The sequence below is a fragment of the Paenibacillus sp. FSL R7-0345 genome, assembly GCF_038595055.1.
Taxonomy (GTDB): domain Bacteria; phylum Bacillota; class Bacilli; order Paenibacillales; family Paenibacillaceae; genus Paenibacillus_AQ.
On record NZ_CP152002.1, the window covers coordinates 5,063,498 to 5,178,840 of the forward strand.

Annotated in this window: 88 protein-coding genes and 1 pseudogene (2 of these 89 running past the window's edge); 18 read left to right on the plus strand and 71 right to left on the minus strand. The window is 49.5% G+C overall.

Going from position 1 to position 115,343, the window contains the following annotated elements:
• Both NST84_RS21915 and NST84_RS21920 read right to left on the minus strand, forming a co-directional pair.
• On the minus strand, positions 1-39 hold the 5' end (the start) of the coding sequence (locus NST84_RS21915; protein WP_342562260.1) for a hypothetical protein. Its footprint begins 315 nt before the window's first position; only the first 39 of its 354 coding nucleotides appear in the window; it begins with the start codon at positions 37-39; the stop codon falls past the left edge of the window.
• A 121-nt stretch (positions 40-160) separates the two neighbouring features.
• Positions 161-1,069, minus strand: coding sequence for a LysR family transcriptional regulator (locus tag NST84_RS21920; protein WP_342562261.1), 909 nt, complete (start codon positions 1,067-1,069; stop codon positions 161-163).
• 144 nt (positions 1,070-1,213) lie between these two features.
• Here NST84_RS21920 and NST84_RS21925 point away from each other — a divergent pair, with 144 nt between their 5' ends.
• Positions 1,214-2,233: an alpha/beta fold hydrolase gene (locus NST84_RS21925; protein WP_342562262.1), complete on the plus strand. Its 1,020-nt coding sequence runs from the start codon at positions 1,214-1,216 to the stop codon at positions 2,231-2,233.
• 231 nt (positions 2,234-2,464) lie between these two features.
• Here NST84_RS21925 and NST84_RS21930 read toward each other — a convergent pair whose 3' ends face one another.
• The 4 genes from NST84_RS21930 to NST84_RS21945 all read right to left on the minus strand — a co-directional run bounded on the left by NST84_RS21930 (position 2,465) and on the right by NST84_RS21945 (position 5,098).
• The gene (locus NST84_RS21930; protein ID WP_342562263.1) at positions 2,465-2,896 is read right to left on the minus strand and encodes a tyrosine-protein phosphatase; all 432 of its coding nucleotides are present in this window, start codon (positions 2,894-2,896) and stop codon (positions 2,465-2,467) included.
• 27 nt (positions 2,897-2,923) lie between these two features.
• Positions 2,924-3,343: an arsenate reductase (thioredoxin) gene (arsC, locus tag NST84_RS21935; RefSeq protein ID WP_342562264.1), complete on the minus strand. Its 420-nt coding sequence runs from the start codon at positions 3,341-3,343 to the stop codon at positions 2,924-2,926.
• 21 nt (positions 3,344-3,364) lie between these two features.
• Positions 3,365-4,654, minus strand: coding sequence for an arsenic transporter (locus NST84_RS21940; RefSeq protein WP_342562265.1), 1,290 nt, complete (start codon positions 4,652-4,654; stop codon positions 3,365-3,367).
• 117 nt (positions 4,655-4,771) lie between these two features.
• Positions 4,772-5,098 (minus strand): metalloregulator ArsR/SmtB family transcription factor, encoded by a 327-nt coding sequence (locus NST84_RS21945; RefSeq protein ID WP_342562266.1) that lies wholly within the window; start codon positions 5,096-5,098, stop codon positions 4,772-4,774.
• 134 nt (positions 5,099-5,232) lie between these two features.
• Between NST84_RS21945 and NST84_RS21950 the strand changes: the two genes are divergently transcribed.
• From NST84_RS21950 to NST84_RS21965, 4 genes are all read left to right on the plus strand, one after another.
• On the plus strand, positions 5,233-5,682 hold the full coding sequence (locus NST84_RS21950; RefSeq protein ID WP_342562267.1) for a MarR family winged helix-turn-helix transcriptional regulator: 450 nt from the start codon (positions 5,233-5,235) through the stop codon (positions 5,680-5,682).
• Between the two features lie 57 nt (positions 5,683-5,739).
• Positions 5,740-6,522, plus strand: a complete 783-nt coding sequence (locus NST84_RS21955; protein ID WP_342562268.1) for an arsenite methyltransferase — start codon at positions 5,740-5,742, stop codon at positions 6,520-6,522.
• Between the two features lie 20 nt (positions 6,523-6,542).
• Positions 6,543-7,037, plus strand: coding sequence for an arsinothricin resistance N-acetyltransferase ArsN1 family A (locus NST84_RS21960; protein ID WP_342566488.1), 495 nt, complete (start codon positions 6,543-6,545; stop codon positions 7,035-7,037).
• 362 nt (positions 7,038-7,399) lie between these two features.
• Entirely contained in the window at positions 7,400-7,795 is a 396-nt protein-coding gene (locus NST84_RS21965) for a VOC family protein (RefSeq protein ID WP_342562269.1), read from the plus strand.
• A gap of 239 nt (positions 7,796-8,034) precedes the next feature.
• Here the strand turns inward: NST84_RS21965 and NST84_RS21970 are convergent, their stop codons facing one another.
• From NST84_RS21970 to NST84_RS22005, 8 genes are all read right to left on the minus strand, one after another.
• Entirely contained in the window at positions 8,035-9,402 is a 1,368-nt protein-coding gene (locus NST84_RS21970) for a PepSY domain-containing protein (RefSeq protein ID WP_342562270.1), read from the minus strand.
• 183 nt (positions 9,403-9,585) lie between these two features.
• Positions 9,586-10,110, minus strand: a complete 525-nt coding sequence (locus NST84_RS21975; RefSeq protein WP_342562271.1) for a redoxin domain-containing protein — start codon at positions 10,108-10,110, stop codon at positions 9,586-9,588.
• Positions 10,107-10,826: an ABC transporter ATP-binding protein gene (locus tag NST84_RS21980; RefSeq protein ID WP_342562272.1), complete on the minus strand. Its 720-nt coding sequence runs from the start codon at positions 10,824-10,826 to the stop codon at positions 10,107-10,109. The genes NST84_RS21975 and NST84_RS21980 overlap by 4 nt, the downstream gene beginning before the upstream one ends.
• On the minus strand, positions 10,819-11,640 hold the full coding sequence (locus NST84_RS21985) for an ABC transporter permease subunit (protein ID WP_342562273.1): 822 nt from the start codon (positions 11,638-11,640) through the stop codon (positions 10,819-10,821). Before NST84_RS21985 ends, NST84_RS21980 begins: the two co-directional genes overlap by 8 nt.
• A 2-nt stretch (positions 11,641-11,642) precedes the next feature.
• Complete coding sequence (locus NST84_RS21990) at positions 11,643-12,191, minus strand: nitrous oxide reductase accessory protein NosL (RefSeq protein ID WP_342562274.1); 549 nt, start codon at positions 12,189-12,191, stop codon at positions 11,643-11,645.
• The gene (locus NST84_RS21995) at positions 12,188-13,555 is read right to left on the minus strand and encodes a NosD domain-containing protein (RefSeq protein WP_342562275.1); all 1,368 of its coding nucleotides are present in this window, start codon (positions 13,553-13,555) and stop codon (positions 12,188-12,190) included. The genes NST84_RS21990 and NST84_RS21995 overlap by 4 nt, the downstream gene beginning before the upstream one ends.
• Positions 13,556-13,922: 367 nt before the next feature.
• The gene (locus NST84_RS22000; protein ID WP_342562276.1) at positions 13,923-15,011 is read right to left on the minus strand and encodes a low temperature requirement protein A; all 1,089 of its coding nucleotides are present in this window, start codon (positions 15,009-15,011) and stop codon (positions 13,923-13,925) included.
• A gap of 280 nt (positions 15,012-15,291) precedes the next feature.
• On the minus strand, positions 15,292-15,546 hold the full coding sequence (locus tag NST84_RS22005; RefSeq protein WP_342562277.1) for a leucine-rich repeat domain-containing protein: 255 nt from the start codon (positions 15,544-15,546) through the stop codon (positions 15,292-15,294).
• A 256-nt stretch (positions 15,547-15,802) separates the two neighbouring features.
• On the opposite strand from NST84_RS22005, the gene NST84_RS22010 reads away from it, so the two are divergent.
• Positions 15,803-16,288 (plus strand): hypothetical protein, encoded by a 486-nt coding sequence (locus NST84_RS22010; protein WP_342562278.1) that lies wholly within the window; start codon positions 15,803-15,805, stop codon positions 16,286-16,288.
• 76 nt (positions 16,289-16,364) lie between these two features.
• Here the strand turns inward: NST84_RS22010 and NST84_RS22015 are convergent, their stop codons facing one another.
• Positions 16,365-17,534 (minus strand): serine hydrolase domain-containing protein, encoded by a 1,170-nt coding sequence (locus NST84_RS22015; RefSeq protein WP_342562279.1) that lies wholly within the window; start codon positions 17,532-17,534, stop codon positions 16,365-16,367.
• 172 nt (positions 17,535-17,706) lie between these two features.
• Between NST84_RS22015 and NST84_RS22020 the strand changes: the two genes are divergently transcribed.
• The gene (locus NST84_RS22020) at positions 17,707-18,150 is read left to right on the plus strand and encodes an Lrp/AsnC family transcriptional regulator (protein ID WP_342562280.1); all 444 of its coding nucleotides are present in this window, start codon (positions 17,707-17,709) and stop codon (positions 18,148-18,150) included.
• Here the strand turns inward: NST84_RS22020 and NST84_RS22025 are convergent.
• The 4 genes from NST84_RS22025 to NST84_RS22040 all read right to left on the minus strand — a co-directional run bounded on the left by NST84_RS22025 (position 18,147) and on the right by NST84_RS22040 (position 23,815).
• A complete protein-coding gene (locus NST84_RS22025; protein WP_342562281.1) occupies positions 18,147-19,346 on the minus strand; it encodes an MFS transporter in 1,200 nt (399 codons plus the stop codon). The genes NST84_RS22020 and NST84_RS22025 overlap by 4 nt on opposite strands.
• A 214-nt stretch (positions 19,347-19,560) precedes the next feature.
• Complete coding sequence (locus NST84_RS22030; protein WP_342566489.1) at positions 19,561-21,387, minus strand: APC family permease; 1,827 nt, start codon at positions 21,385-21,387, stop codon at positions 19,561-19,563.
• Positions 21,388-21,536: 149 nt separating this feature from the next.
• Positions 21,537-22,412, minus strand: coding sequence for a cation diffusion facilitator family transporter (locus tag NST84_RS22035; RefSeq protein WP_342562282.1), 876 nt, complete (start codon positions 22,410-22,412; stop codon positions 21,537-21,539).
• A 188-nt stretch (positions 22,413-22,600) separates the two neighbouring features.
• Positions 22,601-23,815: an MFS transporter gene (locus tag NST84_RS22040; protein ID WP_342562283.1), complete on the minus strand. Its 1,215-nt coding sequence runs from the start codon at positions 23,813-23,815 to the stop codon at positions 22,601-22,603.
• An 81-nt stretch (positions 23,816-23,896) separates the two neighbouring features.
• Here NST84_RS22040 and NST84_RS22045 point away from each other — a divergent pair, with 81 nt between their 5' ends.
• Positions 23,897-24,724: a MerR family transcriptional regulator gene (locus tag NST84_RS22045; protein WP_342562284.1), complete on the plus strand. Its 828-nt coding sequence runs from the start codon at positions 23,897-23,899 to the stop codon at positions 24,722-24,724.
• Here NST84_RS22045 and NST84_RS22050 read toward each other — a convergent pair.
• Positions 24,712-26,286 carry a sugar hydrolase gene (locus tag NST84_RS22050; RefSeq protein WP_342562285.1) on the minus strand — a complete coding sequence of 525 codons (1,575 nt, stop codon included), beginning with the start codon at positions 26,284-26,286 and terminating at the stop codon, positions 24,712-24,714. The genes NST84_RS22045 and NST84_RS22050 overlap by 13 nt on opposite strands.
• A 148-nt stretch (positions 26,287-26,434) precedes the next feature.
• On the opposite strand from NST84_RS22050, the gene NST84_RS22055 reads away from it, so the two are divergent.
• The gene (locus tag NST84_RS22055) at positions 26,435-27,421 is read left to right on the plus strand and encodes a helix-turn-helix domain-containing protein (protein ID WP_342562286.1); all 987 of its coding nucleotides are present in this window, start codon (positions 26,435-26,437) and stop codon (positions 27,419-27,421) included.
• 147 nt (positions 27,422-27,568) lie between these two features.
• On the opposite strand, the gene NST84_RS22060 is transcribed toward NST84_RS22055, so the two are convergent.
• The 4 genes from NST84_RS22060 to NST84_RS22075 form a co-directional block, all read right to left on the minus strand.
• Positions 27,569-28,276: a Crp/Fnr family transcriptional regulator gene (locus NST84_RS22060; protein WP_342562287.1), complete on the minus strand. Its 708-nt coding sequence runs from the start codon at positions 28,274-28,276 to the stop codon at positions 27,569-27,571.
• Between the two features lie 20 nt (positions 28,277-28,296).
• On the minus strand, positions 28,297-28,476 hold the full coding sequence (rd, locus tag NST84_RS22065; protein ID WP_042179145.1) for a rubredoxin: 180 nt from the start codon (positions 28,474-28,476) through the stop codon (positions 28,297-28,299).
• 951 nt (positions 28,477-29,427) lie between these two features.
• Positions 29,428-30,645 carry an FAD-dependent oxidoreductase gene (locus NST84_RS22070; RefSeq protein ID WP_342562288.1) on the minus strand — a complete coding sequence of 406 codons (1,218 nt, stop codon included), beginning with the start codon at positions 30,643-30,645 and terminating at the stop codon, positions 29,428-29,430.
• Positions 30,646-30,659: 14 nt separating this feature from the next.
• Positions 30,660-31,898, minus strand: a complete 1,239-nt coding sequence (locus NST84_RS22075; protein ID WP_342562289.1) for an FprA family A-type flavoprotein — start codon at positions 31,896-31,898, stop codon at positions 30,660-30,662.
• A gap of 322 nt (positions 31,899-32,220) precedes the next feature.
• Between NST84_RS22075 and NST84_RS22080 the strand changes: the two genes are divergently transcribed.
• Positions 32,221-33,111, plus strand: coding sequence for a DMT family transporter (locus tag NST84_RS22080; RefSeq protein ID WP_342562290.1), 891 nt, complete (start codon positions 32,221-32,223; stop codon positions 33,109-33,111).
• A 76-nt stretch (positions 33,112-33,187) separates the two neighbouring features.
• Here NST84_RS22080 and NST84_RS22085 read toward each other — a convergent pair whose 3' ends face one another.
• The 12 genes from NST84_RS22085 to NST84_RS22140 form a co-directional block, all read right to left on the minus strand.
• Entirely contained in the window at positions 33,188-34,324 is a 1,137-nt protein-coding gene (locus NST84_RS22085) for a DUF4179 domain-containing protein (RefSeq protein WP_342562291.1), read from the minus strand.
• On the minus strand, positions 34,317-34,844 hold the full coding sequence (locus NST84_RS22090) for a sigma-70 family RNA polymerase sigma factor (RefSeq protein ID WP_342562292.1): 528 nt from the start codon (positions 34,842-34,844) through the stop codon (positions 34,317-34,319). Before NST84_RS22090 ends, NST84_RS22085 begins: the two co-directional genes overlap by 8 nt.
• Positions 34,845-34,962: 118 nt before the next feature.
• Positions 34,963-36,462, minus strand: coding sequence for a glycoside hydrolase family 30 beta sandwich domain-containing protein (locus NST84_RS22095; protein ID WP_342562293.1), 1,500 nt, complete (start codon positions 36,460-36,462; stop codon positions 34,963-34,965).
• A gap of 179 nt (positions 36,463-36,641) precedes the next feature.
• Complete coding sequence (locus NST84_RS22100) at positions 36,642-39,284, minus strand: glycoside hydrolase family 3 C-terminal domain-containing protein (RefSeq protein WP_342562294.1); 2,643 nt, start codon at positions 39,282-39,284, stop codon at positions 36,642-36,644.
• 874 nt (positions 39,285-40,158) lie between these two features.
• Positions 40,159-41,211, minus strand: coding sequence for a LacI family DNA-binding transcriptional regulator (locus NST84_RS22105; protein WP_342562295.1), 1,053 nt, complete (start codon positions 41,209-41,211; stop codon positions 40,159-40,161).
• 187 nt (positions 41,212-41,398) lie between these two features.
• Positions 41,399-48,622, minus strand: a complete 7,224-nt coding sequence (locus tag NST84_RS22110; RefSeq protein WP_342562296.1) for an S-layer homology domain-containing protein — start codon at positions 48,620-48,622, stop codon at positions 41,399-41,401.
• A gap of 19 nt (positions 48,623-48,641) precedes the next feature.
• Positions 48,642-49,925, minus strand: a complete 1,284-nt coding sequence (locus NST84_RS22115; protein WP_342562297.1) for a hypothetical protein — start codon at positions 49,923-49,925, stop codon at positions 48,642-48,644.
• A gap of 124 nt (positions 49,926-50,049) precedes the next feature.
• Positions 50,050-51,378: an extracellular solute-binding protein gene (locus NST84_RS22120; protein WP_342562298.1), complete on the minus strand. Its 1,329-nt coding sequence runs from the start codon at positions 51,376-51,378 to the stop codon at positions 50,050-50,052.
• Positions 51,379-51,557: 179 nt separating this feature from the next.
• Complete coding sequence (locus NST84_RS22125; RefSeq protein WP_342562299.1) at positions 51,558-52,730, minus strand: glycosidase; 1,173 nt, start codon at positions 52,728-52,730, stop codon at positions 51,558-51,560.
• Between the two features lie 33 nt (positions 52,731-52,763).
• Positions 52,764-53,597 (minus strand): carbohydrate ABC transporter permease, encoded by an 834-nt coding sequence (locus NST84_RS22130; protein WP_342562300.1) that lies wholly within the window; start codon positions 53,595-53,597, stop codon positions 52,764-52,766.
• A complete protein-coding gene (locus NST84_RS22135) occupies positions 53,597-54,481 on the minus strand; it encodes a sugar ABC transporter permease (protein ID WP_068724945.1) in 885 nt (294 codons plus the stop codon). Before NST84_RS22135 ends, NST84_RS22130 begins: the two co-directional genes overlap by 1 nt.
• 243 nt (positions 54,482-54,724) lie before the next feature.
• Positions 54,725-56,032, minus strand: coding sequence for a hypothetical protein (locus NST84_RS22140; RefSeq protein WP_342562301.1), 1,308 nt, complete (start codon positions 56,030-56,032; stop codon positions 54,725-54,727).
• A gap of 847 nt (positions 56,033-56,879) precedes the next feature.
• On the opposite strand from NST84_RS22140, the gene NST84_RS22145 reads away from it, so the two are divergent.
• On the plus strand, positions 56,880-57,371 hold the full coding sequence (locus NST84_RS22145) for a hypothetical protein (RefSeq protein WP_342562302.1): 492 nt from the start codon (positions 56,880-56,882) through the stop codon (positions 57,369-57,371).
• A 144-nt stretch (positions 57,372-57,515) separates the two neighbouring features.
• Here NST84_RS22145 and NST84_RS22150 read toward each other — a convergent pair whose 3' ends face one another.
• The 7 genes from NST84_RS22150 to NST84_RS22180 all read right to left on the minus strand — a co-directional run bounded on the left by NST84_RS22150 (position 57,516) and on the right by NST84_RS22180 (position 64,597).
• The gene (locus NST84_RS22150) at positions 57,516-57,875 is read right to left on the minus strand and encodes a hypothetical protein (protein WP_342562303.1); all 360 of its coding nucleotides are present in this window, start codon (positions 57,873-57,875) and stop codon (positions 57,516-57,518) included.
• A 207-nt stretch (positions 57,876-58,082) separates the two neighbouring features.
• A complete protein-coding gene (locus tag NST84_RS22155; protein ID WP_342562304.1) occupies positions 58,083-58,823 on the minus strand; it encodes an SDR family NAD(P)-dependent oxidoreductase in 741 nt (246 codons plus the stop codon).
• Positions 58,824-58,860: 37 nt separating this feature from the next.
• On the minus strand, positions 58,861-59,871 hold the full coding sequence (locus NST84_RS22160) for a hypothetical protein (RefSeq protein WP_342562305.1): 1,011 nt from the start codon (positions 59,869-59,871) through the stop codon (positions 58,861-58,863).
• Between the two features lie 205 nt (positions 59,872-60,076).
• Positions 60,077-61,075, minus strand: a complete 999-nt coding sequence (locus NST84_RS22165) for an SHOCT domain-containing protein (RefSeq protein ID WP_342562306.1) — start codon at positions 61,073-61,075, stop codon at positions 60,077-60,079.
• Between the two features lie 317 nt (positions 61,076-61,392).
• Positions 61,393-62,493 (minus strand): hypothetical protein, encoded by a 1,101-nt coding sequence (locus tag NST84_RS22170; RefSeq protein WP_342562307.1) that lies wholly within the window; start codon positions 62,491-62,493, stop codon positions 61,393-61,395.
• Positions 62,494-62,553: 60 nt separating this feature from the next.
• Complete coding sequence (locus NST84_RS22175) at positions 62,554-63,936, minus strand: HAMP domain-containing sensor histidine kinase (protein WP_342562308.1); 1,383 nt, start codon at positions 63,934-63,936, stop codon at positions 62,554-62,556.
• Between the two features lies 1 nt (position 63,937).
• A complete protein-coding gene (locus tag NST84_RS22180; RefSeq protein WP_342562309.1) occupies positions 63,938-64,597 on the minus strand; it encodes a response regulator transcription factor in 660 nt (219 codons plus the stop codon).
• A gap of 174 nt (positions 64,598-64,771) precedes the next feature.
• On the opposite strand from NST84_RS22180, the gene NST84_RS22185 reads away from it, so the two are divergent.
• On the plus strand, positions 64,772-65,257 hold the full coding sequence (locus NST84_RS22185) for a MarR family transcriptional regulator (RefSeq protein ID WP_342566490.1): 486 nt from the start codon (positions 64,772-64,774) through the stop codon (positions 65,255-65,257).
• A 151-nt stretch (positions 65,258-65,408) separates the two neighbouring features.
• Entirely contained in the window at positions 65,409-66,821 is a 1,413-nt protein-coding gene (locus NST84_RS22190) for a DHA2 family efflux MFS transporter permease subunit (RefSeq protein WP_342562310.1), read from the plus strand.
• Between the two features lie 27 nt (positions 66,822-66,848).
• Here NST84_RS22190 and NST84_RS22195 read toward each other — a convergent pair whose 3' ends face one another.
• The gene (locus NST84_RS22195; RefSeq protein ID WP_342562311.1) at positions 66,849-67,649 is read right to left on the minus strand and encodes an AraC family transcriptional regulator; all 801 of its coding nucleotides are present in this window, start codon (positions 67,647-67,649) and stop codon (positions 66,849-66,851) included.
• A 315-nt stretch (positions 67,650-67,964) separates the two neighbouring features.
• On the opposite strand from NST84_RS22195, the gene NST84_RS22200 reads away from it, so the two are divergent.
• Genes NST84_RS22200 through NST84_RS22210 form a run of 3 tightly spaced genes read left to right on the plus strand, consistent with a single transcriptional unit; the run spans position 67,965 to position 71,619 of the window.
• Positions 67,965-68,819 (plus strand): ABC transporter permease subunit, encoded by an 855-nt coding sequence (locus NST84_RS22200; protein WP_342562312.1) that lies wholly within the window; start codon positions 67,965-67,967, stop codon positions 68,817-68,819.
• A complete protein-coding gene (locus NST84_RS22205) occupies positions 68,816-69,775 on the plus strand; it encodes a carbohydrate ABC transporter permease (protein ID WP_342562313.1) in 960 nt (319 codons plus the stop codon). Before NST84_RS22200 ends, NST84_RS22205 begins: the two co-directional genes overlap by 4 nt.
• A gap of 53 nt (positions 69,776-69,828) precedes the next feature.
• Positions 69,829-71,619 carry a hypothetical protein gene (locus NST84_RS22210; protein WP_342562314.1) on the plus strand — a complete coding sequence of 597 codons (1,791 nt, stop codon included), beginning with the start codon at positions 69,829-69,831 and terminating at the stop codon, positions 71,617-71,619.
• A gap of 67 nt (positions 71,620-71,686) precedes the next feature.
• Here the strand turns inward: NST84_RS22210 and NST84_RS22215 are convergent, their stop codons facing one another.
• From NST84_RS22215 to NST84_RS22285, 15 genes are all read right to left on the minus strand, one after another.
• A complete protein-coding gene (locus NST84_RS22215) occupies positions 71,687-72,475 on the minus strand; it encodes an alpha/beta hydrolase-fold protein (protein ID WP_342562315.1) in 789 nt (262 codons plus the stop codon).
• Positions 72,476-72,508: 33 nt separating this feature from the next.
• On the minus strand, positions 72,509-73,942 hold the full coding sequence (locus tag NST84_RS22220; protein ID WP_342562316.1) for a family 43 glycosylhydrolase: 1,434 nt from the start codon (positions 73,940-73,942) through the stop codon (positions 72,509-72,511).
• Between the two features lie 188 nt (positions 73,943-74,130).
• The gene (locus NST84_RS22225; RefSeq protein ID WP_342562317.1) at positions 74,131-75,048 is read right to left on the minus strand and encodes a carbohydrate ABC transporter permease; all 918 of its coding nucleotides are present in this window, start codon (positions 75,046-75,048) and stop codon (positions 74,131-74,133) included.
• A 21-nt stretch (positions 75,049-75,069) separates the two neighbouring features.
• Positions 75,070-76,044: an ABC transporter permease subunit gene (locus tag NST84_RS22230; protein ID WP_342562318.1), complete on the minus strand. Its 975-nt coding sequence runs from the start codon at positions 76,042-76,044 to the stop codon at positions 75,070-75,072.
• Positions 76,045-76,141: 97 nt separating this feature from the next.
• A complete protein-coding gene (locus NST84_RS22235; protein WP_342566491.1) occupies positions 76,142-77,842 on the minus strand; it encodes an ABC transporter substrate-binding protein in 1,701 nt (566 codons plus the stop codon).
• Positions 77,843-77,952: 110 nt separating this feature from the next.
• Positions 77,953-79,719, minus strand: a complete 1,767-nt coding sequence (locus NST84_RS22240) for a sensor histidine kinase (RefSeq protein ID WP_342562319.1) — start codon at positions 79,717-79,719, stop codon at positions 77,953-77,955.
• 25 nt (positions 79,720-79,744) lie between these two features.
• Positions 79,745-81,316, minus strand: a complete 1,572-nt coding sequence (locus NST84_RS22245) for a response regulator transcription factor (RefSeq protein WP_342562320.1) — start codon at positions 81,314-81,316, stop codon at positions 79,745-79,747.
• 219 nt (positions 81,317-81,535) lie between these two features.
• On the minus strand, positions 81,536-83,143 hold the full coding sequence (locus NST84_RS22250) for a response regulator (RefSeq protein WP_342566492.1): 1,608 nt from the start codon (positions 83,141-83,143) through the stop codon (positions 81,536-81,538).
• On the minus strand, positions 83,121-84,800 hold the full coding sequence (locus tag NST84_RS22255; protein ID WP_342562321.1) for a sensor histidine kinase: 1,680 nt from the start codon (positions 84,798-84,800) through the stop codon (positions 83,121-83,123). The genes NST84_RS22250 and NST84_RS22255 overlap by 23 nt, the downstream gene beginning before the upstream one ends.
• Positions 84,801-84,890: 90 nt before the next feature.
• Positions 84,891-86,594, minus strand: coding sequence for an extracellular solute-binding protein (locus NST84_RS22260; RefSeq protein WP_342562322.1), 1,704 nt, complete (start codon positions 86,592-86,594; stop codon positions 84,891-84,893).
• A 95-nt stretch (positions 86,595-86,689) separates the two neighbouring features.
• Positions 86,690-87,568 (minus strand): carbohydrate ABC transporter permease, encoded by an 879-nt coding sequence (locus tag NST84_RS22265; protein ID WP_342562323.1) that lies wholly within the window; start codon positions 87,566-87,568, stop codon positions 86,690-86,692.
• An 18-nt stretch (positions 87,569-87,586) separates the two neighbouring features.
• Complete coding sequence (locus NST84_RS22270) at positions 87,587-88,507, minus strand: ABC transporter permease subunit (RefSeq protein ID WP_342566493.1); 921 nt, start codon at positions 88,505-88,507, stop codon at positions 87,587-87,589.
• A gap of 256 nt (positions 88,508-88,763) precedes the next feature.
• Entirely contained in the window at positions 88,764-89,018 is a 255-nt protein-coding gene (locus tag NST84_RS22275; protein ID WP_342562324.1) for an endo-1,4-beta-xylanase, read from the minus strand.
• Positions 89,019-89,184: 166 nt separating this feature from the next.
• Positions 89,185-91,131 (minus strand): alpha-L-arabinofuranosidase C-terminal domain-containing protein, encoded by a 1,947-nt coding sequence (locus tag NST84_RS22280; RefSeq protein ID WP_342562325.1) that lies wholly within the window; start codon positions 91,129-91,131, stop codon positions 89,185-89,187.
• Positions 91,132-91,166: 35 nt separating this feature from the next.
• Positions 91,167-92,180 (minus strand): cellulase family glycosylhydrolase, encoded by a 1,014-nt coding sequence (locus tag NST84_RS22285; protein ID WP_342562326.1) that lies wholly within the window; start codon positions 92,178-92,180, stop codon positions 91,167-91,169.
• 187 nt (positions 92,181-92,367) lie between these two features.
• Here NST84_RS22285 and NST84_RS22290 point away from each other — a divergent pair, with 187 nt between their 5' ends.
• Complete coding sequence (locus NST84_RS22290; RefSeq protein WP_342562327.1) at positions 92,368-93,165, plus strand: helix-turn-helix transcriptional regulator; 798 nt, start codon at positions 92,368-92,370, stop codon at positions 93,163-93,165.
• Between the two features lie 240 nt (positions 93,166-93,405).
• Here the strand turns inward: NST84_RS22290 and NST84_RS22295 are convergent, their stop codons facing one another.
• From NST84_RS22295 to NST84_RS22330, 8 genes and pseudogenes are all read right to left on the minus strand, one after another.
• Positions 93,406-93,873 carry a nucleoside deaminase gene (locus NST84_RS22295; RefSeq protein WP_342562328.1) on the minus strand — a complete coding sequence of 156 codons (468 nt, stop codon included), beginning with the start codon at positions 93,871-93,873 and terminating at the stop codon, positions 93,406-93,408.
• Positions 93,874-94,007: 134 nt separating this feature from the next.
• Positions 94,008-96,281 carry a glycoside hydrolase family 3 C-terminal domain-containing protein gene (locus NST84_RS22300; RefSeq protein WP_342562329.1) on the minus strand — a complete coding sequence of 758 codons (2,274 nt, stop codon included), beginning with the start codon at positions 96,279-96,281 and terminating at the stop codon, positions 94,008-94,010.
• A 24-nt stretch (positions 96,282-96,305) separates the two neighbouring features.
• Positions 96,306-97,535, minus strand: a complete 1,230-nt coding sequence (locus NST84_RS22305) for a PTS transporter subunit EIIC (RefSeq protein ID WP_342562330.1) — start codon at positions 97,533-97,535, stop codon at positions 96,306-96,308.
• 204 nt (positions 97,536-97,739) lie between these two features.
• Positions 97,740-100,183 (minus strand): annotated as a pseudogene (locus tag NST84_RS22310) (helix-turn-helix domain-containing protein).
• A gap of 152 nt (positions 100,184-100,335) precedes the next feature.
• Entirely contained in the window at positions 100,336-101,067 is a 732-nt protein-coding gene (locus NST84_RS22315) for an NAD(P)-binding domain-containing protein (protein WP_342562331.1), read from the minus strand.
• Between the two features lie 66 nt (positions 101,068-101,133).
• Entirely contained in the window at positions 101,134-101,559 is a 426-nt protein-coding gene (locus tag NST84_RS22320) for a MarR family transcriptional regulator (RefSeq protein WP_342562332.1), read from the minus strand.
• A gap of 84 nt (positions 101,560-101,643) precedes the next feature.
• Positions 101,644-102,384, minus strand: coding sequence for an oxygen-insensitive NADPH nitroreductase (gene nfsA / locus NST84_RS22325; RefSeq protein ID WP_342562333.1), 741 nt, complete (start codon positions 102,382-102,384; stop codon positions 101,644-101,646).
• Between the two features lie 127 nt (positions 102,385-102,511).
• On the minus strand, positions 102,512-103,480 hold the full coding sequence (locus NST84_RS22330; RefSeq protein ID WP_342562334.1) for a nitronate monooxygenase: 969 nt from the start codon (positions 103,478-103,480) through the stop codon (positions 102,512-102,514).
• A gap of 230 nt (positions 103,481-103,710) precedes the next feature.
• Here NST84_RS22330 and NST84_RS22335 point away from each other — a divergent pair, with 230 nt between their 5' ends.
• Entirely contained in the window at positions 103,711-104,079 is a 369-nt protein-coding gene (locus NST84_RS22335) for a helix-turn-helix domain-containing protein (RefSeq protein WP_342562335.1), read from the plus strand.
• A 189-nt stretch (positions 104,080-104,268) separates the two neighbouring features.
• Here the strand turns inward: NST84_RS22335 and NST84_RS22340 are convergent, their stop codons facing one another.
• The 4 genes from NST84_RS22340 to NST84_RS22355 all read right to left on the minus strand — a co-directional run.
• Positions 104,269-110,088, minus strand: coding sequence for a GH32 C-terminal domain-containing protein (locus tag NST84_RS22340; RefSeq protein WP_342562336.1), 5,820 nt, complete (start codon positions 110,086-110,088; stop codon positions 104,269-104,271).
• 111 nt (positions 110,089-110,199) lie between these two features.
• Positions 110,200-112,476 carry a GH32 C-terminal domain-containing protein gene (locus NST84_RS22345; protein ID WP_342562337.1) on the minus strand — a complete coding sequence of 759 codons (2,277 nt, stop codon included), beginning with the start codon at positions 112,474-112,476 and terminating at the stop codon, positions 110,200-110,202.
• A complete protein-coding gene (locus NST84_RS22350) occupies positions 112,473-114,944 on the minus strand; it encodes a PfkB family carbohydrate kinase (RefSeq protein WP_342562338.1) in 2,472 nt (823 codons plus the stop codon). The genes NST84_RS22345 and NST84_RS22350 overlap by 4 nt, the downstream gene beginning before the upstream one ends.
• 29 nt (positions 114,945-114,973) lie before the next feature.
• On the minus strand, positions 114,974-115,343 hold the final stretch of the coding sequence (locus NST84_RS22355) for an ABC transporter substrate-binding protein (protein ID WP_342562339.1). Its footprint extends 1,256 nt past the window's final position; 370 of the gene's 1,626 nt are visible here — the last part of the coding sequence; its start codon lies beyond the right edge, outside the window; the stop codon is at positions 114,974-114,976.

Consider the following 115,343-nt stretch of genomic DNA (forward strand, 5'->3'; position numbering starts at 1 on the left):
ATTTACGCAGGTTTCCATTAGTTGAATTTTACGTTCCATAGTTTGACCCCCCCAATTTGAAATAATCCATAATTACAATATAATACCACAACACATGTTCAAGTCACCTTTCTCACCCAGCTCCTCTCCCATTTTTGTTGATGCCTCTTTCGTACATAGGCTATACGGTTTTATCCTCATTCTGTAAATGAAAAACATTCCTTGTTGCTTCTATGAAAGATAACATGATTGGTGAAAGCCACTTGTCTTTATGCCACAACATCTGTGTGTACACCTGTAAATCCGGAATTTGCCATGGCAGGACAACAAGTTCTCCGCGTTCAACTTCAGCTTCCACGACGATTTCAGGAAGAAAGGCAATACCGATTCCAGAAATTGCACATTTTTTAATTGCTTCAGCACTTTGAAACTCCAGATACGTGATGCTATCAATGCCTTCTTTCTCAAAAGATCGGTCAAACATCGTTCGATATGGACAACCCTTTTCATTGGTCAAGAACACTTCTTCATGAAAATCTTCCAGCTTTAGCACAGCTCGCATAGCAAGTGGATGATCTGGAGCAGCCAACAAACGGAAATTCTCTTCTACGAGCGGTTCCACGACAAGTCCACTTGAACAAATAGGTTCATCCAGCATATAAACGATATCCGTCGTTCCCTCGAATAACGTTTGCTTAAGCTCTTGATTCGGAACTGAGCGAAAGACCAAGCGAACACCCGGATGTTGCGAACGAAACTGTTGGAAGACCGGAGGAAGCCTATAGGAGCAAATGACTTCATTCGCACTTATCGTTAGAGTACCACTTAGTTTTGCATTATCATGGACAACACTGCGAGCTTCGTCCAATTTTTCAAGAATACCTTGGGCATGCGTTAGAAAGCGCTTGCCCGCAGTTGTAAGCACGAGTTGCTTGCCCAAACGATCAAAGAGGCGGACACCCAGCTCCTCTTCCAATGCTTTAATTTGCATCGTGACGTTGGAAGGAACGTAGCTCAGCACCTCTGCTGCCCGCGTGAAATTTAATGTTGTAGCAACCGTGCAAAACGTATTCAATTGGCGCAATTCCATCGTAGGCCTCCCTTTCTTCTTTCAATTATATTGAATGCTATCTTGAATTCTATTCACTTTTATTGAGAGTATCACGACTCTATACTGAGTACAAGAGATCACAGTGAACATGTGGTTTTTCATTTTGAAGGGAGCGACCATACGATGGATTATGAAATTTTTAATTTGGGTGATGTACTTTTACAATCAGGAGTGACGTTACCTAATGCTTTTCTTGCTTATAAAACATACGGAAAATTAAATGAACAGAAAGATAATGTGATTGTCTATCCAACGGCATTTGGAGATCAGCATGTTCAGAATGAATGGCTCATTGGCAGTGGAATGGCACTTGATCCAGAGAAATATTTTATTATCGTTCCAAATTTGCTGGGTAATGGACTTTCATCCTCTCCCACCAACACGCCGCATCCATTCGAGCGGGCTAACTTTCCACAGGTAACTATCTATGACAACGTACGATTCCAGCGTCACCTACTGACCGAAAAATTCGGCATTCAGAAGATTGCTCTCGTCGTCGGATGGTCCATGGGCGGCATTCAAGCATTTCAATGGGGGGCAAGTTATCCGGAGATGGTCGAACGAATCGCCCCTTTCGGAGGTATTGCCAAACCTTGGCCTCACACATATGTAGTGCTGGAAGGCGTAAAATCCTCACTGCTATCTGCAGTCGGCTTCGACTCAACTAAACTAAACCAGTTGACTTCTGCAGACATGCGCGCCGCTGGTCGGGTGTATGCTGGATGGGGGTTATCACATGCGTTTTATCGGGAAGAGCTTTATCGTGAGATGGGATTTGACTCATTGGAGGATTTTGTAGCTGGTGTCTGGGAAAATAGCTTTATGAATATGGATCCACACAACGTCCTAGCCATGTTATGGACAGGCCAGCATGCAGACATCAGTGCCAACTCTTCCTATAACGGAGATTTTGATAAGGCACTTAAAAGCATAAAGGCATTTGCTTGCATTATGCCGGGAAGTACCGATCTCTTCTGCACAGCGGACGATAATGCATACGAAGCTGCACGTATCCCTAATGCTAGCCTTAACCCGATCCAGTCAATCTGGGGTCACTTTGCCGGCCGCGGTATCAACAGTGCCGATAATCAATTCATCGATGACAACCTGAAGCACTTGTTGTCACTTAGCGCTAACAAATAGAACGCCATCAACCTAACGAATCGTATTTGAGGTCACCAGTTAACGTAACGAGAGTCAGCCGCTCCTCAAGCGCGGCTGACTCTGTCTGTACTGAGCTATAGTTCCCAGTTAGTTTAATCTAAACTTGTAAAACGCTTTGTTCCTCATATCCTTATGCACTTTGCTAGATTATTTAGGACTATCATAAGGCTAACTCCATTAGGAGATACCCTTTGATTTATACATATTCATTTATTCGGATGGGTAGAATCCCTTCAGCATCTCACGCATATCCTGCTTAATATTGATATCCGGACGCTTTTCTTTCGCCAAGGCTTCAGCTTCTTCTACAGTTGCAGCAAGACCCAATTCAAGCAATAAGCCAGTCGCAACCGTTCCTGTACGATTCCGTCCGCCAGCGCAATGGAAATATATTATCTTCCCATCATTTACTGCTGCTGTTACCGCCTGGACCGCTGCTTGAACTGAATCTTCTTGACCGCTCTCATCCTCTACAATCGGAAAATGATGGCGGGTTACATTCTCAGGGAAGCCTTCTGCTCTAGTGCCGGTATCTCTTAAATCAAACACATCTGAAATCTCTTGCTCACGGAGGGCATCAAGCAGTGCATTCTCCCCGCCAATATATACTTTGCCTTCAACCAGTTCATGATAATTTGCCATTATAGTTCTCCTTGTTGTTATTCTTCATTATTTCCCTGTTTCAGCGAATTGTTTGATGCGTTCGCCCACCTGATCACGAACCCGCTGGAAGACCGCCCACTTCTCTTCTTCTGTTCCTTGCGCCTTCGCCGGATCATCGAATCCCCAGTGCTCACGTTTCACCTGAGGCGGGGTAACCGGGCATTTATCTGCCGCATCCCCACACAAGGTAATGACGAGATCGGAGCTATTCAGCAGCTGCGGATCAATAATATCTGATGTTTGATTTGAGATATCAATTCCTGCTTCACTCATTGCCTTAACCGCTTTCGGATTCAGACCGTGAGCTTCTATGCCTGCGCTGTATACATTCCATTCATCACCTAAATATTTCTTGGCCCAGCCTTCAGCCATCTGGCTTCGGCAGGAGTTTCCTGTACACAAAAAGTATATGGTTTTCTTATCCATGAGTCGCAATCTCCTTTTTAGTTAAAATAGGGTTAATGTCATATATAAACCAAGCAGTGTAATGAACAGCGTAGGGATCGTCAGGATGATACCTGTTTTGAAATACGTTCCCCAGGATATCTTTACACCCTTAGTGGAAAGCACATGCAGCCACAGTAAGGTAGCCAAGGAACCAATCGGTGTTATCTTCGGTCCTAAGTCAGAGCCAATAACATTCGCATAAATCAAGGCTTCCTTGATCGCTCCCGAGGTGTGTGTAGCATCAATGGCCAGTGCATCAATCATTACGGTAGGCATGTTATTCATTATGGACGAGATCACTGCGGCAATAAAGCCCATCCCCATCGTTGCTGCGAACAGCCCTTGATCCGCAACGCCCTGGATGGCATCTGCTAATACATTCGTAAGCCCGGCGTTTCTCAGACCATATACGACAACATACATGCCGATGGAAAAGAAAACAATGGCCCAAGGTGCCCCCTTCACCACTTCCATTGTCGGAACAGCAGGACTTTTCCTTGCCATGAGCAGGAAAAAGATTGCGATGATACCGGCAACAACGGATACCGGAATGCTCAGGAACTCACTGACAAAGTATCCTGCCAGCAGAACCGCAAGTACAAACCAGGATAGCTTGAACATCTGCTTGTCTTTAATAGCTTCTTCAGGTTTCTTCAGCTGGGAGCTATCAAAGTTCCTTGGAATACTTTTACGGAAGAAGAAATAGAGCACGAGAATACTTGCCCCTAAGGAAAATAAGGTAGGCATTAACATTCGTCCGGCGTATTCCATAAAGGTAAGTCCGAAAAAGTCAGCCGATACAATGTTCACCAGATTGCTTACAACCAGCGGCAAAGACGTCGTATCTGCGATAAACCCGCTGGCAATGATGAATGGAAAAACCCTTTTCTCATCAAAATTCAGCGCACGGACCATAGCCAGCACAATCGGTGTTAGAATGAGTGCTGCTCCGTCGTTAGCGAAAAATGCCGCTACTATCGCGCCAAGAATGATGACATAGATAAACATCCGGGTTCCATTTCCGCCGGCAGCCTTGGCCATATGTAAAGCAGCCCATTCAAAAAAGCCGATTTTATCAAGGATCAGCGAGATCAGGATAATTGCAACGAAAGCCAGTGTGGCATTCCATACAATCAGCGTAACATCCAGAACATCATTCAAGCTGACTACACCGGCAAGTAAGGCGAGTACCGCTCCGCCGCAGGCAGACCATCCAATGGACAGATTTTTCGGCTGCCAAATGACAAAAATCAATGTGACTATAAAGATAAAACTTGCCATAACCACCAAATGAATTCCTCCTGTTTATGTCTAACTCCTACACCATAGAGCATTCCCTCCATAGAGTTAAGTTTAATCTCAGGCATCATTATATAATTATATGCTTATACATTCAACGGCAAAATGTTATTCGCAGCAAGCAGCCTTAGACGGCTTATTCAATTGCGATAAAACGGTATTAGCATCAGGCGTAAGATTTAAAATCGCCTTAACATGGGGCTTATCTTCAATGTTTAAAGAATAATACACCCACTGCCCCCTCTTCTGTTCCTTTACCAATCCACTGCTTTTTAATTTGCGCAGATGCTGACTAACGGCCGGCTGAGAAATATCAAAAAGATCCACGAATTCACATACACAACACTCCCGATCTTTTAGAAGTGTAAGAATCGTTAGACGTGTCTTATCCCCAAGGAGCTTCAAATCTTCTGCAAGATCATTTAATATGTCCAATTTTAAATCTCCTCTCTCCGCATATAAGACGACACTTATATTCTAAGGCCTTGATGATCAATTATCAACCGAGTAAATTAAATACTTGCACTTTGCAATTATTTACGATATAACTGGTGCAAGAGGTGAACACAATGGAAACCCCACGGGAACTATTCCAAATCATGACCCGGCGTTTAGGACTACTCAATAAGGACTGCTGCAGTGTAGGAGGGTGTAATCTTTCCGCGGCCCAAAGCCACCTGCTATATGAGATAGACCGGAGCCATAATCCTTCCATGCAGCAAGTCGCCGAAACACTCGGCACTGATATTACAACCTTCAGCAGACAAGTCCAGTCTTTGGTGAAAATGAATTTGGTTAAAAAGACACCCGATCCCGCCGACCGGAGAATTTATAACCTGTCTCTTACTCCTGAAGGAAAAATGGTGGCCACAACGATTGATCAACAAATGAATGAATACCTAAATGAAACTTTCTCGCACATGAGTGAGTTTGAAGTAGAAACATTACTGCGGTCCATTAAGCTTTTCAATGAGGCCATGGGGAAATCCAGCAATTGCTGCGCACCTGTAAAAGGGTGATTTCTCTCGTGTTATACTTGCATGTTGCAAATAATTTTAACTAAGGAGTGTATAAGTATGACCAAACTTACTAATGATCAGATCCGGCAAAATGTACGGGGGCGTTACCAAAAAGTTGCTGTAAGAAAGAGCGAAGCTTCCTCTTCCTGCTGTGACTCCCCTGCTGATTTCGAGGCCATATCCGCCAAACTGGGCTATTCCAGTAGTGATCTCTCTGCAGTTCCTGAGGGTGCAAATTTAGGCCTTGGTTGCGGTAATCCCCAGGCTATTGCTGAACTGAAGGCGGGTGAATCTGTCCTGGATCTCGGGAGTGGCGGCGGATTCGATTGCTTCCTGGCTTCCCGGCAGGTAGGTGAGCAAGGCCATGTTATAGGTGTGGATATGACGCCTGAGATGATCAGCCGCGCAAGGGAAAATGCCATAAAGGGTAAGTTTAATAACACCGAATTCAGATTGGGTGAAATTGAACATCTTCCTGTCGGCGACAACTCGGTGAATGTCATTATCTCCAACTGCGTAATTAACCTTTCACCGGATAAACAGCAAGTATTCCATGAAGCCTACCGTGTCCTTCAGCCGGGCGGTCGTCTGGCCATCTCCGACATCGTAACTACAGCTGAACTTCCTCCTGAGATCAAAAATGATTTGGACGAATTATATTCCGGTTGTATCTCCGGAGCGTCTTCCATCGCTGATGTAGAGCAGATGCTTCACGAAAGCGGCTTTTCGGAGATCAGCATTGAGCCAAAAGACGATTCCAGAACATTCATTAAAGACTGGGTTCCCGGTGCGAACGTTGACCAATACATCGTTTCTGCTGTAATTAAAGCGAGAAAGTAATCTAAGGGGATGTTCATATGATCAGTACATTAACTGTTCGTCAGGCCACACCAGCAGATATTGGAAGTATCCTGCGTATTTACAATCAGGGGATCGAGGACCGGATCGCTACACTTGAAACAGAGACTAAAGATTACTCCTATATGGAAGCATGGTTCAACGATCACCAAGGCCGCTTTAGCGTTTGGGCTGCTGAACGAGAAGGTGAAGTCATTGGCTGGGTCTCACTGAACCCATATTCTCATCGTTGCGCCTATAACGGAGTCGCTGACCTATCCGTTTACATTGACCGCAGCTTTCGCGGACAGGGTGTGGGCAGCTCTCTACTGGAGTCCTTACACAAGATCGCAAAAGAAAACAGCTTTTATAAAATGGTTCTCTTTACCTTCCCGTTTAATGAGAGTGGTCAAGGGCTGTACCGGAAGATGGGTTACCGGCAGGTTGGTGTATTTGAGAAGCAGGGGATTATGGATGGAGCGTTTATTGATGTGATGATTATGGAGAAACTGCTTTAATGGAAATTAAAGGAGATTTCTTTTGTAATTAAACAAATTGCTCCCGTCAGAGAAAAAACACATTCACTGTCGGGAGCTTGTGTCATTAGAGGGTATGCGTGTCTAACATAATATATTGAGCTATCCTGCCCGTTAACGTAACGAGAGTCAGCCGGCCCTCAAGCCCAGCTGACTCTGTCTGTACTGAGCTATACTATTCCTTTAGTTGAATAAGCATGCTTTAATTTATTGCACAATATCTTCGTACTGTGCAACAATCACTATGACTCTTAATGAAAAAACCTTTTAAGCTAGCGGGCAGGATAGTATGGTAACCACCTTGAAATAATTAGCGAGGTTAATTTAAGAAAAGGGCTGAGTAGATGCTAAATGGAAAAATCTTAGGAATCGCATATAATGTAATTCCAGTAAAAGATGTAAAAAAATCTGCAGAATGGTTTGTCAGTCATTTTGGTTTTAACATCAGAAACGATAGGGGAAATTATTTAAGCTTATTTAGGGGCAATCGTCCAATAATTGATTTAATTGAATCTGATAATGAAACAAGAGCAGTTTTTGAAGTAAATGGACGGCAAAGGTGGATTGTAACATTTTTTACAGATGATATTAGCTCATTACACATGAGGCTAACATCTGAGGGAGTTACGACCAGGCCAATTAGCAATGAAGGCATTTACGGCAAGTTTTTTGTTTTTGAAGACCTTGATGGAAATTTATTTGATGTATGGGAGCATAATGACTGTGAATTACTCTTTTGAGGCAGCAATCAACGGAATCATTTAGTTTAATAACATAGCGGCAGTCTATGAGCTGCCGCAATATGCTATGATCCTGACCTTCCTATTCCTCTCTTACTGCGCAATATGCGTCAAACGCGACATAACACCTTCAATAATCTTGTTCGACTAACCTACCTGTTAGCATAACGAAGGTAGCCGGTCTTCAGGACCGGCTGCCTCGTTTTATCATAAGCTAGTTTCCCCTAGCTAAATCAAGCCTACACATTGTTCTGTACCCCGCCGCCTCTTTTAATCATATACATGATGAGCTCAATGATAAGTATCACGATAAGTGAAATCCCAAAGAGTGGCATAATGATGCCCAGCACGATCATGAAAATAAGGAAGCCGGCGGATACCCCGGAGAGTTTAGGGGGAGCTGAGAGTGAATTTTTCTTTTTGCGGCTCAGCCAGGTTTTGAATCCCCAGAAAATAACGAGCAAAAAGGCAAGACAAACGATCAGGTTTATTATTTTATTAGGCCAGCCAAAGAGATGCCCTTCATGCAACGGTATTCCCCAAGTGAACCATTTTGCCAGGATTCCGTAATCCTCATAATTAACCTTTGCTAACAGCTGACCATTATACTGGTCGAAGTAGTTCGTAACCTCTTCATAGGGGCCTACATCTAAGCCAGTAATTCCGGTATTACTTCCTTTCGAGACCGTAAATACGCCCTCTTCACTAGAAGGATAGACGATAGAATACGGTTTGGTAATCTGGACCTCGTCGGCCTTACTCATTAAGTATTCAATAGATATCGTTTCGCTGTTATCGTACATATCCATATCCGCCATGTTACTATGTCCTGTGTGCCCTGCATGATCGCCAGACGATACCGGTGAATCATTCTTGCGGGTTGCCCACGGGATTTCACTCATATCGGAAGTAGGAGGCTGCTGCTTCAAAATAGGGTTTCCGATAGAAGGGTTCTCCTGTGCTGCAGTGTAGATAAAATTCCCCATTACAGCTGACCATGGCAATCCGGTGAAGATGATGATTATTAATGGAACAGTAATAATTGTGCCGACCAACGCATGCCATTTCAGGCTTCGTTGCCGTTTTGTCGGATTTTGACGCCTCTTTAACGCTCTTCCCTTAAATGTCATATAAATGCCGGAAAGCAAGAGGAAGATCGCCCAGCATGCAGCTAGCTCAACTAAATAATTTACTACAGTTCCGCCTACAAACAAAGAGCTATGTACATTTCTCATTACATTTGAAAACGTATAGTTCGCATTTTGGCTGCCTACCAATTGATTGTTCTCGTCTAAAAAGACATATTTTTGATCCCCGTTAGGATCAGTCATCGTCAAGCGAGTATTATAAGGATTATCTAGAATGATTACCTTGGTCAGAGTAAAGTCCTTATACTCTTCTTTGGCCAACTGAATTCCCTCATCAATGGTCAACGGTGCAGACTGCTGGCTGTTCCCAAAGAACAGATCTTTGTAGGCACTCTTTTCAACATCTGTGTAAAATAAGTATCCGATTCCGCTCAACGTTAATGTAATCAGTAAAGGTGTAATAAATAGGGCACCATAAAAATGCCAGCGCCAAAATCGGTTATAAAAGGTTTTCGTCATTGCTGTTCTCCCCCTTTTAAGCTTCACTCAGTATAAAATAGCTGCGTTGTACTCAACAGGCTCGATAGAGCTATAACGGTCCTAAATATATGTATAATTTGTGACGCGTGATAATCCTCATAGCAATTCGTATAAAAACAAAAAAAGATGGCTCTACCAGCCATCTTAGGTTTAAAAAAGGGATCAGGATTCCCCGGCATCCTCTAGCCATTGCTGCAGCATGTTGAAATCCTGGATTTCGCCAAAAACAACCTTCTGTATCTCACCTTTGGTATTAATGATATAGGTAGAAGGAAGTGCCGTGACCCCATACAATGCAGATATTTTCCCTGTAGCATCAATCACCACGGGAAAAGAAAATTGCTGCTCTTCCATATATTCAGATACTGTACCTTTGGACTCACCCACATTAACGAACAAGGTTTCGATCTGCATATCCGATGATTTGTGGATTTCATTAAGCAGCGGCATTTCCTGCATACACGGCTTGCACCAGGTGGCCCAGAAGTTGAGCAAAACCACTTTCCCCTTATAATCAGCCAGGTTTACCTTTCCCCCGGTTAATGAAGTGGCTTCAAACGCAGGGGCAGGAGCACCTGTAGCAATTCTTTCAGCTGGAGCTTTGTTCGAATGTTGAAGGTATACCCATACGATAGCCGCCATTGCTGCAACAACAACCAGCCAGGTTGTGCTTTTGCGCACTCTCATCGCAGCCCCAAGCTGTGGTTAAAGGCTTCATACAATGAACCATGCTTTGTCCGGAAGTCTTCCGTTCTACCTGATCCTACATTTCTTCCCTGGCTTAAGAATACGATCCGGTCAGCAACTTTATCGGCAATTTCCAATTGATGTGTAGAAAAAATAACAGTATGCCCCTCTTCCCTGATTCCTTGAAGCAGCTTTACAAATTCATTCATCCAAAACGGGTCAAGGCCGTTCGTCGGCTCATCCATAATCAGCAGCGGCGGTTTAGCAAGCAGTGCTTGAGCGAACAGGACACGCTGACGCATCCCTTTGGAAAAGGTATTCACCAGACTGTTGCGCTTATCCTTAAGCCCGACCAGAGCAAGCACTTCCTCTACCCGGTCTTTGCGTTTGGGAATCTTCCTTAGAGCTGCCCAAAACGATAGTGTCTCTTCTGCCGACAAGCCATGATTAAACTGATAATCATCCGGCATATAGCCGATTTGCATCGAAAACTGCTTGCGTGACTTGCTCCAGTAAAGCCCGCTCACCGATACTTCACCTGTTGTCGGCTGAAGAATACCGGCAATCATCCGCAGAACGGTGCTTTTACCAGCCCCATTACCTCCGCATAGTGCAAGGATGCTGCCTTTAGGAATCTGAAAACTGATTTCTTCTACAAGCGTCTGCTTTTTAATAACCTTGGAGATTCCTTTCACCTGAACTAACGGGTTATCCACGGGAACGCCCCCTTTCCCATAACCAATAGACTGCTAAAATGGAGAGCAAGATCCAGACCAGACAAACCCCGAGAAACAGCAAACTGCCATTTGGCCGGCTCATCCATTCCACCCATTGATAATATTCAGGTCCCAGCACCGAACCTCCACCCAGCTTAACCACAACAAACAGCCGTACCAGCTCTGCCGGGTTGAGGATCGTTAAGATAACCAGCAAGGGTTTGATCCAGAGATAAGGCAGCAGCCCCAATCCGGCAATCAGAAAAGTCGGCCAGCCGATTACCAGGAAGAACCATACAGCTACAGAGACAGTCAGAGCCTGCCAGCGGTTGCGGGACAACGAGCCTATAAACAGGGCAATAGTCAAAAACAGCAGTACAAGTCCCGCCGAGAATGCCAGAAACAAAAAATAGGTACTTGAATCAAAAGCCGTACCAAGAAAGCCGCTGATCAGCCCCATGAGTCCGTAACCAAACGCTACAATAACAAGCAGCACAGCTGCCAGCCCTATATATTTGCCTAAAACAAAGGATAATGTGCCGATGGGATAAGTGGACAGCAGCTGCCAGCTGCCGTCCTCCTTTTCCGATGTCAGTGAGAATGATCCCAGAAACAAAGTCATCAGCGGTAATAGATAAAGAATCAGGCTTAGCATGGAACCCGTGACGGCAGTGTAGCCCTCCACAACATTTTGCGCATTTATCAGCAGTAAGCCGAGGCTAAACGCGCAGAATAAGGTCAGGAAGGAATATGCCCAAGGATTCCGGAAGCCCATTTTGATTTCTCTGCGTGCGACTTGCAGGATGTCTGCCATGCTTACATATCCATCTCTTCAGAATGCGTACCTTCCTCTGACATATGCTCATCCATATGACCTTCAGAGTCATGCATATCCATGTTCATCATATCCGTATTTTGCTTCCATTCGTGGGATGCCAGATCCTCCGCTGTCAGAACCGTTCCCACACCCTGCTCTTCCACAAATGCTTCGGCCGCGGCTTTATCTTTAAAGCTGACTACACCATAGGCCATCGGGGTGCGCAGAGATTCATCATATACGTAGCTGGCTTTGCTATACTCAATCCACGCTTTGTCATTATAGTCACGCACGTAATCCATACCGATATTGTCCGTGCCGTTCTGCTCCTTCCACTCGTTCATACAACCAATGTCATCAAATTTGTAATTCTTCCCGTCTTTTGTTATCAGCTGTGTGGCGAACGCATCATCCTTAACCTGCATATTGCAAATCACACAAATATCCGTTTCTTCATTGATTGCTAGCGGCTCATATTTCTTCTGTCCGCAAGCAGTCAGGATGACCAGACTCATGACTACCATTAATGCTGCGCTCCATTTTTTCATAACCTCAATACCCCCAGATATATTATTGTAATGACTGACAAAAACATTAGCAGCCAGCCTACCACCATTACCGTTCCTTGACCTCCACCCGTCTGGCCTTGAGCAGCCGCACCCGCTTCCAATTGCATTAATGGTGCCGGATCAGTTGACCACCCTGTATTCCCGCTTGTATACATATCACTTAAAAATGTCATACCCGGTGACTGAAAAAACAACTGATAGGCCGCATTATCAGACACTAATTGCTGATAGAAAGGATTGATCGCATACCGAAGATCACTGAGACCGTCACCAGTAAGATCTAGCCCTTCAAACGAGTCCCAGTAATTCCCGTTCAACACGTTATCTTTACTGCCTGTCGCCTGTGCTTCAATTACATTCGCGACAAAGCCATTACGCTGAAAGCGGTTGCCCTCCGCATCCTCAAATTGAATGCCGATATAGTTCCTGAGAACAAGGTTATTCTGCAGGACGTTATCTGAAGATCGCTGCATATAAATCCCCACACGGTTTCCTTCTACCACATTGTTCACCACACTTGAAGTCCGGACATCATAGAGCAGGATCCCTTGAGAGTGAACATTCTGGCTCTGTTTGCGAAAAGAGTTGCCAGACACAACCACATCTGTTACCCCCATCACCATTGCACCGGTTATGTTGTATTCGCCGGTGTTATTAGTGACCCTGGATCCATTTATGTACATACAATGTACACCGTAACGCAAATAAGACAGCTTGTTCTGATCCACCACAGTGTTGCGGCTGTTCTCCAAGTAGATGCCATCCCGCAGATAGGAAATCTCATTCTCCCTAATCTCAGTCCCGTGAGCGTTATAAAGATCAATTCCATTGCCTCTTGTTCCCGGGGCTTCTCCTTTTGGAATAAACCAGCGTATCTTATTCATTGTGATAACTCCGCCGTTAGCTTCGCGAAGCACGATCCCAAAGCCTGCTGAATGAATGTCCAAGCCCTTCAATGTCACCCTATCAGCCTCAACTCTCACCGCAGCAGCTTCTCCATCGTTATTTTGCTGGATATTCAGATTCTCCAGCTGTACATCATCTGCACGGATCAGGACAGCAACCTGTTCATCTGCAGAAGTGTTCAGGAGCGTTGATCCGCCGTTCCCGTTAATGATCAGCCGCTTGTCAATATGTACGGGTCCCAGATAAGTTCCCGGAGCTAACGTGAGAGTCTCTCCGATACGGGCTGAATCAATAATGGGCTGCAGCGGGATAGGCTCTGCATTTGTCTCGGCACGAGCCATATTTTTAAATCCCAAGCCTAACAATATCCAGATCGTTAAATATACGATAACAAATCTTAATACTCCCGAAAGGTGGTCTCCTCTATCTAATGCCATTGTTCACCTCCTGAAAGTGTGAGAGTATCTATACTCTATCATTACCAATTCAATGAGAGATAAAACTGGACTTGATCTCGTAGGTTGCAGGCGTAAATCCTCATATACATTCTGAGTGTAAATAAAAGGAAGAGTGGTGACCATAGCTCGATGTAGCTATCCCCAAGTGAGACTGTGTCTAAATTGTGATTTATGTCATACGCTCGAGTTGCAGCTACCGTATCTGCAGGAATATGGAACCGGATCGAATTATCCTTCCAGTTTTGCAATATGTGCTGAGATGAGTAAGCAGCTATAATACAAATAAACAGGCTGCGCCCGTAAGATCCTTCTTCGATCTCATGGGCACAGCCTGTTCTTGTGCAGATTAGGTTGTGATTTTGGCATAGACAGCGAAGAACAGCGCCATTTCGCCCATCATCACCACATTTGGGACGTGGAACAACAGATTAAGAATGTAGAAAACGATCAAAATCCCTAACAGCAGGGACAGATGCTTAATACCCAGCCGGTGCTGCCTATGCCTGTAGACATGAAAGACAAGTGATGTTGAGGCAAAATAGAGTACGACAGACCCGAAGAACAAATTCAGCATCAGCTCATAATGCAGCTCATTCAGGAACAGGAGCTGAATCGAGGCGGCAATCATACTTAGCGAGAGGAAGATAAACAGATGGCCATAGATGATTGTCTGTCCGGCAGTCTGTACATGCTTATCCACCTTCTTCTCCAGATTGTCGTAATATTGCCACCACATCGCGATAATGAGCACAAACGTCAACGCTGCAAAGCCCACCGACTGCGGAGTCCAGGAGCTGGATTGCAGTACAGCGAGTATGCTGACTACAGATTCCCCGAGCAGAATCAGCGCAAAGAGTGAGAAACGCTCCAGCAGATGGTGAGTGTTCGTCGGAGTCTTGAGCAGGATCTTTCTACCGGTCAGCGGAAGGATAATATCAAGAACGATTCCCGCGTATAGCACGGCATAACGCACCCAGGAATCAAAAAACAGGGAGCTGGCGGAGATGGCCAGTCCGATCCAAAAGCGGGTCCCGAAATAATGGGCAGTGGCCCGCAAATGCCCCTCCTCCTTGGCATGCGCGTAATGATACTGCACGGCGGTCATCGCCCTCAGTCCGATGTAACCGATCAAAAAGGAAAGATAGGTAGCATCGAAATCAACGTTCAGGCTGGCCGTCATAATCAGTACGAAAAACAGCTGGATAATCAGAAAAATCCGGTGAGTAACACTATCCTGCCCAAAGCGGTTAACGAATAATGTCTGTCCCACCCAGGCCCACCAGATTGGGATGAAGATTAGTATAAATTTGCCCAGCGTCTCCAGGGAAAGGGTCTCGTCCTCTACATGCAGCAGCACGTGGCTGGCTTTAGCCACCGCGGCGACAAACAGCAGATCATAGAACAGCTCCAGCCAGGTTACCTTCTTCTCGGTCATATGTATTAGGCCTCCTTAGCCGTCCGGATGATTTCCGGCCTGCTGTTTGTTTTTCCCTATCATAATGGCATTCTCTTAATTACCGCAAGACCGGCAGAGAACAAGTCTGGAAATCAGTGTGTTAGAGGAGACCATGAACAGCTGAGCAGCGCTTGTCCGGTTAAAGTACGCCATCTAGATGAACAAAAGCAGCCAATCGACGGGATCGGCTGCTTTATACTGCTCATTTTTTTGAAAATCATGACCATATGCTTGCTTCCCATATATTCAACAGAAGTATTTAACCCAAGCCAGTTGTTTTTGACACAGGAGCAAGATCTTTGATGTTATTATCCGCAGCCTCGAGCCTCCTAAGCTTAATCAATCCTGCTAGCGGTGAAAGATCATTGATTGGGTTGCGACTCAAATCCAAAGTCGTCACATTGACTGCATACTCCAAACCCTGCAAACTCTTAATTCCTTTACCCGATAAAAAAACGTCTGTCAATGACTCTAAATCCTCTTTTGTTAGTGATTCATCGTCGTTTTTATTCAATAATGAGTTCCGTTAATCTGCCGTTAGAAAACACAAGTAGCCGATCACATGGATCAGCTACTTTCTTAATATTACAATGACAATACAATCGAACTTTGCTCACATATATTCAATCTTTTCAAGACTTGAATTCATTTAAAATCGAGTTAGAATTAAAAAATCAGTGTGTAGAGATATTGGTATAGTTCTTACCAAAAATATATGTCGCATGATACGTCTGCCATCTGAAATTTCAATTTTCGGAGGGTATAAAAATATGTACAAGGAAGACAGACTGCCTCAAAGTCCAAAAGAAAGCTTGCTGTATATGTTGATTATTTCAATTATCTCAGTCAACACGATTGCTCCAATGATCACGGGGCTTCAACTCGGGTTTAGTAAGGATAATTACTTAGAAACCCTAAAGGTTATTCCGGTTATGTGGATTATCGTCATTTTATTAGTAAGATTTGTTGCGGGACCGTTGGTTGGCAGATTGATGCCAAAGTTCGTAGGACAAACAGATGGATTTAATGCCAGAGTGCTATTAAATACTTTATTAAATGTTACAGTCTTATCTATTCTGCTTACAATTTTCGGAACTTGGGTTGGTACAAAACATTTAAGCCTTGAACCTTTTCATAACTTTTTTTACAGTTGGTTTAGGAACTTTGGCGTAGCGTTTTGGATTGAATTGTTAATTGCACAGCCCATTGCAAGATTTGCAATGAAAAAATTACATTCGAAACAACAATCTTGTTAACGTAACCAGAAGCAGCCGATCCTCAATTCCGGCTGCTTCTGTCTGTACTGAACCATCCGCCCCTCCTATAAAACCGTCAAGACTCAACTTCCCGAATACCCTTGTAGACAGCTTCGCACAGTTCCGTTGTAAACCTGCCTGACATTCCTTCAAGCGCCGTATTGGTGAATGCTACAACACTAAGCTCCTCTCTCGGATCAACAAACCAGGAGTGGCCATAGGTGCCACCCATCCGCCACGTTCCCGCGGATTCCGGTGTATTGGCTTCTGCCGGGTCTTTAAGCAGTGTAAAACCAAGTCCAAAGCCTCTTCCCGGCCAATAGGGCATCACAAGATCACCAATTTGATTGGTTGTCAATTCCGTGACAAGAGCCTCCGGCAGAATCGGATTTCCTCCCTGGCGCAAAGCTTCCAGCAGTTTAAGAAAATCTCCTGCGCTGCCAATCATGCCGGCTCCCCCGGACGGATAAGCAGCCTTATCGGTGAATCTATCGGGTGAAAGAAGGAAGCCTGCCGTCCCCTCCACGAAAGGAACGGTATCAAAATCGAGTAAGCGCCGGGGGTCTCCAGTGCTGTCTGCGTAAGACGCGGTCAATCTGTCCATGTCCACGGCCTTGAAATCCGTGTCCGTCATGGAAAGCGGATGAGTTACAAGCACCTGTACAGCTTCATTAAGCGGCATTCCCGTAACCTTTTCGATGACCGCTCCGAGCACATCTGTTGCAATGGAATACCTCCACATTTTCCCTGGCTCATATAGAAGCGGCACAGAAGAAAGTCTTTGCAGATTCTCTTCAAGTGAAATTCCTGCCAGATCCATGCCGTCCGATACCCCGGCAAGCTCATAAGTCCCCTTTTCTTCTTGAAAGAACCGATAGGTTAAACCGGCGGTATGCGTCATCAGATGGCGAACGGTCATAGAGGCATACTGTCCGTTCGGCAGTTTGGGACGAAAGGCCGGAAGCCATTTGATCACCGGATCGGTTAACTGCAATCGCCCTTGCGAAATTAATACCAAGGCCGCCGTTGACACGACCGGCTTGGTTACCGATGCGTATCTAAACAAAGCATTTTCCTGCATCGGCCGTTTCTGCTCGCGGTCGGCTAAGCCGGCAGGTCTGCTGTAAACGAGGTTTCCGCCTAATGCAACCTGGACTACAGTACCAACGATTCTCTTTTCCTCAAGTGTACGATCAATTACCTCATTCACACTATTTTTCATCCATTCCAGATCTATATTTTTCATGTCTCTCATCCTTTCCGGCTGCTGTTCAGTTGATTATTTATAGCAAGTGTGTTTATTATAGTAATAAATTCTGCCATCTTACATAAAACAAACAAGTTAGAACCATTTGTTTTCGATGAATCTAAAGGTATTAAAATGAAATAACTTTCAAATTAAAAGGCGGGTGATTTGCTTGGACGAAATCGATCATAACATCCTGCTCCATTTGCAGGATCAGGCAAGATTATCAATGACAGAATTAGGAAAGCTGGTAGGGCTGTCTCAGCCAGCCGTAACTGAACGTGTGAAACGCATGGAAGAAAAGGGGGTTATCGAGCAATACCGGACAGTCATTTCTTCGCATAAAGTGGGTAAGCAATGCACCGCCTATATGCTGATCAGGACCCGGAATTGCTATCCTTTCCTTGATTTTTGCCGTTCGTCACCGGAGGTCACGGAATGTTACCGGATAAGCGGAGAGCATAATTATTTATTGAAGGTCCTGACGGAAACAACCCAGGGCCTGGAGGAATTTGAAAACCGGTGCGATCAATACGGAACCTATACGACTATGATCGTAATGTCTTCACCAATCGCTTATAAAAATCTCATTGAAGAACCGAATTTGCTTGCCTAAGAAGGAAAGCCATGCTTTTTAGCCAGCCAGGCTGTAATTAAGGTGGGAAGCAGCAGGATCATTAATACACCCGGAAGGAATCCGGCTCCAAGCAGTTCGAGAAGAACTCCGCCTATAATGCCGCCGCCGCCGATTGCCACATTCCACGCGGTAACCAGCATCGATTGGGCTATATCCGCGCTCCTTCCCCCGGCTTGAGCTATTGCTGTCTGCAGTAAAGTGGCCGCCCCGCCAAACGTAAGCCCCCACACCGCAACACCAAGAATAATCATTGCAGGTTGATTCATTCCGATTCCCAAGGCTGCAGAAGCCAAAGCAAATCCTGTGATGCTGATTAAAACCAGCATTCTCAGAAAACGGTCAATCAGCATGCCTATGACCCAAATGCCGGCAACCGAGGTGATTCCGAAAATAAGAAGAACCAAATCCACTCGCTGCGCAAAGGCGGTTTCCGCAAGATACGGTGCAATATAAGTGTATAAAATATTATGGGCTAGTACCCATGCCAAAACGACGAACAGAATCGGCCGTACACCGGGAATCATGAAAATCTTATGAAACGGCAGCTGATCACCGGCAGGCTCGCCAGCATAATCCGGCACCTTCCAGAGCACCCAGCCAATAAGGCCTGCAGCCAGTAAGGATACAGCTCCGAAAATGAGACGCCATCCGGTATAAGCACCGAAAAAAGTACCGAGCGGAACTCCCAGCGCCAATGCCAGCGGGGTTCCAACCATGGCTACAGCCATCGCTTTTCCTTTCAGCGAATCAGACACCATACGCCGCGCATAGCCAGCTGTCATCCCCCATAGAACCCCTGCCGATACCCCTGCGAAAAAACGCGCAGCAAGCGTCAGTATATATATAGAAGATAACGCGGTGATGGTATTGAATATAAGAAAACCGATGATGCACAGCAGCAGCAGCGGCCGGCGTCTCCACCCGCGGGTAGCCGTTGTCAAAGGAATGGCGGCCAGAAGAGATCCAACCGCATAGAGAGTGACCCATTGTCCGGCAAGAGCTTCTGTGACTCGAAGATCCCGGGCAATTTGCGGCAGTAATCCGGCAGGCAGACTTTCCGTAAGAATGCAGATGAATCCCGCCATGGCCAAGGCCAGCAGCCCGGACCACGGAAGACGTGTGGATGACGATACATTGGCACCGTCTTTACTTATAGCAGCAGTGTTTGAGTTCACGATAAATCTCCTTTTTTTATTTTTCCAGCTAAAAAAGCTTTAGCTTTCATATAAGCATATATAAATAAAAGGCTGGTTTACATGGATGATCAAAAGAGAATGACACAAATGTAGAGGAAAATACTCTTATTATCATAGAAATACGAGGATTTTAAAGGCAAAAAAGCCGCCCCAAGCCATTTGCATGGCTTTGGGACGGCTCTTTCAACTTTGATTACTTCTTCAAATGATAAGGCACCGTAGTGACAATCACATCGCTGCGGAACAGCAGACGGGCACGGATCAGCAGGCTGGACTGGTTGTGCAGGATGTTGTGCCAGCCTTTTTTCGGAATAAACTGCGGAATAATGACTGTGACTCTATGATTCAGATCTGCCGCTTTCCAGTTGATTGTATCAATGAACTTGGTCAAGGGCTGGATGATGCTTCTGTATGGAGTATACAGGGTCACCAGGCGCACGTCCGGCTGCCACTTTTTCCACTTTTCTTCAAATATCGCTTCTTCTTCCCGTTCAAACGGGACATAGACGGCGATAATCTGCTGCGGTGACAGCGATTTGGCATATTCCAGCGAGTTCTCCACGACATGGGTAATTCCGGCTACCGGCACGATAATGACATTGCCTTCGATTTTGACCGTTGCTTCACAGGTTGTAATTCTAAGCTGGTCGGCAACCGCCTCGTAATGTTTATGAATTCTATGGAAGACATAAAGAAGAATCGGCAGGAAGACGAATACAGGCCATACCTGAGTGAATTTGGTCAGGAAGAACATCATCGTAACGATGAAGCTGATCAGCGCACCGACGGTGTTGATAATAAACTTCGGCATCCAGCCCGCAGGCTTTTCGCGCAGCCATTTCACCATCATCCCGGTCTGGGACAGCGTAAAGGGAATGAATACCCCTACCGCATATAAAGGAATCAGCTGCTCTGTTTTACCGTCGAATACATAAATCAGAAGCATGGAGAGTACGCCCAGGATAATAATCCCGTTGGAATAGCCCAGTCTGTCTCCACGCATCGTAAACATCCGCGGAATGAATTTGTCCTTGGCCAGATTCACAGCCAGCAGAGGAAAGGCGGAATAACCTGTATTAGCCGCCAGAATCAGAATGAGTGCAGTTGTACCCTGGATAAAAAAGTACATCGCATTGCGGCCAAAGGTCTGCTCGGCTATCTGCGACACGACAGTGACGTCAGCACGCGGCGCAATGCCGTAGTAATAAGCCAGCACAATAATGCCTGAGAACAGAACAGCCAGCAGAGCTCCCATCGCCGTCAAGGTTTTGGCTGCGTTGGAAGCCTCAGGGCTTTTAAAGTTGGGAATGGCATTGGAAATCGCTTCTACCCCGGTCAACGCCGAGCTCCCCGAGGAAAAAGCGCGCAGCAGCAGGAACAAACTAATCCCTGCTACCGGAGTACCCAGCGAGGTATGCAGCTCCGCCGGAACACTACCCGTTAAGATGTTATAAAGACCGGTACCGATCAGAATGAATAAAGCCAGTACGAACAAGTAGACCGGATAGGCTAGAACGGAAGCAGATTCCGTCACCCCTCTTAAATTCAATAATGTGATGAGAAATACAAAGATAATGGCAATCAGCACTTTATGCTCATGCAGGCTCGGAAAAGCTGATGTAATCGCATCTGTTCCCGCCGATACGCTCACCGCCACCGTCAGAATATAATCCACCAGCAGCGAACCGCCGGCAATCAGGCCGGGGTATTTGCCCAGGTTTTCTTTGGAGACAACATAGGCTCCACCGCCGTGTGAATAAGCAAAAATAATCTGCCGGTAAGACAGGATCAGTGCAGTCAGCAGCACCAATACCCCGATCGCAATCGGAATGGAATACCAGAAGGCCATTGTACCAACCGTAACCAATACAATCAGAATTTGCTCAGGACCGTAGGCAACGGAGGATAAGGCATCTGATGATAAAATAGCCAATGCTTTCTTTTTATTTAACTTCTGCTCCCCCAGCTCTGTGGACTTCAAGGGCCTGCCAATCAAAAACCTTTTTAAAAAGGAAATCACGGGTTTCACGCTCACTTTGTACGTTAGTCTTATTGTCCTGAAAGCATATCACCTGCCGGATTAAGCTGGTGTTAGGATTTCGCCTTCAGTATTAAGATTGCATTAAGATCAGCCCGTTTTTCTCCATTAAAAAAAGCCCCTTGCGGGGCTTACTTTGACGGCTCATAATGCACATGAACCTCTAGGACTTCTGCGGATTTCTTTAGCTCATTCTCCACATTAGTGGCAACGTTATGGGCTTCCTGAAAACCCAGGCCGCTTTTGATCGACAGGACGACATCGACTACAGCATTGCTTCCATAGTTTCTGGCCCGCAGCTCCTTAACCTCCTCCACACCTTCAACCTGTTCCACAGTCTCCCTGAACGTATGGATAATCGTTTCATCGAACCCGTCCGATAAGTGGTGGGAGGCATCCCGGAAGATATCCCACGCTGTTTTGCAGATAATGAACCCGACCAGAACCGCTGTTACCGGATCAAGCCACGGAAGGTTAAACTGGGAGCCGATGATTCCGATTACCGCACCGATACTCACAAGGGCATCTGAAAAATTATCCTTGGCGGCGGCCATAACAGCCTGGCTTCTGATTGCAAGCGCAAGCCGCTTATTATACCGGTAGACAAAATACATCACGACCGCACAGAACAGCCCTGTCCACACCGAGATCAGATCCGGCGCTTCTCCTCTGCCCTTAAAGACAGAAGCAACCGCCGTGATCAGAACCTGTAGTCCGACTGCCATCATTATAAAGGAAGCTATTAATGAAGCTATTGTTTCCGACTTCCAGTGGCCGTACGGATGGTCCGCATCTGCCGGCCGCTGTGCCAGCTTCAGTCCGATCAGCACCGCGATGGAAGCTACAATATCCGTTGCATTGTTCAGGCCGTCTGCCTTAAGGGCTTCCGAACCCGATACATTGCCAATTATCAGTTTAAGAGCCGATAGACAGATATAAGCGATAATGCTTATAACAGCCCCGCGTTCGCCCATTTTTAAATTTTCATAACGCTGCTGCTGCTCCATTTTCCGTTTCTCCCCTCAGCCCGCACCCGCATTGTTTTATACTAGCAGACGCAATTTGAGTGGGTCTAGAGAAACGTTTTTCGACGCGGGACGAATAATGTCACTTGGTAAAGAAGCTTGCCCCCGCGCAAAAGGGTTGCAGCGGAGCATGATTGGGTTTCAGAAAACAGTACATTTAGAAACGGACTTTAACTAAACTTCAAGCGCAATGTAAATACAACACAGCCAGCCGTAAGGGCCGCCGCTATGAAGTAAGCTCCCATCAGATCGAGCTGAGCCACAATAAATCCGGAGGAGGCGCTGCCCAGCAGCATACCTCCCATCATCAGCGGAATGATAATCCCGTTGGTTCTGCCGATATATTCTTCCCTGATCTCCTGAATCATCATGGCGCTGAAGGATACCTGGAAGCAGGCTGTGGCTATGCCGGATAACACTCTCGCACTTCCTGTCAGTACAGGCCAGACCGACAGCACCTCAATAACGGTTATTGCCGCCCATATGATCATGATTACTGTGATAACCCCGCGTCTGTAGCGGGTTATTTGTGCTGTAAGCATGGCGGCCAAGAGACCGCCCGCAAGCATTCCCACGCCCTCGGCGGCTGCGAACCACTGCACGCTTTCTTTGGGCAGGCCCAGACGGTTCATCGTAACAAAGACATCCAGCGGTTGGGTTACTCCCATCGCCAGACCCGAGATGAGAAACATAACCGCAATCAGCTTCAGGTTGGCATGCCCAAGCACATAGCGGAAGCCTTCCTTGATATCTTTAAGCGGTGAACTCTTCTCCGTCCGCTGCTCTCTGCCCGATGTCGGCAGGAACAGCTGAATTCCGGCTGCCAGAGTAAAGATCAGGAACAAAGCAATAATTGACGATTGTATGCCGAGCTGAGTATAGACTAACGTTCCGAGCATCGGGCCGAAAATCGTGAATAAGGCCATCAGACTCTGGTTGATCCCGACGGCCGTTCCTACCTCCTCTGCAGGGATATGTTTTTTGAAAAGCACTGCAGAAGACGGCTGGGAAAACTGGCTGACAATCGCCGAGATCACAGTAGCTGCGAACACCGCCTGCCATACCCCTCCGGCAACCAGCCCAAGGATCAGCAGCATCGATAATGCGCTCAAGATGTCACCGAGAATGACTGTTTTTTTCGGATTCCAGCGGTCGGCAAAGGTCCCTCCGATTAAAGAAAATACAAAGATAGGCAGATACTCCAGTGCAGTAAGCATGGATACAGCTGTCGGATTGTTCCCGGTCTGATCCATAATGTAAAACAGCAAAGCCATATTCCGGATCCAGATTCCTGCCTGCTGCAGCAGATCCGCCGTGGCGACAATTAGAAATACTCTGTTTCTGATAAGGTTATTCATAAGGCACCCCTGGCTGATTTTTGACATTTGCTTTTGTCAGTACAACGACTTTAAACTATAGGGTAACCCGATAGTCAAGACCATCAGACCAGAGAAAGGGGAACCGGCATGTCCGCCATGACGCCAAAATATTTTACAACCAGCGAAATCGCCAAGACCTGCGGAGTGACGAAGCACACGCTTTTTCACTATGACGAAATCGGGCTGTTGAAGCCGGAATTTGTGAACCCGAAAGGCTACCGCTACTATACACTCCAGCAGTGCTATACACTTGAGATCATCAGTGTGCTGAAGAAAGCCGGCAGTTCTCTGAAGGAGATCAAGGATTTTCTCGATAACCAGAATACAGACCGGTTCGTCAGCCTGATTCAGCAAAAGCAGCGTGAGCTTGAACTGGAGCTGAACCGGATGCAGCGGATTCAAAGCTTTTTGGACGGTGCCCTGCAAATGACCGAAAACGCACAAAAAGCACCACTGGATACTCCGGCTATTGAGGAGCAGCAGGCTGCTTATTTTATAACAACACCCATTAACCCAAACATCAGTGATCACGAGTATGCCCGTAAGTTCAGCGAACACCGCATCTATTGTGAAGAGCATCTGATTATGCATGAGCTGCCGTTCTGGTCCATCGTTGATCAGGAGCAGCTCCAATCGGAGGAATATTATCCAGGCCACATTGCCAGCAAGCTTCCTGGACCAGCCCAGAGAGACAACATCATCGTGAAGCCGCAGGGGCTGTACGCGGTCATGGACCATCAAGGAGGCTATGAGACACTGGAGACCACTTATGCTGCGTTAAAAGAGTTCATCCAAGTTAGCGGCCTGGTTATAAGCGGCGCTGCGTACGAGATGGATCTGTACAACTATTTCACCGAAGAAAATCCGGATCAGTTTGTGATCCGGATTTCGGTTAACGTATGTTACAGCCCGTAATGACGGATCAGATAAGCCGGTGTGCAGCTCCAGGCATGACAGTAGCTGTTGATTAGATAGCTTCCGTAAGGAGAAAAGTTTTTGTCGGCAGGATCGTAGAGCTCCCAGAAGGTATCTGCCCCGTCGGCCAGCATCCCGCCCCAATAGGATTTTAAATGAGCCGCCGCTTCCTCCCTGCATCCGGTTACCAGCAGCGCCTCCACCAGATGATGGTGCATATACGGCGTGGTTAAGCCGATGTCCGGCCGGGAGCTGAGCAGGTGCAGCATAAGCTGCTTGTTCTGCTCTTCCGGCAGCACTCCGGCTAATGCACACCAGATCTGGCTTGCCCAGGAAATCTGCCGGCCCGCACCGCTGACAAAAAAGCCTGCGTCCGCATCCCATAAAGAGTCCACAGCTGCTTGAGTGGTCTTGGTAAGCTCTGTGGAAAAAGCAGAGCTGCTGTCACAGCCAACCTGTTCAGCCAGCTGAATGGCTTTTTTGAGCGTATAGATTAAGATCGCATGCGATGAGGCCTGCTTGTTCAGCTGCGGATGCCAGTCAATGAATGACCACCATGTCTCCTGGTCCTGCACCAGCCCCTGGTCATCCAGCTGCTCAAGCGCCAGTTCAACCTGTTTGCGGGCTGTCGGCCAAAGCTCCTTAAGTGTGTCTTCATCCCCGGAAGCCATATAATAATCGAACAGTGTGGTTGTGAAAAACAGGGAATAATCGAATAAATACGTATCGTCAGCGATGATCGCAGGCTCGATGAACAAATTCGCAGACACCCTGCCCTGCTCGTCCGGCACTCCGGCGAACAAATACAGGCAGCGCTTGACCAGCTCCATGTTGCGGAACGTTTCATAATTGGCCAGCGCCTCCAGGCGCAGATCACCCAGCCATAAACGACGGTCGCGCTTCGGGCCGTCTTCGAACACATCCTGCATGCAATCCTCTAAGGTCCGGATGCTGACGCGGTCGATTTCTTTTAATGTTTCATCCGAATGCCCCAATGGCTGTACCGCAGAAGCATCTGCAGAGGTCACTGTAGTACAGATAATGTCCTCAAAAGCCACCCGGTATTTAGCGGATGTAGCCAGCACCTCAATCTTCAGGTAACGGAAGCTGTAACGCCGCGGAAGCTCGATCCGCCGGGGCAGCACATCCACAAACAACGTTTCCTCCTGCAGCCAGGAGCTGCTGATCCATCCCTCATATTCTGCAAACGGCTCGGCCATTTCTACCGGCATTTCCCCGAGGGTCAGCTTGAGCTTCAACGGAGCATCCGGCGGGCTGCCTACCGGCCGTACGCAGAACGATACATACCCGACCCGGTGATCGCCGAAATCAAGGATGAAGGAATCACCTGTGCCAAAATCCTGCTCCGGCAGGGATTCAGTCCCTGTAATTGCGCGGGCCGCCCAGCCGTGAATCGCCTCTTCATCCCTGACCACTTCAGCCAGCCGCTCCGGCAGTACCTGCTGCTTGAACAGCTCCGGTTTGAGCCGCTCAGCCTCATTAATGAATGCTTCAACAGGTACAATTACTGCCTGTACTGCCTGCATTTTCGCTTCTCCCATTGTTTAGACACTCCTTTTTTGATGAACTTGATAGTTTATATTAAAGCGCTTCCGGTAAGGCAGGACAATTGCTGAAGCACATGACTTTTTATTCTTTTTACAGGTATACTGTGGATATGAATAGGATTGATGGGAGAGGGAATGAAGGATGGATCATCGGGAACTGGACGGTTATTTGCGCAGCTTGAATGAGGTGGAGCAGGAGCAGCAGCGGACCGGAAACAACATTAATGATATATGGCCTTTGGAGCGGGAGGGCACGGACTTGGAGTACTTCCGGATGCCGGCGGATGCTTTTTTCCAGGAGGGTCCTGTGCATATCCGCAAGCATAACCGGTTCGCCCCCATGCCGCTGCATCTGCACAATTTTATAGAGATGAACTATATTTACTCCGGCCGCTGCATTCAGTGGATTAACGGGCAACGGATTGAGCTGGAAGAAGGTCAAGCCTGCCTGCTGGATACCGATGTGCTGCACAGTATTGAGCCGATGGGTGAAAATGATATTCTCGTCAACATCCTGATAAAGCCCGAAGTATTCCGGAACGCGCTGAGCCGGTTTAGCGAGAACGGGATTTTGTCTCATTTTATGGTCAATGCCTTATCGGAAAGCACCAACCATAACCGCTACATCCTATTCGAATCACAGGCACACGCTACCTTCCAGCTGTTCATCAAAAATATGATGTGTGAGGCGTTCGAGCCGCAGCTCTACTCCCGGGAGATGATTATCCAATACCTGATGATCAGCCTGACCGAGCTCATGCGAGTCTTCACTTACCACACCAATCAGGACCACCTGCACCCGGAAGCCAAAGTCAGCCTGATTCAGGTGCTCAACTATATTGAGCTGCATTATAAAGACTGCTCACTGGCCGGGCTTGCCGCTGAATTCAGCTACAACGCCAACTATCTGGGTAACCTGCTGAAGCAGAAGACCGGCAAAACCTTTATGGAGCTGGTCAAAAGCCAGCGGATGCTGCACGCCGCCTCCCTGCTCGCTAACACAGAGCACAGCATCGAGACGATTGCCCGCGAGGTAGGCTATCAGAGCCCCGGCTTCTTTTACCGGACCTTTGCCGAGACGTACCAGTGCACGCCGTCCCGGTACCGGCGGGAGCGGGCGGGGGATTAGGGTGCTGGGGGCCCGCCCCCGGCCAAAGCAAAAAAACCTTGATTGCTCAAGGTTTGTGTACCACAGCCGGCTTATACCCGAAATCCGGTATCGCCGTCCATCGCAGGCGAAGCTCCAGACATGCTGTCTATTTATCCCATAGTCCGGCTAGTCTGTATACTTTTCCAGTGACGGCCGGTCCTTTACGATCAGCTGCTTGTTGCCGACCAGCTCGATCAGGCCCAGATCCTCGAACCGGGCGAATTTGCGGCTGATCGTCTCGCGGGTAACACCCACGTAACTTGCCAGCTCCTCGCGGGAGAGCGGCAGCTTGATCGCAAGGCCGCCGCTGCGCGGCTTGCCGTACTTATCACCCAGCTCCAGAATCATATGGGCGATCCGGATCTCCGGGTCCTTCGTCGCCAGACTCTGGGCCAGATTCTCCGTATGGGCCAGCCGCTTGGCGACGGTCTTCAGCAGCTTGATGGTAATGTCCGGATTCTCGGCCATCAGCTGCTCCATAGCTGTCCGGGTCAGCAGGCAGATCGCCGTCTCGGTAAGTGCATAGGCGCTGAAATTGCTCAGCTCCTCGCTGCTCAGGATATTCAGCTCGCCAAAAAATTCCCCGCTGCTCAGCACATGCAGAATCTGCTCTTTGCCCTGCGGCGTCATTTTGGACAGCTTCACCTGTCCCTGCTGGATAATAAACAGCGTGTCAGTCGGCTGCTCCTCCATTATCAGCGCCTGGCCTTTGGCGTATTTCCGGTGCCTGATCATCGCGCTGATCCGCGAGAGCTCCCCGTCACTGAGCGAGGCGAAGATCGGAACTTTGCGGGTACACGGCTCCGCAGCATTTTTACAGGAATGTTCCGGCATTCTGTATCCCTCCTTGGTTTCTAGGAAACGATCCGCTTCTGCGCCACCGGTTCAAAGTGCGTGGTGTCCTCCCCGCATACCGGGCAGACCCAGTCCTCCGGCAGATCCTCAAACGCCGTACCTGGCTCCACATCCTCATCGGGATCTCCGAGCGCCGGATCATAAATATAGCCGCAAGGCTTGCAAATGTATTTGGTCATTGTTTATTCCTCCTGAAAAATATAATTAAAAGGACTATTTAGATTGAACTAATAATATTGCTGTTTTGGGATTGCATGTGACTCCAGAGAATATTTGGACTTCCAGCCGCTGTTGTCTGCAGATTTCTTGATCATACCCGCTGTTCGCGGTGGAAATCCGCAGCAAGCCTATGCTTCCGATGCGAGCTTTTCTCCGAAAAGCTTTCAGCCGGTCGCTACCGCTCCTCCAGCTCCAAAATTCTCCTCCGCCACTCGTTCCTTAACATAAATTCTTAAGTTCAATTATATAGTTGGATTTTCGGCACTTAATTCCATCATTTCTCAACTTTTATAATCATTAGTTGGAAAAACAGCACTTAGTTTAGGCTAAAAACCCCTTTTGGAGCAATAATGGTATAATTAAGTAGCATTTTTCCACCTAGATTCCTTGAACCGGTAGTTAGCCATGTATTAGATGTCATTTTTCCACTTAGTTTGGTTAGCCGCCGCTTATAGGGGCATTTCCGCACCGTGATAATCAACATAGATGTATTCTGTACAACTAAATCGGCTATTTTCTGCCCGAGCCGGCACTTAGATGTATTCTGTACACTTAAATCTCCCGAAAAAGTCCAATTTACGCGATCCGGCCCATTTTAGGTGCACAGAATACACTTATAGAGCGCAAGCATACGACGACGCGGGAATTTAGTTGTACAAACTACAGTTAAGCTACGTTGGCCAGTCCTCCTCACAACAGTTAGAGCCAGCCTAACCACGTACTATGGACCTTTCCGCTTACCTTGATTACAAAACCAGCAAAAGTTACATTTAGCCGCGGCCCCATTATTCCACTACTCCACGGCTTCACTATTCACTATTCCACTACTCCACTACGCCGCAACTCCACTACATTGCGACCTCACACTTCACCATTCCACAACGCCGCGACTCCATTACTTCACTATTCTCTTACTCCACCAGCGCAGCAATCCCGCCAACAACCGCCTCCAGATTGCCGCCCGCCACATCCAGTCCCTCCAGGCTCACGCCATGTTCCACCGCTGCTTTATACAGCAGCGACGCTGCCGCGCTGTCCCAGGCGAGTGCCCCGGCCAGCCGGTTGTCCTTGACGTAAATCCGCGTGTACACGCCATTTACATCACCCGCCAACGACAAGTCACACTGCCGTTCATCCGTGTTCCCGATCGAGAACAGCGAGCTGCCAAAAGCGTTAAACAGCGTCAGCGGAACCGGCCGGCGGTAATCCGCCGGGTCTGCTGCAGCCATGTTCATACCGGCTACTTTGCCCTGTTCGATCGCTCCGCCCCACAGTCCCTCAACCAAGCCATCCAGCTCGGCAATGTCGCCGGCGGCATAGATATGGGGAGCACTCGTCTCCAGATGACGGTTGACCAGCACGCCTGAGCGGATCTGTATCCCTGTCTCCCGCACAAGCTCCGTATTCGGCACGATGCCGATGGAGTACACGACGTGTTCGCAAGGAATTTCCGTTCCATCGTCCAGCGTTACGCCGGAGACTGCTACATCTCCGTTAACCGCAGTGACTCCGGCATGAAGCTTAACCTCCACACCAGCCTGCGCCAGAATCTGGCGCAGCCGCTCCGACGAAGCTTCATCCAGCTGCCGGGCCATCAGGCGCGGGGCGGCCTCGACAACCGTCACCGGATAACCGGCCTCATGCAGCGCCCAGGCTGTCTCCAGCCCCTGTACCCCGCCGCCGATGACAACGGTGCGCCGCCCGGCGGTCAGCTCTGCTTTTAAACGGTCAGCATCACCCAGATCCCGGATCGTGTGGACATTATGCAGTCCGGCACCGCCTACAGCCAGCGCCCGGTTCCGGGCCCCCATGCAGAGCAGCAGCTTATGATACGTTACCCGCCGGCCGTCCGCCGTCTCTACCTCCTGCGCCTCCGGATGGATCGAAGCAATCCGGCTGGCAGTGTGCAAAGTGATCCGGTTATCGCGGTACCACTTTTCTTTCTTGATCAGCACCTTGTCGCTGTGCAGGTCGCTGAACAAGCCCTTGGTCAGCTTGATCCGGTTATAGGGCAGGTGGCTCTCCTCACCAAAAATCGTAATCTCCGACTCCGCATCCTGATCGCGGATCGCCTTCGCGGCATGAACCGCCGCTACACCGCTGCCCACAATAACATAATGTTTGTTCATCCCGGTCGGCCCCCTTAGATTGCGCTTAGCAGCAGGTCAGAGACAAATTCGGCGGCGTTCTTGATCTTCTGAGTCTTCTCGGCCTCTTTCGGGGAGAAGCGGACGCGGATCGGGAACTCCACATGCGTCATGCCGGTGGACTTGATTACGTCAGAAGTGCTTTGTACGGTCATATTGGTGCCGTTCAGGTAATCCTGGATGACCTCAATCGCTTCACCACTCCAGCCGTAAGAGCCAAAGGCCGCTGCCAGCTTGCCTTCCAGATTCATAAGCTGCAGCTCCTTGAGCAGCGGCTCCAGATTGCCGATCATATCGGCGTAACGGGTCGAGCTGCCGATGAAGACAGCGTCCGCCGCGTCGATGCTGTCCAGCATAACGGCCATATCGCTTTTATCCGCATCCCATACGGTTGCTTCGATCCCGTTCTCCTGCAGCGTAGCCTGCAGAATGCCGGCCATTTTCTTCGTATTATTCTTAATGGTGGTGTATACAATGGCCGCTTTCTTGCCCTGCGTCGTTTCCCGGCTCAGCTCGGCATACAGATCAATATATTTGCGGATGTTCTCGCGGATCAGAAACCCGTGCGAAGGGGCAATCATGTCAATCTCCAGATCCTTGACCGCCTCCATCAGCGTTCTTACATATCTTCTGTGCGGGTGGATAATGGCGCTATAGTACCCTATGAAATCCTCTGTAATGTCAAAACCGGCTTCATCGCTGAACAGCTTCTCCACAGCAACATGGGTACTGAAAATGTCACACGGGTACAATATTTTATCTTCTATACAATAAGTGATCATGGTTTCAGCGGTATGCAGGTAAGGGGTCTCCTTGAACAGCAGCGTTTTGCCGCCGATATCCAGCGTATCCCCGTCCCGAACCACCAGGTACTTACGGCTGTACAGCTTGTACATTTCCTGAATCTCCGGCACCGCAATCTCTGTGCATACAATAGTAGCGTTAGTTGCCCGCATTGCCAGCGCCGCAAGGCCGCCCGAGTGATCAGGCTCTGTATGGTTAATTACGATGTACGCAATATCCAGCGGATCAATCAGCTCTGCCATCCGGTCCGCATATTCACGGCCAAACTCCATATCCACGGTATCGATAACCGTCGGCTTGCCGGTTTTCAGCAAATAGGAATTGTAAGTCGTCCCCTTCGCCAGAATCAGCCGGTGGAACGGCACCTCGCGGTTATCGATTTTTCCTACCCAATACGTATCCTTGGCAATCTTTATATCAGCAATGTTCATCTCTCTTCGCCCTCCAATTTGATCTTGTTTCTCTATCAGCACCCTCATTCTATAACGGGCACCGGGGTCAAAAGGAGGATTCTAATCAAATTTTGAAAAGTTAAAAAAAGCGGGGATTACAATTTTGAATATACACTTTTTGCGGGCAGTCGGTGTGTCTGAGGTCACGTTAGACGGGGGAAAGAATACATTTAAAATTTTCCTGAAAATCTATCTTTTCTATTTGGATAAAGCGGAGTATACTGATTGAGGAAAATTGGTCCTGCGCGTTCCTGCACACTGAAATTCCCTATCTACTCTATAAAAAAGGAAGCGTGTTAAGTTGAACAAGTATAAGGCCAATCTTCTGGTGTTGCTCATTACCCTTGGATGGGGATCTTCCTATCTGTTTATGAAAATGGGCCTGGATTCCATGGAAGAATTCAATCTGCTTGCCCTGCGCTTTGGGATCGCTTTTCTGGTGACCGGACTGGTATTCTGGAGGCGCCTGCGCAAGATTGATAAAACTACGATCGGGTATGGTGCAATGCTTGGAGCCATTTTGCTCTGGGTGTGCGTCTCCATTTTGTTTGGCCTCAAAACGACCACCACCTCTAACGCCGGCTTTCTCGTCGGGCTTACCGTTGTTTTTGTACCTATATTAAGTGTCGTTCTCTTCCGTAAAAAGCTTGCGCTGAGCCACATCGTCGGTGCACTGATCGCAATTACCGGCATCGGGATGCTGACCTTAAATAACAAGCTGCAGATGCACCCGGGCGATATTCTCTGCATTTCCAGCGGACTCAGTAATGCATTGTTTATCCTGATCTCCGGCGCAGCAGTCAAAAAAACGGATTCCATAAACGTTGGTATTGTGTCCTTAGGCTTCACCGCGGTGTTCGCCCTGATCTTCTCCTTTATCTTCGAGTCTCCGGTTCTTCCCGGAACCTTCAGCGGATGGACCTCGATACTGGCGCTCAGCCTGGTCTGCAGTGCCTTCTGCTTTATCGCCCAGGCGGTGTCCCTGAAATATATCGCACCTGTACAGCTGGGACTTATGTATGCGCTGGAGCCGATTTTTGCCGCGGTAATCGCGTTTATGTTTGCCGGTGAGCGTCTGACTATGCAGGGATATATCGGGGCAATGCTGGTGGTAGGCGGAATTCTGGTGTCCCAGTGGCTGGAGCAGCGGAAAAAGCTTCCTGCCGGCGGAGCGCAGCCTGTTTCGCACTAACCATTTTCATTAAAAGCATGCAAAGGGGCATACCCAGGCAGCCAATTCATGGCTTACGGGTATGCCCCTTTTTTTGTTATTTTGCCGCAGGAAGCTCGATCTTCTGCTCCAGTCCCTTAATGAACTGCTTCTCCTTCACAGTCTCCGCAAAATCATCCTCTATTATATAAGGCTTTAACAGCAGATAAGAGGTGGTTCCGGAAGTTGTTGCATATCTCGCATCGAAGCTGAGTGCGTTGGCAGCATACTGCCCGTCCCCGTTCAGGGCCGGAAGCTGGCGTCCCTGATCGTCATAAACGGCAAGCCGGATCTTGTTCAGCCGTTGTTCTTCCTTCTCTGTTAGTGTATCTGCGTTGAACAAGGCTATGGAATATTGTACACGGGTCGTCAAAGGAGTACTCTGCAGTTCCGCCACTGTAACAGACAGCTCGTCATTAGCGGACAGAGCCTCAGGCTGCACATTGATGATGTCTTCGGTTGTTTTTTTGAAGGGAATATCCAGCTTGAATTCGTGGTCGATACCTTCCAGAGCAAGAATGGCTTCAGCCGTAAAGGTATCAGGGACGGTACTGCTGCCGGATGTTTCAAACACCTCTTCAAAGATCAGCATATCCGGATGGGCTTCACCGGCGCCTGTATAATAACCGCCCTGCAGGATAGAGCCGGGGTCACCCTGCTGTTTGCCGTCTACCGTGAGCGTCAGATTGCTAATGGCATCGCTGAGCTTCACCTTCTTTTTACCGGTATCAAACTCGCCGTTCTTCAGATTTGGAGCCTCTACCTTCAGCAGAAAAGCTGCCCGGCTGCCATCAAAGACGGTTTCGGTAACCTCAAGCTTCACATCCTGATATGACACTTCACTATTCACGCTGGAGGCCAGCCCGAGGCCGCCGGCGTTCCGCAGGCCAATGTCTCCTTCAATCGAGCTGAACAGGCTTCCGATGAGCGGTATGCTTTTGATCGAATCCGCCATAGCCGGGGATACGAAGCCGGAAGCGAACAGGCCTGCTCCCAGAACAAAAGCTGCTGCTGTAGCAGAACTCAACCGGCGGAGCTTCGACTGCGGTTTCCTTCTGCGTCCGGCCGGCTGCTCCGGCAGTGAAGCATAAGTCTCATCAAGACGGGCACGGACAAGCGGAGAGATGGGCATACCTGCAGCTGCATTTCCCTCCTTCAATCCTTTGAATTCCTGATCCAGGTTAAACTTATCCATAATTTATCGTCCCCTCTTGGTTAATTGTAAAAACCTTCAGCAATGCTTCTCTCGCTCTCGCAAGCCGCATTTTTACCGCGCTCTCTGAAATCTCAAGCACACTGGCGATCTGCCGCAGCGGCAGGTCTTCAAAATAATGCAGGATGACCACAATCCTCATCTTCTCTTCCAGGCGTTCCACAGCCTCTCTCAGATCAACCTTGTCATATTCATTGGAAGGAGAGGCCGACTCCGGGACCTCTGCGTAGATAACAGTTTGGGAACGGCGCGACAAGATGGAGTTGCATTCGTTCATCAGAATCCGGAACATCCAGGTTTTGATGAACTGGGGCTCACGCAGGGAATGTATTGATTTGTAAGCCTTCAAAATCGTTTCCTGCAGCGCATCCGCTACATCCTCTTCCTTGCCCAGCATTGATTTGCCCATATAATACAAGGAATTCTCCAGCTGTTTAACCAGGCTGATAAAAGCTTTACGGTCGCCCGCTTTGGCCTGAACCGTAAGATTGGCTAAATCCAATGTCATACACTCCTTTCTTCTTGTTGGTGTTTATACTAGTTAGACCGGCACGAGGGTCATATGGTCACAAATAAATAAAAATCATGTGCATAATCGCACGCCTGGCTGTTGTTCCGTCCTATGACTGCCATTTAAATGTCACCGCCGAACGTGCTTGTAAAGTAAAGGAAAATGTACGCTCCGCCCACTCCACGCTGAACGTCCGGTCCTCATCCCCCGGATTAAGGGCGATCAGGACAATGGAACCGTCCGGATTGCGGTAGGCGACATTTTCGATCCCGCCGGCCTGCGGCGAGCCGATGCGGACCGCTCCGGGATCAGTGAAACGGCTGGCATGTCCCAGGGCATAATATTCTACATTCCGTGAATAGCCAGACTGCCATTGACCGTCTACGGTTACAACGCCTCGGCAATTTGAGCAGCCTCCGTTCGTTGGTCCGCCTTCAGCATCAAGCGCCAGGTTCCACAGCAGCACGCTCTTTGCCCAGTTGCGCGGCCCGCCAATGATCAGCTTCGACATCAGCCAGGTCAGGTTGTCGCCAAAATCCTCACTCCATGCGCCTCCGCTGCACTCCGTTACATAGATCTCTTTTTCGGGATGGGCTTCGTGCACCTTACTCATCACTTCCGGTGAGCCCGCATAACAATGATAGGCTGTTCCGTCGGTGTAGGCGTTCGCTTTTGCATCACCCAGTACGGTTTGCGTATAGCTCCCGGCGATGTCCCAGTTATGATCGAACGCCACAATTTTGGACGTAATGCCTTGCCTCTGCAACTCCGGTCCCAGATAATTCCCGATAAAAAGTGCCTGCTCTTCCGCACCCATGCTCATACTCGGATAGTCCGCTGTCGTGAATTCCGGCTCGTTCTGCACCGTCAGCGCATAGATCGGGATACCGAGTGCCTTATATTCCTGAATGTAGCGTGCCAGATACTGCGCATAAGCAGCATACACACGCGGCTCGGCATAGTTTAAATACCACCCGTTATGAATCTGCTCCCCGTATTTCATCCAGGGCGGAGCCGTCCAGGGTGTCCCCATTACCTTCACCGTTTCGTTCGTATCCACGATACGCTGCAGCAGCCCCGTCACATCCTTGTCTTTGGCAGTGGAGAACCGCTCTAGCCCGTAATCCTCTCCGGATTCCGTGTCATCATAGGTATAACTAGCCGGATTACCGTCTGCATCGACCGAGAAGTCGGAAGCGCCGACGGAGTGGCGGATAAAGCTCAGGCGTATCCCTTCGGGCGAGAACAAATCCTTCACCAGTGCATTGCGCTGATCATTAGACATCCGTTGATTGATTAAAAAAGCGGAGGAGCCGGTAACGGAAGCGCCGAAGCCGTCCATTGTCTGATATTCCTGATCCGGATTCACCTTAATCACGGGCAACCCGGACTGTGCCGTCTCACCCTCCGTGTCTGCCGAGTCCCGGAACAAGAACGGCTCCTGCGGAGCAAGCAGACTGGACTGATCTCCCGTTGTCACCCAGGCATTCACTTCTGACGGAGACGGCCGGGTCTGTTCCTGCTTGTAATTGTACAGTATCACTGCGGTCAAGGCCGTTAGTGCAGCGGCGGCTGCAGCCACCGCTAATAACAGTTTGCGTCTGAGCATATCAGGACCTCCTTAATATGATAAAAAAAAGAAGCCGGAGGCTTCACCCCCGGCCCGATCCATGAATCTGCATTATTATCCGTTACACAGCTGTGCTACCCGTCACACACTTGGCCAGCTATGCTTTTTCCTGCCCGGAAATTTCTGCTTCATCGTTCGATCTTTTTATTGAAATGAATTTATTTAATCGTCAGGCTCGTCTTCAGACGGATATCATCCGAAGCGCTGCCGACGTAAACCGGCACTTTGCCGGATGGCATTACCCATTTATCCGTTTTCTCATCCCAGTAAGACAGCGCTTTGGCATCCAGCTCGATCTGAACGCGCTGCTGCTTGCCGGGCTTCAGTTCAACCTTGGAAAAGCCGGCCAGCTGTTTCGGAGCAGTCGCAACCTTGGTCGGCAGCTGACCGACATACACCTGAACGACCTCGGTGCCGCTCACTTTACCGGTATTCCGCAGATTCAGCGACACCGTCATCTTGCGGTTAGCGCTATTACCGCTTACGTTGGCATGAACATTGCGGTAATCAAAGGTTGTATAGGACAAGCCATGGCCAAAAGCAAACGCCGGCTTGATTCCGGAATTCTCATAACCGCGGTAGCCGACCATAACACCTTCGCTGTACTCGCCCTTGCCGTTTATACCCGGGAATTGCGCAGCAGCCGATACCGGCGTGCTGTCTTCATTAACCGGGAACGTTACCGGCAGCTTACCGGACGGATTCACATCTCCGAACAGCACCCGCGCGATAGCGTCACCCTGCTCCTGCCCGGTGAACCAGGCCTGAACAATCGATTTGACCTTGTTCTGCCAGCCGTCCATCTCCACCGCTCTGCCGCTCATGGATACTACAACTGTATTCGGGTTGGCAGCAGCCACCTCGGAGATCAGGCGGTCCTGGTTATTCGGCAGATCCAGATCCGAACGGTCGTAGTAGCCTTCACTTTCATAGGTGCGGACGACAACAATGGCAACATCGGATTTTTTGGCCAGATTAACAGCTTCCTGCATCTTGGTGTCAACAGCACCTGCCGGCGGCTCCCAGCCGAGCCGGACGGTACCGCCGAAGTCAGTGGATGCACCTTCCTTGTAGTACGTCTTGTATTCAATTTTGATCTCATGACGTTCGCCCTTGGTCAGGGTTACAGCAGCCTTTTCTGTCTTCAGCGTGGTTCCGTCGCTGTCGATCAGCAGCTTGCCGTCCAGATAAAGCTTACCGGTGCCGACACTGGTCAGGCTAAGATTGTACTCCCCTGTCTTGGGAGCAGTCAAGTAACCGTTCCAGCGGGCGGACATCATGCTATTAAGATTGCCCGGCGTCTGCGGCAGCTTGGAGGACTGGCCGTTCAATCCGTCAAAGTTATAGAAACCCAGATTCAGATTGACCTGTCCGTCTGTCCGGGTAAGCGTAGGCTCACCTTCCATTTTGTTGTTAGGCCAGTATTCCCCGCTAAGACCGGTACCTTCACCGTCTCCTGCAGGAGTCAGAACAGAAGATGGGATCGCGGATGGACCGTTCACGATATCCCCGGTCCCCACAGGATCGGTACCCGGTGCGTAGCTGACTTTAACGCCGCTGCCGGCGCGGTCGCGGATGGCATCCAGCGGAGTGACTGTGTACGTCGGAGTAACCAGCGAGCTTCCCCCAACCGTAGTATAGTTATCTGCGTCCGGACCGATGACAGCAATGGACCTCAGCTTGTCCTCATTCAGCGGCAGCGCCTTGTTCTTATTCTGGAGCAGCACCAGGCTGTCCTCGGCAATATCCAGCGCGGCTTTACCGTGCTCTTCAGCCGGGATCTGGACATTAACCGGCTTGCTGTCAAACAGGCCTTTGTCGAACATCTGTGTCAGCGTTCTTCCGGCCATCAGATCGAGCTGGTCTTCGCTGACCTCTCCGTTTTGAACCGCTGTCAGCAGCTGGCCTCCCCACTTGCCGTAAGGCTCACCGGGTGTTTCAAGATCAAGCCCCGCCAGTGCCGATTTGGTCGTGCTGAGATTGGCGCCATAGTCACTCATAACAAAGCCGTTAAAGTTCAGCTTGTCTCTCAGGACTTCAGTCAGCATATATTCGCTTTCACAAGCAGGTGTGCCGTTGATTTTATTGAACGAGCACATTACGGAGGAAAGGCCGGCATCCTTGATCGCTGCCGCAAACGGTCTGGAGTAGATCTCCATAATCGCCCGTTCACTGGCTACGGAATCAACGGTGAACCGGTCTGTCTCCTGGTTGTTTAGCAGGTAATGCTTGGCTGTTGCCATAACCGGATGGCTCTGTACTGCATTTACATAAGCTACGCCAAGCTTGGACTGGAGCAGCGGGTCCTCACCGAGCGACTCAAAGTTACGCGAGCCCCATGGCAGCCGGGCGATGTCGAGTCCGGGCCCCAGCAGCACGTTATGCGTTGTATTGAACGCTTCTTCTCCGACCAGATCGCCGTAAAGGGCTGCTGCCTTGGTATCCCAGGTTGCTGCAAGGGCAATCGGTGCCGGGAACGCGGTAGATTTCTTGTTCTGTATATCAGGGTTAGCAATGCGTACGCCTGTCGGCCCATCGGCCATCGTCAATGCGGGTATACCCAGCCGCTCCAGTGAATCGTTATAAAAGCCGTAGTAATTGTTCACATTTCCTGTGACAAAATCAACCTTTTCCTCAGTTGTCATTTGCTGCAGCAGCAGCTCCGTACGGTCTTCCGGCGAACGCGAGGCGTCCATCCATGGTCTTGCAGAGTACGCTCCGGCCATCTGCAAAGGTGCGAGTATGGATAGGCTCAGCGCTGCGGCGGCTATCACCGCATGAAACTTTAACGATACTTTCATGTTCTGTGGTCCCTCCTGGATGTCTCTGTCTAATGGCCCGTCCGCACATTCCAGTCTGTCAAACTGCTTGGCAGTCCTTGATCTGCGGCAATTCGCGTAATGCATTCGCCTCCTTACGTCTCTAAATTGCTGGAATATGTATGGGCTTCTAGCCTGTATGCGCTGATTAATTTTCAGCAGCGTAGGCAGCGTTTGAATTGCCGGGTCTAACAATAGCGCAGTTTTTCGCGTTGCGCATCCGTCATTTTCTGGTAGCGGACAGCCGTCCGTACCCTGTTTCACTGAAAATCACCTGAAAATTTCCTGAAAGTTAGCTGAAAATCAGCGAAATCTAGGACTATATTCCCTTGCATTATCGTAACCTAATTGTAACCTTTTTGTAACTTTTGAGACTGAAGTCTGATAAAAATAGGCCCGCTTAAAATACCCAACACAGGGTTATTCAGGGTATCGAGCATGAAATTACCGCAGCGTTATCCAGTTATTTACACAAGATTGCTATAGCCGCTGCTGCTGAGGCTGAAACTAAGTGGAAAAAAGCCATCTAATTCTCCGTCAAACCCTGCCGCTCGGAATCTAATTGGAAAAACGACACTTAATTTCAGCGAAAATAGCTCCAGAACGATAAAACGTGGGAAATAGATGCTCTTTTTCCACCTAATCGCCGCAGAAGCCGGGGATCACCAAATTTAAGTAGCAAAAATCCAACTAAACCTCAAAGGCTCTTTCCCTCAGCCAGTGATATCTTGTATTATGCCGCTCGCAAGCCTCCCCGCCCGGATAAAACAATGCAAAAAAAAAACGGCGTTCCGGTTCGGAACAGCCGTTTCTAACATTCTTTTCTTACATTAAAATGTATTCAAGCTAATTTCGTTTACTCCCGGGGAGATGCCTTCATCACGGAAGCACGCTGAATCAGCTGCGTCGACAGCAGGACATGCTCCGGCGTAATCTCTGGATTCTCGATTCTGCGCAGCAGCACCTGGACTGCCCGGATGCCGATATCCGCCTTAGGGACACGGACGGTGGTCAGCTTGGGCTGCATCATTTCACACAGCGTCAAATCATCAAAGCCCACCACCGATACATCATCGGGACAGCGCAGGCCAAGACGATCCATCACATTCAGCACCTCAAAAGCAGTCAGATCATTCGCACAGAACAGGGAAGTGAGCGGCTGGCTGCCGGTAAGCTCCTTCTCCAGACTTTCCGGCAGGTCGGAGGATACGTACATCCCGGTTCCGCTGACGCCGATTCCCGGAATAACAGCCCCCTCGGCAGGCTCTGCCTGTTTTCGCGCAAAGTCTTCAATGGCCTCATGAAAACCGCGGTGTCTCTCCCGGAAGCTCCATGAGGTGTTTTTGTCGCCGACAAACCCAAGCCGCCGGTGGCCATTTTCCAATAAATGCGTGGTAGCCCGATAAGCCCCCAGATAGTTATTGGCCAGAATATGATCGATCGTCGGGTCCATCAGATTGGCATCCAGCATGACGAACGGGAAATGATTGAACTTCAGAAGCTCTATGTAGCTTTCCGGCAGATGCCCCATAACAATGGCCCCGTCTACTTTTTTCTCCAGAATGCTTGTCGGCAGTGCTTCCTTGGAGGTAATGGTCAGATCAATGCTGGAGAGGATCATGCTGAACTTATGCTGATTAAGCTCGGATTCAATCCCCTGGAGCACCTTGCCCCAGTATTCAATATCATCCAGATAAGCACGGGGCATCAGCACCGCGATATTGCCGGTCTGGGCCGCAGAAAATTTCATCCGGGCCAGCTTGACGCGGTAGCCCATCTCCTCTGCCTTTTTCCAGATGTTCTCTTTTGTCAAATCGTTAACGCTGGGATCATTGGATAGCGCTTTGGATACCAGAGCTTTGGAAACGTTCAGTTCGTCGGCAATTACCTGCAACGTAACTTTTTTCATATGAAGCATATCCCACTTTCCGGAGAGTTATTAGTTTCGTTAGCTTAAAGTTATTCTGTTATGTATAGCATAGCGCTTTATTAAACAAATTTCAACAATTACTGAACTAAATATTAATTTTTAATAAAAATATAAAACAGAGCAGATGCCAGCAGGCATCCGCTCTGAAATAAACCGTTTTTCTTAATTATTGCTTCATTAATAGGTAGATAAGCTGCCCACTTTCCGCGCGGGAAGCATTCGCCTTGGGCAGGAAAGAACCGCTGGTATTTCCGGTTACTATTCCTGCAGCAGTCAGCCGGGCAACCGCTTGTGTTGCCCATCCGGAAATGACCGCACTGTCTTTGTAAGGAACAGCTGAAGGGATGTCTGTTCCAACGGCCGAATCGTTCTGCTGCATGGCCCGTTCTGCCATCACAGCCATTTCCTCTCTGGAGATCAAAGCATCCGGGGCAAATAGGCCGCTGCTTCGCCCCTGCACAATTCCGCGTTCAACGGCAGCCGCTAGATAAGGAGCATACCAGGAATCGGCGGAGACATCCGCGAAGCCGGAAGACGATTGCCCCGTCCAGCCATAGGCTCTGGCCAACATCGCTACAAATTCAGCCCGGGTCACAGCACGCTGAGGACTAAACAGCAACTCTCCAGTCCCGTTTACTACATGCTTGGCGCTTAAGGCCGTTATAGCCTGGTAAGCCCAATGCGCAGCAGATACATCGCTGTAGGATTTACGGTATTCGAGTACAGCATATTTGCTGAAATGCTGCAAATCTGCCGTGATGCCTGTGGCTACGGCACGGCCGCCGGTGTACTCCGCAACACCATTCTCATTGATGTAGTAAATACCCAGTAACTCAGGGTTCACATTATTTCCTATTGGAAGCTCTACTTGAACCGGCTGATTAAACTGGCTCAGACTGTGTCTGCCGCCATCCGCTGCTTGAACCGTCAGACTGAAGTCATACATCAGCCCGGTCGGGTTCAGCTGTACACCGTTGACCGGTGTAAGCGCCGGAATAGCTGAGCTGTCTATAGACAATGTAATGGACGCACCAGCCCGATCCTTTTGCTCCAGCATTTGTGTTAGCTGGTTGAGCACAGCCTGAGACAGCATAAGCTTCACGCCAGGCGTTACAATCTGCACGGCTCTGCCGTCAAGCAGTTCTGCCAGCTCTGCCGGCAATACTGCTCCCTGATCGCTGCCCTCAATAACAATCGGTGCTGTCCCGTTCCCGGCCGCAGCTATCCTGCGGATTAGTTCCTCCAGGCTATGGGACAGTAGCCCTGTAGTTGGCGCCGCACTGGCAGAAGGCGATGCTGTTGGAGCTGTGCCGGTTCCTCCCGGCAGTGCAGGCTGCTCCGGCGACGGCGAAGCGGTCGCCGTTGCCTCCGGTGTTGGTGTTGCTTCCGGCGCCGGCGTTACCTCCGGAGTAGCTGTCGCTCCTGGTGTTTCAGTTCCTTCCGGTGTTGGTGTTGCCGGTGGTGCCGGTGTTACTCCAGGTGTCACGGTTTCCTCTGGCGCCGGTGTTGCTTCCGGTGTTGGCGTTGGCGTCGGCGCCACTGTCGTTGTCGGCGTAGGCTCCGTTCCGCCCGGCAGATCACCGGTGCGGACCAGCTCGGTATCCTCAACAGCGAGCCAGTTGCCGCCGAGATCCTTGGAGTGGAAGCCGGCCACTACCTTGCCGTCCTTCACTTCGATGCCCGGAATCCTCACATAGGACCAGGTACCGGTGCCTGTCGGAATCGCAGCCTTCAGCGTTTCACCGCCTGCTGCGGCAGTCATTTCCACAACCTGCTGTCCGCCCTTGGATTTGGTCCAGGCCCGCAGCTCATAAATACCTGCCGGAAGATCCGCCGCCTCCTGGGAGGTGGTTACTTCATAGGCACCGGCATTCCAGTGCACAAGACGGTAAGTACCGGTCCGGACATCTGTTGCTTCCAGCTTGACTGTGCCGTCAGAAACCTCTGCACCCGCCGCATCCTTATGCGTCCATTGCTGCGGAAGGAGCGGCCAGGCTGCGGCATCAATTACTTCATCATAGCTTGGATTCAGCAGATAATTATGCAGCGCAGGCTGTGTACCGTCTTCGGTATACGGATTGTTTGCTACATCCACCTCAACTGTGTGGTTGTCAGTCTGCACGGCTGTGCCATTGTACAGCTCGATTGAGGCTGTAATCTCACGCGTCCCGTTCGCCAGCTTCGAAGTTGAGTAAGACCATGTGCCGTCGCTTTTTACAGAGGCATAAAATACCTGCTTACCGGCATGAATGGAAATATACTCTGCTCCTGCTGCACTACCATGGATCGTATACGGCAGGCTAGTAATTGCCTTATCCGTTTTATCTATCGTTACATTACCGCTCTGCAGCCGGCTGGTGAAATCCGCACCATTAATATCATCAATGTACATCGTACCCGATGAGGCAACAGATTCAGCAGATGCTCCAAGATAGAAGGACACCGTCGAAATATTATGTCTGGTATCTGGACGGGCCGTCTGGTCACTGCTGTACCAGCTTGGGAAGCGGAAGTCATCAAAAGGAACATACATGATCCGCGGCTCCGTCCCTTTCACAATCGCCCTGGTCTCCCAGAACTTTCCGCCGGCATCGGAGAACTGGATCGCCAGCTCATTGTTCGAGCCGTCCGGCTGGAGCCAGAAGCTGAAGCCGTCATAGCCTTCAAGGTTGAGGAAGTCAGGGCTGAAGCTGCCGCCCGCATAACCCGGACCGGAGAAATTATAATCAATTTTCAGGCCATAGCTGCCTTCCGATTTATGACCGGCATCAAGCGAAACCTCGAAGGCGCCTCCTCCGGTATTGCGGGCAAAAGCCTTTTGCAGCAAGGCGTTGTAACCGCCATAGCCTTCGAAATTGTCCAGCTTGGCCGCATTGGCGAACCGGATGTCATCCACCGTTACCGAACCGGCCGCAGGGGAACCGTCTGCCCGCTCAATAATCATTGAGAAATGAACGATGTCACTCCAGTCTGCTTCACCCTGTCCCGCACTGCGTCTGATTTCGACTGTTCTGCCTTCCGTACCGCTAACCGGCACTTCGGCATCCCATATCTTGCCGTCCTGTGCAGTCAGCCGGAAAATAAGCTTGGCCGCTGAGCCGTCGCCCTTTACCCAGGCATGCAGGGCATCAAATGCTGACAGATCAGCATGCTCTAATGCTCTTCCTGCCCCTACAGAGCCATACTGCCCGAAGTCATAGGACAATTTGACGCCATAGCTTCCGTCATTTTTATTGGCTGTATCCAGCGAGAGCGCAAGTGCCCCTGCCCCCGGCAGAGCCGAGTAGCGGGCGGCAATATTGCTGTCCAGACCGTAATCATATTCCCCGTCCTCCATAACATTTACCGGAGGCTTGTCGGTCAGCGGGATACTGTTCGTACCGTAGCCGATTTCCGCCAGCGCGATGCCCGGCGTCTCTGCACCACTGGAGGCCGGATAGACGGCCTTGATATAACGTGTTGAAGCCGGAACAGCAAAGTCGGTGTAGATTACTTTTTTCCAGTCATCAGAAACCGGGCTTTCACTGACTGCAGGCGATACTGCGGTATAAGTCTCACCATCTATAGATGCATAGAAGCCCAGACGGTCTCCCGTATTTGCATAGGTAGTGAACCGGTAAGCATTCACATCACCGCTTACTCCATATACAACCGAGCCTTCACCGGTGCCGCTCTTGACCAGCACAGCCTTATTCTCCGTATAAGCTGAGCCTTCCTTCAGTGTCAGGCTGCCTGACTTCACCGGAGCACTATCGAATGTGCTGTCCACGACAAAGCCGTTCTTTTGCAGCACCGGCAGTGCTTTATAGCCGCTTCCGTCATAGTGATACGTCAGCTGCAACTTATCGAGCTGAACCGTATTGCTGCCGGGAATACGGAATTTAACAAACCGGATACCGGCCGGCAGCTGATCTGCCGTGTAGCTGCCTCCGGACAAGGAAGGCTGGATTTCCTTATAGGTAACGCCATCCTCCGAAATGAACCAGCCGATGCTTCCGCTGCCTGCGGCCAAAAGACTGATGCTGTTCAGCGGCACAGGGGAGCCGTACACCAGAAAGCCCGGTGCTGCAGTAGAGACATAAGCTTTGTAACCGATCCCCAGCTCATTGCCGTCCGGCGAGCTGGTCAATACATTGGAGGAGCTGTCATACGTGTATACCTTGCGTTTCTCTGTATCGTTATAGAGCAGGCTTAGCTCATCCGTGATCACATGCTGCGCAGAGGTTGTCACAATATTGGACCATTCCGATACCCCTGACTCGTTCACGCCGCGGACCCGGTATGAATAATTAACTCCACTGAGCGCCTGCTCATCGTGGAAGGCTGGCGTACCCGCCCGGCCGCCGTCCGAGAAATTACTGGTTACCGTGGTCCAGTTCCGGCCGTCCTCAGAGCGCTGCACCTCATATCCTGAAGCCCCTACTGATCCTTGCCAGCGGATATCCGCGACCGAAGTAACCGGGAACAGGACCGGCGGATTGGCCGGAGCCGGAATGGCCGGCACAGCCGAAGTCTTGCCTTTATCGTTTTCCTTCATATAATAGGCGTATTTATATACTGTACGGATAATGGCAGTTTCACTGTAGTAATCACCGGAGGAAAAGCCCGGCCAGTGATAGGAGGCCCAGTTGCCCGGGTTCTCATCATGCCAGAAAAACCCGCCGTCTTCCTTGTGCGGACGCAGCGACCAGATCATAATGCCGCTGCTGCCATTCTGCAGCGCCGCATTAAACAGCGCCTCTACCGGAGCCTGTGTCGTATACAGGCCGAATTCACCAAGAATGTACGGCTTCCTGCCCTTGGCCATCTCCCGGTCGGCATTGATTTTATCAATGAAGTTGCCGGTATAGAAATGGTTGCCGACGATGTCGATATTGGCATCAGTCAGCGAATCCGCATGCACGGCGAACCGTCCATCCAGCAGCAGCTGTGAAGGCTGCTCCTCTTCCTTAATATAACGGGCGATTTCGGTTGTCCAGGACTGCGGGAATTTCTCCTGGTTGTAGCCCCCGAGCTCATTGCCCGTTTCCCAGGCGAGTATCGCCTTGTCTTCCTTGTAAGGCACACCTGTGATGGTATTGACCCGGTTCATCATATAATGAATGACCTGCTTGAAATCCGAAATGACCAGCGGATCGGTGTAGAACTTCCAGGCATCCTCGTCACTGGCCGCTTCGCCGCTGATCGTGCCAGGATAACGGAAGTTCACATAGCTTTCGATGCCGCCTTCCCACTGCCATTGATCCACAAATGGAATGATCAGCCGCACACCGTACTGGTTAGCCAGTGCCAGCAGATTATCCAGCTTGCGGAACCCGGCTTCATTGAACTGCATTACACCATTCTCATCCGGCCCCAGCACCAGCGCATAGCTGGCATTCGCATTATCATACCGTTTGACCGGAGGAATGTAGGTACGGGTCACCTGGCCGCCCATCTCAGAGAGCGTCCGGATCGCATCCTCCTGGGAGAATTCCGGATCACGCATGCCGCCCGGATAGTTCATCGAAGCGAACCGGAAGAGCTGATCGCCGTCCATGAGCTGGTCTCCATCTACCGTAACAAAATGCTCAAATACTGAATCCTGCATACCGGCCGCGCCAACCCTGACCGGCTCACTCTGCACCGGACTGCCGAATTTACCCGAAGCATCGACCGGCGTCACTTCGAATTTGATATAGGCCTTGCTGTGCGAACGCTGCAGCACCAGCTCTTTGGCTGCTGCACCGTCAATCGGCAGATACAGGCCGTCTTCCGTGCTGCTGAGCAGCCAGCGGTAAACCGAGCTTCCCTCCGGGGAACCGGAGGCACTGCTGTATTGATAGCTGCCGGTCAGCTTCCTGCCGATCTCCGGCGTTCCATCGATTACAGGCTGGCCCGCCGTGATGCCTTCATCTTTTCCGAGAATGGCAGCGAGCTTATCCGCCAGCTTCACATGGGCGCTCTCATTCGGATGGGTGCCGTCGATATAATCTGCATCCGAGAGCCAGCCGGTTGTGTCAATATAATGTACCTTGCTGTCGCCGGCTGCCTGACGGGCAGTTACAGCAGCCTGGGTTTCTGCTGCATACACTCCGTTGAACAGGCGCTGCGCGTAAAGCTCAGCATTCGGGTACTTGCTGCGGATTCCGGCCAGAAACTCCGTGTAAGCCGACTGATACATATCTGAGGGCACATTGAAGCTTTTATCATTTGTCCCCACATTGATGACGACCATGTCCGGCTCCGGGCCGGAGAAGTCATACGCTGTATCGTCGCCGGAATCGGCATTTTTCAGCTTAAAAAACTGCTTGCTGAGCCCTGCCTTATTGGCAATATAGCTGCCGCCGGACCACTGGTCCACCAGCCCCATACCGGACTGGGCAATCTGTGTATGCTCGTAGCCAAGCTTCTCCGCCGCCAGCCAGCCATAATCGGACAGAGCCAGCTTGGGCAGCAGGTAGCCTGCAATAATGGAAGCGCCCGTGAATTCAATCGTCTTGGCTCCCACTGGCGGAGCATCTACGGAAGCGCCTTCATCAATGATCAGCCCTTTGAATACCAGAGACTGATCCGTGTAAGGAGTAGCTACCATAAGCGTATGTGTCCCCGGAGACAAAGGAACCGGCGTCAGGTCGACCGTACCGTTTACACCCGTATAGCGGTGCTCCACCCCGTCAATGATCGCGTAGAAGCTTACATTGGAACCGGCATTCAGCTTGACCGTTGTTCCGGTAAAGTTCACCTTGAAATACGTACCTCCCCAGGAGGTTGAATAAGCAGAGGCATCACGGGTATCCCACCGCCCGAAATAACGGATGTTCGGATCATCCGGCAATATATTGGCCATTTCAGACTCTCCAGTCTTTACTTTTTCCAGTACTACTTCATCAAAGTATACTGTACCCGTAGCTTTCAGCACAACCCGGATTGATGTATGATTAGCACTGTTAAAAGAAGTCTGGTACAACTTCCAGTCCCCGCTGGCGTCCGTCGCCGTCAGATCCTGTATGGCCGTGTTGGAGCTGTCCGCCGAGGCCACCCGGTATTGCAGGATGGCTGCTGCATTCTCCGTTTTGGCATAAAAGCTTAAACGGTAGTCCGTACCCGCCTCTACTGCAAGCGGGAGCTGCCGCACATAAGGGTAGCTGCTGTCCCCCTGAATCTTCAGCGAATAGCTTCCGCGCTGGTACACATCGCCCGATACGGTGGTTCTGGTTTCACTTCCCGACTCCCATGGGGCAAGCTTTCCGCTCTCGAAGTCTCCGTTTACAATCAGATTGCTGACATCAGCCCCCGCAGCCTGCACACGGTTATCCTGCAATGGCACTACCAGACTGGCCAGCATAGAGACAATCATCAGCATGGTTATCCCACGCTGAATGAATGTTCTGCCCGAACGATGATTCATAGTCCGCCTCCTCCTTCTATTAAAAAGCCTCCGACTCTATTACATTCGAATATGGCCCTTCCGCCCCGCTCACGCTCAGCGCTTTTATACGGTAATAGGCTTTCGCCGTTTTGACCCTGACCGGGTCCAGCCAGCCCCCGCCGTCATTGGACGGACTCTGCTCAATCAATGTTGTCCACGGTCCCTCCGGACCCTCTGTTGCCTTTTCCAGCGTATAATACGCTCCTCCGGCAACACCCCTGAAGCAGATTCTGCCTTCCGTTGCGTTCAGCAGCACGGGTGCGTCACTAACCTCCGTCTCCGGGGCCTCTTCTCCCCTCATCCGGTACGCATGAGCGCGCAGCGACTGAACACGGTCCAGATGCCCGGCATTATATCCGCTGCCCGGGTAGTGTAGCGTAAAGCCGTCATAATGCTGGACATAACCGCCGTGATCATCATGGCCGAACAGTGACCAGAAGCAGGTACCGGATACAGCTGTATTGCGCTCTCCCTCGTCCAGAAAAGCCTGCAGCTCCCCGTAGGACCAGCCATATTCGCCTGCGATAAACACTTTATCCGCACCGTTTACCTGCGCCGCATCCGCCGCCAGCTCCCCGCCATCCGCCGGATAATAATGCACATCCATAATATCCAGCTCCGGAATGTCCAGTTTGTCTGAATCCACCTCGAACTGCTTGCCGTGACTGATAAGATGGTTAGGATCAAGCCCCTTAATAAAGCGGCAGATGTCCCTCACCCACTCTGCAGGCGCATGATTCAGCTCATTCCCGAGCTCCCAGGCCATAATGGCCGGGTCATCCTTGTAGACCACACCGCTAATCATATTGGTCCGGTTCAGCACCTGCCCGATGTACCATTTGTAATCCGAGATCACCTCAGCATCAGTGTAAAAAGCGTTCTCGTCGTCAATGCCCCGCCACCCGGTAAACGTGGACTTGCCGCCATGATAATAACTCCAGTTGCAGACGAACGGGATAATCACCCGGAGCCCGCGCTTAGCAATTTCATTGAGTGCAAAATCTACTTTGACAAAAGCCTCCTCATTCAGCTCCCGCAGCCGCGGCATCAATGATTTCGGATGGCCTGCAGATACGCCGAGTGTGTGCGACCTCAGGGCATTCGCCCCCATCATCACCGCCGTATCCAAGGCATTGGTCACCCTGAACGGGGTAGGCCAGTCAATGCCGCCGACATTCTCATCCAGCCCCAGCCAATAAATGTTGGGTCCGGCGAACCGGTACAGCTCCTCTCCAATAAAAAGCCTGCTTCCCTTCCTTCTGACAAAATTAGTTTCTCCCATCGCTGCTCATTCCTTATCTCTGTAAATTAGTTGTGTTCTATAGCTGCCTTGATAGACCTGCGGCGGATTAGCCTGATGGTCAATCCGCCGCAGCAATCATGTTATTTATTCCCGGCCAGCCTGCTTACTTCGCTACATCCTTCTTGGCCTTAGCCCAGGCTTTGTTGTATTTGTCCAGGACGCTCTGCGGATCTTTGGCGAGCACAAATTCCTGTACCATAGCTTCCTTGGTGATCTGGGCTTTGTTTACAACATCGGTAACCTGAGGATCATCCGCTACGGCTTCCAGCGTAACAGGGTTGAAGCTGTTGAATTCCTGCAGCTGCGGAACGGCTGGTTCCTTATCCTTGATTACAGGAATGAAGCCGCCGAACTCATCGAACCCGGACTCTTCAAGCATCCACTTTACAAAAGCCTTGGCTGTTGCCAGATGCTTGCTGTCCTTGTTGACCCCGTAAGCCCAGTCAGGCGCCAGCGTTACGTTAACTTTGCCGGAGTTGTCATACGGGAGCGGGAAGAAGCCGACATTGTCAGAGGTTGTTCCGCTGGAAGCTACCTGCGGAATGGCCCAGTTGCCAATCATAAACATGGCGAATTTGCCGCTGGCTACATCCTTTTTGGACTGCTCCCAGTTGGTAGAGTTCACATCCGGCTCCAGGTAGCCCTTCTCATACATGGTGCGGAGGATACTCATCCCCTGACCGTAGGCGTTGTCCATCTGGAACGGCTCATCGCTGTTGATACGCTCGTTGTTCAGATTGGCGTTGCCGGCAATGCTCGTCGGGATTTCAGAGGCCCACGGATACAGAGGCCACTGATCCTTGAAGTTGGAGGCCAGCGGCACAACCCCGTTCGCCTTCAGTTTCCCGCTGGCAGCGTAGAATTCATCCAGTGTCTTAGGCAGCTCGGTGATTCCGGCATCGGCGAAGGCTTTTTTGTTATAGACAATGCCCGTTGTTGTTGCGCCGACAGAAATGCCGTACAGCTTGCCTTCATAGGACTTGAAATCCTTAAAATAGATCTTATCGGTCAACCCCAGATCGTCCAGCGGGGCAAAATAATTCGGCAGATCGGAGTTTGGAATCGTCGGAATCAGCACCACATCGGGGAAATCTCCGGAGGACATGCGGATCTTGGTGGTTTTGTCCAGATCGGTGATCGCTTCGAACTGAATCTCGGCATTCGGATATTTCTCTTTAAAGCGTTTCGCGTAATCATCGTATTCCTTGCCAATCATGTCCGTCCGGTTGGTCAGGAACGTAATGGTTCCGCTGATATCCTGGTTAGCGGCTTCATCCCCGGAAGCATTAGAGGCTGCCGGAGCCTCACTCGCAGGCGCCGTATTGCCGCCGGTATTGCCTGCCGTATTGCCGGCATTGTTATTATTGCCGCAGGCAGCAAGCAGAACAGAGGCCATAATCATACTTACAAGAGCGGTAGAACTTTTTTTCATTTTAAATCCCCCTTGAATGATGTTATCGCTTACAATTCGAATATTAACATTATTTAATTTTATATTCAACAGTTTATTTTAAATATATTAAACAATTATAAATTAATTATAATTTTGTTTCAAAGGCAACAGCCGCACCGCCATCCTGCAGCAGCCGCGGCTGTCCTCTAATAAGATCTCTACCGCAAATTACGCTCAATCAGCGCAGAGCGCTGTTGCACACAAGCATGGGAACGCATGGCGTCTTCAGGGGTGTTTCGGACGTAATCCACCAGCCGGTCAACTGTAGTCGTTGCCACATGACAGCGCGTATCCGAGGAAGCATAATACAGGAACAATTCCCCGCTCTCAGTGGCAACCATTCCGTTGCTGAACACGACATTGGACACATCCCCGATGCGTTCCTCTCCTTCCGGAGCCAGCAGATGCCCGCCAGGGCGGTATGTCTGCACCCAAGGCTTGTCCAGGTCTGTCATAAAAGCGTACAGGACATAACGCAGTCCGGCAGCCGTATTGCGTACGCCGTGGGCAACATGCAGCCAGCCGTCCGCTGTTTTGATCGGAGCCGGTCCCTGCCCGTTCTTCACTTCCTTAATCGTGTGGTAGGCCCGCTCATCCACAATAATCTCCTCATCCACTACCGCAGGATTCATCGATTCCGCCAGTCCCCAGCCGATTCCGCCCCCGGAGCCTGTATCGATAAAGCCGTCCTGCGGACGGGTATAGAAGGCATATTTGCCGCCTACGAATTCCGGATGCAGCACAACATTGCGCTGCTGTGCTGACTTGGTCTGCAGATCCGGCAGCCGTTCCCAGGTTTTCAGATCCGTGGTGCGCACAATCCCGCACTGCGCAACCGCGCTCGACAGATCGCCTGCAGGTGCGGCCGGATCCTTGCGTTCCGTGCAGAATAGCCCGTAGATGAACCCGTCCTCATGCTTGACCAGCCGCATATCATAGACATTCACATCCGGATCAGACGTTTCCGGCAGCTGGACCGGGTAATCCCAGAAAGTAAACCCGTCTACGCCGTTGTCACTCTCAGCCACCGCAAAAAATGACTTCCGGTCCGCCCCCTCCACCCGGGCAACAAGATAAAACTTCCCGTCCAGATGGATCGCGCCCGGATTGAACACACAATTCACGCCCAGACGCTCCATAAAATACGGATTAGTCTCCGGATTCAGATCATAACGCCAGGACAGCGGGATATGGCGGCTGGTCAGCACCGGCTGCTCATAGCGTTCATAAATACCGTTTTCCGAGAACAGCGGCTCATTTTTCCGTAGGGTAACCTCCTCATAGCGTGCTTTCACCTGTTCAAAACGCTCCTCAAAAATAGACATATTCATCTGCTTAGTCCCCTTTCAAAAGTTTCAAAATGTTTATCCCTTAACCGCCCCGTTTGTTACACCGGCAAAGATGAAGCGCTGCAGGAACAGGTACAGCAGGACCGTCGGGATCATGATGATCAGAATCGTGGCACAAATATAGCTCCACTGGGCCTGATTGTTGCTGGCAAACCGCATAATGGAGGTCGAGACCATCACCAGCTTTTGCTTAGGCATATAAAGGAAAGGAATGTAGAGCTCGTTGTAAATATTGATCGTCTTCAGAATAACCAGCGTTACCGTAGCCGGACTGAGCAGCGGGAAAATAATAGACAGATAAATCCGGAACAGGCTTGCCCCGTCAATCATCGCGCTCTCATCAAGCTCCTCGGGAATATTGCGGATGAACTGTAAGTAGATCGTAATTTGCAGCACGTCCGCTCCGACAAACAGCAGAATCGGCGCAAACAGCGTGTTGAACACACCAAGCGACTGGATCAGCGAGAAGATAACCACCTGGGTTGTAATGGTCGGAATGATGCTGGCAAACAGGAACAGCCCGAGAATCAATCCTTTTCCTTTAAAAGCAACCCGGGCCAGCGCGTAAGAGACCATGGTGCCGAAGATGATATTTCCCAGCAGGGCCACCGCAATAACCAGAAACGTGTTGCCGAACGCCTGCAGAATATTGGCCTGGTCGATGACAATCCGGAAATTCTCAAAGTTTAAAAAGCTGGCAGGCAGCGCAAACGGGCTGGAGCTCTCATCCGGTCCCTTGAAGGCGTTGAGCACGACCACATACGGCGGGAACAGCACAACCAGGCTGGCAATGCCCAGCAGTACGTATTTGAGCCATTGCACGGGATCGGTTTTTCTGTTCGTTATCATCAGGCATCCCCCTTGCGTTTTAGCGCGAAATTCTGTGCCAGCAGGATCACTACGGTCAGAATCAGCAGCACAATGCTCATGGCCGAGGCCAGGCCGTAATTATTGAAGGTGAACGCCGTCTCCGTCGTCTTCAGCAGGAAGGTCTCACTGGAGCCGACAGGCCCGCCTTTGGTCAGTACAAACGGCAGATCGAACACCGCCAGGGCACCGCTTAAGGTCAGGAACATATTCAGCTGGATAACCTGGGTCAGGCTCGGCAGCGTCAGATACCACAGGGACTGGAACCGGTTTGCGCCGTCGATGGTAGCAGCTTCGTACATATCACCGGGAATCGACTGCAGCGCGCCGAGATAAATGATCATCGTATAGCCCATGTACCTCCAGAAGCTGACCGAGGCTAGTGAAAAGTTAACGAGCGAGGTGTCTCCGAGCCAGCTGTGCTGCAGGGAAGACAGGCCGGCCATGCCGAGCAGCGCATTCAGGGAACCGTTATTGGTGTCAAACACATACTGGAACATAAAAGCGACCGCCACACCGTTCATAATATAAGGAACGAACAGCAGCACCCGGAACAGATTGCGTCCCTTAATCCGCGAATTCAGAATAACGGCGAACAGGATCGCCACGATATTCTGCAGCACCCCGCCGAGCACATAAGGGATCTGGTGAATAAACACCCCGAACAAATCCGGATTGGTGAAGACCTCCCTGTAGTTGTCCAGCCCAAGGAAATTAACCGTCTTGCTGATCCCGTCCCAGTCCGTAAAGCTGAGGTATAGCAGCCTGACCGCCGGATAATAAGTAAACAGCCCCAGCAAGCCAAGCGGAACAAACAGAAAAGTGATTAATATAAGAATCCGTTGTCTGTTATAAGAGCTCCCCATCTGCCGCACCATCCTTCCCGTTGTTCAATATCCAAAAGCCCATGTCCAATCCCCCTGGTTCAATTGTTATCGCTTACAGTAGGATTTTATCATGTTGAATTTATTTCTTCAACTATTAATTAAACTTTATTCAAAAATATTAAAAACTTTTAAACAATGTTTGTTTCAACATCCTTTAATTTCCTGCAGAAACACAAAAAAAGCATCTGCTCCTTAACGGAATAGATGCTTCTAATCTGTACATTAGTTTGCGGAATGGCCCGTAATCAGCTTACCCTCCTGGTCATATCTGCGAATATGGGTTACCAGCTCCTCAAGGTTCACCCAGGCTATTCCTGCTTTTTGATCGGCGGCACCATACGACATGATTAATTCGCCGTCCATGACAATCCCCCCGGTCGTGAACAGGCACGGCGTCGGGTAATCGGCAGGCATCTCCCATTCTCTTTCAGCGTACATAAGCCTGTCCGGACAACGGTGGCGCAGCACCGGAAAATCCTCCTCCTGCTCTTCCACGATCATGAAGGATTGCGTATAGCCGAATTCCACATTCTTTTTCCCGTGATACGGCACCAGCCATTCCCGCTCCCCAATCTGAACAGGCGGCCAGCTCGCCCCTACCCGGTGTTCTTCCCAGTCAAAGATTGGAGAAGCAAGCAGGCGGTGCTCCGCTTCAGGTGAGGCAAAATCATAAATGTGATCAGCCGCAGCCAGGTAAATCGAAGGCTTCTGCACCCGCTCCCCTTCCGGGAACGGCAGAACATTCATCGGCCTATGCAGCATTACATATTTGGATTCGCCGCCGATGCTCATTTTGTCCGGAAACAGAAACACATCGCGGTTATCGCTGACCTGCCCCTCCGTTAACGGACCGATATATTGAAAAGCCTCCTCATAGCTTCCGCTCTTCAGCTTGTCCAAGTCCAGCTTATACAGCACAGTTACAGTATCATTAGAGCGGGCTGTCCGGATAAAAGGGTCCTCATCGTCTGCATCGGCTATCCAGTCCGGCACATACTCATAACGCGTCTCCACCGGCGGGTCCTGGTCACTAAGCCAGTACGGCCCCGGAGGAAAAATCCGGCAGGCAACGGTTACATAAAGCTCCCCCTCAACCGGAAAAATCCGCGGGTCCTCAATGCAGCCGTTCGCATAATTCCGGACCCTGTTTCCTTTCATATCGGTAGTGTACAACTCATGTTCTTCATAGCCTAACGCCGGTGCGAGGGCGGGTCTGCTAAAATCGGCATCCCAGGTCTCGCCGCGGTCACTGCTTTTGGCATAACCCAGAAAAATCGGATACGGATCATGACAGCCTGCTCTCTTCTTCTGCGGCCACGGGCCTGTGGCCCGGAACAGCATATGGATATCGTCCGAATCGGGGTCTTTGACAATCGCCGGATTCAGCACCATTTTGTCCGCCCAGGCACAGCCGGGAACCGGCTCCAGGACAGGGTGATCGAGATAACGGAATTGCGGATTCATAACTTCCTCCTTAATAAAGCTGAGAATCGCCTTCATGCTGAGCGCTTCACTTTTCGTGCTTCGCACTCACGAACTCACTTTATCACAGAGTAAACAAACCTTCAATTATTTTCAACAAAATAATTAAACAATTTTACATCATAGTTAAACTTAATTGAAACATTCAATGTTATCACTTACAAACTCACGGAATGTCCTCGGTGCCCGCCCGGTCAGCTGCCGCTGTTATTGAACTAACGTTTCCCGTTAGTTGAATAAGCACGCTTTAATTTATTGCACAATATCTTCGTACTGTGTAATAACTGCATTAACGGTAATGTGTTTTGTTCTCTACTTTTTTTGGCTCATCTAGATAACCCATAAAATGGTACAATAAACTAAAAGGTGGGCCATGCGCGTAATACGCTGGAACATAAATAATAGAAGACAAACTTTTTTTAAGGAGGTAACATGAAATACTTCACTCGAATTTTGTTTTTTGTCTCCCTGGTAGTGTTCATAACCTATTTTTTTGATGCTGCCGTTGAATACAATAAAGTGTTTCTTTATATCAACATGTTTGGATTTACTGGTTCCTTTATAACAAGTTTTTTTGGTGAAAGAAGTATAATGAACTCTTCAATAAGATGGATCTCGGCTGCTTTTGTAATTTTTCCTTTAGCCTACGTTTTTATTTTTTCTTTCCTGTGGTCATCAGCAAATAGACCTTAAACAACCGATATCCCTCACCGCTTTTTTTGCATTTCGAATTTTGCTCACATATATTCAATCTTTTCAAGACTTGAATTCATTTAAAATCGAGTTAGAATTAAAAAAATCAGTGTGTAGAGATATTGGTATAGTTTTTACCAAAAATACATGTCGCATGATACGTCTGCCATCTGAAATTTTAATTTTCGGAGGGTATAATAATATGTACAGGGAAGACAGACTGCCTCAAAGTCCAAAAGAAAGCTTGCTATTTATGTTGATTGTTTCAATTATTTCAGTCAACACGATTGCTCCAATTATCACGGGGCTGCAACTCGGGTTTAGTAAAGATACTTACTTAGAAACCCTAAAGGTTATTCCGATTATGTGGATTATCGTCATTTTATTAGTAAGATTTGTTGCGGAGCCATTAGTTGGTAGAGTGATGCCAAAGTTAGTAGGACAAACAGATGGATTTAATGCCAGAGTGTTATTAAATACTTTATTAAATGTTACCGTCTTATCTATTCTGCTTACAATTATCGGAACTTGGGTTGGTACAAAACATATAAGCCTTGAACCTTTTCAGAACTTTTTTTACAGTTGGTTTAGGAACTTTGGTGTAGCATTTTGGATTGAGTTGTTAATTGCACAGCCCATTGCAAGATTTGCAATGAAAAAATTACATTCAAAACAACAATCTTTCGGCTTTTAATTTTCATACAAACTCCACAACTCATTTAAGTTCATAAGAAAACCTCCCTTTAGAAACTATTAAATCTAGTTTGCTTCTAGAGAGAGGTTTTAATCTGCCTGCTGTATTCAACTAACGTTTCCCGTTAGCGTAACGATGTAACGATTACCTATTTAAGTCTAACGATGTTCCCCAAGAGGTTTTAATTGATGGTTTGGTCTGTAAAGCCAGAGGCAGTACGAAATTTTCTTCATCAAACTCTATAGTCAGACATTCATAGTTAACTTCTCGCTTTATATGAATCGTGCTGATATTTTCTAAGTAGTATTTGCTTATTTCTTCAGTTTTAAAATAAATTCTTAACTGGCCACTTCGGCTCGCTTCTTCAAACTCGAATACAGCCTTTATATTATTCCTAACTATCTGAAATGATACTGTTGTATATTGCCATGGAATACCGTCATCATTAAACTTTGCATCACATTCAAATAGGTATTCTAATTCATACAGTTCAGGAGTTTTCATTGCTGGCCCCCCACAATCAATCTTCTTTATGTTCACTCAATAATACCACATATTGGAACAAACCTGCCCTTTACCTCAACAAAGACAACCGATCGATAAGACCGGCTGCCTACTTGTTTTATTTCCAGCTAACGTTATCTGTTGAAGTCTTAGTCTTGTCTGATTCCGATTCTGGTAAGGCTTAAATGATGAAATTCGCTCCTGCATTTACCAGGGCAGTGTCTCCCCGGCATAATCAATCAGCGCAAGCCCTTCGCCCGCATAGCCCGGATCAAGCCGCTGCTCTACAAGCTTCAGGATACTCCCGGCCGACTCGTCCGGTGTCAGCTTGCCCGCTGTATCCAGCTTGCCCTGCATATAAGTCTGGACATGACCGGGATGAATGACCATCACCTTGCCGCCTTTAGGGGCGATCTGATTGTGGATCAGCTGGGACTGCATATTAAGTGCAGACTTGGACATGCAATAAGCATACCATGCGTTCCGCCAGCAGCTGCCGATGCTGCCTGCTTCGGAGGAAATGTTGACGATGAGCTTGCTCCCGCTTTTTAATATGGGCCGGATCAGCCCGTTAGACATTCTCAGCGCCCCCAGCGCATTCACACGGAACACCTGATCCATTTCCTCAAAATCCAGCTCATCCTCAATCGTCGCCTGCATGTCACCGAGAATAGCTCCGTTATTGATCAGAATGTCCAGCCGGTCCGTGACCGCTGCCACCGCTTTCAGCGCCTTGCCGACACTGTCCGCATCGCTGATATCAAGCGGGATACGCTTTAGCCGACCCCCACTTGACTCCTCCAGCTGCCCCAGCTCACTTCCGGCTCCGGCGTTTCCAGTCCCTGCATATTGTCCGGCAAATACATGATAGCCATGTCCCAGCAATCCCTTAACCAGGCTGAGCCCGACTCCACGGTCTGCTCCTGTAACGAATGCCCACTGTATCATTAGCTATTTCCCCTTATGTTCATATGCTCCATGATCCTTATATAAAAGGACGCCGGGCCAGCACTTTGTTCAGCACACGGTCCGCCTGTACCTGCTCCATCAGTACGGACTGCACTATGGCCAGGGCGCACACGCTGCCGCATAAGGTATGAAGGTCTTCATACACCTCATCCGCCGGTCCTTCCGCACGCGCGGCAATAAACTCCAGCAGATGTCCGCCTATGGCCTGAACCATTTCCTTAAGCTCCTCTGCCCTGTGGCTGGTCTGCTCCATTACGCTCACTACCAGGTAAAGCACATCCAGCTCCACAAAAGAGAATTCACCCGCAGAAAGCGGAATCTGGCCGGATTGGAACAAGCTTAGGCAGGTATCTGCCAGCTGCTGCGGGTAACGGAGCCTGTGCTTGCGGTAATCCTGATTGAACAGGTAATGAAAGGATCCAGCCAGATGATGGAACAACGGCGCTCCGCCGTCAGCAGCGCTATCCCCGCGGCCCGTTATTGCTCCCTGCCGCCACAGTCCAGTCTCAGGATCAGCCTCATTCCAGAGCCAGTCAAAATACCAGTCCTCCCACTCTTTATCCGCTTCTTCGGCCAGCACCAGCGCAGCGTAGACTCCCGCGCCTTTGGTTGACTCGCCCCACGGCTGATGCTTCCAGTCCAGCTCGTCCAGAAAGGCAGCCAGCTCCGGGCGTTCCTTTAGAGTGTGTAGCGCTTTCAACGGTTGTAGCGGCTTGGCATCCAGCAGCTCCAGCGCCGAGACGGCGAACGCCGTGCTGTGAATCGCATGATGTCCCGCTCCAGGGAACAGCCCGTCCTCTTCCCGCTGAAAGCTCTGCAGCGTCCGGGTCAGCCCCTCATGCTCTGCGCTTCCCGGATCCGGCAGCTCCCCGAGCGTGTACAGCAGAATCGCTGCATCTGCTGTTCCATACAGCTCTGCCTCGTGCGGCGGGTCGGCCAGCATCCGCCGGTAACCGCCCGTCTGCCCTGTACGGTGGGCTTCAATGGTGCGGAGCACCTTTTGGATAAACGGCTCTATATTAATCATGTTTCGTAATGCCTCCTTCTCAAGCTTCATCTATTCTATTTTAGATGATTGGATCAGAGGCAGACATAATCTAATGGCCGTTGTTTATGGCATAATGACAGATCGTGCGGCGCTAACCAGACAAAAAACCTTGATTTCTCAAGGTTTTTGACCGTACCCTATTTAAGCACCACCGTGCAAAGGCACCTATGCACCCAGTAAACAGCTACACACTAAGCAGTTTTGACTTCTGTGCATCAAACTCATCTTGTGTAATGACTCCGGCATCCAAAAGCTGCTTAAACTTGATTAATTCATCTGCAACACTGAACGACTCACCCGCTGTTGCGGAGGCTGACCGTGGCAGCTCTGTTGTTTCATCTTGCTCAACGTAATCACTAAACGGTTCAATATCTTGTTCCTCTACCACTTCGGCGGTGATATCAATAATCTCCCGTTTAACGTTCTCATAATCCTGAGTAAATTCTTCATCCGAATAGCCGTCCGCTGTATCCATTAGTGCTTGTCTCAGACGGTTCCCCATCGGCTTCATTGATGCATAGGTGAGACCTCCAGAGATAACACCTCCAAGCACGGGGATTGCTTTCGATAGACCTTGGGCAAACGTCTTTTTGGTGAGGCTCACGCCGATAAACGCAGCAATTTTTTTAATAATCGGATAGTAAATTGTCTTGGTAAGTGCCTGCTGCGGAAGCTTTTTAAGCATTTGCTGAGACAGCTTCGCCGAAAGAATCTTCAACGCCGAAGCTGATCCTCCGACACCAAACATGACACCCAAAAATAAAGTAAGCTCACCCTTTACCCGTTCAATATCGATCTTCTGATTGTGCCACATATCCTTATGCCCAAACAGATAAGCCAGTTCCTGTGCCAAACGCAGCGCTACACCGAAAAACTGCAATGTGTCTGCAGGAATTGTCGCAGCCATCGCCAATCCTCCGGGAAGTCCTGCTGCAAAAGAAGCACCTGAGCTTTGCAGCGTACGCTTTTCAATATGCGATTTCGCTATTTTATTGAGAATATCCAGGGAAATTCCTGCTTCAACAGGGCCTTTATCAATTGCTTCATTCAACTGGGTGATGCTTACCTTATCGGCTAAGGCGTGTGCCAGGAACTCTTTGCGGTTCACTTTGACACCAGGAATTTTGAGAGCATTCACTAATACCAGTTCAAAAGAGTTATTCGTTAAATTTTGATTATCCAATGCTGCTTCCCCCTAATGTTTTAAAAAATAACAAGCTAGTATTCGACAAGAAAGGAGGATATTCCTTCCAGTCAGGTTATGCAGATGATTCTCCCCCATTCACTGTAACTAGTATACCTAATATAAATGCCACAGGTTGTCAGCGAACATAGGTTTGGTATACATTTTTTAATTCAAAATGCATGGCCTTTGCCCGGTTCGCTCAAACAGCCGATAGACCTAAAAAGAGGTGCAGTTCAAACGGATAATTCCCGCATGAACTGCACCTCTTAATATAGAAAAAATTAAGAATCAGTAACTCCAAATTTCATTACTTTCTACTCTTTATCCCCGCCTGCTTCCCCTTCTCCCGCCGCCTCATAAATCAGACAGCGCAAGGCCTGATTCGGATAGCGGAACTCTGCTGTATAACTGCTTCCGTCTTCCAGCAGCAGCTTCACGGCGACCATCCCGCGCTTGTTGTTCACCCCGGTATCGGTCAGGCTTGCTTTGACGATGGTCCGCTTTTCCCCCTGTTTGTTCATAACAATCTGGGTAGCCTTGTGAATCCAGCTGGCATCCTTTTCAATATTGTCTGCAGCCGCGTCATCGATAGGTGTTCTTTGAAGTGCTCCATTTATGACTGTCGTATCCAGCACATCGCCGGTCTTGGCATCGATCATCACATGATACTCCTGGAATTCCTTACCTTCCCCGCGCAGGGTGCCGGCTTTGTATGGAGCCGAATGAACGATCCAGGCCCACTGCTTGTCCGCTCCAAGCTCAGCCAGAAGGGCCTTTGTCTCCAGCTTGGAAACATCGGCATCAAACAGCTTGTATACACTTTCTGCAGCCAGCTGTTTCGCCTTAGCCTCGCTAATGTCCTGTGCCAGGGGCGGGGCAGTCACATTGTGCCGGGCAGCGATATAATTCAGCCGGTAGGACCAGTCAATCAGCTGCAGCAGCTCTTCATCGGTCATTGTCCGCTCCGGGTAAGTGTACGTGTGCGTCTTTAAATCCACATACACCTCCGCCTGTCCGGCCTTCAGCGGCAACGGCTGCTCCGGGCGTAGCCCCTCGTACACATATTTATCTCCCAGCACCAGTCTGCGGTTCACTTCTGCTTCGGTTATCTCCCTGCCGGAGTTGCCTGGCTCAAGCCCTGGTTTATTTACATAATCATAAATCTGCTGAATCTGCGCTTCGCTCATATCTTTAAGCAGATCGGCTGTTACCGTAGATACAGGGGCCGGAGCTTCCACTTTTAATACAGGGATTGCGCTTCCGGCCGCAGCAGGCTGGACCTCGGCCTGAACGGCCGGTCCGTTACCTGCAATAACCTGCGAATTTACAATGCCAGGGACGAGAAAAGCACTTAACGCGAGCACGCCTCCTGAGAACAGAACAACGGCTCCGGCATACATTTTCTTTTTGTTCAATTGAATGACCTCCATTGGGATCTGGGATGTTAAATCTGTCTATACCTTAATCCCGGGATGTTATAGAGTAGGAGGCAAGTTGTTATGGAGTTGTAAAATAAGCCGGATGCACGTCCCTTGTCCCGGCTCAGATTCCAGCTCAATTCTGGCCTGATGCGCCTCGGCAATCTGGCGGCATAAGGACAAGCCAAGACCGGCATTGCCATAGAGGCGCGAGCGGGCCGGGTCTGCCCGGTAGAATGGCTCGAAGGCGCGTTTGCTCTGCTCCGGCGTCATTCCGCTGCCGCTGTCGCGCACCTCCAGCACAGCTTCCCCATTGTGCTCATAGGCCAGCAGGCGTACCCTACTGCCCGGCTTGGAGGCGTGAACCGCATTCTCGATCAGGTTCACCAGAAAAGCTGCCAGCAGATCGGCATCTCCCCGAACGGCAGGAATGGAGCTGACCCTCTCCAGCGGGATTCCGCTCTCTTTTAACTTGTGCTGCTCTGTCTCCATTACTGCCTCAAACAGACCGGACACCTCCACCCCGGAAAGTACCAGGGGCTGGTGCCGGAGCACGGACAGATCCAGCAGCTTAAAAGCCAGATTCTTCAGCCGGACCGTTTCGCTCCAAATGTAATGACCGGCCTTGATCTGCTCTTCCTGGCCGATGTTGGCCGAGGTAAGAAACTCCGCGAAGCCCTGCATGCTGGTCAGCGGTGTGCGCAGCTCATGGGCCAGATTATCGACCATCCGCTGCTTCTCCTCCGCCATATCGGAGAGCTCGGTCATCCGTTGCTCCACCGCGGCAGCCATCCGGTTAAAGTGAACCGCCAGCTCCCCGAACTCGTCTCTGCTATGCAGTTCCACACGGTTCGAGTAATCGCCTTCGGCGATCGTGCGGGTGGTTTCCGACAGCTGCTTTAGCGGCTTGGTCAGCCGGCGGATCAGCAGATAGAGCAGCAGCGCCAGTACCGGTCCGGCAATCCAGTTGATCAGCACAAAAAAGCGGTTCAGCTCCTGCTGCTGGGCATACAATCCGCTGATATCGCGGTTATAGGTCAGCTCCAGATCCTGATACGGTGCCGGCAGCGGCATGGACAAAGTGATGATATGCTCATTCTGCCTTTCTTTCCCGTCAGCCTGTCCGCTGCCGCTATTGGGATAAATTAATCTTCCATTTTCCCGCAGCTCAAGGCCGATTCCCTGGCTGTGGTAATGATCCCCGTACGACTGCGCTACACTGGCCAGCAGGACCGGGGTCAAGGTGTTGCCGCGCGCACGGATTGAATCGAGATTTTCAAATATATTGTTTGCGATTAACGTCTGCTCGCTGGCTGCCCGTCTGGTTTCGCTGTCCATATTCAGCTGCCAGCTTTTTTTCATCACCATAATGACACTTACATCAAGGGCAATAATAAAGAGAGCAAGTACGGCGAGCAGAATCTTATGCCAGAACCGCATGCTAGACCTGAACCTCCAGGCGGTAGCCCAGCTTGAATACGGTTTTGATCCGCTCTTCCCAGCCCAGCTTTTTGCGCAGCTGACGGATATGGACATCTACAGTGCGGGTATCACCGGCAAAATCATAACCCCAGGCCAGCTCCAGCAGCTTTTCCCTGGAAAGAGCAATGTTCCGGTTGCGGATCAGCACTTCAAGCAGCTCAAATTCCCTGGCGGTCAGATCCACCGGCTGCTGGTCCACCCTGACCTGCCGCTCCGCGAACCGCACCTCCACCTCATCGCAGATAAAAGCCGGCACTGCCTGTTCATTCCTGCGCAGCACAACATTGATCCGGGCCAGCAGCTCCAGCATTTCAAACGGCTTGATGATATAATCCTCCGCCCCCAGCTCGAACCCTTTGATCCGGTCAGCCAGCGCATTTTTGGCCGTAATCAGAATCACCGGAATCTGCAAATGGGCAATCCGCTGCATCACCGCAAACCCGTCCAGCCCCGGGAGCATAACATCCAGCAGAATCAGATCTGTCCGCTCCTGCTCCAGCATGTCCGCCGCCTCCAGACCGTTGTAAGCCTTGGAATACGTATGTCCGACCAGTTTCAGGTTCATTGTAATCAGATCGCTGATCGGTCGTTCATCTTCAACTACTAATATATGAGCCATTTAGTGAATATCCTCCTGTGCAAATCGTTAAGAATAACATCATGTTGAGTCTAGCACACCAGTACAGTATTTTCTAAAAAGATATTGTCTGAACCAAAATCACGTTATACTAATGTAACGTATTCTCTTTCTGAAATCTCAATTATCTTATATTGCATACGGGGGCGACTAGCCATTAATAAACAGGATCAGGTTATGCTGGAGTTCCGGGACTTATTTAACAAGCTGACTTGGATTAATAAAGGGAAGATGGAAGAGAGTCTTAAAGGCTGTAAGCCGTCTGAAGTTCACTGTATTGAATTTATCGAAAAAAATACGGACTCCAATGTCACAAAGCTCGCAGAGTCCCTGTATATGACCAAGGGTGCTATCAGCAAACTAACCAAAAAGCTTACAGACAGAGGCCTTATCGAAAGCTATCAGAAGCCGGATAACAAGAAAGAGGTTTATTTCAGGCTGACTGAGCAGGGCAGAACCATATTTAACATTCATGAGGAGCTGCACAACGAGTATCGCGAGCGTGATCAAGCCGTATTTGATCAGGTAACCGGGGAGCAGTATGACAGTATGCTCAGCTTCATCGAAAAGTACAGCCGGCATCTGGATGCAGAAATCAAGAAACAAGGTCTGGATATCCATAAGTCTGACAGCTCTGAGTGATAACTAAACCAACAGCAGCTCATTTCTATCAAAGCAGCCCAATTCCATTGAGAACGGGCTGTTTTTTCATTCTTTTTTTGTTGACAAGGAAACTATATCAGGTTATTGTTTTGTTGACAAGGAAACTAAATCGCTTTTTAAGGAGATTAACATGGCAAAAGAGAACGTACAGACAGCAGCATTACCCAAAGAAATCCTCATGGCAGCCTGGGCCATTGCCCTGGGAGCGATCGCCCCGATGCTTGACTCTACAATGGTGAACATCGCAATTGATCAGCTAACCAGGGATTTTAACACAACCCTCCATATCATCCAGTGGGCGATTACAGGCTATGTTCTGGCCCTCGCGGTTGCGGTCCCCGTATCCGGCTGGCTAATGAACCAATTTAACGGTAAAAGAGTATTCATCGGCGCCGTTATCGCCTTCGGTATCATCTCTGCTCTGGTCGGATTCAGCTGGGACATATCCAGCTTCATCTGCTTCCGTCTGCTGCAGGGCTTTAGCGCCGGAGTCATTACCACCCTGATGTTTACCCTTCTGGTCAAAACCGCCGGTCAGGACAATCTCGGCCGGGTCATGGCTATCGTCAGCACCCCGATGATCTTCGGCCCCATCCTGGGACCTGTAATCGGCGGCTTCATTGTTCAAGGGGCGTCCTGGCACTGGATTTTCTTCATCAACGTGTTCGTTGTTGTGGCTGCTGCACCGCTGATGATGAAAAAAATCCCTGAATTCGAGCCCTTCAATAAAGAAAGTAAGCTCGATCTGTTCGGGATCATTGTTCTGTCATCTATGAGTGCAGCCCTGATCTACGGTATTACAAAAGCAGCCGATCATGCCTCCTTCAACAACAGCGAAACCATACTTTGGAGCAGCATCGGCCTTGCATTAGCTGTTATCTATCTGGCATATAACCGGATCAGAAGGAATCAGACGGTACTGCCGCTGAATTTATTTGCCCACACAAGCTTCACAGCCTCCAGCATCGGTTTGTTCCTCGCCAACATTGCCATTATGGGCCCCATGCTGATTCTTCCTTTATTCTTTCAGAACTTCCGGCATTTCACGGCAATCGAAACTGCCATCGCCCTAATCCCCCAGGGAGTCGGAATGCTGATCACCCGGCCTTTCCTTGGCAGAATGATCGATACAATCGGTGCCAAATATGTCGTTCTAGTCAGCCTTGTCCTTTCCCTGATCGGCTCCATTCCGCTAATCTTCATTACCGACACAACAAGTATGATTTGGATCTCCGTCGTCCTGTTCATCCGCGGAGCCAGCATCGGGGGGATCAGCCTTCCCTTAACAAGTGAGGCCTACATTGGGCTTGACAGCAAGCAGCTTCCGGAAGCCGGTGTAGGAATTAATATTATCGAAAATCTTGGCGCAAGCTTCGGCTCTGCCGTCATTGCAACTGTTGTGGCAACAGTCATCCAAGGCTTGCAGCCTACCACTGCCAACGGGTTAACAGCTTACCACGCCGGGTTTCTGGTATCCACCGTTGTGCTTGCGTTTATTTTGATTCCGGGCTTGTTTTTAACGGATAAGAGAAGGGCTAAATGAATGCCCTTTTCACCGCTTTCTGCACTTTTAATTTGAATCTGCCGGAAAATCCCGATGGCTAACGTCCTTATTACCGCTTTGAAATTTCCCGGGAGTTAATCCCGTAAATTGCTTGAATTGCCGGCAGAAGTGCTCCACATTATGATACCCGCAATGGAACGCGACTTCAGCGGTGCTCAAGGTGTTGTGGAGCAGATATTCTTTTGCCAAACGTATTCTGCTGTTAATAACATCCTCTATACATGAGATGCCAAAGGTCTTTTTATAAATACTCTGTAAATAACCTGCGCTGAGCTGCAGAGATTGGGCCATTTTTGAAACCGTCCAATGATCCCCGGGATTAGTCTGAATAGCCGTGCGGAGCTTTAACAGATTGTAGTATTGGGCCTGGAACCCTTCATGATGATAAGACTCCAGCAGTTTATTGAAAAGCGTGCGTAATAAGCAATCGACGGATGATTCCTTGTAATCCCTGTTAAAGTTATGTTCAACGATCAAGAGTTCAAACAGCTTGCTGCAGTACTCCGGATCATCGAGTGCAAACGGAACACCGAACGGCAGTGCCGCTTTAGAGATGTAAGTCTCATCGGAAGAAAAACGTAGCCAGTCATTAACGTACAACCCGCCGCAAGCCCGGTAATAAATTTTCTGATGAGCCTCATACAGGATAGCACTGTGTGCAGGGTATTCCTTCATATGCCCGTCAACCCAGAATTGGGCAGGGGTTTTGGTGATAACCAGCAGCCAGCACGGATGGCCCTGGGGAATATCAAACACGAAGCTGCTCTCATGCGTTGCATCCGTCTCAATGTAGTAAATCTGGTTCATCCGGACCTCTCCTTCCGCTCCTGCCTGCTATTCGTCCCCGGTTTTCTTTATAATAAATTCCTCCTCCGGCAAAAACAACCGCTAACAAAGCGAATCAGGCCCCATCTAATAATAGATCAATAACCAGTGAGGATAGGTCATTGTTCGCAGGAACATGAACCTTTATCATAAACCCATAGTTGTGTAAGCGTTAACAATAAGGGGAAGCCGGTTTGTTGAACGCGTAAAATAGACACAAGGGGTGATTGGATGCCTGGTCCCAAAAACAATACGGGAAGCAAATCAGTAAGCAAATTTCTTTATATTTTGCCGTTTATGATTTTACTGGCCGTCTTTGCCTATTATCCGCTGTATGGATGGGTATATGCCTTTTTCGACTATATGCCGCCCATTCCTTTGTCCGAATCTCCTTTTGTCGGCTTTAAATGGTTTCACTCGCTGGTAGAAAATCAAGTCAAAATTGATCAGTTGCTGCAGGTGGTCAAGAATACGTTCGGGATAAGCGGACTCGGCATCCTGTTCTCCTGGCTCCCCATGATCTTTGCCATCTTCCTGACGGAAATCAAGGCGGTCCGGTTCCGGAAATTTATCCAGACCGTTACCACCCTTCCCAACTTCATCAGCTGGGTATTGGTATACTCTTTAGCCTTTACCATGTTTTCCAGCGAAGGCATTGTGAACGGCTTTTTGCATCAGCTCGGGCTTGCGGATTCGCCTGTGCTCTTCCTCCAGAGCTCGGAGCATGTCTGGATCACCCAATGGGTCTGGGTCACCTGGAAAACGCTGGGCTGGTCAGCCATCCTGTACATTGCCGCCATTATGGGGATTGATGAATCCCTCTATGAAGCCGCTTATGTAGACGGGGCAACGAGAATGCAGGTTATCCGGCATGTGGTGCTGCCTAGTATGCTGCCAACCTATTTCGTGCTGCTTATGCTCCAGATTGCAAGCTTCCTTAACAATGGCCTGGAGCAATATTTTGTATTCCAGAATGCATTTAACAAGGAGAATATTCAGGTCCTGGACCTCTACGTGTATAACCTGGCCATGGGAGGCGGAAGCTACTCCGTTTCGGTTGCCATCAGCATGCTCAAGAGCCTGATCAGCGTAGTGCTTCTCTTTTCCGTAAACGGACTTTCAAAACTATTGAGAGGAGAGGGCATCGTATGAGCGGCATGGGAACGGAAACGGCAGCCAAGAGCAGCCGTCGCTTGTCCAAGAAGAATAGAATGCAGGTCAGCACCACCGACAAACTGATCTCCATTACCATTTATGTGCTGTTCTCTCTGTTTACCTTCGTTTGTATCTATCCCTTTTATTCCATCATCATCAATACGATCAGCGCAAACGATCTTAGCGCCAAAGGGGAGGTCATCTTCCTTCCGAAGCAAATTCATTTTCAGAACTATATTGATGTGTTCAAGATTCCCGGCTTATGGAATGCCTTTGTCATTTCATTAGGAAGAACGGTCATTGGCACCCTGCTGACAGTGGGCGCTTCGGCCTTCCTGGGCTTCATGTTCTCCCAGGACGACATGTGGGGCAGAAAATTCTGGTACCGCTTCACGATCATCACCATGTTCTTTAATGCCGGGATTATTCCCTGGTATTTGACCATGCGGTCGCTGCACCTCACCAACAATTTTCTGGCATACATTCTGCCTTCCATCGTCGCCCCCTTCTTCATCATTCTGGTAAAAACCTTTGTAGAATCCACGCCGAAGGAATTGCAGCAGGCGGCCAGTATAGACGGAGCCGGGACGATGACGATCTTTTTCAAAATTATTCTGCCCATCAGCAAGCCTATTCTGGCGACCGTCGCGATCTTCTCGGCAGTGAACCAGTGGAATTCCTTTCAGGATACGCTGCTGCTGGTTACGGACAGCAAGCTGTACAGCCTGCAGTTTATCCTCTACAACTACATCAATCAGGCCAGCTCACTGTCCACCATGGTTAACCTGCAAAATGCCGGATCAACGGCAATGGCGAGCCTAGCAACCAAGCAGACCACTACGTCGATCCGGATGACGGTGACAATCATCGTTGTAGCGCCCATTCTTCTGGTCTATCCGTTTTTTCAGCGGTTTTTTGTGAAGGGAATTATAATCGGGGCTGTGAAAGGCTAAGGCCAGGCGGGGCGCCGTTATAATACAAGATCACTACTTCAGGGGGGTTGTATATGAGTAAAAAGAATAAACGGCACAGTAAAACCGTATTTGCACTCGCAGCCTGTATGCTTCTGGGAATGACAGCTTTGAGCGGATGCGGCGGCAATTCAGGCAATCCGGGGGCAGCTAACGCAACCGATTCCGGGAATACGGCGAACCAGTCGGCAGATCCGGGGAACGGAACTGATCATAGCAAACCGCTTACCATTACCGTGTTTAACAATGCGGCCAATTATCAGGGAGAGCAGACAGGCTGGTACGGGAAGTTAATCAAGGATAAGTTTAATATTACACTCAATATTCTCTCCCCCCAGGTTGCCGGGGATCAGCTCTACAAAACAAGATCGGCATCCGGGGATCTCGGTGATCTGCTGATTATTGACAACAGTCAGCTGGAAGAGCTAATTCCTGCCGGACTTATTATGGATATTACGGATAAGGTCAAGAATACGCAGTACCTGTCCAAATATGTAGAGCAGCATTTCCAGCCTTTTAATGCAGCCTTTGACAAAGTGAATCCGGACGGTAAAATTTACGGCCTGCCGACCTTTGTAGCCGATACCTCGCCGACTACCTTTTCGGAGGAAATCCCTTATTCCAGCCCGCTCATGCCCTGGGATTATTATAAGGGGATCGGGGCGCCCAAGCTGAACAATCTGACTGATCTTTTGAACGCACTACAGCTTATGCATGAGAAATATCCGGCTACGGCTGATGGTAAACCAATTTCCCCTATCACGCTATGGAAGGATTGGGATAACGGGAGCATGGAGAACGTCCGTTGGCTGAGCAACTGGTACGGCTATGAGCAGCCGGACGGAACCTCAACCATACAGCTGAACGCCAAAGGCGACATCGTCCCGCTCATTGATGATAACAGCATGTACAAGAAAATCCTCCAGTTTTATTTTGACGCCAACCAGAGGGGACTTGTAGACCCGGATTCACCAACCCAGGACTGGAACAAGGTGTCCGAAAAATTGACCAATAAACAGGTGCTCCTGTTATGGTATTCATGGCAGAGAGGGTTCTATAACACGCCGCAAAGAGGCGCGCAGGGTGACGGAAATGTGGCTATTCCGATCGGCGACACCCATATTATTCAGAACAGTGATGCTTATTTCGGCAACGGACGCGTCTTTGCCATCGGCTCCAAAGCCAAAGATCCGGACCGTATTATGGAATTCATGGACTGGATGTCTTCCCCGGAAGGGCTGCGCTACTACACCAATGGTATGGAAGGCTTCAATTATGAAAAAACCGCGGACGGTAAATTTAAGCTGACTGAAGTCGGCCAGACCGCCTTCCAGGATAATACCCCTGTTCCCGACGAGTATGGCGGCGGCGGCTATCAGGATGGACAAAGCAAAATCAACAGCATGATTATCGGTGATTTTTCGGTGGATCCCGACACCGGCGAATTCTACAACAAGGACTACTGGAACGCAACAATAGAAGCTAATAAAACCACACTTACAACCGAATGGCAGAGTATGTTCAATGCCGTCAATCCGACTGATTATTATCAGAAAAATAATATGATTGATATTGTCCCTAATATCAATACGAGCCTCGGTACCGACTCCTCTGACATCAAGAATAAACGGAGCCAGATTTCCGATTATGTAAAGGATACCTCCTGGAAAATGATTTTCGCCAAAAATCAGACGGAATTCGACCAGCTGTGGACCAAGCTGAAATCGGATGTGAACGGTCTCGGCTGGACGGATGTGTTTGCCGCCGACACAGTGAAGGCCGAAAAAATCGTGAAATTGCGCGCAGAGGCAATGGCCAATAAATAAGCAGTAAACAAAGCAGGGCAGTGACTCCCCCGTTAACGGGAAATCACTGCCCTGTCTTCTTGCTTCATTAAAAGAGACGTTTAGCCAGCTGGTACAAGCCGCTTTTCCAGACAGGCCAATCGTGATCGCCCTGCTCCTCGACCCAGATATGCGGTACAGCATGCTGCGACAGGTACGCGTGTGTCCGGTCGCTGACATGCTTCAGCGAATCCAGATTCCCGCACGATATCCATAGCAGGCGAAGCAGCTCCGCAGTCCGCTTAGGCTCCGGAACCAGTACTTCCGGCTGTCTGGTGTTCGGCGCAGGAGAAAATGCCCCGACCCAAGCGAACTTGTCCAGATTGCCGAGTCCGATGTTCAAGGCCTGCCCGCCGCCCATGGATAATCCGGCAACGGCGCGGTGCAGCCGGTCCGTCCGGACCGGATAATTCGCTTCAATATAAGGGATAAGGTCCTGGAACAGCTCCGTCTCAAACGTCTCGAACGCCCGGATCTTCTCTTCATCAAAAATATCTCCCTCCGCCCGGTCATTCCACATGGCCCGGCCATTGGGAAAAACGACGATCATGGGCCTCGGCAGCTGGTCCGCATACAGATTATCAAGAATGGTCTGAGGCATGCCATGCGTGAACCACTCATTCTCATCTCCGCCGATCCCGTGCAGCAGATACAGCACATTGTATTCCTGATCAGCTGAATATCCGGGCGGCGTATACACCCTGGCTTGCCGGTTTCGGCCTACCGTTCCGGAATGATATTCTATTACCTGAATGCTCCCCCGGGCAATGGATTCCCGTTCGGAGTCAAATCCGGCCGGAGCCTCTGACACCTCAACATCCTGGCTGTTTCTGTTCATCGCTGCTCTCTCCTTTATTCAGCATAGATTATTCTATTCCAGGACAATCGAAGCCAGGCTGGCACTTCCATTACCGGTAAACGTGAAATACAGGGCCTGTTGTCCGTCAGGAATGCTGATTTCCGAGGCATATTCTGTCCAGACGTTGGTGAAGCCTACGGGAATATATCCCAGAGACGGTCCATCCCATGCTGTTTTCACTTCAAACACGCCCTGGCAATAGCCCCGCACCTTGATCCGGACCTTTTGAACACCCCGGCAATCAAAATACTTAAACCCTGCTGTAGCCGAATCCGTCATATTGGCAATATAACCATTCTCCTCATCGCCGTCGCGGCCATCCTGTGTAATTTTCGGGAATCGGCTGTCCATCCATGCCCCGGAACGGCCAAAGCCGCCGGTATACATTTCTTCAGCATTACAGAACAAGTGGCACGCCAGATAGGCCGGATATTCTCCTTTTCCTGCAAACGGTGCCCGGTTAGGACCACAGGATGTCATTTCGGCCTGGGGAATCGTTCCGTCTTCGAGGAAATGGATCGGCTCGATACAGCCCTGCCGGGAAAACGCAGTTCCATTGGTATGCCGGTGATAAAAGATGTACCAGGCTCCATCGACCTCTACGATGCTGCCGTGGTTATTACCGCCGTAATACATCGGTTTCGCAGCCGGCTTGTATGTACCGATATGAAGATCGCAGTTACTTACAATTACTCCCTGGTACTCGAAGTTCCTGGTGGGATGTTTGCTGGTCGCATAACACAGCTCATGCATGACAACCGAGGAATAGATGAGATAATAGGTATCTCCTCTCTTGCGGATAGAAGGCGCCTCAAAGAACGCATGTCCTTCAAAGCCGCTTCCGGTACTGTAGGGCTCACTCGGTGCGACAAATACAGGCTCTTCCCGGATAGTAAGCATATCGGGTCCTAATACCGTAGCCATGGCACCGCTTCTAGACTTATCTCCCGGAGCGCAAAACCCGGTATATAAATAGGTCAGTTCCCCTTCTGTAAGGACACCCGGATCGAACTGGGGCTCATCGCCCTCCCGTTCTCCGAGACGTGTCCCGTCGGCATATTTCACATGACCGTAGAAGCTGAATGTGCCGCAGGGCGTATCGCATACAGCCACAGAGACGATGGGGAGCTTATCAAGCACGTAATAGAGATAATAGCGCCCGTCAGGTCCGATGGTAACATCGGGGGCATACAGGCACATGCTTCCCTCCGGATTGAGCGGGTCATCCGTGGAATGGTAAATGACCCCTTCATACCTCCAGTCGGACAGATCCTCAGCCGGCGCAGACCAGCTGACATAATCATTCAGGCAAAACACATGTCCGTTAAACCGGTCATGCGAGCCGTAAATATACACTCGTCCGTCAAATACATAAGGCTCACCGTCAGGGATGTATTCCCATGAAGGAAGGTACGGATTCATTCCTTGTTTTTTTGCCAATGTCATTTCACCCTTTTTTAATAGAAGATATTAATAGACAATTCGATTATAGGTACACGGGAGGATTGAAGTCCATGACCTAAACCAAACTATCATTGACCTATCCTCATATCCTTATAGTCTTGTAAACAATGAAAAAAGCTGCCGGAAATCCGGCAGCTTTAATGGCAGGAAATAAAGCGGCTTCCTTCTTGTCAGCCCTTTACACCGCCGACCATCATGCCTTTGACGAAATATTTCTGCAGGAACGGATAGACCATAATGATTGGCACCGAGGCGACGATCGTCATCGTGGCCCGGACCGACAACGGCGTGACTAAACCCTGCTGCGAGCCGTTCGCTCCGTTGATCATGCCGTCCATGCCGGAGGTACCTGCGCTGGCCGTGGAATTCTGCAATATCTTCTGTAGCTCGTACTGCAGGGTGCTCAGGTTACTCTTCGAGGAATTGTACAGGAATACGTCAAACCAGGAGTTCCACTGATACACACCCGAGAATAAGGCTACGGTAGCCAGCACGGGCAGGGTAAGCGGAAGCACGATGCTAATGAAGGTTTTGAAATCGCCGGCACCGTCAATTTTTCCTGACTCTAGGATACTCTCGGGCAAATTTTCAATAAAAGAGCGGATAATGATCAGATTAAATACACCGATAAGGCCCGGCAGGATGTAGACCCAGAAGCTGCCGACGAGATTCATATCGCGCATCAGAAGGTAGTTTGGAATCAATCCGCCGTTAAAGTACATGGTCAGAATAAAGGCAATCGTAATGAATTTGCGCAGCACATAATCCTGCCGGCTGATGGTGTACGCCACCATGGCTGAACCCAGGACCGTAACAACTGTACCAATCACTGTGCGCAGTATAGAAATCAGGGTGGCATGAAAAATGGTTGCTTCTTTGAATACATACTGATAATTATCCAGTGTTAAAGCCCGCGGGAACAGGTATATCCCGCCCCTGATCGAATCCTGCGCATCATTTAAAGAAACAGCAAGTATATTAATGAACGGATAGAGTGTAACGATCATCAGCAGAATCATAAAGATAAAGTTGCAAATCTCGAATACTCTATCGCCCCTGGATGTCCGAATCCGGTTTCTTTTCTCCACTTCAAATCCCTCCTTCTTCGTCTAGAACAGCCTGGACTCACCAGCGCGTTTGGCAACGGAATTCGCCACGAACAGCAGAATAAAGCTGACGATCGTCTTAAACATGCCGGCTGCGATGGAAAGAGAGAAATTGCTTTGGGCAATCCCGTATTTCAGCACGAAAATATCGATATTCTCCGAATAGTCTACATTCATGCCGTTCCCCAGCAAATATTGCGGTTCGAACCCCGATTCCAGCAGATAGCCGATGTTCATTATAAGCAGTACGACAACAACACTTTTAATGCCCGGCAGCGTGATGTAGAACATCCGCTTGAACCGTCCTGCACCATCCATTTCTGCGGCTTCATACTGCGACGGATCGATGGTTGTCATGGCCGCCAGATACACAATCGTATTCCAGCCGATATCCTTCCAGACCGAGCTTGCCCCGAAGATTCCCCAGAAAAAATGCGGAATGCCGAGAAACAAAAATTCCTGCCCCTTGTCAATGAACCCTGCCCAGATCAGCAGCTGATTGATAATACCGTCCGGGGACAAGGTGGTTTGAATAATGCTTGCCGCTACCACCCAGGAAATAAAGTGGGGTAAATAGCTGACCGTCTGCACGATGCGCTTAAAGGCAACCTGACGGATTTCATTCAATAATAATGCCAGCACGATGGCGGTTAAAAAACCCAGAATAAGATTAATCGAGCTCATGGCGAGCGTATTGCGAAGCACCCGGAGGAACCGTTCGTCACCAAACAAAAATTTGAAGTGCGAAAAGCCGATCCATTTCTGATCCCAGAAGCCGAGCGCCGGCCGGTAATCCTGGAAAGCGATTGTCCAGCCCCACAGCGGCAGGTATTTAAATATAAACAGCCAGATCAAAAAAGGAACCGACATAAACACGAGTACCCGCTGCTTCACCAGTTTGCTTAGAAACAGCCGAAGACCTGCAGGCTGCTGGTCAGTCTTTATTTCAGGTGTTGCCAGTATCGTTTTTGTATTCATCTAATTATCTCCTCCAGCCCCTATGCGGATTACCGAGGAAAAAGGGCAGCCATAGCCATAGCAATGCTCCGGCCGCCCTTCATCTCATTTACTTGCTTTATTTGCCCATATCCACTTTCTTCTTCACTTGCTCGGTAGTCCATTTCTCATAGCCGGCTGTGTCCAGCTTGCCCCACTCCTTCTGGAAATCGCCCCAGATGGAATCAAATTTGTCCGGTGAGGACAGAACCAGCTTCGGATAATACTTTTTGGTCAGCTCATCTTTGTTGGTCTCCCACATCAATTCCGGTGAATTCTGCTCCTTTACAAAGCCCCATGCCGGATACCACGGACGATCAATCGGCTTGGCGAACATTTGGGTATAGGTCTGGGCTTCATATTTGCCGAGGATTTCTTTATCCTTATCGGTAAGGCTCATCTGGAATACCTCCGGCTGATAACCTACGCCTCTGGCATTGCCGTCAGAGAGCGTCGAGTTGTTGCCATAGCTCGGCCAGTTCCAGCTGTAATACTTAAACCCGAATTTTTCGTTAAAGGCCTCATCGATTTTGTTGATCTGCTCCTGGGTCCGGTAGTAGCGGCCTTCTTCATTGACTTCATAGGTCTCGCCTTTGATCCCCCAGGAGATAAGGATTTGATTTTCTTCCTTCAGCATGTTGTCAAAATACTGGATGATCCGCTCCGGATTTTTGGCGCTGACGGTAATACCGACCCCGCGGTTGGTAACCAGGCCGCCGGGACCGTCAACATAAGCATCGGCTATGCTTTCATCAAAGGTAACCGGAAGCGGGAAGTAGTTGTAGCCGTCGAGTGACGGGTCTTTCCGGGCCGCATCCTTCAGCAGATTCAGCGCAGTCTGCACCTGCCAGCGGTAATCGAAGAATCCGAGCACCTTATGGGAGGTCAGCTTGGCAATATATTGATCGTAGTTGTCGACGAAGGATGCCTTGTCAAACATCCCCTTCGAGTTAAGCGTATTTAGAGCCTGCAGCCAGCGTTTGGCACCGTCTGATCCGGAGTAGGTTGTGGCCTCGAGTGTAGCAGGGTCCACCATCACGTTGCCGTCATTCGGATATCCCAGCAGATGCATCGGCGGATTGGCGGTGGCAAAAAATCTCCAGTCATGGGTAAGCGACACCATCCCGGTCAGCCCTTCATCCTTATGTTTGGCCGCATAATTCTCAATCAGCTCCATGTACTGATCCAGCGTCTTGATCTTTGGATATCCCGCTTCCTCCAGCACCCGGCGCTGTACCCAGAACGCTGCTGTCGGTTCAGGATCCGGTACAAACTCGCCGACCTGGGCGGACATCGGCAGGAAATACAATTTGCCGTCTGCGGAACGCATCTGGTCAAGGTCGTCACCGTACACGCGCTTGATGTTCGGTCCGTACTTCTCGATCAGGTCATCAAGCGGAATAAACGCACCGGCGTTCAACACCTCTTCAATCGCCGCATCGGGAATCAGCACATCCGGATATTCGTTGGCGGCAATCATGGTTCCGATCTTGGTGTTCAGGTCGCCGACGAGAAACTCCAGCTTGAAGTTGGTGCCTGTCTGATCCTCCAGCATTTTGCCGATTGTCGTTTCATTGGTATTGCCGTCTTTAGATCCGGCAACGCCGTTAAAGATCGTATACGTAACCTTGTCCTTTTTGACCTCCTCAGTGCCGGCATTTGCACTGTTCGTGGAATCGGGCTTGCTGGTTGTTTCTGCACCGGCATTGTTCCCGTTGTTGCCGGAACAGGCTGTTGCCAAAGATGACAATAGAAGCATTGCAAGACTAAGACGAAGCATTTTTATTGTTTTCAAAGTCTTTCCCCCTCGTTATCAATTCCTTGCTCCTTCATTATAAAAGCGATTACATTCCCTGATTACCCTCAAGAATATAGGCCGTACTGTAGAAATTATTGTTCCTGTTCGCCTGGATCGGGTAAACGGGGAATGCGCAGCTCGATCTCTGTGCCCTGTCCGGGAGCGCTGTTCACCGAAAAATGGAACCCTGCACCGTAAATCAATTTGGCACGGTAGATTACATTTTGAATGCCGATCCGTTCGCCCATAATTTCATTGGTTTCAAGATAGCTGTACAGCTTGCCGATTTGCCTCTCGTTCATCCCTGTCCCGTTATCCCTGATTGTAAAAATCAGATTCCGGTCCTTCATCGAAATGGTAATTTGAATTCGTCCGCCTTGTTTCAAGGGTTCCAGACCATGAATGCTGGCATTCTCCACAAAAGGCAGAAACAGCATCTTGGGCAGCTTGCAGGCATAGGCCTCCGGCTGTACCTCAAGCGAATAGTCAATCCGGTCCTCGAAACGGTATTTCTGGATATCCAGGAAGCAGATGATAAACTCCAGCTCTTCCCGGATCGTAATCATATCCTTATTCCAGGTCAGCGAGCTGCGGAAAATCTTGGCCATGCTGTGAATCATGGCCGCTGTTTCGTTCTCGTCCTTCAGAAGACTGCGCATCCGGATTGTTTCCAGCGCATTGAAGAGAAAATGCGGATTAATCTGGCTTTGCAGCGCATTAAGCTGCGCTTTACTGCGCTCCAGCTCCAGGGATTTCTTTTGGATCTCGGCTATGTACACATCATCGATCAAGGATTTGATCTGCAGAATCATCCGGTTAAAGCCCAGACTGAGCTGGCCGATCTCATCCCGGAAATCGGTAACCGGAATCACTTCGAAGTTTTGGCTCCGCACCTTCTTCATATGCTTCAGGATTTTGACTATGCGGACATTGAAGGACCGGGTGATAATGACAATAACGAGGGTAGGGAGAATCATCATCAGACAGGCCGATATCAGAATGAAGTCGCGGGATTTCCTCACCTCCCGGATCACTTCGTTCTCGTCTACCGTTCCGACGATACTCCAGCCTTCCAGATAGCTGACTCCGCTGTACCGGCTTGAGAATTTGATCCGGTCGCTGGAGCGGATCTTACTGAAGGCTGTCTTGCCCGGCATCTTCCAGTCAATGGAGGAATCGGTGGTATACTCGATGTCGCCCGCAGGATTCAGCAGATAGACTGCACCCTGCATATTCAGATTATTAAAGATTTCGCCGATGTCGATGGTCTTGAAATCGATCTTGACGACCTTTTCCTTTTTCAGCCTTCCGGAGTAATAATCCATCTTCCGGATCAGCGAGAATTCTTGAAACCGGCCGTTTTCGCTTTCGGTCCGGGTAAAGATCGGATGGGAGGTGACCTTGGCCAGTGCCTGCCTGTACCACGTTTCTTTTCTTAATTCATCTGACAGGTAGCCGATGTTGCCCGAATGTAACAGGGTATCGTTGTCTACATAAATCGTCACGTTCTGTAATGAGAAGGATAGCGGGGTATAGTTGTTCAGCATGCGCCGTAAATAGGAGTCGTAAACCTCCAGATAATCGGCCGCATTGTCAAAGTTCCGGTCGAGAATTTCATTCGTGTTTAAATCGGCATAAAAAAAGGAAGATAGTCCAACGGCATTATCAACCTGCTCGCGGAAATCATTGCTGATCTGCTCGATGGTCCGGTCGATATCGCGGATCCGCTGGTTGCGCACATTTTCTGTTATGGCATTGTAGAACAACAGATTCGTAAGCACGATTGGAATAAACACGCACAGAAAATAGATTAATAGCATTTTGTTGCGCATCCTTATATGATTGAGCAGCCTGTCCACTTTCTTCCCCTCCTCCTTATGCAGCTTAGCGGCTAATGATGCGGTTGCGGTACTCGGTCGGTGTCATTTGCTCCAGCTTTTCAAACTGGGTAACAAAATAATCGGCGTTGCTGAATCCGACCTTCTGGGCAATTTCATAAATCCGCATATCACTTTGCCGGAGCAGGCGTTTGGCTTCTGTAATACGGAGCTGCTGCAGGTATTCATTGAAATAGCTTCCGTAGGTTTTCTTGAACAATTGGCCCAGATAGGCAGAATTCATATAAAACCTGGCAGCAATCTCCTTTAGCGTAATGGATTCATGATAATGTTCGTCGACGTAGCATTTGATCTTCTGGATGCCGCCCTTGCACTGGTTCTGGCTGAGCTGCCCCAGAAGTCCGGCCGCTTCCTGGGCAAACCGCATAAAGATGCGCGTAATTTCCCCCAGCGTGATGTTCCGGTCATACCAGCCTACTGCCGCCTCCAGATAAATCAGTTCCTTTTCGTCACCCTCCAGGGTATGGATCGATTTCAGAATGCCCAGCACACATTGGGTGACGGCCGCCTTCATCGCCTCCGGGGAGAAGCTCTTCTCCTGCATGAACTGAAACAGGCGGCCAATTTGTTCTGCCAGCATATCCGCATCGTTCTCTTCTACCGCATTAATCAGCTTACGGTACATTTCATCGTCCAAATGCCGGTAGTTCAGCATCCGGCCCGAAATATCCCCATACGTAATGACGGCCTGCGCCGGCAGGAGATATTTATGCTGCAGGACTTCCTTGGCCCCGAGATAGGAATGCTTGATATCCTTTAATGAAGGAACAGCAGGCCCGGCATAAATACGGAACGGACAGGAAAAGGCGGCTCCGATCCGGCCGGCAAGCTCAGTCAGGAATGCGCCGGTATCTCCGGCGAAGGAACGGGCATACAGATCAGGCACAAGCAGGCCGTACGTCTGATGATGCTCATACATTACAGGCTCAAACCCCGTTCCTGAGGCTGTATGCACAGCTTCGCGGATGCCCTTGCGCAGCATATCCTTGGCCGGAAGGACATACCCGTTCCAGGGAAGAATATCGTTCCATTCAAGCAGGACATAGGTAAACATCTGCACGGCTTCACCTTCCCAAGGAGCCTTCCAGGCAGCATCGCTCAAGACGTTCTCCTCTCCCCGGATCAGCGCTTCTATCCAGCTCTGGTCCAGACCCAACTGAGTACGGGCCTTGTGCCGCTCCTTTTCCTCCAGCCGCTCCTTCAGCTTGCCCAGCGTCTTTTCGAAGTCCTCCTGATCAATCGGCTTGAGTACATAATCGAAAGCACCGTAGCGCAGGGCCTGCCGGGCATACTCGAATTCATTATATCCGCTGACAATGATAAACTCCGTATCCAGCTTTTCAAGGACCGCGGCACGAATCAGGCCGATCCCGTCGATAACCGGCATCCGGATGTCCGTAACCACCAGATCGGGTTTGTGCTCGCGGATCATAGCCAGCGCATCCTCTCCGTTATCCGCCTCTCCAATCACCACATATCCGCTGCGCTCCCAGTCAATCATTTTGATCAATCCCTTGCGCACAAACAATTCATCGTCAACTATAAGCGCAGAAAACATGGCCAGCACCTCTCATTCGGGTATAGTGGGTTATCTTTCTTTTATGCTAACCTCAACCATGCTTCCATGACCAGAGTCTTTATCAAAAAGAGGGTAAAATCTATACTTTTCAGGGAAAGCACTATAATTTGTACGGGTTGACCAAAGCTTTATTTAAAAGTAAAAAGGCGCCGGTCCTCCATAACAGAGAACCGGCGCAATGCAGCGGCAGCTGCAGTCTTACAATTTCCCCCTATAATCCTGGGGGGTCATTCCGAATTGTTCCTTGAACACTTTTATGAAATATTGGCTGTTGGCATAGCCGAGCTGCTCCGATATTTCGTAGATCTTCATATCTGAATTACGCAGATTCTCCACGGCCTGCTCCATCTTCATATTAAGAATATACTCGCTGATGCTGACTCCGCTCACCTGCTTGAACAGTTTGGATACATATGCAGGATGAAGCGAGACGGAATCCGCTACGAATTGCTGGCTTGCTTTCGCCAGATTGGCTGCAATACAGCTCTGTATCTCTTTGATGATGTCCATCCGGTTATTTCGGGTGTCGCGTTCGAGCTTGACCTGCAGCGTATCCACCAAAGTCTCCCCCCAGCTGATCAGCTGGGATATGGAACGGAAGATCGTTTTATCGAGAAGCTCACGTCCAACCAGATCGGATAGCAGTGTATGATTTTTATGGGCTATGTAGTGAAAAGAGCCCAGGATCATGCTGCGGATCTCTTCAATATATTCTTCATTATAAGCGGGCAGGCTGTTGCTGAACTCTTTCATCTGCTGCAGTCTTTCTTTATAGCCCTGCCACTGGCCGGTCTCCAGCAAATGCATCAGTGTAGGAGAAGCATACAGATCCTTAAGCGGCTGTACGGGTGAGCTTTTATGCTTATCCGTCAGGGAGATGAAATAGCCCTTGTCATCGCCTACCTGCTGTCTGAGCGCAGACAGGGAATCCTCATACATGGATCGTATATGCAGCGGAAATTCCCCGGGGTACGACAATATAACTGAAATTCCGCCATTCAAATATTCGTTTACACTGCTGTGCAGCTGATGGGTGTTATGGGTCAGCTGCTTTAATATGATTTCCGGGTCCATAGCGGCCCCTTCAGTGCTCTTTACAAGAAACACCAGGTTCTCGTAGGCATCCCGGCAGTGCCATACCCTAAACCCTTCACCCAGCAGCTCGCAGGCTATATTCGTAACAGCATACTCAAAGAGCAGCTGGCTATCCAGCCCAAAATTCGTGAAATGCTCCTCCAGACGGATCAGAAACAGGAAAACACGGTCCTGCATCTGAAAGCTCAACTGATATCTGTCCAGCTTATCCTTCAGCCGCTCCTGCGGGTAGGATTTTCCCTGAATCAGTTCAAGCAGCAGCTTATCCTTCAGCGCCGGAAGATGCTCCTTGAAGGCTAGCAGCGCCTGTTGATAGGAGGCCGTTCTGTCGAGCTCAGTCTGAATCGTCATGATCGTGCTCTCCAGTGCAGAGCGCAGCTTCTGATGATCCAGCGGCTTGACCAGATACTCGACTACCCCGTGCTGAAGGGCTTCCCGGGCATATTCAAACTCTGCATAACCGGTAAGCAGGATGCACTTTATCCTCCTATGGGTCCTCTTCACTTGTTTTACCAGTTCAAGCCCGCTCATTCCCGGCATCGCAATGTCTGTAATGACAATATCCACCGGGACCTGCTCCATCAGCAGCAGGGCCTGGGCTCCTGAATAGGCTTTATATACTTTATCAATTCCGAATTCCTGCCAGGGGAAGGCAAGCTCCAGATCATCTACAACATATTGTTCATCATCAACCAGCAGTATCTGCAGAATAGGCTTCTGCCTCCTTTTCGATTCGTATCCGGTAACAGGTTCCTTCGGACGGAGCGGACTCCAGGGATAACCCCGAACGCTTGCCGAAGTACAGCCGCAGCCGCTGATTCACATTCCTCAGACCCGTCCCAAGCTGCTGATTACTGATAATGTTCTCATCCATATGACGGCGGATCGCACCCAGCTTATCCCTGTTCATTCCGGCTCCGTTATCCTTCACTTTGATAAGAAGACAGGAATCCTCCTCTTTCGCTGTAATGGAGATAATCCCCGGTCTTAGGCTCGGTTCAATTCCATGCTTAATGCAGTTCTCCACCAGCGGCTGAAGGGTCATCCTCGGCAGGCGGTATTTGCCCGCCTCTGCCGTGACGTCAATCTCGAAGATAATTTCTTTTTTACGGAGGTGCACCATATGTAGGTAATGCTCCACAAAATCCAATTCATCCTGAAGGGTAGAATCCGGCTGTTCAATTTTGTTAATATACCGGCAGTACGAGCCTAAATGAAGCGTCATAGCGGTCACAGCCTGATAGTCCTCAATGCTGGCCTTGCTCTGGATGAAATTCAAACAGTTATATAGAAAATGCGGATTGATCTGTGCCTGGTACTGCTTTAGCTTCGCTTCCTTGACTTCAATCTCTCCCATCAACACCTGCTCAATAAGCATTTGGGTATTGTCGGCCATCCGGTTAAAGGAATTTCCCAGCACCCTGAACTCATTAACCTGCAAATCAACGGCACGGCTCGAGAAGTCTCCCCTGTCAAACCTGTCAATGGCTTTGCGCAGCGTAATAACGGGCTTCTGTACCTGTCTGCGGAGCAGCAGCGTGTAGAACATAATGCCCACCAGTACAACCAGTACAGCAAAGAGAAACAGCCTGTTGTTGCGGTTAATCGGTTCAATGTACTGGCGTTTGGGATAGGCATCAATGAAATACAAATCCAGCATGTCCGACTTCATGTAGTTGATCAGGTACTCTGCACGTTTCTCATTCACGGAGAGGGTACCGCTGTCCCCGTTGATCCGGGGGAGCATGTACTGCAACAGCTCTTCCGGGAATTCCGTCCCGGTCTGAATAAACACCTTCTGTGAGGCATCATACAGAATCGGCGTGCCGGATACATATTGCCCCATCATCTTCACAAGATTCTCCAGAGAAATCCGGACTTCAATCAGCAGCGAGCTGATATGACTGCGCATAACATTGGAATAATACCCTTTACCGTCCTCATCCATGTGCAGAATCCAGCGGTTGAGACCCTGCTGAGGGGGCATAAAGGAGCTGAAGGAGAAAGACGAATCCGAGGATACCGTCTCTTCCTCATCCTCGTAATACAGAATAACGGTATTCTTCCAGGTAGTGGAGGCTGCGTTCAAGGCCAGCTTATCAATGATGGTCAGCTTCATCTCATACTTGGCATACTGATCCCCAAACTTCAAAATATACGGATATCCACGCACAGACTGGTCCTGTGACAAAATAATGGTATTTGTCAGCACCTGTTCAAATTGCGTGGATAGCTGGGAGGTCATAAATTCAACCTCGTACATTTTATTTTTTCTCAGCTCACTCTGGATGTCCTTAACATTCAGTCTGTATATGATCCAGAAGGCTCCCACAATAATAAGAAGCATCAGCATCAGAACTAAAGTCAACCACTGAAAGATAGATAGGCGATATTTCACATTGGCTCCTCCGAATGAAAGGACGGCCTTAGAGGCCGCCCTTCTCTCCTGTTTCTTGTACTACTGAATGGATTGATACCACTCATTGACCTCTTCGGTCACTTTGTCGCCGCCTGTAGTTTTCCATTTCTCTACAAAGGTATCGAATTCGTCCACCGGCGCTTTGTCATAAATAATTTTGTTCAGCACTTCTTTCTCCAGCTTCTCAAGCATATCTCCGCGGGAGAGCTGGGTTTCTGTAGGCGTACCTGTGAACATCTCCGGCATAACGCTGTCCTTCTGGTCGATGATAATCTTGGCCGCTTTGATCTGTTCAGGAATCCGCTCAGACAGATTCTTCTCATATTGATTGGACGGCTCTGCCCCGTCTGCCAGCTTGGCCAGCGTATTCATCATCAGATTCGGAATAATCGCTCCGTCGTAGGTCAGCGTATAACGGATTGCATCGACCCAGCCGCCTGGAATCTTATCACTGTCCTGCTCTTTTAGAACGGTTCCGTCCGAAGCAATATCATAGTCGTAGCCTTTGGCGAAGCCGTCTACGAATGTTGTGCTCTCCGGATTAGCCCAGTTGTCAAACAGATAATTCTGATAGACGAAGAAGGCGTCTTTATGCTCCATATCCTTGTTAATCAGAACAGCACCGGAGGCGATCTTCGTGCCGTGTCTGCCTACCTTGCCGTCTGGACCTCCAGGAAGCGGATAAGCCTTATACTCGGCATCCGGAACGTTCTTCTGCAGATCCGGGAGAGGCCAGCCAGTCATCCAGTAAGGACCGACAATAATACCCGATTTGCCTGCTGTGAACGCTTCTGTTGCTTTGTTCTCGTCATACAGACCGGATTCGGAGGAAATATATCCTTCCTTCATCCATTTCTGCATTGTCGCCAGCCCCTGCTTCATCTCAGGCTGCACAGAACCGTAGGCCAGCGTATTATCCGCCGTCTTGTTCCACTGGTTAGGCATTGCGCCGAACATACCAAAGATCCATCCGGCTTCAGACATCCATGTATTCAGGTTATTTTTGAAGCCTACAGCGAGTCCCGTGGTATCCTTCTTGCCGTTGCCGTCAGGATCCTGATTCGTGAAGGCATCAAGCACGGTCTCCAGCTCAGCGAGATTGGTCGGCGCCTTGAGATTCAGCTTCTTCAGCCAGTCTTCTCTGATATACATTACCGGGTCATTATTGTAGGCGTTTTCGAGAATCGGGATGCCCATACGTTTGCCATCTCTAATGTAAGGATTCCATACGCTTGGCTCTTCCGCCATCGCTTGCTTGTATACATCGGAGGCATATTTATCGAATAGCTCGCCGGCATCCGTGAATTGGCCGCTATCAATCAGATCGGAAATGAGGGAAGGGCTGCCGCGGAAAGAGATGATGTCCGGCATTTTTTCCCCTGAAGTGAGCATCAGCCGCAGCTTGGTTTCATAGGCGTTATTCTGGTCGCTTACGGTCCAGAGATATTTGATGTCAATGCCCAGTGTATCCTTGGCCCATTTGGTATGGACGTTATTCTCGATATTCTCGCCATTCTTGAATTTCAGGCTGCTTGCAATCGGAAATACTGTTGATATAGTGACAGGCGTGGTATATTTACCATTCTCGAAGGGAGCTGAATACATGGAGTCTTCATTTGCCGCCGGCTTGTCTTCTCCTTCTGCCTTCTCCTTGTTTGCATTGCCGCCGCAGCCTGCCAGAAGGCCGGCCAGCATGGCTGTGGATAATACCGCCATGGCAGAGAATTTCATTTTCTTTATCATTAATCTTGCACCCCTTTAAATAAAATTTAAGCATATTAAGTTTCTGAGTCAATCTTTTTTCAGCGCGTGCATCACCCCCTTTACAGGAAGGGCAGCTATTCTTTAACCGCCCCGAGGACAATTCCCTTTACAAAGAAACGCTGCAGGAATGGATAAACGATGAGAATCGGCGCCATTCCGATGAAGATCTGAGCCGCTTTGACCGTTCTTTGCGAGATGTTCTCAAGATCCTCCGGACGCACTGTCACCTTACTGAAATCCTGCTGGACAATGACCGACTGCAGGAAGGTAGCGAGCGGATAGTTGCGGTGATCCGTCATATAGAGCAGACCGTCGAACCAGGAGTTCCAATGCCCGACGATCGTAAACAGTGACAGCGTGGCAATCGCCGGCATGGATACCGGGAGATATACACTGAACAGTGTTCTGAAATGACCGGCACCGTCTATAAAGGCTGCCTCCTCCATCTCTTTGGGGACAGCCCTGAAGAAGTTGAGGAGCAGGATGATGTTCCATACCGAGACAGCACCCGGAAGAATCAGAACCCATATCGAATTCATCAAATGCAGCTTCTGAATCAATATGTACATCGGAACCAGGCCGCCGCTGAACAGCATGGTGAATACCAGAAGCCAGATATACAGATTCCGGCGTCTAAACCGGGCATTCTCTTTGGACAGCGCATAGGCTGCCAGAATGACTACCCCCATGCTAAACGCAGTTCCCAGCACGGTCCGCTGCAGCGTCACCCAGATGGAACGGATGAAATTCTCATTGGCTACGGTCTTGGTATAGGCGTCCAGTGTGAAATCCACCGGCCACAGACCTACCAGATTGGCGTTGGCTGCCGACTTTCCGCTGAACGATACAGCCAGGACATGAATGAGCGGAATCACACATAAGGCTGAGATAGCAATCATGAAGATATAGTTGAACACGGTGAAAATGCGGTAAGATTTTGTTTTATGATACATGCCACATTGGCCTCCATTCTAGAAAATACGGTAGTTAGCATATTTGTAGGAGATACGGTAAGCCGATACGATCAGCACAAAGCTGACAACGGATTTGAACAGTCCGACCGCTGTCGAGAAGCTGAACTTACCGTCCACAATGCCAAGTCTGTAGACAAATGTATCGATGATATCACCTTTGTCGAATACAAGTGCGTTATAGAGGTTAAAGATCTGGTCAAATCCTCCATTAAGAACGTTTCCAAGAGCCAGCGTTCCAACCACGATGGTAATCGGCAGCATGGCCGGCATCGTAATGGCAAGGGTCTGCTGCCAGCGCCCTGCTCCATCCACTTCAGCGGCTTCATAGAGAGCCGGATTAATTCCCGCCAGGGAAGCCAGGAAGACGATAGTATTGAAACCGAACTCTTTCCACACATCACTTACAACCACAACAAATCTGAACCAGTTCCCGTCACCCAGGAAAAAGATCGGCTGGATTCCGAACACACTCACCAGCACCTGATTGATCAAGCCCCCGTCTCTCGCCAGCAGGTCGGACAGGATCCCGCCCAGGATGACCCATGACAGAAAGTGAGGCATATAGACGATGGTTTGGACCGTTTTCTTGAACGCCATTTTTCTGATCTCATTCAGGAGCAGCGCGAACAAGAAGGGAACGATCAGCCCGGCGATCATCTTGAGTCCGGCAATAATCAGCGTGTTCCAGATAATCTGAACGTTCTCCGGGATACTGAACAGGTATTCGAAATGCTCCAAACCCACCCATTTAGACCCGCTGAACCCTAACCCCGGCTTGTAATTTTTGAAGGCAATTGCCAGGCCCGTCATCGGAATATAGGCGAAGATCAAGGTTAAGATCAAAGCCGGAAGGACCATCAGATCGAGACTAATCGTAGATTTCCATTTGGATTTTTTCCGGGGCTTCCCCGCATTCATATCCAGTTTTTCGCCTTTAACGCTGGCGGGCGTAACCAAGTTTTTCATGCTTCTGCTCCCCTTCGCTGGTCAACGTTGTATCCGTTTACTTTGTTTCTAGGATAATCATACCTAGTGGAGCATGGCAGATACATGATAAATACAGAACATCGATAACAATTTGATAACTATGAATACAGGATCTGTTAACAAAGAGCAGCGGTCCCCAATGTCGGAGAACCGCTGCCTTATGAATACATATTCTTTGCCGATAGATTTATAGATTTACTGATACACTATACACCTGGTTCACTATTACAGCGGCTTGAGCTTTGGTCAAATGGGGGCTTTTCTCATCCTGCACTCCCCAGATGGTAACCGAAGAGATCGTATCCTTATACTTCTTGTAGAATTCAAACAAAAGCGGTGAGGAAGGACTTATGCCCGTATCGACATCCAGCTCGGTAATTTGAATATCCGGACCGAGCTGCGAGAACAGCTTCAGGTTCTCCCGCAGCATGGGCCGGGGCATGCACAGGCAGCACCGAAACAGCGAGTAAGATCATAGCAAGACATAACCTTATCATTCGTTTACATATTTTTTAATTTAAGAAAATGAATGCAAACCCGGCCGCAAAAAAAAGAGAAACGGCAAACTGCCGCCCCCCTTATCTCATACTATGAGCTTCAGCGTCAGCTCACTTCAACCTGTAATCCATTTTCAGCACATGAAACGACTTGGGCCCTACCTCATAGATCATGTGGTTGGCGGTCTCAAGCGAAGCGCAATGAGGGGCGATGTTAAGCGGTGTCTGAATGGAGTTCACTTCTTCTTCCAGTCCCTGCATGACATATACCTCCCCGCGTCCGGTCAAGGTCATCTCCGTCTTCAGCTCCACCTGAACTGTACGCTCCAGCGTATTAACCAGCTTCACATAGATCACCTGCTCCGCTTCGTTATACGACACCGTGAACGGGATCTCTTCTTTCTCATTTACGGTCTGCAGCAGCTTCGTCCCCATAAGCGTACTGTACATTTGCTGCACATAATAACTTGGCGTTCCGTAGCTGCTCTCCCCGTCGAACCAGATCATGTCCGGAGACCACTGGGCGTAGCCCAGTCTGGCAAACAATGGGGCATAGGAGGCAAGCACCACTATATCGGCATTCCGCTCGATTCCGGTCAGGAATGCGGCTTCTGCAAGTGCTGCCCCCCAGCTGTTAAAGTGCGGCGCATTCATCCCATTGCCATAGTGACCCGCATATTCCCCGGCAAACACCCTGATATCTCTTGGGTAGTGATCATAGAAATGAACATTCCCGCACAGCCATTCGGGCTTCACATAGTAATGCTCATCGACGGCATATACGAAATTCGGGTTAGCCTCGGTTCGCTTGCGGTAATATTCCCATGCCTGGCTATAATGGACGGAGCTGATATCCGGGCCGGCGGAGCCAATGAGCTTTACGTAAGGGTATTGTGCATGAATGGCCTGCTCGAACAGCTCGTATCTGGTGAAGAAATCAGCATGCTCGGTCTCCCACTGTTCGTTACCAATTCCGATCATCTCCAATCCGAACGGCTCCGGGTGGCCCATCTCCATACGGAGCCGGCCCCATTCCGAATCTGCCGGCCCATTGGCGAATTCCAGCAGATCCAGTGCATCCTGAATATATTCCTTAAAAGCTTCATCATGTACAGCCACATGCTCTGTAGACTGGAACTGGCAGGCCAGCCCGACATTCAGCACCGGAATAGGCCGTGCCTTCAAATATTCGCACAAGATAAAGTACTCGTAAAAGCCGATCCCCAGGCTCTGATTATAATGGCTGTACACACTGGTGTACTCATTCTCCTCATTATTCCCGTGCATAGCCCAGCGGCTGCTATTGGACTTACGCTGCTCCGGGGCACCCACACTCTGTTTCCATTGATACCGGTTGTCCAGTGAATATCCCTCTACAATACATCCTCCCGGAAACCGCAGAAACCCGGGCTTTATCTCTTCCAGCAATTCAACCAGATCCCTGCGGAATAAGCCCAGTACAGCATCTGAGGGAAGCATGGATATGAAATCGAAGTATACTGTACCTGGTGTGTCCAGCCGGATGACTAGATCGCCATTAGTTACAGGTTCACTGCAGCTAAGCTGAGCCGTATAGCAAGTCCATTCCTCCGTTACCGCTGATGTAAGAGCAGCCTGCGCTTTGACCTTATTGTTTTTTTCAACAGCAACCTCAATTCCGCCTTCATAGCCCTCTGTTCTGGCATACAAGGATACCTGATACTGGACTCCCGGTTTAAGACAGATTCCATCGTAGGCCTTATTTGTAAAAGCATTCTGGGATTCTGCGGCAGTAAACTCCAGGTAATGGGGGTTGATCTCATTCTGGGGATGCGCCGTTTGAATATTCAGCCTTGCACCGCTTGCCCCTGCAGGATACGCGCTCCAGCCGTAGAGGCCGTCGTAGCTTTCGCTGAAGCTTCCCTTGTCGCCCTTGGCTTCCATGAACTCGAATGAACGGTTCTCCACCATCTCGGCATGAAGGCCGCCGTCCAGTCCGTAGTTGATATCTTCAAAGAAAAGGCCGATCATCCCCTTTTGAATAGATGCACCGGGCTGATCTGTAATTTTTATTTTCATAAGGTTACCTCACTTAAGGATTAGTCATTGGACGTTTACAAATTAGATATGATCTGAGGGGTAATGCCGCTGTCGTAACGGTCCGAGATTCCAAAGGACATGGATTTATAGGTCCACGCTGCCCGGCCGATATTGTATTGTTCAAAAATGGCATGGACATCCCTGTACCAGTTCACCACGCTTTGAGCCGGGGCATGTTCAATGACTCCGTATTCTCCGCAGTACAAATACACCTTCCGCTCTGCAGCTACATCGATCGCAGTCTGGATCAGGCTGCTGATGTACTCAGGCCCCATTGTGCTGACTCCCTCTCCATAAAGCCCGGATCCGAAAGCGCCGATGGCGGCTGAAGTGCTGCGGTACACAGCCAGTTCTCCCGGATATTCCATGCTGCTCTCCGGCATTTGTTCCACCCATTCTGCGCGCTGGTGAGTGAACAGGAACGGCTCATAGAAATGGAAGGTATACACGATATTCTCATCGTACGGCTGATCGAGCATCCCGAGGGTGTGCACACTGTTCCACTGAATCCCGCCGATGACGATTTTGGTTTCCGGAGCATATTTGCGGATCTCGGCAATCGTTCTCTGTGCCAGAGCATTCCAGCGGCTGCTGTCCTTCTCCACAATTTCATTTAATAATTCAAAAGCTACGGTATCCTTATGATCGGCGTAACGAATAGAGATTGCCTTCCACAGATTAAGGAACCGGAGCTGGAGCGCCGGATCGTCAAACAGGGAATTGGAGGCCACACTGTCAAAGGAGAACCCGGGTGTCTTATGCAGATCAATAATCAGATTCAGACCATTGGCAGCGCACCAGTGAACACAATTATCGATATGCTTGAATCCCGCGTAAGCTTCTGCATTCCCCGACTCTTCAATGACTTCATAATCCACCGGCAGCCGGACATGGTCCAGACCCCAGGACGCAATTGTTTCAATATCCTTCTCCGTAATAAAGGTGTCATAATGTGCTTGATGATACGGACACTGGGACAGCCAGCCTCCCAGATTAACCCCTCTTGAATAACCGCTCCATGCTTTCATAACCCATCATCCTCTCCGGCTTCCGCCTTCAGTGTATGCTGCTTATGCTATCTGTATTAAGCATAGATAACCCGGGCCGGCAGGACAATTACACATCGTGCGCAAGTACTAACCTATTGTGCAATCGCCATTTACAAGTCGGCCTGCATGCTTTTACAATAGATCTATCTGCTGACCGGAGGCTCTAATGAACATATACAATATTGGCTACAATCATAGCCATGACGCCGACTTTATCATCAACCGGCCACAAGGCTCCGGAGATTATATGCTGCTGCTGCTAAAGACACCGGCCGTCTTCGTCCTTGGAGGAGAGAGCCGGATTACCGGACCTGATTCTTTCATTTTGTACAGCGAGCATACACCTCAATTCTACCGGGCTTACGGGCCACAGTTCACCAATGACTGGTTTCATTTCCGGCTGGACGAGCAGGGTGATGAAGCGCTGCTGGACAGGCTGGCTATTCCCAAAAACGCAGTAATCCCTATCGGGGATTTGAATGAGCTGTCCATTATCATTAACAATTTGTGCTATGAGGTTTACTCCTCCAACCCGCATAAAGACGAGACAATAGAATTATATTTACAATTATTCTTCATTAAGCTGAGCAACCGGATCCATTCCGCCGAGAGGGAGGTCGGCAACACGCATTACAACAAGATGTCGATTGTCCGTACCAAAATCTATAACCAGCCCTTCCTGAACTGGACGATCGACGGGCTGGCCCACGAGTTGACCATGAGCAGGTCCTGCTTTCAGCACTTGTACAAGGACTTCTTTGGTGTAAGCCCGATGGCCGATGTCATTGCCAGCCGGATAGAACATGCGAAGTATCTGCTCGCCACTACAGATATTTCCGTCAAGAAGATTGCCGAGATGTGCGGCTATGCAAGCGAAATCCACTTCATGCGGCAGTTCAAGCAACAGCTCAGGCTGACCCCCTCCCAGTACAGGACAGACAGAACAAAGCCAGACCGCTTGTAAACGGTCTGGCTTGATTGGAAGGTTATATTAGCTTCAGCTTCAATGTCTTTATCTCATAGGGTGTAATTTCGGTTTCATAATGGTGGCCGTGATGGATATTAGGGAGAGGGCGTTCCATCAGGTCACATTCCTGCCAAGCTGCAGCCGGCCACTCCGTGCTTAGAGCCAGCTTACCGCGGCACCCGGTGAATTCATACAGCCTGATGATTATGGCATGCTCCTCTTCTGCACATCGCTATATTACCCCTTCTGATTCTGTGAAAAGTAATCAAAGAGTATTTTTATACTTTCTTCGCGTAATATACCTGCTGTAACTTCAGGTTGGTAATGGGAATGTTCAAAGACCATTTGAGAAGCATTGGCTCCCTTTTCACCCAGAATTTCATTTAAATCTTTGTCGCTGGCTGCATAGACCAATCGTCCCAAATGGGTCCATACAATGGCACCTGAACACATAAAGCAAGGCTCACAGCTTGAGTACAGTGTGTAGTCTTGTAAATCGGTAATATGCGTCTCTGTACAAAATCTTCTTAGCAGCCCTGCCTCTGCATGAAAAGTTGGATCGGTCAATGAATAAATCTGGTTCTCATTAGAGTACACCATTTCACCGTCTTTAACCAACACCGCTCCAAAAGGCTCGTTCCCATGTTCGACAGCGAGTGCAGAAAGCCTGATTGCTTCTTTCATAAACAATTCATCTTGATCCATTAGATTCTCTCTCCTTCATTGAAATTCCCTCATATTATACTAGTTTCGCAGGGTGTTCGGAACCACTAGCCTCAGCGCCGAATTCCACATTAAAAAACCTTGATTTCTCAAGGTTTTCTGGATTTATATTTTAATTAGTCCGCAGTCCGCACCCGCTCAACCCGTTCAATAAGCTCCTGAATCACTTCATCCGGTGAGCGCTCGTTCATCCAAGTCTGGCCGAACATCTGGAAGACCTTTATCATCGGGAAGTCCTCCCAGAAGCCGACAAACTCCTCGTTAAGATATACTTTGTCTGTGACATGCTCATTCATTTCATTCAGGCACTCTTCCAATACGGCTTTTGCGGCGGGGTCACTGATCCATTCGCTGAGAAGGCTGAATTTATGGAACGTGATTTCTTCCTTCCCGAAGTCACAGTGCAGTCTTCCCGTGATCCGGATGTCCTTGGACGAGCTGCCCAGCAGAATCTGGAAATATCCGGTGTCTGCAGCCCAGCGGTTGTATTTGGTATTGAAGTATGAAAAATCTCTCTCCTCCAGCTCAAAGACAATCGTCTGTTGTTCGCCCGGGTCAAGCTCCACCTTGGCAAAGGCCTTCAGCTCCTTCTCCGGCCGGGTCCACTTGCATTCTTCATCGTGTACGTACAGCTGAACGACTTCTTTCCCTCTGCGCTTGCCTGTGTTTGTCAGTTGAAAGGATACTTTGACTCCACTCCCGTGCTGCACCACTTCCAAGTCCGTATAGGCAAATGCAGTGTAGGACAGGCCGTGTCCGAACGGGAATTGCGGCGCCAGCTCCTTACGGTCGTAGTAGCGATAACCCACAGACAGGCCTTCGCGGTAATAGAGCTTGCCGTTCTCTCCGCGGATCCGCATATGCGAAGGGTTATCCGCCAGCTTCACAGGGAAGGTCTCAGACAGCTTGCCTGAAGGATTGGTATAACCGAACAATACCTCTGCTATGGATCTGCCCATGCCTTGACCCGACAGCCAGGAATGGATGACGGCAGGAACATGCTGCACCCATGGACGCATGACCAGCGCCGAGCCGCTGCTGGTTATCACGATACATTTTGGCTGAACAGCGGCCACCGCCTGAATCAGCTTGACCTGGTGCTCGGGAAGCTCGATGCCCTTCAAATCATGCATTTCGGATTCGGCATATTCCGGCTGGCCTACGAACAGTACAGCCACATCGGCGTTCTTGGCCAGTAATACACTTTCATTAATAAGCTCTTCATTCACAGAATCATCTTCCGGGTATCCGGCTGTATAGCTCACCGTAGCCAGAGTACCTGCCAGCTCTTTGATTTCCTCCAACGGGATATCGACTCTGGTAGGGGTTACCTTGGCACTGCCGGCCCCCTGAATTCTCGGCTTCACCGCAAAACGTCCGATTACCGCAATCGACGAAGCCGTTTCCGGCCGCAGCGGGAGAATCGCGTTATCGTTCTTCAGCAGCACGATGCTTTCGGCCGCCGCTTTACGGGCCAGCGTATGGTAATCTGCATCCACTTTTTCCGCAGTATTGTTTCCGGTAACCCGCTCAACCAGCTTCAGGATACGGCCTACGCTCTTGTCCAGCTGCGCTTCGGAAAGCTTGCCTTCCTGAACCGCTTCTACGATAGCTTTGGCATTGTAGTGGGCAGGGCCCGGCATTTCAAGGTCAAGTCCGGCCTTTAGCCCGCGTATCCGGTCATTAACGGCTGTCCAGTCGGACAGGACCACGCCTTCGTAGCCCCACTCTTCTCTGAGAATATCGTTTAACAAGTGCTCATTCTCGCTGGTATAGGTTCCATTCAGCAGGTTATAGGAGCACATGACCGTCCAGGGATCGGACTTCTTGATGATCCGTTCAAAGGCACTCAGGTAAATTTCACGCAGCGTCCGCTCATCGATTTCCGAGCTGGTCACCATTTTCTCAAACTCCTGGTTGTTGCCCGCAAAGTGCTTGACCGAGGCTCCGACGCCTTCGCTTTGGATACCGTTAATGAAGGCTGCGCCAAGCTCGCCCGTCAGGCAGGGATCCTCCGAATAATATTCGAAATTTCTGCCGCCAAGCGGTGTTCTTTTCATATTGACGCCGGGACCGAGCAGCAGCTCTACCTCCATTGTCTTGGACTCCCGTCCAAGCGCCACGCCTACCTCATGCAGCAGCGCTGTGTTCCAGGAAGAGCCGATCGCAGACCCTGTCGGGTAACAGGTTGCCGGTACATTTTCCGTGGTGATTCCCATCTCTTCATTACTGTTCGTCTTGCGGATCCCGTTGGTCCCGTCATACATATGAACTGGCGGAATATTTAGCCGCTCGATCCCTTTGGTCATCCACATATTCAGTCCCGCAACAAGCGAGGCTTTTTCGGTAAGGGTCAGTTCCTTCAACAATTCATCAGGTGATTTATTCATGCTGCTCCATCCTTTATCGTTTATTTAATTTTCCTGTTCCTTTTTCAGCTCCTGGGCATCATACAGCTTGAAGAACGGAAACCAGACCGCAAACACAATCAGCAGAACCACCGCCAGCAGAATAAGCCCGTTAAATCCGCTCATCAGATAGGTAGACAGCCCGATCGGGGTATACCACAGCTGGAAGATTTGGCTCGGAATCCGGACCAGCCCCATATCGAGGACAATATACACGAGAATCGGGGTAATCAGCCCGTTAATCCACATCGGAACCATAAGCAGCGGATTGAAGGCAATCGGTGCCCCGTACACAACCGGCTCGTTAATATTGAATAAGGACGGAAGGATGGTCGCTTTGCCGACAGACTTCAATTTTTTGGACCGGGCCAGCAGGAACCAGACCACTAAAGGCAGCGTCGCCCCCATCCCGCCAATACCCAGCCAGCCGGAGAAAAAGGTTTCGAATGTATTGATGTTGACCGGGTCCTGCCCAGCTGCGACGAGAGCTGCATTCTGCTCAATGGCAGGGATCCAAATGGCGTACCAGATCGGAGTCATCACCCATGGGCTTACACCGAAGGAATACAGCACCACGCCGATAAAGTTGAACAATACAAAGCCGGTCAGACTTTGACCCATGGCATTGATGGGCTCGAACACATTGACAATCAGTGCAAAAATATCGAAATCCAGCTGATAGACCAGAACCCAGCCTGTAGTTAAAATGAGAGCAATCGGCACGAGAAAATCAAACCAGTCCATAATGAACTCCGGAAGGGAGGAGCCCTTTTTGAAGAACGAAAATTTGTTGCACAGATTCATGACAAGCGCAACAAACACACCAACCAGAAGTGCCGTAATCATCCCCGAAGGCCCAAACCGCTCCAGAATAAACTGGATGGTACCGTCTTCATTTAGGGTCGGGTTAAGCAGCATCACGAAGAGGGATACCCCGCTCATACCCGCCAGCAGCTTGATTTTGTGACGCTCTCTTTTTTCCATGACGGTATACGGCGTTAAAAAAGCAATAAACAATCCCAACAGCCCGAAGCTAAAGGTCGTGATGGGTGTAAGATCCGGCATTCCCGGAATGAAATCCTTCAAGATTGAAATGAGTGTGATAATCGAGCCGATAAAAATCATCGGAATCGCCACCATAATAGCCTCCTGAATGGATGCCACCCAGAGATTATTCGTAAACGCCTCCAATCTAGGTGCAAACGATTCTGTCATCCACTTCATGAAACGCTTCATCTAAATTCCCCCTGTCTTTCTCTTAACTGCTACAACCCTAGTATAGAGATTAATGATACCGTTTTCTTGTTGTAACTTGCCGCATCCGGGTTCGTATTTTGCCTACTTTCCGTCTCTTGTACTAGCTTGTCTGCTTCTATTCAAAATAAACAACAAAAAACACCCCTTCATCAGAAAAGGGATGTTTGCGCGGTGTATTTTCAATTAAAACTGCCTTTCGAGCTGGAGCAGCAGCACCCCATGGGGCGGGAGTACAATCTCTTTGCGCCAGCTTTCCTGCTCAACAAGCTCTGTCCGGATGACCGGACCGCTTCTGCTGTTTAAATACTGAATTTCCTCCTGCGTTAAAAAATCAGGCGCGCCCATAGTCATCCATTCATCAAATACCGAACCATGCTCCCGGTCCAGCTGATAGCTGGTGCATTTATAGGGCCCTGTGAGCCGGGTTAGCGTGATTTCAAAGGCTTTGCTGCCTTTTTCCTCAAATACATCATAACGGGTGGAGCCTGATAGCTCCGACCAGTCTCCGCTCGCAAACAGCTGATCCACATGGACGTAGTGATAGAACAGGAACTGCAGGCTTCCGTCGCTTTTCCGGGTAAACGCATAACCATCCCCCTGCATCAGCAGCTCGTCACCCAGCTTCTGCATCAGTTCAAACGCGTAACATCCGGGCTTCTTCAACCCGTCGCGGCTGATCAGGCCAAAGCCTCCATAGAACGGGGAAGCGGGAACGACGCTTTCTTCAAAAACATCGGTAAAGGACCAGTAGGCCATCGCCTCCACGTCCCCGATCGTATTCATCGTCTGGTAGATGACAAACGGGGCCATAAACATCGTATCATGCAGCAGATTCCGGTCGTACAGCGAAAAATTCCATTCGGTAATATGAAGCTCAACGTCACTGTAGGAGGCCGCCTTCATTTTTTGCCGCACACGGTCAATGCTTTCCTTAAAAAATGCCGGGGGCATGATCCGGGTCAAACGGCCTTCTTCCGTTTTTAGCTTGGGGTACTCCGAATAAATATGGAACGAAAAGAAATCGAGCGGCAGTAAGCTAAAAAGTCCTCAGCCCAGGTATCGTTCCAGATCGAGCCGTACCCCATGGCGGGCCCCCCTGTCCTCAGCTCCGGCAGCACTGATTTAATCGCATGAACGGTGGATTCGTAAAAAGCGAAGTACTCTTCTTTGCTGCCTGCCCAGCAGACCCCTGCCAGATCCGGCTCGTTCCACACTTCAAAATACCACTGCTTCACCTCATCCGCGCCGTAACGGTTCAGACAATGCCGGATGAAGGCCCTGACCAGCGCTTCCCACTTGGCGGGATCAGACGGCGGACTGATATTGCCTCTCCACCAGAACAGCGTTTCCCTGGACCTCGCCAGCTGTCCCGGCATGAAGCTCAATTCAACAAACGGCCGGACTCCCTGCTCCAGAAGGAAATCATACAGCTTGTCCACATAAGACCAGTTATAGACCGGTGTGCCGTCGTCATTTTCACTGTATACCATCATCTCATCATTAAAAATGCCGTGAAACCGGATATACCGGAACGGGATGCTTCCCTTCAAGGCAGACAGCTGCTTCCGCCAATCCTCGCGCAGACCTTCTACGGCTCTTCCGGCCGTCGTGGTGATGTTCCAGTGCTTTTTATAAAATGCCGGTGTCTGGTCTGCACGAACCTCAATCCGCTCGGGGGCAGCCGCAAGAGCCGCTGACAGCGGAACACCGGACTGACCGGTATCCGTTTTGACGTCCAGATAGCGGTACAATGAACCTATGGCATTCATCGTGTCCATCTCATAATAGTCCCCGCTTGAGGATTCCTCATATGTTTTGGGCTTGCGGTTCAGGTTCAGCCGGTGCGGCTCCGGTGCGAGCGAAGCCTCCCGGTAGGAACCCGGCGTGCAGCCGTATTTTTCCTTGAAATACTTGTTGAACAGCTTCACGTTGGCAAATCCGCAATCCAGGGCAATTTCGGAGATGGTCTTATCGGTTTCCGCCAGCTGAAGCTGGGCCTTTTCCAGACGGATAAGCGTCAAATACTTTTGAAAGGGAATTCCGATTTTGTCCGTGAAGAAGTGGGAAAAATAATGCAGGCTTAAATGCTCGGAGTCCGCCATATCCTGCAGCGTAATCTTTTCATTATAGTGGCGGTCGATGTATGTGAGGACACTGTTCAGTCTTTTATAATCGTTATCCTTGCTTCCTTCTGCCACCGCCGGATTCGTCCCGTCCGAAAAATATCGCAGCAGGCATCCGCATAACATCTGTAATCTGCCTGTCGTGTAGCTGTGATAACCCGGAGATTTCTTGTTAATCTCCCAGACCATTTGCGCAAGATTGTGCTTGATGCTGTGCAGCCGCGATGGGTCCTGCCCGGAATGACCGGCAGAGTTGCAGGAGATGAACGCATTATTATGCAGCAGCTCAGGGCCGAACTGCAGGGTTAGCAGCACATTATCCTGATGGGTCCGCTCAATCTTATGAACCGACATACTGTTTATCACGAGAATATCATCTTCCTGGAGCGTATATTGCTTCTGGTCCAGATACATGTTAATCGAGCCGTGGAGAACATACAGGATCTCAACTTCCTTATGCCAATGAAAATCAATATGCTGCACGGAATTCACGAAGAGCTTCATCGGCAGATCGTCCTGATGCTGAATAAATTCGTATAGATAGCGAATCGTCTGCTCCCCCCTTCATACCGCTTATTATAGACATATCGATTTTAAGTTATCAATATGAGGGGGTATTCCAGCGGCTATTTGCAGCCTGCGGATCCATTCCTGAATCAGGATTGATATATTTCTCTGTTTAGATTAACTACTTCTATATGTGAGTATCTGCTTGTAGCCGCCGATAAGATTTCAATCACTTTATCCCGTAAAGATGGGGCTTTTTCTTTGTTTGCTTTTTTTAATGCCTCGCTTAGTTCTTCCTTGGTTAGTTCCGTGCAGTATGCCGGGGTTCCTGGCTGTTGTCTCCATGAATCAATTAATGAACCACTATCTACTGCATCGAACCCTAGTTCATTGGCCAGATTCATGATTTTTTGCTTTTGGTGCAGATCATTACCGGCAATCGCTGTGGCAATACGTCCGTTACTGCCTTCCGGAGTACCTTTATGTTCTAAGGTAAAGGCTAATAAATTATTGAAAGCTTTAATAATTGACCTGCCTAATTGATTTGATACCCAGACACTTTCAACCATCCCGTTCTCAATTTCTTCAATTTCACCGCTCATTTGAGGATAATAATTTGATGTATCAACAACAATTACTTCCTCCTCAAGTTTATCTACAATGTTGCGAATGCTTGGCAATGCGTGGAAAGGGATCGATATGATAAGTACATCGATATTGGTAATTGCTTCTTCGATACTCACAGGTGTTCCTGTGAGTTTCTTTCCTTCCAAACGTTCAATGCCGCGGGCATCTGCAATCTTAACATCATGCCCATTCTCAACCAGTTTTCGAGAAATATTTGACCCGATTGGCCCTGCACCTATAATTCCAAATCTCATTTTTAGTCCTCCTAAGTATTATCCTGTTTAATATTTAGCATGCTAATTATATTCACAAAAAGAAACTTAAAATAAGTTTCTTTCCAGCCGCTTCAAAAGCTCTCTCAAAAGCAAGCGTTCTTCCGGTAAAACGGAATGTAGTAATTTATCCTGCTCCTGTCTCCATTTGATATCTACCGGTTCTTCTAATTCTTTACCCTTATCTGTAAGAAAAATCCGCATTACCCTCGCATCCTGCTCATCACGCTTACGGTAAATAAATCCGTTTTGCTCCAGTGACTTAACCATGTTTGTTACTGTTGGGGGTTCACAATTTAGATGTTCGCGTATTTGCATTTGTGTAATCCCATCACCTAGCCACAACCGGTAAAGTAATTTCTCCTGGCCTACATACAGGTTAAGCTCCCTTAGAGACTCACTATAATCCCGGCGCATTTGGGAAGAAATCCGGTCTAACGACTGACGAATATCGCAATCAACCTTATCATTCATAGTCTACCCTCAACTTGTAAAGTATATTTAGCGGACTAACTATAACATGGTGAAATTGAGGTGTCCATCTCTCTGAATGGCTTCTTATTTGTTGGCATATCCTTGCTTGTTTAAATACTCCAGCATTTCGGGCAGGATACTTCTTTGAAGATGATCCCGGATGTGCTCACTCCACCCTTTTACTTTTTTCACGGTGAATGGAGCTTTAACAGGACGGCCCTCATAATACTTCAGCATGGTTTCATCATAGACGGCTAATTGCTCTTTATCGAGTGGCTGATACTGGTTTTCAAATAATACCATGGATTGAGGCAACCGAGGCTTCAGCTCAGATTTATCTCCGTACGGAACACCGATACATAATCCCACCAACGGAATCACATACTTAGGCAATTTTAACTCTTCAGATAATTCATTGATATTTAATTTAACCCCGCCTATAAAAACGCCGCCAAGTCCCATAGATTCTGCAGCCGTTAACGCATTTTGTGCCATTAACCCGGCATCAAGTGAACCAATTTGCAGAAATTCAATATATTCAATATCAACATCGGGGGCAATCTGATGATTCCGGTTGAAATCAGAACAGAAAATCCAAAACTCTGCTGCTTCTTCAATGTAAGGCTGATTACCACAGAGATACATCACCTTTTTACGAAGATCCAGATCAGTGATTCTGATGATCGAAACGGCCTGCAGAAGGCTGAAGGAAGAGGTTTGATTAGCCGCCTTAAAGATTGCCTCCAGTTGTTCCTCTGTCAGGGGTTGGTTTGTATACGAACGAACGGAGGTGTGATTTTGAAGCAATTCAAGCGTATTATTCAATGGGTAGGCTCCTTTGCTAGTTATGTCATAATAATCTTTAGCTTACTAACTATTTGCTGATGTTTGTATGAATTAATAACCTCGTCTCCATCATCTTGCTCATACGTTTGATTTGCAAAGAAGGCAATTACTTAATACCTGTTGCCAACTCATTAACCACTTCTTGTACAGTTTGGATCTTCTTGATTGGCGTAATTCCAGTACCAACAGTGATGATTCCACCTTCACCGTTACCTTCAAGCATACCGATACGGATTACACTAGAGCTACCCCCAATCTTAGCAATTTCTTCACGGGATGCGCCCTGGTTGTCCATAGCCACCAGTTTTTCTGCAAATGGTGTAGGCAATGAACGGTAGTACGCTGGTAAAGTACGGTACAGCAACAAATCTGTTGCGGATGAATCCACTATCCTTTGCTTTACTGATTGTGCTGCCGGGTTCTCGACAGTAGGAATAAAACGGCTCCCTAGAAAGACACCTTCTGCCCCTAATTCAAAGGCACTTGCAACACCGCGGGCATCACCAATACCACCGGCAGCGATTACTGGAATATCAAGCACATCAACAATAATAGGAGTTATTGTAAAAGTACCAATGACACTTGTCGGCAATGTCCCCCCCTCATCAAATCCAGTAACAACATAAACATCAACACCCATAGCTTGAGCAGCCTTTGCATCTTCGATCGTTGGCGTTAGAGGACGGTAGACAATCTTAATGCCTGCTTCCTTCAATGGGGTAATGATCTTTTCAGTTAGGGTTCCTTCAACGCCATTAAGAAGAACAACATGTATTCCTTCTTCAATAACAACTTCCAAAATTGGCCAAGTGAACTTCATATCTGTATCAGTAATTAAAGTTGTCCCAAAGGGTTTATCCGTCAGTTCCTTTGTCTTACGAATCTCACGACGCATACGTTCTGCGGTTTCCTCTGGAGAGGTTGTAATTGTCGTTTGGCCGGCATTAGGACCAAGAATCCCTAAACCACCCGCATTACTTACGGCAGCAACAAATTCAGCATTTGTGATCCAACTCATAGGTCCTTGTAAAATGGGTTTTTCAATTCCAAGAATATCTGCTACACGATTTTTCATTATTTACATCCTCTCTTCTTAGCACCGTATATTGAATATAGCCTTAAACAACTTGATTGGTCTCCTTTGCGAGTTATGTTACAATAATCATTAGCTTGCTAATTAAATAATATTATTTGTACTGATTTGCGGCTTTGACACCATCATACGTTCATACATTTGATTTGAAAAGAAGGCAATTTAAATGAACATTGTACATATTTTTGTACTTATAGACTGGGAGCGAGATCATGAGGGTATGTAATGGCGGATTTGAAAAAGAGTTTATTGATGATAACAGGAATATGTATGCAATAGCCTTTACGCAAAATGTGCTTTCAGGGCGCTGGAAATATTTCATTATCTGGTTTTTGGAAGGGGAAACCCGCCGTTTTACCGAGATAAAAAAATTCTTGGGCGGCTTATCGCAAGGCTCGCTCACAAAGCAGCTTAAAGAATTGGAGAACGACGGGGTAATTAAACGCGATGTGTATTCGGAAGTACCGCCGCGGGTCGAATATTCGCTGACAGAGAAGGGAGTTAAGTTGCTGCCTGTACTTAAACAGATGGAGGCATTTGGCAAAGAATACGGGGAGAAACCTGAACGCGGGAAAGGTTAGTAAAAGAAGAAGCCGTCCCATTTGCAGGTTTCTCTGCAGATGAGACAGCTATAAAGAGATTACAGCACCGGAAATCCCGGAATCAGTGTAACGTACATTCTGGCATTCATCGCCTCTTCTCTGCCGACATAATACCGCAAAGGTTCTCGGTTAATAAACACCTTAAGCTTATATTCCCATTCTGCTGCATTAACGCTCCTTCTGCTCCTCAATCCTTTCAAGCAATAGCGAAATGACCTGCGCACTTTCTGCACGGATGACTTCCTCATGCGGCATAAACAATTGATTTCCGCGGCCGCTGATTAATCCGAGCTCCTGTGCAGCAGCGACTGCATCCGCAGCCCAGCTGCTGATGTGATCCGCATCCCTAAAGCTGCTTAACCGGTTAACGGCAGCATTCCGGCCTGTATGAAACAGATACGCTTTGTAGATCATGGCCGCCATTTCTTCCCGGCTTACGGATTCCTCCGGTGCAAAAGTATCCGCGCTTCTGCCTGTTATAATCCCATTCTCATAAGCGGCTGTAATGGAAGAAGCGTACCATTTTGCTGAATCCACATCCTTAAATATCGCTGTGTTGGCAGATTTTATACTCAGTGCCCGGGTAATCAGGGCAGCAAATTCTGCCCGGCTCACGTTTTGCTTTGGTGCGAACGCTGTTTCACTGATACCCGAGACCATTTGTCTGGCCGCCATCTTTTTAATCACATCATGAGCCCAATACGATGCATTCACATCTTCGAATGTTTTGTCGTAGGTAAGAACCGCAAATGTACTGAAATGACTCACCTTTGCTGTCCATTTACCGTCCGAACGGTTGCCGCCCATGTACTCCAGGCTGCCGTCATCAGCGATGTAGTAGATGCCAGTCAGATCCCGTTGGGAATTCTCATTGGCACTCAGTCTTATTGTGACAGGCTGGGAGAACTTCTTCAGCTCAAGCACTGTTCCATCGGCCTTCACGATAGATAATTTGAAGTCATAGACCTCTCCGGCTGCGGAGACAGCTGCTTGATTCTTACTTTCTGCCCGGTCAAGCAGCTCCCTGCCCAGCTGCGGAGATAATACCCCCATTTGGAAAGAGATCTGCGACTGTTCCAATCCGCTGCCGGTAACCAGCGCCTGTAATTCCTTTAAAACCTCCGCAGGAACTTCAATCTCCACATCTGAATGCTTAACCTTTAGGGCATTCTTCCCGTCATTTGCCGCCAGCTTGACCGGAAACAACACCTGCCGTTCACCTTTGGCCAGTTCGAAATTTAAGCTGCTCTGGCTATCCGGCATGCTTCCAGGGATCACAGGATTACCCGGCGGACTGGTTGGAACGGGAGGAGTTGGGTCAGTTGGGTCAGTTGGGTCAGTTGGGTCAGTCGGGTCTGTTGGGTCTGTTGGGTCTGTCGGGTCAGTTGGGTCAGTTGGGTCTGTCGGGTCAGTTGGGTCAGTTGGGTCTGTCGGGTCAGTTGGGTCAATTGGGTCTACACCGTTCTGCACCTTAACCGGTACATTGAAATCATCGACGTTAATATGTCCGAACCCGCCTGTGGATTGGTCAACAACCTTAATGTACAGTTCCTCGCCGATATACGCTGATGCATCCCAGATCTTCCGCTGATATTCCTCATAATTGGTGGCCGTCTCTTTAAACAGCTCCTTGCCGTCCGATGCCCGGACCAGTGTGACGTATAGCTTATCAATATCACGCCCGCCGCTGACCAGGAAATTGAGCTTGCCGTTTCCGCCAAGGATGAAATTCTGTGATTTCAGCGTGCCCGTTAAGCTGTCGCCGCCAGCCTCCTCATTGAAGCCCCACAAATGATAGCCGCCCGGTATTTTATGTGAAGGATTGAAATAGATTGTGTCCCAGAAAAACCGGGCATCCGTCACATGGATATCCTGGAAGGCCTCCCCTTCCGTAATCCAGCCCGTCAAGTCGCCTGTGGCAAAATCATGGTTGGGCAGATCCGTAATATCGGTGTATACGGAGTTGTCCCAGTTGTCAGGTACATAGACCGGAGCTGCTGGTTCACCTGTCAAAGCATTCATCTCCCATACTTCCATCGACTTGACCGTAACATCGTTATCGGCCCAGACCTGCAGACCCAAGGAATCGTATCTGCCTACATAGACGCGGGTAGTCAGCTTTTTCTTATTATTGGCAAAGGCTTCAACTACCGAACGGTCCAGGAAAATGTGTAGCTTCAGGTTCTCTCCGTCAAGCTCTACATGTCCGCCCTGAATCCCATCCACCCGGACATCCGGATCGATACTGCTCTTGGTCCGGTCTACATTAAATGTATTATCGCTCTTGTCATAGTAAATCAGTGTTTCTTCCTGGCCGTTGTCAGAGCGCCGCACTTTAAGGCCGAATTTCTGGGCTTCGCCCGGATCGATCTCCATGACGATTTCCAGCATGTCGCCTTTGACATTGTGGATCAATTGATTGGCAGCAGCCAAATTTTTGTCCGAGAAATCAACCACCTTATCTCCTCGCAGACTCTTTAATTCCTCAATAGGCTCAATGCGCAATTCATCGTGCTCATCCAGGCTCAGTGAAACCGGCAGCGCCAGGTTATGCGCCCATCCGGCCTGATATTCCGCCTGCGGTGTTCTTACATTCTGCACCATGGAGAACACGACTGTTCTTCCGTCAGGGGTGACCATCCCGCTCTCTGCGGTTAAATAGCCGTCGCCTACATCCATTTTGGACGGTGCCTCCTGGTCAGGTATAAATTTGAAGTGGTGCCGGTCCCAGGTTCCAATCCAGTAAAAAACCTCAACATCCCGTTGCACATCATTCGCCGGCAGAACGTGCTCCGGCTTTTCATGGGGATTAATCATGAAAATATATTTCTGGTTGCCGGTACTATCTTTGCCTAACGGCAGCAGCACCGGCAGTTCCCATACTGTTCCAAGCTCCGGATACAAGCTTCTGTCACTGACATAAAGCGGTCCTTTATACTCCCAGTTGTACATATCATCGGATACGTAGACCAAAGCGGTGCCGCTGCTAAAGTCTTTAAGACCGGAGGTTACCAGCTGATACCACTTATCCGTCTCTTGGTCATACCATACAAACGGGTCTCTGAATTCGTTATGAATGCCGTTTCCGTTTTGCTCTGTTACCGGTTCAGGATATTTCACCCACTCCTCCAAGTTAGGGTCCGATAAATCAGCCGGGGTTGCCAGTCCTGTTCTTTGGTTCGGTGATAGAGAGTCATTGCCCGCGGTATAGAACAAGACAGGATTACCGTCACGGTCATAAGCTGCGCTGCCTGACCATGCACCGTCCGGATCAAGCGTGCCTGCCTCAGGTGCAAGTGCAGGCCTCACATTTTCCCAGTGCACCATATCGTCACTTACCCAATGTCCCCAGTGGATTTGATGCCAGAACGGACCTTGCGGGTTATGCTGATAGAATAAATGATACTTACTGTTAAAATAAATCGGTGCGTGCGCTTCGTTCATCCAGTTCTGCGGCGGCATTGCATGGTACTGGGGACGGTGCTGATCCCCGTCAAACACACCCGGGTATTCATCAATATCACCGTCTGGAATGTCCGGAACCGCACCGCCGTGAAGCGTCTTCACATTTTCATACTCGGCCAGAATCTCTTGACCCGTGAGCGCCTTGTTCTGCAGCTTCACTTCATCGATAAGTCCGCTGAACATGTTGTAGGAGAACAATCCCACAAACTCAGCAGATCTGTTATTTTTTCCGATAATCAGGTTCTCCGTTGACGGTGTGATCGGAATGCTGACAGGGGTTGCCTGAGATGCTACTTCCTGACCATTCAGGTAGAGCTTAATCATTCCGGCTTCTTTGTCGAAGGTGGCCGCCACATAATTCCATTTGTATTTTTCAAGCGGATGATCCTTAACCCATACCTGAATCCACTGTCCGCCTATTCCCGCCTGCATCGACCATGTGCCATGCCGGAACATGCCAAGCGCGAAGCCTTCCGCCTTATCCTGATCGGACTGATTCACAATGGCAGACAGCTTATTCCCGTCTCCCCATTCATAGCTGCGCGGAGCAACCCAGGCTTCGACCGTCAGCGCGTCGCTTACGGAAATGGTATCCTTCGCGTTAACCTCAATATCATTCGAATATCCGTCAAACAGCAGGGCACCGCCCTTTACTCCGCGCGGAGTCCAGCTCGGATCTTTGGAGTCCATGTACCTGGCGCTATTAAACACATAGTTGACATCGTGTTCAAGATTGCTTACTTGCTCAAGTGCCTTCTTGCCCGCACCTTCATCAAAATTCATATAGAAGATGTTGCCCGTACTGTTTGCCTGGAAAGCATCAACGGCAATCCGGGACTGATCAGACGAGTCGATAACCTTGATATAAAGGCTCTTGTTGTAGTACTTATGCACATTCCAGGTAATTTGTTGATTTACGATGGCATTCCCGGTCTTTTCAAGCAGATCGTCAGTTCCGGCATCGTACAATCCTACGTAGGCACTCTCCGGATTCACAATGTCTACAACCTTAAAGCTAATCGTCCCGGTTCCCTGAAGCGTGAAGGCGCTTGAGGTAATAGAGCCCTGTCCCTGGAGGGAGGATTTGGCATAAAAGTTGCCCTCTTTACCTGCGTGAGCTTCATCCGTTACTTGAAAAGCCTCCCCAGTAGCCGTCCAGCCCTCAAAGTTGCCTGTCTCAAAACTGCGATTCGTAATTTCAGTCGGAATGATGTTGCCGGCCATTACCCCTTCTTCCGGCACGCTCTCGTTAAAGCTCTGGAAGTCATCCGCAAAAATCACTCCCCAATCCGAGACTGCATGATCAACAATTTCCAGATACAGTTTTTTGCCGGTATATTTGGACAGGTCCGCTTTGTACAGCTCCATATTGGCAAGCCTCATGTCCTGCGCCGGGTCCGGGAACCCGGATTCGTTAAATTCGCTGTTCCCGTATCTGGCAATCAGGTTTCCGGTATCGGCATCGACAACACTCACATAGGCTTGATCTGTATGCTTGCCTCCGCCCAGCCTAAAGGTTATCCAGCCTGTTCCTCCCAGCTCAAAGGTGCTGGAACGAAGGACTCCCGTCGCAGCTTCGGGATATTTCCAGCCGTTTAGATGATAAGTGCCCTCCTGATTGTACGGGATTTGTTCAGCCCACCAGGTAGTTTCATCTGATACGCTCTCTGGCCCGAACGCTTCGCCTTCCACCACGGTCCATCCTGTAAGATCGCCGGTTTCAAAGCCGGGATTCTGGAATTGATACCGCTGGAAATCCGGCTTAATATCTTTAGCAACAGTGCCGCCGGCAGGCTCTGATTCATGGTACATGTTAAAGGCATCTGCAAAAATCAAACCCCAATCCGCAGTTGCATTATCGACGATCTCTACATACAGCTTCTCTCCCAAATGTCCGGAAAGATCGGCCTTATACTGCTCCATATTGGCAAGCCGCATGCCCTGGGCGGGGTTCGGGAAGCCCACGTCGGCGAATGTGCTGTTGCCGTACCTGGCAACCACCTGTCCCGTATCCGCCTCTACAATATTTACATAGACCTTATCCGGATTTTTGCCGCCGCCAAGCTTGAAGCTGATCCACCCGCTGCCGCCCAGCTCGAAGCTGCCGGACCGCAGCACGCCTGTAGCAGCCTCGTCATATTTCCAGCCGTTTAAATGATAAGTACCCTCCTGGTTATACGGGATTTGTTCCGCCCACCAGGTGGATTCCACGGATACACTATCCGGACCAAACGCGTTTCCTCTAATTACAGTCCATCCCGTCAAGTCTCCGGTTTCAAAGCCCGGATTCACAAGTTCATAGACCGCATCCGTAACGGACGAGCTCCCTTCCAGCTTGGGTGCCTGATAGACTGAACCGGTAACGGACAGTCCCGGAGCCGGGCTTGATGCCGCAGCCTCCCCGCCTTCCTTCTCAACCCCGGCTGCGGCTGTGCCTTGAATACCTGGGGCCGCAAGCTGCAGAACCATAACCCCTGCAACTATTTTGGAAATCCAGGATGTATTTCGGTTAGCTTTCCTCATTAACAAGCCTCCTTCATTATGTTCGATTAAATGAAGCGCTTACAAACAATTGTCTGCTTGTTTGCGTTAATTGCTGTACCCATGAGGGAAGGAGCGCCGTGGCGCTCCGCATTACCATATAGACTTCATTTCCCAAATTTCCATCGACTTCACCAACGGCTCGCCATCTGCCCAAAGCACAAGCCCCAAGGCATCCTTGCGGCCCGGATATACACGGGTCGTCAGGCTTTTGAGTCCGTTGGCATAGGCCTCGACCATGGAGCGGTCCAGATAGAGATGCAGCTTCAGATTCTCACCTGACAGCTCCAGCTTACCGCCCTGAACTCCGCGGCATTTTTCTTCCGGATGCTGTGATGTTTTCGTCCGGTCGGCCAAAAGCATGGATTCCTTCCAGTCATAATACAGCAGCGTTTCTTCCTCTCCATCCGGTGTACACCGGACCTTGATTCCAAGCTGTGCAGCACTGCCCCGCTCCATTTCCAGCTGAATCTCCAGCATATCGCCTTGAATAGCCTTCAAGAGATCATTGGCTTCTGTTAATGACTTGTCATGAAGCGATAATCGCTTCTCACCCCGCAGTGACTGCAGCTCATGAATCGGCTCGATTCCAAGCCGGCCATCCTCCCGTAAATACACGCTTACCGGCAAACCGCCGTTATGAGCCCAGCCTGACTGGTATTCCAGCACGGATGTACGGTCACCCTGCGCAATCGTAAAGACGATATTCCTGCCTGTCACCGGATCGACCATTCCACTCGGGCCGGTAAAATGGAAATCACCGACATCAATGAGCTGTGGTTCCTCCTGATCCGGTATGAATGACAGATTATTCTTGTCCAGCTGTCCGATCCAGTAGAACACTTCAACATCGGCTCCAGCTCCCACAGGGCTGACCAGCAGAAGGTGCTTGCTCACGCCTTGCATGTCGCTGCCCAGAGGGAGGAATACAGGGAGCTCCCAGATGGGCCCAAGATAAGGGAACTTCTGAATATCCGCTTCAAAGAATGATCCTTTGTACGTCCAGTTCAGCATGTCTGTTGACGCAAAAGCCAGCGCAGATCCCCCGCCGCCTTCTACGCCTGATCCTACCAGGGCATACCAGCCGTCCTCATCCTTCCACACGAACGGGTCCCGGAAATCTCCGAATGCCCCCATCCCCTGCTGCTGTACAATGAGCGGCTCGGGATGTTTGATCCACCGGACCAGATCAGGGTCCCCGTCTGATGAATAAGTGCTTCTGGCCAGCGCCACACTCTGATTCGGTGATGCACTGTCATTACCGGCCGTAAAGAACAGGACAGGCAGGCCGTCAGCATCATAAGTCGCACTCCCTGACCAGATTCCGTCGGGTGCGAGCTGATCCTTCTCAGGCGCCAGGGCCACAGGGAGATCACGCCAATGTACCAGATCTTCACTTACCCAATGCCCCCAATGAATATGATGAAAGTACGGTCCCTGCGGATTATGCTGATAGAACAGATGATATTGCCCGTCAAAATAAACCGGTGCATGCGGCTCGTTCATCCAATGGGCCGGCGGGCTGACATGATACTGTGGTCTGTGCCGGTCCGCAAGCAGTGGCGTCCGTTCCAGCCTGATAGCTTCATATTCCACTTGCGGCCGGACGCCTCCATGTGAAGCGAGCACCGCCTGATAAGAAGCAGCCACTTCCCCGCTGCTCAGCGCACGGCTATACAACTTCAGCTCATCCATAAGACCGCTGAACATATGCAGGGTGAATACTTCTGCAAGCTTGCTGCTGTGATTGTTCCTGCCGATGAGCAGATCAGTATCTGCCGCTACTGCCAGCCTTGAACCGGCAGGTATCACCGCCGAAGCAATCCCGCTGCCGTTCAAATACAGCTTAAGCTCACCTTCATCCCCATTGAACACGGCATTTACGTAAGACCACTCATTCTTGGGCAGCTCACAGCCGTCAGGCGACCAGATTTCGATCCATTCCCCGCCTGCAAGCCCGATTTGGAAGGACCAGGAGCCGTGACGGAACATGCCCAGCAGGTACCCATGCTTAGCATCCTTATTGTACCGGTTCACAATGGCGGCCAGCTTGCCCTCGTGCCCCCACTCATAGGTTCTCGGGGCTATCCATACCCCGATGCTGAGAGCCGTCAGAAATTCCGGCTCTCCACTACGACCTTCGCCATGGACAGAATGTTCAATGTAGGTTGAGTAACCATCGAAGAGGAGACTGGTTCCTGCCACTCCCTGCCTCCATGGCGGATTACAAGGATCGGTAAACTCCGCATTATTAAACACATAATGGACATCATCCATCGTATCAGTGACTTTCTCCAGCGCACCTGCTCCGGCTCCTTCATCAAAAGCCCAATACCTCTTTAGTCCGCGGTCTCCCGCCGAGCTGCTCATGCCTCATTCCTCCTTGATGGCTGCCCTGTACTGACATATGGAATCTGAACAGCGTCCAGCTTGTGAATCTGCAGGGAGTTCACGACCACCTGCCCTGTCTGCGTACGGATTCCGATACTCTCGATCGGAGATTCAGGGAAAATCTGATCGGTCAGCACAACCAGGCCATTATCCGCATACACTTCAACCGCATTGCGGTCCAGCCAGATCTGCAGCCTGAGCTGTCCATTCACCGCAGCAAGGCTGGCACCATGCCGGCTTGCAAACGACGCATGGAAATCAGTCACACCTGAATGGGAGCGGTCGGTGAACAGCCGCTTGTCAGCAGGGTCGTAACCGATAATGATCTCGTCCTGTCCGGAGGATTTCAGGTGAATATAGATTCCATCCCCTGACCGGACATCCAGCACTGCTTCAATCTCCAGCAGATTATAATGGGTCTGCTGTAAGAAAGGAGTCTCAGGCGTAACCGTGACATCCTTCCAGCTCAAGGATTCTTTCCGCAGCTGCTCTATTTCCCGGACAGGCATTTGGGTCAACACGATGCTCCCGTCCTTGCTGGTCAATGACAAGGCACGGGGCAAAGTCATTGCACCTCTCCAGGAACCGGTAGGGGTCTCGTTGGCATATTTCCAGTTGCTCATCCACCCGATGAGGACGCGGCGGCCGTCTTGCTCCGGAATATCCGACCAGGTAACACCTGCATAGTTATCTCTGCCATAATCCAGCCACAGAATATGATCGGCCGGGTTGTCATTGATAAACGTCTTTCCGTCGAATTCACCAATGAAATATTGTGTGCGCGAGCCTTCTGGACAATCGGGATTGTCCCCGATGCTGATAATAAGCACCCATTTGGAAACACCGGTGTCATCCACCGGGAGCTGAAACAGATCCGGGCATTCCCAGACGCCGTCATGCGAGCCTTCTTCTTTGCCGAATTCACCGGTCAGCGACCATTCACGTAAATTATCTGAAGCATAGAACCGGGCGTGGTCTCCTGCAACAATCGCCATAATCCACTGCCCGCTTTGCGGATGCCAGAACACCTTGGGATCCCGGAAGTCTATCAGCTCCTCCTCGGCAAGCACTGGATTACCCTGATACTTCTGCCAGGTTTGACCTTCATCGCTGCTGTAGGCCAGACTCTGACGCTGCCGCGGCTGGCCTGTCTCCGGATGGGTATCCGCATGCGTAAAGATCGCAACGAGTCCTCCTTGGGATTCTTCAAATAAACCGCTGCTGTTATTCCAGTCCACTACACAGCAGCCTGAAAAAATCGCACCATGCTCATCCGGGAATAGCGCAACAGGCGCGTGCTCCCAGTGAACCAGGTCTTCACTTACTGCATGGCCCCAGTGCATCGGACCCCACTTATTACCATATGGATGATATTGATAGAATAGATGATAGCTTCCCTTGTAGTAGACTAATCCGTTGGGATCATTCGCCCAGTTGTCGGGAGGTGAAAAGTGGAAGCCCGGTCTGAACCGGTCGTCATTGTCCAGTTTGGCGGACTCCATCAGGCGGTTAATCTCATCTGTCGTAGGCATGGACCCAAGAGCCCCCTTTCGTGTTGTAACCAGCGCTCCGCCGGCATTGGCGAAACTCAGCATGCTGGTGATTTGCTGAACGGTCAGCTCCTTCAGGGAGCCCCCGTTATCCAGAATCTTATATAACAGGCAGCCCAGAAAAGCGTCTCCTGCTCCTGTCGTATCAACGGCCTTGACCTTAACCCCCGGAACATATCCATCCTGGCCGGCCAGACGATAATAGCAGCCTTTTTCCGCTAAAGTAACGACAATAAGTGCAATATCAAATTGCTGCTGAAGCGCAAGTGAACCTTTTCCAATATCGTTTGTGCCCGTAATAAAAGAAAGCTCTTCTTCAGAAACCTTCAGGATATCGGCATAATTCAAACCCCAAAGAATATGCTGTCTCGCTTCCTCCTTGCTCTCCCATAACGCAAACCGGATATTCGGATCAAACGACAGCAGCACTCCCGCTTCCTTAGCCTTAAGAACGGCCGTCCTGGTTGCTGTACGGGCAGGTTCATGAGTCATAGACAATGAGCCAAAATGCAGTACCTTGCAGCTGTCAAACCGTTCCAGCGGAACATCTTTTGAATGCAAGAAGGTATCCGCGCCCGGCTTCCGGAAAAAGCTGAAGGACCGGTCTCCCTGCTCATCCAGATGTACGAAGGCCAAGGTCGTACTTGCTTCATCCGTTACCGATACACCCGCTACATCTACACCGCTGCTCAGCAGTGTATTGTGCAGTAAGGAGCCGAAAGAGTCCGCTCCAACCTTGCTGACGAGTGCCGATTTTGCACCCAGACGGGACAACGCAGCGGCCACATTGGCCGGAGCTCCTCCAGGATTGCACTCAAACTGCTCATTCCCCGCGGCTGAACGGCCTGCTGGTGTAAAATCTATCAATACTTCTCCAATCGCGATAACATCTAGCACAGCTTCTCCCCACCTAACCCTCTATTTATTTATTGTTTTAGATTTGCATTGTAGCGGTCCAGTCCGGTCTGATAGATTTCCATCAATTCATTCAGACCCATCTTTTCCAGTGTCTTGATGTAGCTATCCCATGCCTCATCTGCGCCGCCGTCTACAATGAATTTTCCTCTTTGTGTATTTACATACTTGATCAGTTCCGGCTCAATTTTGTTAATGGTATCCAGCTCCTCCGGCTCAAAGAAGATGCCCGGATAGTTTTCTTTTTCCATATAAGGATTGTAGAATTTCTCCAGGTCAGCAGCGCGCTGCTGGGCCCGTGGCTCCATATCTACCACTTTTCCGAAATCATCGAAGGTAATGACGCCGGGCGCGCCGGATCCCGGAGCAACCTTTTGGCGG

Coding starts and splice junctions, on each gene's coding strand:
- NST84_RS22195 (WP_342562311.1), bottom strand. CDS start 67,649: ATGAACCAGATTTACTACATTGAGACGGATGCAACGCATGAGAGCAGC.
- NST84_RS22040 (WP_342562283.1), bottom strand. CDS start 23,815: ATGTCAAAAATCAGCCAGGGGTGCCTTATGAATAACCTTATCAGAAAC.
- NST84_RS22245 (WP_342562320.1), bottom strand. CDS start 81,316: ATGTTTTCTGCGCTTATAGTTGACGATGAATTGTTTGTGCGCAAGGGA.
- NST84_RS22295 (WP_342562328.1), bottom strand. CDS start 93,873: ATGGATCAAGATGAATTGTTTATGAAAGAAGCAATCAGGCTTTCTGCA.
- NST84_RS22130 (WP_342562300.1), bottom strand. CDS start 53,597: ATGATAACGAACAGAAAAACCGATCCCGTGCAATGGCTCAAATACGTA.
- NST84_RS22105 (WP_342562295.1), bottom strand. CDS start 41,211: ATGAAAAAAGTTACGTTGCAGGTAATTGCCGACGAACTGAACGTTTCC.
- NST84_RS22055 (WP_342562286.1), top strand. CDS start 26,435: ATGGATCATCGGGAACTGGACGGTTATTTGCGCAGCTTGAATGAGGTG.
- NST84_RS22050 (WP_342562285.1), bottom strand. CDS start 26,286: ATGGGAGAAGCGAAAATGCAGGCAGTACAGGCAGTAATTGTACCTGTT.
- NST84_RS22000 (WP_342562276.1), bottom strand. CDS start 15,011: ATGACCGAGAAGAAGGTAACCTGGCTGGAGCTGTTCTATGATCTGCTG.
- NST84_RS21985 (WP_342562273.1), bottom strand. CDS start 11,640: ATGGCAGACATCCTGCAAGTCGCACGCAGAGAAATCAAAATGGGCTTC.
- NST84_RS21970 (WP_342562270.1), bottom strand. CDS start 9,402: ATGACGAAAACCTTTTATAACCGATTTTGGCGCTGGCATTTTTATGGT.
- NST84_RS22125 (WP_342562299.1), bottom strand. CDS start 52,730: ATGAATATGTCTATTTTTGAGGAGCGTTTTGAACAGGTGAAAGCACGC.
- NST84_RS22275 (WP_342562324.1), bottom strand. CDS start 89,018: ATGCCCCGGCCCATGCTGCGGGAGAACCTGAAGCTGTTCTCGCAGCTC.
- NST84_RS22270 (WP_342566493.1), bottom strand. CDS start 88,507: ATGAATGCGGGGAAGCCCCGGAAAAAATCCAAATGGAAATCTACGATT.
- NST84_RS22315 (WP_342562331.1), bottom strand. CDS start 101,067: ATGAGATTTGGAATTATAGGTGCAGGGCCAATCGGGTCAAATATTTCT.
- NST84_RS22210 (WP_342562314.1), top strand. CDS start 69,829: ATGAGTAAAAAGAATAAACGGCACAGTAAAACCGTATTTGCACTCGCA.
- NST84_RS22215 (WP_342562315.1), bottom strand. CDS start 72,475: ATGAACAGAAACAGCCAGGATGTTGAGGTGTCAGAGGCTCCGGCCGGA.
- NST84_RS22190 (WP_342562310.1), top strand. CDS start 65,409: ATGGCAAAAGAGAACGTACAGACAGCAGCATTACCCAAAGAAATCCTC.
- NST84_RS22120 (WP_342562298.1), bottom strand. CDS start 51,378: ATGAAAAAAAGTTCTACCGCTCTTGTAAGTATGATTATGGCCTCTGTT.
- NST84_RS22175 (WP_342562308.1), bottom strand. CDS start 63,936: ATGCGGTTCTGGCATAAGATTCTGCTCGCCGTACTTGCTCTCTTTATT.
- NST84_RS22335 (WP_342562335.1), top strand. CDS start 103,711: ATGAGGGTATGTAATGGCGGATTTGAAAAAGAGTTTATTGATGATAAC.
- NST84_RS21930 (WP_342562263.1), bottom strand. CDS start 2,896: ATGGCAAATTATCATGAACTGGTTGAAGGCAAAGTATATATTGGCGGG.
- NST84_RS22095 (WP_342562293.1), bottom strand. CDS start 36,462: ATGCTCAGACGCAAACTGTTATTAGCGGTGGCTGCAGCCGCCGCTGCA.
- NST84_RS22265 (WP_342562323.1), bottom strand. CDS start 87,568: ATGTATCATAAAACAAAATCTTACCGCATTTTCACCGTGTTCAACTAT.
- NST84_RS21990 (WP_342562274.1), bottom strand. CDS start 12,191: ATGAAAAAATGGAGCGCAGCATTAATGGTAGTCATGAGTCTGGTCATC.
- NST84_RS22070 (WP_342562288.1), bottom strand. CDS start 30,645: ATGAACAAACATTATGTTATTGTGGGCAGCGGTGTAGCGGCGGTTCAT.
- NST84_RS21995 (WP_342562275.1), bottom strand. CDS start 13,555: ATGGCATTAGATAGAGGAGACCACCTTTCGGGAGTATTAAGATTTGTT.
- NST84_RS22060 (WP_342562287.1), bottom strand. CDS start 28,276: ATGCCGGAACATTCCTGTAAAAATGCTGCGGAGCCGTGTACCCGCAAA.
- NST84_RS22110 (WP_342562296.1), bottom strand. CDS start 48,622: ATGAATCATCGTTCGGGCAGAACATTCATTCAGCGTGGGATAACCATG.
- NST84_RS22155 (WP_342562304.1), bottom strand. CDS start 58,823: ATGATACAGTGGGCATTCGTTACAGGAGCAGACCGTGGAGTCGGGCTC.
- NST84_RS22340 (WP_342562336.1), bottom strand. CDS start 110,088: ATGAGGAAAGCTAACCGAAATACATCCTGGATTTCCAAAATAGTTGCA.
- NST84_RS22035 (WP_342562282.1), bottom strand. CDS start 22,412: ATGGAGCAGCAGCAGCGTTATGAAAATTTAAAAATGGGCGAACGCGGG.
- NST84_RS22260 (WP_342562322.1), bottom strand. CDS start 86,594: ATGATAAAGAAAATGAAATTCTCTGCCATGGCGGTATTATCCACAGCC.
- NST84_RS22145 (WP_342562302.1), top strand. CDS start 56,880: ATGTACAGGGAAGACAGACTGCCTCAAAGTCCAAAAGAAAGCTTGCTA.
- rd (WP_042179145.1), bottom strand. CDS start 28,476: ATGACCAAATACATTTGCAAGCCTTGCGGCTATATTTATGATCCGGCG.
- NST84_RS21920 (WP_342562261.1), bottom strand. CDS start 1,069: ATGGAATTGCGCCAATTGAATACGTTTTGCACGGTTGCTACAACATTA.
- NST84_RS22285 (WP_342562326.1), bottom strand. CDS start 92,180: ATGAAAGCATGGAGCGGTTATTCAAGAGGGGTTAATCTGGGAGGCTGG.
- NST84_RS21955 (WP_342562268.1), top strand. CDS start 5,740: ATGACCAAACTTACTAATGATCAGATCCGGCAAAATGTACGGGGGCGT.
- NST84_RS22015 (WP_342562279.1), bottom strand. CDS start 17,534: ATGAAAAATATAGATCTGGAATGGATGAAAAATAGTGTGAATGAGGTA.
- NST84_RS21950 (WP_342562267.1), top strand. CDS start 5,233: ATGGAAACCCCACGGGAACTATTCCAAATCATGACCCGGCGTTTAGGA.
- NST84_RS22230 (WP_342562318.1), bottom strand. CDS start 76,044: ATGAATACAAAAACGATACTGGCAACACCTGAAATAAAGACTGACCAG.
- NST84_RS22345 (WP_342562337.1), bottom strand. CDS start 112,476: ATGAGCAGCTCGGCGGGAGACCGCGGACTAAAGAGGTATTGGGCTTTT.
- NST84_RS22330 (WP_342562334.1), bottom strand. CDS start 103,480: ATGAAAAATCGTGTAGCAGATATTCTTGGAATTGAAAAACCCATTTTA.
- NST84_RS22320 (WP_342562332.1), bottom strand. CDS start 101,559: ATGAATGATAAGGTTGATTGCGATATTCGTCAGTCGTTAGACCGGATT.
- NST84_RS22235 (WP_342566491.1), bottom strand. CDS start 77,842: ATGCTTCGTCTTAGTCTTGCAATGCTTCTATTGTCATCTTTGGCAACA.
- NST84_RS22075 (WP_342562289.1), bottom strand. CDS start 31,898: ATGAACATTGCTGATATAAAGATTGCCAAGGATACGTATTGGGTAGGA.
- NST84_RS22045 (WP_342562284.1), top strand. CDS start 23,897: ATGTCCGCCATGACGCCAAAATATTTTACAACCAGCGAAATCGCCAAG.
- NST84_RS22160 (WP_342562305.1), bottom strand. CDS start 59,871: ATGATTAATATAGAGCCGTTTATCCAAAAGGTGCTCCGCACCATTGAA.
- NST84_RS22180 (WP_342562309.1), bottom strand. CDS start 64,597: ATGGCTCATATATTAGTAGTTGAAGATGAACGACCGATCAGCGATCTG.
- NST84_RS22290 (WP_342562327.1), top strand. CDS start 92,368: ATGAACATATACAATATTGGCTACAATCATAGCCATGACGCCGACTTT.
- NST84_RS22150 (WP_342562303.1), bottom strand. CDS start 57,875: ATGAAAACTCCTGAACTGTATGAATTAGAATACCTATTTGAATGTGAT.
- NST84_RS22220 (WP_342562316.1), bottom strand. CDS start 73,942: ATGACATTGGCAAAAAAACAAGGAATGAATCCGTACCTTCCTTCATGG.
- NST84_RS21975 (WP_342562271.1), bottom strand. CDS start 10,110: ATGAGAGTGCGCAAAAGCACAACCTGGCTGGTTGTTGTTGCAGCAATG.
- NST84_RS22300 (WP_342562329.1), bottom strand. CDS start 96,281: ATGAATAAATCACCTGATGAATTGTTGAAGGAACTGACCCTTACCGAA.
- NST84_RS21965 (WP_342562269.1), top strand. CDS start 7,400: ATGCTAAATGGAAAAATCTTAGGAATCGCATATAATGTAATTCCAGTA.
- NST84_RS22085 (WP_342562291.1), bottom strand. CDS start 34,324: ATGGATAAGTTTAACCTGGATCAGGAATTCAAAGGATTGAAGGAGGGA.
- NST84_RS22280 (WP_342562325.1), bottom strand. CDS start 91,131: ATGAAAATAAAAATTACAGATCAGCCCGGTGCATCTATTCAAAAGGGG.
- NST84_RS22115 (WP_342562297.1), bottom strand. CDS start 49,925: ATGGGAGAAACTAATTTTGTCAGAAGGAAGGGAAGCAGGCTTTTTATT.
- NST84_RS22010 (WP_342562278.1), top strand. CDS start 15,803: ATGTACAAGGAAGACAGACTGCCTCAAAGTCCAAAAGAAAGCTTGCTG.
- NST84_RS21925 (WP_342562262.1), top strand. CDS start 1,214: ATGGATTATGAAATTTTTAATTTGGGTGATGTACTTTTACAATCAGGA.
- NST84_RS22305 (WP_342562330.1), bottom strand. CDS start 97,535: ATGAAGCGTTTCATGAAGTGGATGACAGAATCGTTTGCACCTAGATTG.
- NST84_RS22135 (WP_068724945.1), bottom strand. CDS start 54,481: ATGGGGAGCTCTTATAACAGACAACGGATTCTTATATTAATCACTTTT.
- NST84_RS22200 (WP_342562312.1), top strand. CDS start 67,965: ATGATTTTACTGGCCGTCTTTGCCTATTATCCGCTGTATGGATGGGTA.
- NST84_RS22100 (WP_342562294.1), bottom strand. CDS start 39,284: ATGAAAGTATCGTTAAAGTTTCATGCGGTGATAGCCGCCGCAGCGCTG.
- NST84_RS22205 (WP_342562313.1), top strand. CDS start 68,816: ATGAGCGGCATGGGAACGGAAACGGCAGCCAAGAGCAGCCGTCGCTTG.
- arsC (WP_342562264.1), bottom strand. CDS start 3,343: ATGGATAAGAAAACCATATACTTTTTGTGTACAGGAAACTCCTGCCGA.